General features: G+C 61.6%; 78 protein-coding genes (1 of these 78 running past the window's edge). 34 read left to right on the top strand and 44 right to left on the bottom strand.

The genetic code is table 11. From position 1 onward, the window contains the following. From paaC to paaZ, 7 genes are all read left to right on the top strand, one after another. Positions 1-722 carry the 3' portion of a 1,2-phenylacetyl-CoA epoxidase subunit PaaC gene (paaC, locus tag ACM6IO_RS06925; protein WP_414911213.1) on the top strand. Its footprint begins 40 nt before the window's first position, so 722 of the gene's 762 nt are visible here — the last part of the coding sequence; its start codon lies beyond the left edge, outside the window; it ends in the stop codon at positions 720-722. Further along, entirely contained in the window at positions 709-1,242 is a 534-nt protein-coding gene (gene paaD, locus ACM6IO_RS06920) for a 1,2-phenylacetyl-CoA epoxidase subunit PaaD (protein ID WP_414911212.1), read from the top strand. Before paaC ends, paaD begins: the two co-directional genes overlap by 14 nt. 33 nt (positions 1,243-1,275) lie before the next feature. Continuing rightward, positions 1,276-2,352, top strand: coding sequence for a 1,2-phenylacetyl-CoA epoxidase subunit PaaE (paaE, locus tag ACM6IO_RS06915; protein ID WP_008032379.1), 1,077 nt, complete (start codon positions 1,276-1,278; stop codon positions 2,350-2,352). 177 nt (positions 2,353-2,529) lie between these two features. Continuing rightward, positions 2,530-2,838: a DUF485 domain-containing protein gene (locus ACM6IO_RS06910; protein WP_008032377.1), complete on the top strand. Its 309-nt coding sequence runs from the start codon at positions 2,530-2,532 to the stop codon at positions 2,836-2,838. Beyond that, on the top strand, positions 2,835-4,481 hold the full coding sequence (locus ACM6IO_RS06905) for a cation acetate symporter (RefSeq protein WP_008032374.1): 1,647 nt from the start codon (positions 2,835-2,837) through the stop codon (positions 4,479-4,481). Before ACM6IO_RS06910 ends, ACM6IO_RS06905 begins: the two co-directional genes overlap by 4 nt. 32 nt (positions 4,482-4,513) lie before the next feature. Next, entirely contained in the window at positions 4,514-5,767 is a 1,254-nt protein-coding gene (locus tag ACM6IO_RS06900; RefSeq protein ID WP_223449782.1) for an OprD family porin, read from the top strand. A 58-nt stretch (positions 5,768-5,825) separates the two neighbouring features. Then, complete coding sequence (paaZ, locus tag ACM6IO_RS06895; protein WP_414911211.1) at positions 5,826-7,880, top strand: phenylacetic acid degradation bifunctional protein PaaZ; 2,055 nt, start codon at positions 5,826-5,828, stop codon at positions 7,878-7,880. Positions 7,881-8,359: 479 nt separating this feature from the next. On the opposite strand, the gene ACM6IO_RS06890 is transcribed toward paaZ, so the two are convergent. Next, a complete protein-coding gene (locus ACM6IO_RS06890; RefSeq protein WP_414911210.1) occupies positions 8,360-9,508 on the bottom strand; it encodes an MFS transporter in 1,149 nt (382 codons plus the stop codon). Positions 9,509-9,607: 99 nt separating this feature from the next. On the opposite strand from ACM6IO_RS06890, the gene ACM6IO_RS06885 reads away from it, so the two are divergent. The 3 genes from ACM6IO_RS06885 to ACM6IO_RS06875 all read left to right on the top strand — a co-directional run bounded on the left by ACM6IO_RS06885 (position 9,608) and on the right by ACM6IO_RS06875 (position 13,180). Further along, on the top strand, positions 9,608-10,372 hold the full coding sequence (locus ACM6IO_RS06885) for an AraC family transcriptional regulator (protein WP_192228894.1): 765 nt from the start codon (positions 9,608-9,610) through the stop codon (positions 10,370-10,372). A 97-nt stretch (positions 10,373-10,469) separates the two neighbouring features. Beyond that, positions 10,470-11,591, top strand: coding sequence for an HlyD family secretion protein (locus ACM6IO_RS06880; protein ID WP_414911209.1), 1,122 nt, complete (start codon positions 10,470-10,472; stop codon positions 11,589-11,591). Next, positions 11,588-13,180, top strand: coding sequence for a DHA2 family efflux MFS transporter permease subunit (locus ACM6IO_RS06875; protein WP_414911208.1), 1,593 nt, complete (start codon positions 11,588-11,590; stop codon positions 13,178-13,180). The genes ACM6IO_RS06880 and ACM6IO_RS06875 overlap by 4 nt, the downstream gene beginning before the upstream one ends. Here ACM6IO_RS06875 and ACM6IO_RS06870 read toward each other — a convergent pair whose 3' ends face one another. After that, positions 13,181-13,621, bottom strand: a complete 441-nt coding sequence (locus ACM6IO_RS06870; protein ID WP_008040019.1) for a carboxymuconolactone decarboxylase family protein — start codon at positions 13,619-13,621, stop codon at positions 13,181-13,183. Between the two features lie 304 nt (positions 13,622-13,925). On the opposite strand from ACM6IO_RS06870, the gene ACM6IO_RS06865 reads away from it, so the two are divergent. The 3 genes from ACM6IO_RS06865 (at position 13,926) to ACM6IO_RS06855 (ending at position 17,922) form a co-directional block, all read left to right on the top strand. Beyond that, a complete protein-coding gene (locus tag ACM6IO_RS06865; protein WP_008040017.1) occupies positions 13,926-14,432 on the top strand; it encodes a sigma-70 family RNA polymerase sigma factor in 507 nt (168 codons plus the stop codon). Continuing rightward, complete coding sequence (locus tag ACM6IO_RS06860) at positions 14,432-15,391, top strand: FecR domain-containing protein (RefSeq protein WP_414911207.1); 960 nt, start codon at positions 14,432-14,434, stop codon at positions 15,389-15,391. The genes ACM6IO_RS06865 and ACM6IO_RS06860 overlap by 1 nt, the downstream gene beginning before the upstream one ends. Positions 15,392-15,492: 101 nt before the next feature. Then, complete coding sequence (locus ACM6IO_RS06855) at positions 15,493-17,922, top strand: TonB-dependent siderophore receptor (RefSeq protein WP_414911206.1); 2,430 nt, start codon at positions 15,493-15,495, stop codon at positions 17,920-17,922. A 121-nt stretch (positions 17,923-18,043) separates the two neighbouring features. Here ACM6IO_RS06855 and ACM6IO_RS06850 read toward each other — a convergent pair whose 3' ends face one another. The 3 genes from ACM6IO_RS06850 to ACM6IO_RS06840 form a co-directional block, all read right to left on the bottom strand. Continuing rightward, complete coding sequence (locus ACM6IO_RS06850; RefSeq protein WP_192228888.1) at positions 18,044-19,486, bottom strand: mechanosensitive ion channel domain-containing protein; 1,443 nt, start codon at positions 19,484-19,486, stop codon at positions 18,044-18,046. A 181-nt stretch (positions 19,487-19,667) separates the two neighbouring features. Continuing rightward, the gene (ycaC, locus tag ACM6IO_RS06845; RefSeq protein WP_008032356.1) at positions 19,668-20,294 is read right to left on the bottom strand and encodes an isochorismate family cysteine hydrolase YcaC; all 627 of its coding nucleotides are present in this window, start codon (positions 20,292-20,294) and stop codon (positions 19,668-19,670) included. Positions 20,295-20,420: 126 nt separating this feature from the next. Continuing rightward, positions 20,421-21,287 carry a pirin family protein gene (locus tag ACM6IO_RS06840; RefSeq protein ID WP_192228887.1) on the bottom strand — a complete coding sequence of 289 codons (867 nt, stop codon included), beginning with the start codon at positions 21,285-21,287 and terminating at the stop codon, positions 20,421-20,423. Positions 21,288-21,392: 105 nt separating this feature from the next. On the opposite strand from ACM6IO_RS06840, the gene ACM6IO_RS06835 reads away from it, so the two are divergent. From ACM6IO_RS06835 to dkgB, 3 genes are all read left to right on the top strand, one after another. Further along, positions 21,393-22,301 (top strand): LysR substrate-binding domain-containing protein, encoded by a 909-nt coding sequence (locus ACM6IO_RS06835; RefSeq protein ID WP_008032353.1) that lies wholly within the window; start codon positions 21,393-21,395, stop codon positions 22,299-22,301. 222 nt (positions 22,302-22,523) lie between these two features. After that, complete coding sequence (locus tag ACM6IO_RS06830; protein WP_414911205.1) at positions 22,524-23,063, top strand: PaaI family thioesterase; 540 nt, start codon at positions 22,524-22,526, stop codon at positions 23,061-23,063. Positions 23,064-23,310: 247 nt separating this feature from the next. Further along, complete coding sequence (gene dkgB, locus ACM6IO_RS06825; RefSeq protein ID WP_192228884.1) at positions 23,311-24,114, top strand: 2,5-didehydrogluconate reductase DkgB; 804 nt, start codon at positions 23,311-23,313, stop codon at positions 24,112-24,114. 3 nt (positions 24,115-24,117) lie between these two features. Here the strand turns inward: dkgB and ACM6IO_RS06820 are convergent, their stop codons facing one another. The 7 genes from ACM6IO_RS06820 to ACM6IO_RS06790 form a co-directional block, all read right to left on the bottom strand. Further along, the gene (locus ACM6IO_RS06820) at positions 24,118-27,357 is read right to left on the bottom strand and encodes a transporter substrate-binding domain-containing protein (RefSeq protein ID WP_414911204.1); all 3,240 of its coding nucleotides are present in this window, start codon (positions 27,355-27,357) and stop codon (positions 24,118-24,120) included. Beyond that, positions 27,358-27,984: a response regulator transcription factor gene (locus tag ACM6IO_RS06815; RefSeq protein WP_008039990.1), complete on the bottom strand. Its 627-nt coding sequence runs from the start codon at positions 27,982-27,984 to the stop codon at positions 27,358-27,360. It abuts the gene before it with no gap. Positions 27,985-28,094: 110 nt separating this feature from the next. After that, complete coding sequence (locus ACM6IO_RS06810) at positions 28,095-28,493, bottom strand: chemotaxis protein CheY (protein ID WP_414911203.1); 399 nt, start codon at positions 28,491-28,493, stop codon at positions 28,095-28,097. Positions 28,494-28,616: 123 nt separating this feature from the next. Continuing rightward, positions 28,617-29,333, bottom strand: a complete 717-nt coding sequence (locus ACM6IO_RS06805) for an MgtC/SapB family protein (RefSeq protein ID WP_008032341.1) — start codon at positions 29,331-29,333, stop codon at positions 28,617-28,619. Between the two features lie 153 nt (positions 29,334-29,486). Next, positions 29,487-32,189 (bottom strand): magnesium-translocating P-type ATPase, encoded by a 2,703-nt coding sequence (gene mgtA, locus ACM6IO_RS06800; RefSeq protein WP_207286034.1) that lies wholly within the window; start codon positions 32,187-32,189, stop codon positions 29,487-29,489. Between the two features lie 500 nt (positions 32,190-32,689). Further along, positions 32,690-34,027 (bottom strand): lysine N(6)-hydroxylase/L-ornithine N(5)-oxygenase family protein, encoded by a 1,338-nt coding sequence (locus tag ACM6IO_RS06795; protein ID WP_008039987.1) that lies wholly within the window; start codon positions 34,025-34,027, stop codon positions 32,690-32,692. A 149-nt stretch (positions 34,028-34,176) separates the two neighbouring features. Then, positions 34,177-34,656, bottom strand: a complete 480-nt coding sequence (locus ACM6IO_RS06790) for a sigma-70 family RNA polymerase sigma factor (RefSeq protein WP_008032335.1) — start codon at positions 34,654-34,656, stop codon at positions 34,177-34,179. A gap of 514 nt (positions 34,657-35,170) precedes the next feature. Between ACM6IO_RS06790 and ACM6IO_RS06785 the strand changes: the two genes are divergently transcribed. From ACM6IO_RS06785 to ACM6IO_RS06775, 3 genes are read left to right on the top strand one after another with little or no spacing between them, the layout of a single operon-like run. Further along, positions 35,171-36,343, top strand: coding sequence for an efflux RND transporter periplasmic adaptor subunit (locus tag ACM6IO_RS06785; protein ID WP_223554101.1), 1,173 nt, complete (start codon positions 35,171-35,173; stop codon positions 36,341-36,343). Next, entirely contained in the window at positions 36,344-38,317 is a 1,974-nt protein-coding gene (locus ACM6IO_RS06780) for a MacB family efflux pump subunit (protein WP_008032330.1), read from the top strand. A gap of 7 nt (positions 38,318-38,324) precedes the next feature. Continuing rightward, positions 38,325-39,719 (top strand): efflux transporter outer membrane subunit, encoded by a 1,395-nt coding sequence (locus ACM6IO_RS06775; RefSeq protein WP_414911202.1) that lies wholly within the window; start codon positions 38,325-38,327, stop codon positions 39,717-39,719. Positions 39,720-39,879: 160 nt separating this feature from the next. Here ACM6IO_RS06775 and ACM6IO_RS06770 read toward each other — a convergent pair whose 3' ends face one another. Next, positions 39,880-41,508 carry a PvdJ/PvdD/PvdP-like protein gene (locus ACM6IO_RS06770; RefSeq protein WP_414911201.1) on the bottom strand — a complete coding sequence of 543 codons (1,629 nt, stop codon included), beginning with the start codon at positions 41,506-41,508 and terminating at the stop codon, positions 39,880-39,882. A 244-nt stretch (positions 41,509-41,752) separates the two neighbouring features. On the opposite strand from ACM6IO_RS06770, the gene pvdM reads away from it, so the two are divergent. The 5 genes from pvdM to ACM6IO_RS06745 all read left to right on the top strand — a co-directional run bounded on the left by pvdM (position 41,753) and on the right by ACM6IO_RS06745 (position 49,642). After that, entirely contained in the window at positions 41,753-43,102 is a 1,350-nt protein-coding gene (pvdM, locus tag ACM6IO_RS06765) for a pyoverdine-tailoring dipeptidase-like protein PvdM (protein WP_008039979.1), read from the top strand. Positions 43,103-43,130: 28 nt separating this feature from the next. Then, positions 43,131-44,411: an aminotransferase class V-fold PLP-dependent enzyme gene (locus ACM6IO_RS06760; RefSeq protein WP_223554094.1), complete on the top strand. Its 1,281-nt coding sequence runs from the start codon at positions 43,131-43,133 to the stop codon at positions 44,409-44,411. 29 nt (positions 44,412-44,440) lie between these two features. After that, positions 44,441-45,346 (top strand): formylglycine-generating enzyme family protein, encoded by a 906-nt coding sequence (locus ACM6IO_RS06755; RefSeq protein WP_008032321.1) that lies wholly within the window; start codon positions 44,441-44,443, stop codon positions 45,344-45,346. Positions 45,347-45,450: 104 nt separating this feature from the next. Continuing rightward, entirely contained in the window at positions 45,451-47,100 is a 1,650-nt protein-coding gene (locus tag ACM6IO_RS06750) for a cyclic peptide export ABC transporter (RefSeq protein ID WP_192228874.1), read from the top strand. A gap of 124 nt (positions 47,101-47,224) precedes the next feature. Continuing rightward, on the top strand, positions 47,225-49,642 hold the full coding sequence (locus tag ACM6IO_RS06745) for a TonB-dependent siderophore receptor (RefSeq protein ID WP_414911200.1): 2,418 nt from the start codon (positions 47,225-47,227) through the stop codon (positions 49,640-49,642). Positions 49,643-49,764: 122 nt separating this feature from the next. On the opposite strand, the gene ACM6IO_RS06740 is transcribed toward ACM6IO_RS06745, so the two are convergent. The 10 genes from ACM6IO_RS06740 to ACM6IO_RS06695 all read right to left on the bottom strand — a co-directional run bounded on the left by ACM6IO_RS06740 (position 49,765) and on the right by ACM6IO_RS06695 (position 81,390). Next, positions 49,765-50,655, bottom strand: a complete 891-nt coding sequence (locus ACM6IO_RS06740; protein WP_414911199.1) for a DUF5677 domain-containing protein — start codon at positions 50,653-50,655, stop codon at positions 49,765-49,767. Positions 50,656-50,712: 57 nt separating this feature from the next. Next, on the bottom strand, positions 50,713-51,168 hold the full coding sequence (locus tag ACM6IO_RS06735) for a GNAT family N-acetyltransferase (protein WP_414911198.1): 456 nt from the start codon (positions 51,166-51,168) through the stop codon (positions 50,713-50,715). A gap of 52 nt (positions 51,169-51,220) precedes the next feature. Beyond that, positions 51,221-51,916 (bottom strand): DUF1963 domain-containing protein, encoded by a 696-nt coding sequence (locus tag ACM6IO_RS06730; protein ID WP_414911197.1) that lies wholly within the window; start codon positions 51,914-51,916, stop codon positions 51,221-51,223. 812 nt (positions 51,917-52,728) lie between these two features. Next, on the bottom strand, positions 52,729-53,694 hold the full coding sequence (locus tag ACM6IO_RS06725; RefSeq protein WP_414911196.1) for an alpha/beta hydrolase: 966 nt from the start codon (positions 53,692-53,694) through the stop codon (positions 52,729-52,731). Between the two features lie 93 nt (positions 53,695-53,787). Next, positions 53,788-65,586 carry an amino acid adenylation domain-containing protein gene (locus ACM6IO_RS06720; RefSeq protein ID WP_414911195.1) on the bottom strand — a complete coding sequence of 3,933 codons (11,799 nt, stop codon included), beginning with the start codon at positions 65,584-65,586 and terminating at the stop codon, positions 53,788-53,790. Further along, entirely contained in the window at positions 65,583-68,681 is a 3,099-nt protein-coding gene (locus ACM6IO_RS06715; RefSeq protein ID WP_414911194.1) for a non-ribosomal peptide synthetase, read from the bottom strand. The genes ACM6IO_RS06720 and ACM6IO_RS06715 overlap by 4 nt, the downstream gene beginning before the upstream one ends. A gap of 11 nt (positions 68,682-68,692) precedes the next feature. Beyond that, positions 68,693-69,751 carry a TauD/TfdA family dioxygenase gene (locus ACM6IO_RS06710; protein WP_008032309.1) on the bottom strand — a complete coding sequence of 353 codons (1,059 nt, stop codon included), beginning with the start codon at positions 69,749-69,751 and terminating at the stop codon, positions 68,693-68,695. Positions 69,752-69,805: 54 nt separating this feature from the next. Beyond that, positions 69,806-79,048 (bottom strand): amino acid adenylation domain-containing protein, encoded by a 9,243-nt coding sequence (locus ACM6IO_RS06705; RefSeq protein ID WP_414911193.1) that lies wholly within the window; start codon positions 79,046-79,048, stop codon positions 69,806-69,808. A 238-nt stretch (positions 79,049-79,286) separates the two neighbouring features. Continuing rightward, entirely contained in the window at positions 79,287-80,021 is a 735-nt protein-coding gene (locus ACM6IO_RS06700) for a thioesterase II family protein (protein WP_008032305.1), read from the bottom strand. Positions 80,022-80,217: 196 nt separating this feature from the next. Then, entirely contained in the window at positions 80,218-81,390 is a 1,173-nt protein-coding gene (locus ACM6IO_RS06695; protein WP_414911192.1) for an MFS transporter, read from the bottom strand. Between the two features lie 353 nt (positions 81,391-81,743). On the opposite strand from ACM6IO_RS06695, the gene ACM6IO_RS06690 reads away from it, so the two are divergent. Then, positions 81,744-82,133: a hypothetical protein gene (locus ACM6IO_RS06690; protein ID WP_008027948.1), complete on the top strand. Its 390-nt coding sequence runs from the start codon at positions 81,744-81,746 to the stop codon at positions 82,131-82,133. Here ACM6IO_RS06690 and ACM6IO_RS06685 read toward each other — a convergent pair. After that, positions 82,109-83,101 (bottom strand): GlxA family transcriptional regulator, encoded by a 993-nt coding sequence (locus ACM6IO_RS06685; RefSeq protein ID WP_223554073.1) that lies wholly within the window; start codon positions 83,099-83,101, stop codon positions 82,109-82,111. The two genes, ACM6IO_RS06690 and ACM6IO_RS06685, sit on opposite strands and share 25 nt — an antisense overlap. Positions 83,102-83,191: 90 nt before the next feature. Here ACM6IO_RS06685 and inhA point away from each other — a divergent pair, with 90 nt between their 5' ends. Continuing rightward, positions 83,192-83,875: an isonitrile hydratase gene (inhA, locus tag ACM6IO_RS06680; RefSeq protein ID WP_008027950.1), complete on the top strand. Its 684-nt coding sequence runs from the start codon at positions 83,192-83,194 to the stop codon at positions 83,873-83,875. Positions 83,876-84,356: 481 nt separating this feature from the next. Here the strand turns inward: inhA and ACM6IO_RS06675 are convergent, their stop codons facing one another. After that, a complete protein-coding gene (locus ACM6IO_RS06675; RefSeq protein ID WP_008039944.1) occupies positions 84,357-84,845 on the bottom strand; it encodes an SRPBCC family protein in 489 nt (162 codons plus the stop codon). Positions 84,846-85,043: 198 nt separating this feature from the next. Here ACM6IO_RS06675 and ACM6IO_RS06670 point away from each other — a divergent pair, with 198 nt between their 5' ends. After that, positions 85,044-85,967: an ADP-ribosylglycohydrolase family protein gene (locus ACM6IO_RS06670; RefSeq protein WP_414911191.1), complete on the top strand. Its 924-nt coding sequence runs from the start codon at positions 85,044-85,046 to the stop codon at positions 85,965-85,967. 48 nt (positions 85,968-86,015) lie between these two features. Next, a complete protein-coding gene (locus ACM6IO_RS06665) occupies positions 86,016-86,417 on the top strand; it encodes a lysozyme inhibitor LprI family protein (RefSeq protein ID WP_414911190.1) in 402 nt (133 codons plus the stop codon). Between the two features lie 113 nt (positions 86,418-86,530). Here the strand turns inward: ACM6IO_RS06665 and peaD are convergent, their stop codons facing one another. The 4 genes from peaD to peaA form a co-directional block, all read right to left on the bottom strand. Continuing rightward, positions 86,531-87,649 carry a quinohemoprotein amine dehydrogenase subunit beta gene (peaD, locus tag ACM6IO_RS06660; protein WP_414911189.1) on the bottom strand — a complete coding sequence of 373 codons (1,119 nt, stop codon included), beginning with the start codon at positions 87,647-87,649 and terminating at the stop codon, positions 86,531-86,533. A gap of 25 nt (positions 87,650-87,674) precedes the next feature. After that, positions 87,675-87,998 (bottom strand): quinohemoprotein amine dehydrogenase subunit gamma, encoded by a 324-nt coding sequence (gene qhpC / locus ACM6IO_RS06655; RefSeq protein WP_008027961.1) that lies wholly within the window; start codon positions 87,996-87,998, stop codon positions 87,675-87,677. 1 nt (position 87,999) lies between these two features. Beyond that, positions 88,000-89,430 carry a quinohemoprotein amine dehydrogenase maturation protein gene (peaB, locus tag ACM6IO_RS06650; protein ID WP_008027964.1) on the bottom strand — a complete coding sequence of 477 codons (1,431 nt, stop codon included), beginning with the start codon at positions 89,428-89,430 and terminating at the stop codon, positions 88,000-88,002. A gap of 80 nt (positions 89,431-89,510) precedes the next feature. Continuing rightward, positions 89,511-91,091 carry a quinohemoprotein amine dehydrogenase subunit alpha gene (gene peaA, locus ACM6IO_RS06645; protein WP_414911188.1) on the bottom strand — a complete coding sequence of 527 codons (1,581 nt, stop codon included), beginning with the start codon at positions 91,089-91,091 and terminating at the stop codon, positions 89,511-89,513. A 345-nt stretch (positions 91,092-91,436) separates the two neighbouring features. Between peaA and ACM6IO_RS06640 the strand changes: the two genes are divergently transcribed. Beyond that, positions 91,437-91,793, top strand: coding sequence for a hypothetical protein (locus ACM6IO_RS06640; protein WP_008039921.1), 357 nt, complete (start codon positions 91,437-91,439; stop codon positions 91,791-91,793). A 50-nt stretch (positions 91,794-91,843) separates the two neighbouring features. On the opposite strand, the gene ACM6IO_RS06635 is transcribed toward ACM6IO_RS06640, so the two are convergent. Continuing rightward, on the bottom strand, positions 91,844-92,098 hold the full coding sequence (locus ACM6IO_RS06635) for a DUF1652 domain-containing protein (protein ID WP_008027970.1): 255 nt from the start codon (positions 92,096-92,098) through the stop codon (positions 91,844-91,846). Positions 92,099-92,299: 201 nt separating this feature from the next. Here ACM6IO_RS06635 and ACM6IO_RS06630 point away from each other — a divergent pair, with 201 nt between their 5' ends. Together ACM6IO_RS06630 and ACM6IO_RS06625 are read left to right on the top strand one after the other, a co-directional pair. Further along, entirely contained in the window at positions 92,300-93,022 is a 723-nt protein-coding gene (locus ACM6IO_RS06630) for a hypothetical protein (protein WP_223480726.1), read from the top strand. 231 nt (positions 93,023-93,253) lie between these two features. Beyond that, on the top strand, positions 93,254-94,744 hold the full coding sequence (locus tag ACM6IO_RS06625; protein ID WP_226300029.1) for an aldehyde dehydrogenase family protein: 1,491 nt from the start codon (positions 93,254-93,256) through the stop codon (positions 94,742-94,744). A 112-nt stretch (positions 94,745-94,856) separates the two neighbouring features. On the opposite strand, the gene ACM6IO_RS06620 is transcribed toward ACM6IO_RS06625, so the two are convergent. The 7 genes from ACM6IO_RS06620 to ACM6IO_RS06590 form a co-directional block, all read right to left on the bottom strand. Then, complete coding sequence (locus ACM6IO_RS06620) at positions 94,857-96,146, bottom strand: tryptophan 7-halogenase (RefSeq protein WP_192228858.1); 1,290 nt, start codon at positions 96,144-96,146, stop codon at positions 94,857-94,859. After that, positions 96,143-96,820, bottom strand: a complete 678-nt coding sequence (locus ACM6IO_RS06615; protein WP_008027979.1) for a S8 family serine peptidase — start codon at positions 96,818-96,820, stop codon at positions 96,143-96,145. Before ACM6IO_RS06615 ends, ACM6IO_RS06620 begins: the two co-directional genes overlap by 4 nt. Next, on the bottom strand, positions 96,810-98,528 hold the full coding sequence (locus tag ACM6IO_RS06610; protein ID WP_207286006.1) for an ABC transporter ATP-binding protein: 1,719 nt from the start codon (positions 98,526-98,528) through the stop codon (positions 96,810-96,812). Before ACM6IO_RS06610 ends, ACM6IO_RS06615 begins: the two co-directional genes overlap by 11 nt. Then, a complete protein-coding gene (locus ACM6IO_RS06605) occupies positions 98,528-100,432 on the bottom strand; it encodes a sigma-54-dependent Fis family transcriptional regulator (protein WP_226300032.1) in 1,905 nt (634 codons plus the stop codon). The genes ACM6IO_RS06610 and ACM6IO_RS06605 overlap by 1 nt, the downstream gene beginning before the upstream one ends. A gap of 234 nt (positions 100,433-100,666) precedes the next feature. Continuing rightward, on the bottom strand, positions 100,667-101,692 hold the full coding sequence (locus ACM6IO_RS06600) for a histone deacetylase family protein (protein ID WP_414911187.1): 1,026 nt from the start codon (positions 101,690-101,692) through the stop codon (positions 100,667-100,669). Positions 101,693-101,842: 150 nt separating this feature from the next. Continuing rightward, positions 101,843-103,072, bottom strand: coding sequence for a Zn-dependent hydrolase (locus tag ACM6IO_RS06595; RefSeq protein ID WP_223449870.1), 1,230 nt, complete (start codon positions 103,070-103,072; stop codon positions 101,843-101,845). A 120-nt stretch (positions 103,073-103,192) separates the two neighbouring features. Beyond that, a complete protein-coding gene (locus ACM6IO_RS06590; protein ID WP_192228853.1) occupies positions 103,193-104,503 on the bottom strand; it encodes an MFS transporter in 1,311 nt (436 codons plus the stop codon). Positions 104,504-104,664: 161 nt separating this feature from the next. Between ACM6IO_RS06590 and ACM6IO_RS06585 the strand changes: the two genes are divergently transcribed. Next, on the top strand, positions 104,665-105,597 hold the full coding sequence (locus ACM6IO_RS06585; protein WP_414911186.1) for a LysR family transcriptional regulator: 933 nt from the start codon (positions 104,665-104,667) through the stop codon (positions 105,595-105,597). On the opposite strand, the gene ACM6IO_RS06580 is transcribed toward ACM6IO_RS06585, so the two are convergent. The 6 genes from ACM6IO_RS06580 to ACM6IO_RS06555 all read right to left on the bottom strand — a co-directional run bounded on the left by ACM6IO_RS06580 (position 105,594) and on the right by ACM6IO_RS06555 (position 111,087). Next, entirely contained in the window at positions 105,594-106,205 is a 612-nt protein-coding gene (locus ACM6IO_RS06580) for an RraA family protein (protein ID WP_414911185.1), read from the bottom strand. The genes ACM6IO_RS06585 and ACM6IO_RS06580 overlap by 4 nt on opposite strands. Beyond that, on the bottom strand, positions 106,198-106,590 hold the full coding sequence (locus ACM6IO_RS06575) for a RidA family protein (RefSeq protein ID WP_223437932.1): 393 nt from the start codon (positions 106,588-106,590) through the stop codon (positions 106,198-106,200). The genes ACM6IO_RS06580 and ACM6IO_RS06575 overlap by 8 nt, the downstream gene beginning before the upstream one ends. Positions 106,591-106,608: 18 nt before the next feature. Beyond that, entirely contained in the window at positions 106,609-107,988 is a 1,380-nt protein-coding gene (locus tag ACM6IO_RS06570) for an MFS transporter (protein ID WP_008028000.1), read from the bottom strand. A 119-nt stretch (positions 107,989-108,107) separates the two neighbouring features. Continuing rightward, on the bottom strand, positions 108,108-109,037 hold the full coding sequence (locus tag ACM6IO_RS06565; protein WP_414911184.1) for a 2-hydroxyacid dehydrogenase: 930 nt from the start codon (positions 109,035-109,037) through the stop codon (positions 108,108-108,110). Continuing rightward, entirely contained in the window at positions 109,034-109,789 is a 756-nt protein-coding gene (locus tag ACM6IO_RS06560; RefSeq protein ID WP_008045063.1) for a class II aldolase/adducin family protein, read from the bottom strand. Before ACM6IO_RS06560 ends, ACM6IO_RS06565 begins: the two co-directional genes overlap by 4 nt. Beyond that, on the bottom strand, positions 109,786-111,087 hold the full coding sequence (locus ACM6IO_RS06555) for an MFS transporter (protein WP_008028008.1): 1,302 nt from the start codon (positions 111,085-111,087) through the stop codon (positions 109,786-109,788). The genes ACM6IO_RS06560 and ACM6IO_RS06555 overlap by 4 nt, the downstream gene beginning before the upstream one ends. Before the next feature lie 156 nt (positions 111,088-111,243). On the opposite strand from ACM6IO_RS06555, the gene ACM6IO_RS06550 reads away from it, so the two are divergent. Continuing rightward, positions 111,244-112,200 (top strand): LysR family transcriptional regulator, encoded by a 957-nt coding sequence (locus ACM6IO_RS06550; protein ID WP_008028009.1) that lies wholly within the window; start codon positions 111,244-111,246, stop codon positions 112,198-112,200. 12 nt (positions 112,201-112,212) lie between these two features. On the opposite strand, the gene mrdA is transcribed toward ACM6IO_RS06550, so the two are convergent. After that, positions 112,213-114,105, bottom strand: a complete 1,893-nt coding sequence (gene mrdA / locus ACM6IO_RS06545; RefSeq protein ID WP_414911183.1) for a penicillin-binding protein 2 — start codon at positions 114,103-114,105, stop codon at positions 112,213-112,215. Positions 114,106-114,370: 265 nt separating this feature from the next. Here mrdA and ACM6IO_RS06540 point away from each other — a divergent pair, with 265 nt between their 5' ends. Continuing rightward, entirely contained in the window at positions 114,371-115,294 is a 924-nt protein-coding gene (locus ACM6IO_RS06540; RefSeq protein WP_192228848.1) for a TIGR03571 family LLM class oxidoreductase, read from the top strand. Positions 115,295-115,343 lie beyond the last annotated feature (49 nt).

Genomic DNA, 115,343 nt, shown 5'->3' with positions numbered 1-115,343 from the left:
TCGGCGACAGCGCCCTGATCCAGGGCCAGCGCCTATGCCAATGGTGCGGCAAAGCGCCGGCGCTGGAAGAAGAACTGGCGCTGATGAACGTCGGCCTCGACCTCGTCGGCCAGGCGCGCAACTGGCTGGAGTACGCCGCTGAACTGCTGGGCGACGATCGCGATGCCGATCACCTGGCGTTCCGTCGCGATGAGCGCGCCTATCGCAACCTGCTGCTGGTGGAACAACCCAACGGCGATTACGCGGTGACCATCCTCAAGCAGTTCCTGTATGACGCCTGGCACCTGGAAGTGCTTAAAGGTTTGAGCCAGTCCAGCGATGAGCGCATCGCCGGGATCGCTGCCAAAGCTGTAAAGGAAGTCACCTATCACCTGCGCCGCTCCGGCGAGTGGGTCGAGCGTCTGGGCGACGGCACCGAGGAAAGCCACAAGCGCATGCTCGCAGCGATCCCTGAGGTCTGGCGCTTTACCGTGGAACTGATCGCCGCCGATGACAGCGAACAGCGCCTGTGCGAAGCCGGCATCACCCCGGACATCGCCACCGTCGCCGCCGCGTGGCAAGCCACAGTCAACGAGATTTTCGCCAGCGCCACCCTGCCGGTGCCTGCCGCGCCGAGCTATTTCTACCTGAATGCGCGCAAGGGCCTGCACACCGAACACCTCGGCATCCTGTTGGCGGAGATGCAATTCCTGCCACGAGCGTACCCCGATGCAACCTGGTGAGCTGATCGCCAGCGACCTCGGCGCCCGGCCGGCCCAACCGACCGACCTGGCCGTCGCGTGGGCGACCCTGGCGCAGGTCATGGACCCGGAAGTGCCGGTGGTCAGCGTGGTCGACCTCGGCATCGTGCGCGATCTCGACTGGCAAGCCGGCCACTTGCACGTGGTGGTCACGCCGACCTACTCCGGCTGCCCCGCCACCGAGGTGATTGAAAGCGACATCCGCGATGCGCTGGAACTTGCCGGCTTCAGGGCACCGCAACTGGAACGCAAATTGACCCCGGCGTGGACCACCGACTGGATCACCGACATCGGCCGCGAACGCCTGCGCGCTTATGGCATCGCACCGCCGGACGGCAGCACCAGCAAACGCAGCCTGCTCGGCGAAAGCCCGGTGATCGTCTGCCCGCAATGCGGCAGCGCGCACACCGAAGTGCTCAGCGAGTTCGGTTCCACCGCGTGCAAGGCGTTGTACCGCTGCGTCGATTGCCGCGAGCCGTTCGACTATTTCAAGTGCATCTGAGCGGCGATCGGCCGTCCCAGCTGGAGAACAATAATGAGCAAATTTCACAGCCTGACCATCAAGGACGTGCGCGCCGAAACCCGTGACGCGGTGTCCATCGCCTTCGATATTCCGCAGCACCTGCAAGACAGTTTTCACTTCACCCAGGGCCAGCACCTGGTGATGCGCACGCAAATGGATGGCGAAGAAGTGCGTCGTTCGTATTCGATCTGCACCGGCGTCAATGACGGCGAACTGCGCGTCGCGATCAAGCGTGTGGCCGGCGGGCGTTTCTCCGCATTCGCCAATGAGCAGCTCAAGGCCGGGCATAGCCTGGAAGTGATGCCGCCGGCCGGGCACTTCTGCGTCGAGCTCGACCCACAACGCCACGGTCATTACCTGGCCGTGGCGGCGGGCAGCGGCATCACGCCGATCCTGTCGATCATCAAGACCACCCTGCAAACCGAACCGCACAGCCGCGTCACGCTGCTGTACGGCAACCGTTCAAGTTCCGGCGCGCTGTTCCGTGAACAGCTCGAAGATTTGAAAAACCGCTACTTGCAGCGTCTGAACCTGATCTTCGTGTTCAGCCGCGAGCAGCAGGATGTCGACCTGTACAACGGCCGGATCAACGCTGAGAAATGCGAGCAACTGTTCTCCCGCTGGCTCGATGTCAAAGCCCTCGACGCCGCATTCATCTGTGGCCCACAGGAGATGACCGAAACCGTGCGCGACAGCCTCAAGGCCAAGGGCATGGCGCCCGAACGCATCCATTTTGAACTGTTCGCCGCCGCTGGCAGCCAGCAAAAACGCGAGGCTCGCGAGGCTGCACGGCAAGTTGATGCGGCGGTCAGCCAGATCACCGTTATCAGCGACGGCCGCGCGCTGGCCTTCGACCTGCCGCGCAACAGCCAGAGCATCCTCGATGCCGGCAACGCCCAGGGCGCCGAACTGCCTTACTCGTGCAAGGCCGGCGTGTGCTCGACGTGCAAATGCAAGGTCATCGAAGGCGAAGTGGAAATGGACAGCAACCACGCCCTGGAAGACTACGAAGTGGCTGCCGGTTACGTGCTGTCGTGCCAGGCGTATCCGGTCAGCGACAAAGTCATCCTGGATTTCGACCAACTCTGATTATCCGGCAAACACGGAACCTGTAGGAGCGAGGCTTGCCCGCGAAGACTGACCATCAGACGACATCAATGTTGAATCTGCCGGCCTCTTCGCGGGCAAGCCTCGCTCCTACAGGGACCGGGGCGCCCCCGAGAACCTGCTTCACCCCACAACAAAAACAACAACAGAGAGCGTGCCATGACACCCACTGACGTAGAACTCATCCGCCAGCACCCCGATTTCATCCAGCTGGTTCGTCGCAAACAAAACCTGTACTGGTCGCTGTCGCTGATCATGCTGGTGATCTATTTCGGCTTCGTGTTGCTGGTGGCGTTCTCCCCCGCCACCCTCGGTCAGTCCTTGAGCGGCGGCGTGACCTCGGTGGGCATGCTGGTCGGTGTGGTGATTGTGGTATTGGCCTTCGCGCTGACCGGTTTCTACGTCTATCGCGCCAACAACGTGATTGATCCGCTCAACGAAAAGCTGAAACAGGAGTGTGCCCGATGAGCCGTCTCCTGGCGTTGTTCCTGTTGCCGCTGGCAGCGGTCACCGACTTCGCGGTCGCCGCCGACGGCGCCTCCCGCCCACTGAACTGGAACGCCATCGGCATGTTCCTGGTGTTCGTGCTGTTCACCCTCGGCGTCACGCGTTGGGCCGCATTGCGTACCCGCTCCGCCAGCGACTTCTACACCGCAGGCGGTGGCATGACTGGCTTCCAGAACGGCCTGGCGATTGCCGGCGACATGATCTCGGCGGCGTCTTTCCTCGGCATCTCGGCGATGATGTTTCTCAATGGCTACGACGGCTTGCTCTACGCCCTGGGCGTGTTGGCGGGCTGGCCGATCATCCTGTTCCTGATCGCTGAGCGCCTGCGCAACCTCGGCAAATATACGTTCGCCGACGTGGTCTCTTATCGCCTGGAACAAACCCCGGTGCGCCTGACCTCGGCGTTCGGCACCCTGACTGTCGCGTTGATGTACCTGGTGGCGCAGATGGTCGGTGCCGGCAAGTTGATCGAGTTGCTGTTCGGCATCGACTACCTCTACGCGGTGATGCTGGTCGGTGTGTTGATGGTGTTCTACGTGACCTTCGGCGGCATGCTCGCCACCACGTGGGTGCAGATCATCAAAGCGGTGATGCTGCTGTTCGGCACCACGTTCATGGCGTTCATGGTGCTCAAGCATTTCGGTTTCAGCACCGAAGCGATGTTCGCCGGCGCCACTGCCGTGCACGCCAAGGGCAGCGCGATCATGGCGCCCGGTGGTTTGCTGTCGAACCCGATCGATGCGATCTCGCTGGGCTTGGGCATGATGTTCGGCACCGCCGGCCTGCCGCATATCCTGATGCGTTTCTTCACCGTCAGCGATGCCAAGGAAGCGCGTAAAAGCGTGTTCTACGCCACCGGTTTCATCGGTTACTTCTACTTGCTGCTGATCATCGTCGGCTTCGGCGCCATCGTCATGGTCGGCACCGATCCTGCGTTCCGCGATGCCAGCGGCGCGATCATCGGCGGCGGCAACATGATCGCCGTGCACCTGGCACAAGCCGTGGGCGGCAACCTGTTCCTCGGCTTCATCTCGGCAGTCGCGTTCGCCACCATTCTGGCGGTGGTCGCAGGCCTGGCGTTGTCCGGCGCCTCGGCGGTGTCCCACGACTTGTATGCCTGCGTGATGCGCAAGGGACAGGCCACCGAGCAGCAGGAAATCCGCGTGTCGCGCATTGCCACGCTGTGCATCGGCGTGCTGGCGATCATCCTCGGCCTGCTGTTCGAATCGCAGAACATCGCGTTCCTTTCCGGCCTGGTGCTGGCCATCGCCGCGTCGGTGAATTTCCCGGTGCTGTTCCTTTCGATGTACTGGAAAGGCCTGACCACTCGCGGCGCGGTCACCGGCAGCCTGACGGGGCTGGTCTCGGCGATTGTCCTGCTGGTGCTGAGCCCGGCGGTGTGGGTCAACGTGTTGCATCACGACAAGGCGCTGTTCCCGTACTCCAACCCGGCGCTGTTTTCCATGAGCCTCGCGTTTTTCAGTGCCTGGCTGTTTTCGGTCACCGACACCTCGCCGCGAGCGGCCCTTGAGCGCGGCCGCTACCTGGCGCAGTTCATCCGTTCGATGACCGGTATCGGTGCCTCCGGCGCCAGCAAGCACTAATCACGACCGACTGATGGCAGGGAATAAAAACAATGAAGCCCGCACGTTCTGCACCCTACGAATCACTGTTTTCGCTGGCCGCCGCATTGAGCCTGCCCATGGTCGCCCCCAGCGCCATGGCCGACTTTATCGATGACAGCAAGGCCCGCATTGAAATGCGCAACCACTACATCAATCGCGATTTCCGCCAGGACAACGCAGCGCAATCCAAAGCTGAAGAATGGGCGCAGGGTTTCACCGCGCGCATCGAGTCCGGGTTCACCGACGGCACTTTAGGCTTCGGTCTCGATGCGTTGGGGGAGCTGGGATTGAAACTCGACTCCAGCCCGGATCGCCGTGGCACCGGGCTGCTGCCCTTCGGTCCGAAAAGCCATGAGCCGGCGGACGAGTTCAGCGAGCTGGGGCTGACCGGCAAGCTGCGGGTATCGAAAAGCGTGTTGAAGCTCGGCACCCTGCAACCCCTGCTGCCGGTGGCGACCTACAACGACACCCGCCTGCTCGGTTCGACCTTCGAAGGCGGCTTGCTGACCAGCCAGGAAATCAGTGGCCTGACGCTGAATACCGGGCGCCTGACCAAGGCCAACCTGCGGGATTCCTCCAGCAACGATGACATCGGTTACGCCGCCGCCAGCAGTGATCACTTCGACTTTGCCGGCGGCAGCTACGCGTTCAGTCCGCAACTGAACCTGAGCTACTACTACGGCAAGCTCGATCAGATTTATCGCCAGCAATTTGTCGGGTTGGTGCATACCCAGCCGCTGGGCAACGGTTTCAATTTGCGCAGCGACTTGCGCTATTTCGACAGCCGGGGCGACGGCGCCGAGCGCGCCGGACGGATCGACAACCGCAACTTCAACAGCATGTTCACCGTGTCCCACGGTGCCCACAAGGTCAGCGCCACGTACCAGCAATTGTCCGGCGACAGTGCCTTTCCGTTCCTCAACGGCGGCGATCCGTACGTGGTCAACCTGGTGACCTTCAACACCTACACCCGCGCCGACGAGGACTCCTGGCAGTTGCGTTACGACTACGACTTCGCGGCGCAAGGCATTCCCGGCCTGACCTTCATGACCCGCTACACCGACGGTCGCCACGTCAAGGCCGGCAGCGTCGACAACGGCCGTGAGCGCGAGCGCGACACCGACATCAGTTACGTCATCCAGAGCGGCGTGTTCAAGGACGTCAGCCTGCGCTGGCGCAACGTGACCTTCCGCTCCGGCAATGGCCTGAACACCGCCCTCGATGAAAACCGGCTGATCGTCGGTTACACCGTGGCGCTTTGGTAATCCCTGAAGGGCGCGGTTACCGCCGCGCCAACACCATTCACAACCTGGAGGAATCGTGATGTCTCACGCCCCTACCCTGCAAAGTTTCATCGCCGGTCGCTGGATCGGCCAACACGGTGCCCAGGTGCTGCGCAGCGCCATCGACGGCCACGAGATTGCACGCACCCACGAGGAACGCCCGGACTTCGCCGAAGCCGTCGAGCACGGTCGTCGCCAAGGCATCAGCGGCTTGATGGCGCTGGACTTCCAGCAACGGGCGCAACGCCTCAAGGCACTGGCCTTGTACCTGAGCGAGCGCAAGGAACAGCTTTACGCGATCTCCCACCACAGCGGCGCCACCCGCGCCGACAGCTGGATCGATATCGAGGGCGGCAACAGCACGCTGTTCACCTACGCCAGCCTCGGCTCGCGGGAACTGCCGTCGGGCAACATCGTCCACGAAGGCCCGGCGATGCAGCTGAGCAAGCTCGGCACCTTCGCCGGCACGCACATTCTGGTGCCGCGCGGTGGTCTGGCGGTGCACATCAATGCGTTCAACTTCCCGATCTGGGGCATGCTGGAAAAATTCGCGCCGAGCTTTCTCGCCGGCATGCCGTGCATCGTCAAACCGGCCAGCGCCACCAGCTACCTGACCGAAGCCGTGGTGCGGCTGATAGACGAATCCGGCTTGCTGCCGGCGGGCAGCCTGCAACTGATCATCGGCAGCACCGGTGACTTGCTCGACCGCCTGCAAGGCCAGGACGTGGTGACGTTCACCGGTTCGGCCGACACTGCCGCGAAGTTGCGGGTCAATCCGAACCTGATCCGCAACTCGGTGCCGTTCAACGCCGAAGCCGACTCGCTGAACTGCGCGATCCTCGCCCCGGACGTGACCCCGGACGACGAGGAGTTCGAGCTGTTCATCAAGGAAGTCGCACGGGAAATGACCACCAAGGCCGGGCAGAAATGCACCGCCATCCGCCGCGCCATCGTGCCGGCCAAACACATCGATGCCGTTGCGACCCGTTTGCGCGACCGTCTGAAGAAAGTCGTGGTCGGCGACCCGTCGGTGGAAGGCGTGCGCATGGGTGCACTGGCCTCTCACGATCAGCAAAAAGACGTAGCCGAGCGCCTGGAAAGCCTGCTGCAAAGCAGCGACCTGCTGTTTGGCGCTCGCGACGGTTTTGAACCGCGTGGCGAAAACGTCAGCCAGGGTGCGTTCTTCGCGCCAACCCTGTTGCAGGCCCGCGACCCGCACGCTGAAGGCGGCGCGCACGACATCGAAGCGTTCGGCCCGGTCAGCACGCTGATGGCCTACGACGACCTCGACGAAGCACTGGCCCTGGCCGCACGCGGCAAAGGCAGCCTGGTGGCGAGTCTGATCACCAAGGATCCGCAGATCGCGGCCAAAGCCATTCCTGTCGCGGCAGCCTGGCACGGTCGCTTGCTGGTGCTGGACCGCGAATCCGCCGCCGAATCCACCGGCCACGGTTCGCCCCTGCCACAACTCAAACATGGCGGGCCGGGTCGTGCCGGTGGCGGTGAAGAGCTCGGTGGTCTGCGCGCAGTGAAACACTACCTGCAACGCGCCGCCGTGCAAGGCTCGCCGACCATGCTCGCCGCCGTCACCGGTGAATACGTGCGCGGCGCCAAGGTCATCGAGACTGAAGTACATCCGTTCCGCCGGTTCTTCCAGGACCTGCAGATCGGCGAGTCGCTGCTGACCCACCGTCGCACCGTGACCGAGGCCGATCTGGTGAACTTCGGTTGCCTGTCCGGCGATCACTTCTACATGCACTTCGACGAGATCGCCGCCAAGGAATCGCAATTCGGCAAACGCATCGCCCACGGTTACTTCGTGCTGTCGGCAGCGGCCGGTCTGTTCGTCTCCCCGGCGCCAGGCCCGGTGCTGGCCAACTACGGCCTGGATACGTTGCGCTTCATTAACCCGGTAGGCATCGGCGACACCATCCAGGCGCGCCTGACCTGCAAACGTAAAATCGATCAGGGCAAAAAGAGCCCGCAGGGCATTCCGCAGGGCGTGGTGGCATGGGACGTGGAAGTCACCAACCAGCTGGGTGAACTGGTCGCCAGTTACGACATCCTCACGCTGGTCGTCAAACGCGAGGATTAACGCAGTCCTGTAGGCGCTGGCTTGCCGGCGATGACGGCCTCAAGATCGATGCAAATCCAAGGGCCTCATCGCCAGCAAGCCGGCTCCTACAAGGGTTTTGCGTGAACGCCAGTTTCAACGTTCACACCGATCCACTGTAGGAGCTGGCTTGCCGGCGATGGCGGCCGCATGATCGATGCAAATCCAAGGGCCTCATCGCCAGCAAGCCGGCTCCTACAAGGGTTTTGCGTGAACGCCAGTTTCAACGTTTACACCGATCCACTGTAGGAGCTGGCTTGCCGGCGATGGCGGCCGCATGATCGATGCAAATCCAAGGGCCTCATCGCCGGCAAGCCGGCTCCTACAAGGGTTTTGTGTGAACTTCAATTTCAACGTTCACACCGACCCACTGTAGGAGCCGGCTTGCTGGCGATGGCGTCCGCATGATCGATGCACATCCCAAGGCCCCATCGCCAGCAAGGCGTTTGAGTGAGTTCCTGTCAGTTTGCACACCGGTCAATAACCAAACGGCTTCTCGTGTGTGCCAGCAACATCGCCAACCCACCACACACCATCAGGGTTTCGCCCAACGCTTGTGCCCAGGCCACCAGCATCAGCCCGCCGCCGATCAACAGGTAATACAACAATCCGAACAGCGCGCCGGCCGTGCCCAGCCGGTCCCCATAACTGGCGAGTGCCGAGCCTAGAATGTTCGGGATGGCCATCCCGAACCCCAGCACCACCAGCAGCATCGGCAATACAAACCCGGGACTTTCTTCCAACAGCCATACGCCACTGCCCCCCACCCACACCAGCGCCGCCGCCAGTTGAATCAGCTGCGGGCCACTCACGCCTCGACGCAACAACCGCTGGTTGAGCCAGGCACCGAGACCTGAACCCAGTGCGAGGATCACCCCGCTGTAACCGAACCACTGCGCGCTCAAGCCCAATCGCTGGAACACGAAAGGACCGAGGCTGTAGTAGCTGAACAAGGCAATGTTGAACAGCGCGACCAGCAACGTCGAACGCCAGATATCGCGGTCGCCCAGCATTCGCCACAGCGTCTCGAACAAGGCCGGTGTCGTCACTTGCTGCGGCCGTGTTTCGGGCAAGACGCGCAGGCACCACAGCCAGAGCGCCGTGGACAAAAACAACAGACACGCCACGACACCTCGATACCCGAAACCTTCCACCAGGCTCGCCCCGGTGAACAGGCCAATCGCCGGACTGGCCGCCAGCGCGATGCCCATCAGCGAAAACACGTGCGCCAGTTCCGCGCCCTTGAAGCGGTCGCGCAGCACGGTTTGCGTCACCACCGAACCCACCGCCGCACCGAACGCCGCCAGCGCCTGCGCCATCAACAACGCATCGAACGTGCGAACGTTCAGCGCCAGCAACGATGCGCCGGCGTACAACCCCAGGCCGGCGAGCATCGACGGTCGACGCCCGATGCGGTCGCACATCCGGCCCCACGCCACCACACCAAACGCAAAGGCCAGGAAATACACGGAAAGCATGTGCGCCGCCGCCTGCGGCCCGACCGCGAAGGCCTGGCCGATGTCCGCCAATGCCGGGCTGTAAAGGGTTTGGGCGATCTGCGGGAACATCAGCAAAGCGATGGTCAACACCAACAATTTTTTGTAACTCATCACGACTTCACTCCCCAGGAAAACTGGCGAGCAGCTTATGAAACCGTGACTGACGTATTATCAAAACCCGGACAACTAATCGATGAAATCGGACAAACCATGGCCTGGCTCGATGCACACGCGCAATTCGACCCCGACAGCTATCCCGCCGCCGTGATCGGTATCGCCGCCACCCTTGGCGATCACGACTCCGGTTTACATCAACATCAACGGGGGCAGTTGCTGTTCACCCGCCAGGGCTGCACACACATTACCCTCGCGCAGCAGCTGTGCCTGCTGCCGCCCTCCCGCGCAGCGTGGATTCCCTGCGGGGTGGCGCATCGCGCGGTGATGCAACAGAGCGTCGACTACCGTTCGATTTACCTGACACCTTCGCTGTGCGCCGAGCTGCCGCAACACGTCTGCGTGATTGAAGTCAGCCCATTGCTGCGGGCCGTGCTGGAATCGATTGCCCAAGCGGAATTCGACACCGATTGGCAGCACGGCAAATTCGTTCATTTACTGGGCCTGTGCCTCAGCGAAATCCGTGACGCCGCACAGCAGCCGATGCTGCTGCCATTGCCCTGGGACAAACGCCTGGCGCCGCTGCTTGCAACGCTCGATCAGCTACCGCCCGAACTTCAGGTCCTGCAAGCGCAGATCGGCGCCAGTGGCCGAACCATCGGGCGAATCTTCCAGCGCGAAACCGGCATGAGCTATCAGCAATGGCGCCAACAGTGGCGGTTGATGCGGGCCATCGAACTGCTCACTACCGGCAGAAACATCGGTTACAGCGCCTTCGCACTGGGTTTTGCCAGTGACAGTGCGTTTATTGCCTTCTTCAGGGACATGACCGGCATCACCCCTGGCCACTGGCGAAAATAAGCACCTGACGATCGGCAGCAGAAATTAATCGCGACCAAATATTACATACGTCATATTACGCACGTAATTAAACGCCGATTCCCACAGGTAATCCTCCATGACCAGCATGCCCAGCCTTGAACCCGACGTTGCCGTTGCGGTGAGCACACCCAAGCCTCCCCTGCTCAAGCGCCTGATCCTGCTGACGCTGGCCATTGCTGCCCTGGTATTTGCAGGCCTTTACGCCGCCCATTGGTGGACCGCCGGGCGTTTCATCGAAGAAACCGATGACGCCTACATTGGCGGCGACGTGACGGTGATCGGGCCGAAGGTCGCGGGTTACATCGAAGAAGTGCTGGTCAGCGACAACCAGAAAGTGAAGGCCGGCGATGTGTTGATCCGCCTCGATTCCCGTGACTACCGCGCCAACCTGGCCAAGGCCGAAGGCGCGGTGGCCGCGCAAGAAGCCTTGCTGGCCAACCTCGACGCCACCGAACAACTGCAACACGCAGTGATCAGTCAGGCCCGTGCGGGGATCGATGCCACCGGCGCAGAAACGGCCCGGTCACGGGACGACAATGCACGCTACAAACGCCTGGTCGGCAGCAACGCTGTCTCCGTTGAAAGTGCGCAACGGGCCGACGCCACCTTCAAGACCGCCCAGGCGTTGAGCGCTCGAGCCCAGGCTGAACTGCTGGCGGCGCAACGCCAATTGAACGTGATCGACACTCAGAAACAGCAAGCACGTGCCGCGCTGATGCAAGCCCGGGCCGAACGAGACCTGGCGCAATTGAACGTCGGCTACACCGAATTGCGCGCACCGATGGATGGCGTGATCGGCAATCGCCGGGCTCGGGTCGGTGCGTATGCGCAGGCCGGTTCGCAGCAGTTGTCAGTGGTGCCGGCCAGCGGGCTGTGGGTCGATGCCAATTTCAAGGAAGACCAACTGGCGCACATGACACCGGGCCAACCGGTGATCATTCACGCCGACGTGCTCTCCGGGCAGGTATTCCACGGGCACCTCGACAGCCTCGCGCCGGCCAGCGGTTCGCAGTTCAGCGTGTTGCCACCGGAAAACGCCACCGGCAACTTCACCAAAATCGTGCAGCGAGTGCCGGTGCGGATCGTGCTCGATCCTGCCGACGGCGTGCTCGGGCATCTGCGTCCCGGCCTGTCGGTGACCGCTGAAGTCGACACACGCAAGGAGCCTGAAACGCCTGCCGTGGCCAGCGCGCCATGAACCGCGCCCTCGCCGCCCCCGCGCAGCCGTTCAACGCCGCGAACATGGCGACGGCGACCAAGGTGTTCGCCTTCGCCACCATGTGCATCGGCATGTTCATTGCCCTGCTGGATATCCAGATCGTCTCGGCCTCGTTGCGCGATATCGGCGGCGGACTTTCGGCAGGCACTGACGAAACGGCGTGGGTGCAGACCAGCTACCTGATCGCCGAAATCATCGTGATTCCGCTGTCCGGCTGGCTCTCCCGCGTGTTCTCGACCCGCTGGCTGTTCTGCGCATCCGCGGTGGGTTTCACCCTGGCCAGCCTGCTCTGCGGCGCGGCCTGGAACATTCAGAGCATGATCGCCTTCCGCGCCCTGCAAGGGTTTCTTGGCGGCTCGATGATCCCGCTGGTGTTCACCACGGCGTTCTTTTTCTTCACCGGCAAACAACGGGTGATCGCCGCCGCGACCATCGGCGCAGTGGCGTCTTTGGCACCGACACTGGGGCCGGTGATTGGTGGCTGGATCACCGATGTTTCCTCCTGGCACTGGCTGTTCTACATCAACCTGGTGCCGGGGATTTTCGTCGCGGTGGCGGTGCCGATGCTGGTGAAGATCGATCAGCCGGAACTGTCGCTGCTCAAGGGCGCCGACTATTTGAGCATGGTGTTTTTGGCGCTGTTTCTCGGCTGCCTGGAATACACCCTCGAAGAAGGCCCGCGCTGGAACTGGTTCAGCGACCGCACGATTCTGATCACCGCCTGGATCAGCGGCCTGGCGGGCCTGGCGTTCATCGGCCGGACCTTGCACGTAGCCAATCCGATCGTCGATTTGCGCGCCCTCAAAGACCGCAACTTCGCCCTCGGCTGCTTCTTCTCGTTTGTCACCGGGATCGGCCTGTTTGCCACGATTTACCTGACGCCGCTGTTTCTCGGCCGGGTGCGGGGTTATGGCGCGCTGGACATTGGTCTGGCGGTTTTCTCCACCGGGGTGTTCCAGATCATGGCGATTCCGCTGTACGCCTTTCTGGCCAACCGCATCGATCTGCGCTGGGTCATGATGACCGGCCTTGGATTGTTCGCTTTGTCGATGTGGGATTTCAGCCCGATCACCCATGACTGGGGAGACAAGGAATTGATGCTGCCGCAAGCGCTGCGCGGAATTGCCCAGCAATTGGCGGTGCCACCGGCGGTCACCTTGACCCTCGGCGGTCTGGCGCCGGCGCGACTCAAACACGCTTCCGGGCTGTTCAACCTGATGCGAAACCTGGGCGGAGCCATTGGCATCGCCGCCTGCGCGACGATCCTTAATGACCGCACCAACCTGCACTTCACACGATTGGCGGAAAACCTCAACAGCACCAACGAAGCCCTGAATCAATGGCTGTCCCAGGTCGGCAACAACTTCGCCACACTCGGCCAAAGCGGTGACGTGGGCGTCACCGCCAGCCTGCACCAGTTATGGCTGCTGACCTACCGCGAAGCGCAGACGCAAACCTACGGCGATGCGTTTCTGATGATCATGGTCTGCTTCATCATCGCCACGGCGATGGTGCCCTTGATGCGCAAGGTGCAACCACCGGCCGCGCCGTCAGCGGACGCTCACTGATCAGGCCTGAGGCGTTTTACGGAAGCCTACGGCCAGACGATTCCAGCTGTTGATGGTGGAAATCGCCACGGTCAGGTCGACCATTTCCTTGGGGCTGAACTGCGCAGCGACCACTTCGTAATCTTCGTCCGGAGCGTGGGTCAGGCTCAGTTGGGTCAGGGACTCGGTCCAGAGCAACGCAGCACGTTCGCGCTCGGTGAAGAACGGCGCCTCGCGCCAGGCGGTCACGGCAAACAGGCGACGCGGGGTTTCGCCGCCCTTGATTGCATCGGCGGTGTGCATGTCGATGCAGAAGGCGCAGCCGTTGATTTGCGATGCACGCAGCTTGACCAGTTCGATCAGGGTCTTTTCCAGCGGCAGCTTCGAAACGGCGGTTTCCAGGGCGATCATGGCTTTGAGGGCATCAGGGGACGCGGTGTAGAAATCGATACGAGGTTTCATGGCAGGCTCCAGGAGCAAGTGGGGGTGGAGCTAAGTTAGTCCCGCAGGCCGGCTGCTGGAATATCCAATTTCTCAAAAGTCGAGTAGACCGCCGCCGCCCTTGTAGGAGCCGGCTTGCTGGCGATGCGGGCAACTCGGAGCAAATTGATGAGCGAGGTGATGCTATCGCCAGCAAGCCGGCTCCTACAGGGGGGGCGAAAAATAGTCTGTCGGGCTGATTGCCAGCACTCGGTCCTCGCCACTAGAATGCGATCAATTCTTAATTGCATCAGGCCAGGACGCCGGAAAAGAGTATCAGTCCCCCATGTCGTCAGCCGACCAGCCTTTGAACCAGCAAATCCATACCCTCTACAGCGAACACCACGGTTGGCTGCAGGGATGGCTGCAGCGAAAACTCGGCAATCGCTGCGACGCGGCGGACCTGGCCCACGATACGTTCCTGCGTTTGCTGACCCGGCAAGTCGTCAAGCCCTGGGGCAGCGAGCCCCGGGCACTGCTGACGCACATCGCCAAGGGCCTGGTGATTGATCGCTGGCGTCGACAGGACATCGAGCGCGCTTATCTGGAGACCATTGCCCACCTGCCGGCCGCCGAGGTGCCGTCACCGGAAACCCGCCTGCTGATTCTCGAAACCCTGATGCGCATCGAAGCGCTGTTGCGCGAATTGCCGGCCATCACTCGCGAAACCTTCCTGCTGTCACAGATCGAAGGGTTGACCTACAACCAGATCGCCGCACGCCTGAATGTGTCGCTGATCACCGTCAAACGGCACATGCGCACCGCGTTCATTGCCTGCCTGAGTGTCGCCTGATGAATTCGTCGATGATCAACCCGCACATTCTCGGTGAAGCCGCCGACTGGCTGGTGCAGTTGCATTCAGGCAGCGCGACGCCGTCCGACCATCACGCCATTGCCCAATGGCGCAATCGCAGTGCCGAGCATGCGCTGGCCTGGCAACGGGCCGAAGCGCTGCTCGGAGAATTTCGCAGCGTGCCGGCCAACCTGGCCATCCAGACCCTGCAGCGAGCGGCACGCAAGGATGGTCTGAGCCGCCGCCAGACCCTCACGCGTATTGGCTTGCTGCTGATGGCCGGCCCCTTGGGCATCGCCTCGCAACACGTGTCCTGGCAACAATGGACCGCCGATCAGCGCACGGCAGTGGGCGAACAGAAAAACCTGCAACTGCCCGATGGCAGTCAGGTGCTGCTCAACACCGAAAGTGCGGTGGACATTGCCTTTACCCCGCGCGAACGCCGAGTGGTGCTGCTGGATGGCGAAGTGTTGATCAGCACCGCCAAGGACCCCGGCGCCCGGCCCTTTATCGTCGAAACCCCGCAAGGCATCGCACGTGCGCTGGGTACGCGGTTTTGCGTGCGCATCACTGGCTCGCGAAGCCAGGTGTCGGTGCTCGAAGGGCTGGTGGAAGTCACGCCGCAGTTGCTCCAGCAGAGCACGACGCTCAAGGCCGGTGAGCGTCAGAGCTTCAAGCTCAATCGCCTCGACCCGCTCGAACCTTTCGACACCAGCGCCCTGGCCTGGGACAAGGGCATGTTGCTGGCGAGCAATATGCGCCTGGACGAATTGCTCGGCGAATTGAGCCGCTATCGCCCCGGCGTGTTGCGTTGTCATGCGGATGTCGCGGGGTTGCGGGTGTCGGGGGCGTTTTCCCTGCGTGACACCGATGCCAGCCTGCGTCTGCTCAGCGATACGCTGCCACTGAAAATCAGCAGCCTGACCCGCTACTGGCTGTCGGTCGAGCCGCGGGTCTGAGTGCGCTGAAAAACTATTTCACAGTCCCCTGACACCTTTCCGCGTTTCGTTCGGTGTGTGGATAGACCTCTTCAATTCCACGCGCTCGACAGGAACGCCGAATGACTTCGACACCGCTGCACCGCCCCGCCGATTTCCCGCTCAAGGCCCTGAGCTTGAGCATTGCCCTGGCCTTTACCGCGTTGCTGCCGATCAACAGCCATGCCGCTGACACCGTCAGCGAAAGTGCCAGCCGCAACGTCGACATCGGGCCGGGCTTGCTCAGCCATACCCTGGCGCAATTCGCCGTGGCGGTCGGCGTGCCGTTGTCGTTCGATCCGGCGCAACTGGGCAATCGCCAGAGTCCGGGATTGCAAGGCAACTACAGCGTGCAATCAGGCTTCGCGCAATTGCTTGAGGGCAGCGGTTTCGAGTTGATCAGCACGGGCGGAAACGGTTACACCGTGGCGCCGCGAGTCTCTGCCAACGGTGCACTGGAGTTGGGCGCCACCAGCGTCAGCGCCCTGCGCGACGACAACGCGGACACCTACGGTGGCGGTCAGGTCGCCAAGGTTGCGCAGATCGGCATGCTCGGCAACCAGGCCTTGAAAGACCTGCCCTTCAGCGTCACCAGCTACACCGCCAAAACCATCGCCGACCAGCAAGCGCAGACTGTGGGCGATGTGTTGCTCAACGACGCTTCGGTGCGGCAGTCCGCCGGCTTTGGCAACTTCTCCCAGGTGTTCGTGATCCGCGGCTTGCCGCTGCTGTCCGATGACATTTCCTATAACGGTCTTTACGGCATCCTGCCCCGGCAGATCATCGCCACCGAAGCGCTGGAACGGGTCGAGTTGTTCAAGGGACCGAATGCTTTTGTGAATGGTGTTACGCCCAGTGGCAGCGGGATTGGCGGTGGCGTCAACCTGCAACCCAAACGCGCCAGCGATGTGCCGACCCGCAGCGTCACCCTCGATTACAGCGACGATGGCCGGGTCGGCGGGCATCTGGACCTGGGCCAGCGCTTTGGCGAAGACAACCGATTCGGCGCGCGGGTCAATCTGCTGCAACGCGAAGGCGCCACCGCCGTCGATGACGAAGACCGTCGCTCGTCGCTGATCAGCGTAAGCCTGGACTTCCGGGGTGATCGCCTGCGGGTGTCGACGGACCTGGGCTATCAGAAACAGGTGATCAATCAGGGCCGCTCGGTGATCTATGTCGATTCGACCTTGAGCAAAGCGCCCAAGGTGCCGGATGCCAACGCCGGTTACGCACAGAGCTGGAGCTACTCGCAACTGGAAGACACCTTCGGCATGGCCCGCGCCGAGTACGACCTCAGTGACAACTGGACCGCCTATGTGTCCGGCGGCGCCAAACACACGCGGGAGAACGGCGTGTATTCGTCGCTGACCGTCACCGACCTCAACGGTAATGCCCGGGGCGGCATGCTTTACTCGCCTCACGACGAGGACAACAAAAGCCTGATGACCGGCCTCAACGGCCACTTGAACACCGGGCCGATCAGTCACCAATTGAACCTGGGCCTCGCGGGTATCTGGGGCCAGCAACGCTCGGCGTTCGAAACCATAGGAACCGCCACGCGCTACAGCACCAATCTCTACGACGTCACGGACAAACCGCGCCCAAGCCCCACATCGTTTGCCAGCGACATTCACGACCCGCGCATCGTCGGCAAGAACACCCTGCGCAGCGCGGCGGTGTCCGACACCCTGGGCTTCATCGATGATCGCGTCTTGCTCACCCTCGGCGTACGGCGCCAGACACTCAACGTCGACGGCTGGAACACCACCACCGGCGCGCGCACTTCAAGTTATGAAGAGTCGATCAGCACGCCGGTCTATGGCCTGGTGATCAAGCCATGGGAACACGTTTCGTTCTACGCCAACCGCATCGAAGGCCTGGCCAAGGGGCCCACGCCGCCGACCAGCGCGATCAACCGCGACGAGACCTTCGCCCCGGTGCGCAGCAAGCAAATCGAAGCCGGCGTGCGCCTGGACATGGACACCTATGGCGCGAGCCTGGGCGTGTACCGCATCGAACAACCGTCGAGCTACACCCAGGACGGGATCTTCCGGGTCGATGGCGAGCAGCAAAACAAAGGCGTGGAGTTGAACGTCTATGGCGAGCCGCTTGATGGTCTGCGCCTGCTGAGCGGCGCGACGCTGATGAAGACCGAAATCGAAGGCAGCACCAACGGGGTCAACGACGGCAACCGCGCTGTCGGCGTACCGCGTTTTCAACTCAACGTCGGGGCGGATTGGGACGTGCCGGGGATCGAAGGCGCGGCGCTCAGTGCGCGGATGCTGCGCACCGGCGGGCAATACCTGAACGCCGCCAACACCCAGAGCATTCCGGCGTGGAACCGCTTTGATGTGGGGTCGCGGTATGCCTTCAAGATGGATGAGAAGTACATCACCTTGCGCGCCAATCTGGAGAACGTGGCGAACAAGGCGTATTGGGCCTCGGCGAATGGCGGGTACCTGACGCAGGGGACGCCGCGGACGCTGAAGGTGTCGGCGACGCTGGATTTCTGATTGTTTGTGGTGAGGCCAATATTGCCTTCGCGGGCAAGCCTCGCTCCTACAGGTACAACTCATCCCCCTGTAGGAGCGAGGCTTGCCCGCGAACCGCGAAGCGGCCATCCAACACCAACCGCTAAGCCCGACTGCGCAACCACTGCAAAAACCCCTTCTTCTCCACCACCTTCGGCGTTTCCTGGGTCAACGTCTGTGCCTTGTGCAAACGGAAATCCAGCAACGCCTTCATCGCTTCGCCGATGTCATGCCGCGCATCCAGGCACGGTTTGAGGTAGTCCTTTTCGATCCGGTACAGGCTGCAAGCGGTCTTGGCGCTGAAGTCCGCCGGCAGCGCCGTGTCCGACAGGATCCCGCCCTCGCCGATCACCTCGCCCGGCCCCATGCGCCCGGACTCGAACTTGCCCCCGGCGCGGCTCAACGCCACCGAGACCACGCCGGATTCGATGATAAACAGATGATCGCTGACCTCCCCCGCCGGCAGGATCATTTCCCCGGCGCGGAAGTTTTGCAGGGTCATGTGCTGGCTGAAGGTTTCTTTCTCTTCCTGACGCAAAGTCGAGAAGATCGCCGAGCTTTCCAGCAACGCCCGTGGCCGCGACAGGTTGACCGGTGCATTCGATTCGACGCTGGACAACAGGCTCACGCCGGATGCCTGCAAGTGCCGGAACGCCAGATCGAACAGCAGATTGCGCACCATGCGTTTCTGGTCCATCGAGACCACGAAACCGCTGATTTCGTATTCCACGCCGGTGGCGCTCGAACCTTTGAGCGCGACACACGGCGCCGGCTTGGCCAGCAGGTATCGGCACCCCTCCATCGCCCGCTCCAGCGCATCGATCACCGTTTGCGGACGTGCGTGCGGGCTCAACTGCAAGCTGATCGACACGCCGAAAATGTCACTCGGCCGGCTGAAGTTAATGATCTTGGCCTTGGCCGCCAGCGAGTTGGGGATCACCGCCATGCTGCCCTGGGACGTTTGCAGGCGCGTGGCGCGCCAATCGATGTCGGTGACCCGACCTTCGGTGCCGTCGATGGAGATCCAGTCATCCAGTTGATAGGGTTTGGTGGTGTTGAGGACGATCCCCGAGAACACGTCACTGAGGGTGCTTTGCAACGCCAGGCCGACGATGATCGCCAACGCGCCGGACGTCGCCAGCACGCCTTTGACCGGCAGGTCGAGCACGTACGCCAGGGCCGCGATGATCGCGATCAGGAAAATCACCGCGCCCAGCAAATCCTGGAGCAGGCGACCGGTGTGCCCGACCCGTTGCATCATCCCTGCGCCGATCAACACCGTCAGGGTGCGCGCGCCGAACAGCCACCAGCCAATCTGCAAGCCGGTCGCCGCCAGGTGCAACGGCACGTTGTCCGCCCAGGGCGCGGGCTCCAGAGGGTTCAGGCCTTCGTTGAACAACAGGATGCTGAACAACGTGAAAATCAGCAGCCGCACCAACAGTTTCCAGTTGCTGCCACTGGCACTGATCAAGCGCCACAGCCCCAGATCGATGATGATCAGGATCAGGGCACAGACCAGCGGGTGATTGGTAAGCAGTGACAGCATCAAGCAACTCCAGCCATGTACGGATGGGCACAGTGTAGGAGCAAACGCAGGCTTGAGAACAACACAAAAACCTGTAGGAGCCGGCTTGCTGGCGATGGCGGTCTGACAGTCACTCAATTGTTGACTGCTCTACCGCTATCGCCAGCAAGCCGGCTCCTACAGGGGTGATGTGTGTCAGTGATTATTTGCTATTGGTCAGCGTGTTGTAGCTGGTCATCAGGTTGCGGTAGTCCGGGATGTGGTTGGAGAACAGGGTCGCCAGGCCTTCCACGTCGTTGCGCCAGTCGCGATGCAGCTCGCAGGCCAGGCCGAACCAGGTCATCAGTTGCGCGCCGGAAGACGACATGCGGTCCCAGGCCGATTGGCGGGTCAGCTCGTTGAACGTGCCGGAAGCGTCCGTCACCACAAACACGTCAAAACCTTCCGCCAGTGCCGACAGCGCCGGGAATGCCACGCACACCTCGGTCACCACGCCAGCGATGATCAGTTGCTTCTTGCCGGTGGCCTTGATCGCCTTGACGAAGTCTTCGTTGTCCCAGGCATTGATCTGGCCAGGACGGGCAATGTAAGGCGCATCCGGAAACAGCGCTTTGAGCTCGGGCACCAGCGGGCCGTTGGGGCCGGTTTCGAAACTGGTGGTGAGGATGGTCGGCAATTTGAAGTACTTGGCCAGGTCGGCCAGGGCCAGCACGTTGTTCTTGAAACGGTCCGGTTCGATGTCCCGCACCAGAGACAGCAGGCCAGCCTGATGATCCACCAACAGAACGGCGGCGTTATCCTTGTCGAGACGTTTGTAAGAAGTAGTCATGGGGTCATCCTCGGTTTTAATCGATGCCGAACAGTTCGGCGTGGGGGTGTTTTGATTGATCATTCAGACGCGGCCAGACAAGCGTAGTCAGTCAAGCCTGGCGCGGTGCAACCATCTATCCGTGTATCAACCGCTCATCCGTCCAAACCGGCCCGATTGAAAATCGGCAAAGGCCTGGTGAATCTCTTGCTCGCTGTTCATCACGAACGGGCCGTGGCCGACGATGGGTTCGTCGATCGGCTCGCCGCTGAGCAGCAACACGACGGCGTCGTTATTGGCTTCCAGGCTGAGCTGGTGGCCATTGCGTTCGAACAACGCCAACTGCCCTTCGCGCACCAGCTCCAGGCCGTTGACCTGAACCGTGCCACGCAGCACCACCAGTGCGGTGTTGCGACCTTCATGCAGATCGAGGGTCAGCAACTTGCCGCCGTTGAGGCGCAGGTCCCAGACATCGACCGGGGTGAATGTCCGTGCCGGGCCGGTGTGGCCGTCGAATTCTCCAGCGATCAGGCGCAGGCTGCCGGCCTCGTCCTTGAGCGGGATGCTCGGAATGTCGCCGTCGAGAATCGTCTGGTAACCGGCGTCGGCCATTTTGTCTTTGGCCGGCAGGTTGACCCACAGCTGGACCATTTCCAGGGTGCCGCCGGTTTTGGCGAAGCCTTCGGAGTGGAACTCTTCGTGGAGAATCCCCGAGGCGGCGGTCATCCATTGCACATCGCCCGGGCCGATCTTGCCGCCGCTGCCGGTGGAGTCGCGGTGCTCCAGTTCGCCCTTGTAAACGATAGTCACGGTTTCGAAACCGCGGTGCGGATGCTGACCAACGCCACGACGCTCGGTGGTCGGGGTGAATTCAGCAGGGCCGGCGTGATCCAGCAGCAAAAACGGGCTGATGTGTTTGCCCAGGTTGTCGTAGGAAAACAGCGTACGAACCGGAAAACCGTCGCCAACCCAATGGGTCCGTGGGCTGGTGTAGATGCCGATGATGTTTTTCATGCTGCCTCCGAAATCTGTGGTTTGACGCGATGGACAAAGCTTAAAACCGAACCCTTTGGTGCGCTAGACTGCAAAAATCAGCCTTAGCGTTCTATATGGAGAACGATGGTGGAAGACCTCAACACCCTCTACTACTTCACCCAAGTGGTGGAACATCAGGGTTTCGCTGCGGCCGGGCGGGCGCTGGACATGCCCAAATCGAAGCTCAGCCGGCGCATCGCCGAGCTCGAAGAGCGCCTCGGTGTACGTCTGTTGCACCGCACCAGCCGGCATTGTTCGCTGACCGAAATCGGCCAGGCCTATTACCAGCGCTGCCTGGCCATGCGCGTGGAAGCGGAAAGCGCCGCCGAACTGATCGAACGCAACCGCTCCGAACCCCAGGGCCTGGTGCGCATCAGTTGCCCGACCGCGTTGCTCAACTCCTGGGTCGGGCCGATGCTGACCCGCTACATGCTCAAATACCCGCTGGTGGAGTTGTTCATCGAAAGCACCAACCGCCGGGTCGACCTGATCCACGAGGGTTTCGACATTGCCTTGCGCGTGCGCTTTCCGCCGCTGGAAAACACCGACATGGTGATGAAGGTGCTGGGCAACAGCACCCAATGCCTGGTGGGCAGCCCGGCCTTTGCCGAACGCTTGTCGACGCCCGCCTCCCCGGCCGACCTCAGCGGTTTGCCCAGCGTGCACTGGGGCGCGGCACAGCGTGAATATCAGTGGGAATTGTTCGGTGCGAACGGCGCCAGCGCGCTGATCCGACACGCGCCGCGCATGGTCACCGATGACTTGCTGGCCCTGCGTCACGCGGTGCTCGCAGGGATTGGCGTCGCGCACCTGCCCAGCGTGGTGGTGCGCGATGACATTGCCGCCGGACGCCTCGTCGAACTGGTGCCGGGCTGGGCGCCCAAGTGCGGGATCGTCCATGCGATCTTCCCCTCTCGCCGTGGGTTGCTGCCGTCGGTGCGGACGTTGATTGACTTTCTCGGTGAGGAATTCACCCACAGCGACATCGCCTAGCCCTTTTTTGCCGACACGGACGAACCTGTAGGAGCGAGCTTGCTCGCGAAAAACGTGAGAGCTCCACGGGGTGTCAGACTGGCTGCGTTACCGTTGACCTCCATCGCGAGCAGGCTCGCTCCTACAGGGCCGATGAGTGGGGGCTGGCGGAGTTTTTATTTCGGACATAATATCAGCGCAAATTACAACCATAATATCTGCGCCCGTCCGAGGACACTGAACATGCAAAGCCTCAACCGAGAAGCCACCCTCGCCCAATGGATCGTTCAGGAAGACGCCATGCGCGCACGTCTGGCCGGGCCCGGCAGCCTGTCGCTGGCCGAGGTCAGCGCGCTGTCGCCGGCCGAGTTCTTCGAGGGCATCGGCAACGGTGAACTGCCCTCGCCGCCGATTGGCACGCTGATGGATTTCATCCCTATCGAATGGTCGGCCGGGCTGTTCATCTTCCAGGGCACGCCGGACGCCCGGCATTACAACCCGCTGGGCAGCGTGCATGGCGGCTATGCGGCGACCTTGCTGGATTCGTGCATGGGCTGCGCGATTCATACGCAGCTGAAAAAGGGCCAGGGGTATACGACGCTGGATCTGCGCATCAGTTATGTCCGCGCGTTGACCGGCGCCAGCGGACCGGTGCGGGCCGAGGGCAAGATTGTGCACCTGGGGCGCTCGACGGCGCTGGCCGAGGGGCGGATTTATGATGTGGATGGGCGGTTGTATGCGACGGGGTCGACGACTTGCATGATTCTTGAGGCTCGCGGATAAGATCCGAAACCGAGTCGCGGCCTTCGCGGGCAAGTCGGATCGCCGCACCGCTCGCTCCTACAGGGGCGTGTGATGTTCTTGTAGGAGCGAGGCTTGCCCGCGAAGGCGTCCGTTGCAACACCGCGAATCCTCTTGCCTTACGATTCATGACTTGCGGTAAACATTGCTTTGCCCATCCAGCGGTTTTTCTCAAGGATGCAGGCACGGATACTCGTGCCCATTCCCACTGCAACCCCTGGAGTCATTGATGTCTATTCCCGCATTCGGTCTTGGTACGTTTCGCTTGCAAGGCCAGGTGGTCATTGATTCGGTGAGCACTGGCCTGGAACTGGGCTACCGCGCCATCGATACCGCGCAAATCTACGAGAACGAAGCCGAGGTCGGCGAGGCCATCGCAGCCAGCGGCATTGCCCGTGAAGAACTGTTCATCACCAGCAAGATCTGGGTCGCCAACTTCGCCAAGGACCGCTTGATCGACAGCCTCAAAGAGAGCCTGCAAAAACTGCAGACCGACTACCTCGACCTGACACTGATCCACTGGCCATCGCCGGAAAACCAGGTGCCGGTCGAAGAATTCATGGGCGCGTTGCTCGAAGCCAAAAAACTCGGATTGACCCGGCAGATCGGCGTCTCCAACTTCACCGTCGACCTGATGAAGCAAGCCATCGCCGCCATCGGTGCCGATCACATCGCCACCAACCAGATCGAACTGCACCCGTACCTGCAAAACCGCAAGGTCGTCGAGTTCGCGCAGAGCCAGGACATCCAGATCACCTCCTACATGACCCTGGCATACGGCGAAGTGCTGAAAGACCCGGTCATCCAGCAGATCGCCGAGCGTCTGCAAGCAACGCCTGCGCAAGTCACCCTGGCCTGGGCCATGCAATCGGGTTACGCGGTGATCCCGTCATCCACCAAGCGCGCCAACCTGGAAAGCAACCTCAAGGCCTGCGCCCTGACCCTGAGCGACGCCGACATGGCACTGATCGCCGGCCTTGAACGCGCCCACCGCCTGACCAGCCCCAAAGGCATCGCGCCGAACTGGGATTAAGCGTCAGCCCCGCGCCAGCTGTTCGTCGAGGCGCCTCATGGTCTTAGCCAGCTGATCGACGGCTTTGTCGATCAGCTCTGGACGGCCATCACCGCAGGCATGCTCGAGGTCCTTGCAGCATTTGACAAGACCGTCCGCCCGCACCATCAGCGCCCCGCCCTTGATGCGGTGCGCCAACGTGCACAGGGCATGCTGTTCACCACGGGCATGAGCCTTGAGCAACTCCTGCCGATCCTTGCGATTGGTCGCGGCCAGGTCGCTCAGCAATTGTTTGATCAGCTCGTCGTCCTTGCCGACGTAGCGCTCCAGACCGCTCAAGTCGATTTCGGCGGTTGAGGGTGTTTCGAGGGGCGGCACCGGTGATCCATCGGCAAATCTGGACGCCAACCAGGCGCCCAGATCCGCCAGGCGGATCGGTTTGAACAGGCAGTCGTCCATCCCCGCTTCCAGGCAACGGGCCTTCTCCTCGGGCTGCGCATTGGCGGTCAATCCCAGAATCAGGATCGGTTGCAATCCCTGAACCTGCTCTTCATCGCGGATGGCCCCGGCCAACTCATAGCCGCTGAGCACCGGCATGTTGCAGTCGGTAATCAGCACATCAAACTCATACTCGCGCCACCGATCCAGACCTTGCTGACCGTCCTCGGCGTCCATCACCCGGTGGCCCAGGTAGCTCAACTGCCGTGAGAGCAGCAATCGATTGGCCGGGTAATCATCGACCACCAGAATGGTCAGCGGCCGGGTCTGCACCTGTTCCTCTCGGTCAGGTGACTCGCTGGACGGCAACGGTTGCAACGCGGGCAGATCCAGGCAGACATCAATCCGCGTGCCCTTCCCCAACACACTGGCAAGCTGCAATTGCCCGCCCATCATTTCGCACAACGTGCGGCTGATCACCAGCCCCAGACCCGAGCCGTTTCGACCTGTTTGCTGGCTGTTTTGCGCCTGCACAAACGGGCTGAACAGTCGCTGCCGATCGATCTCGCTGATACCGATGCCGGTGTCTTCAATGCGCACCGAGACCGCCAGTTGCCCGGCCGCACGGCGCTCGACTCGCAGCGTCAGGCACACTTCACCTTCTTGGGTGAACTTGATCGCGTTGCTCAGCAGATTGGACAGCACCTGCTTGAAGCGCGTGGGGTCGATCAACACGTCGGCGTCGCTGTGCTCGCCCAGGTCGACGCGCCACTCCAGGTTCTTCTGCCGGGCCAGGCCTTCAAATACCCGGCACACCGATTCGACCAGCGTGCGCAGGTTGGCCCGTTCCGGCGTCAGGGACAAATGCCCGGACTCGATGCGGGCGATGTCCAGAATGTCGCCAATCAACGCCAACAACTGTTGCCCGGCATTGGCCGCCACCTCGATTGCCGACCGGTCGGTGACGCCTTCATCCGCTCGCTTCAGCGCCAGTTCGAGCATGCCGAGCAGCGCATTCATCGGCGTGCGGATCTCATGGCTCATGGTCGCCAGAAACGTGGTCTTGGCACGGTTCGCCTCATCCGCCGCGTCCTTGGCGTCCTGCAGTTGTCTGAGCAATTGCTGACGCAGGCGGATCTGCCGGCGCTGCCAGGCGATCCAGGCCAGCGCCAGCAACAGCAAGGCGCCGGCACCGACAAAGGCCTGGAGAATGTCCTGCCGGTGACGCAGCCAGAAGCTCTGTTCAACCATCAGGTCATTGCGCCAATAACCGGTCATTTCATCGATTTCTTCTGGGGAGATACTCAGCAGCGCCTTGTCCAGGATCGAATGCAGCTCAACAGCCTCGCGACCGGTCGCCAGGGTGCTGCGGGCCGGATCGGTGCCGACGGTGCTGGTCACTTGCAGGCGGTCGCGGTATTGCCGGGAAATCATGATCCGGGCACCGATCAACGAGTTGATGGCGCCGTCCGTCCTGCCCTGGGCGACCATTTCCATCCCGTCCGCGGTCAACGGCGCAGTGACCAGTTCGACCTGCGGGAAATGCTGGCGAATGAATTCACCGGCACTGTTGCCCTGGGTGATGGCCAGTTTTTTGCCCGCCATCTCGTCCAGTGTCTGCGGGCTGTCGGATGCGATGCGGGTCACCAGCACATTCGGGCTGGTCAGAAACGGTCGGGTAAATCGCAGTTCTGTTTCACGCTCAATGCTGGGGCTGATCCCGGCGACCACGTCAACATGACCGCTCCTGATCCAATCGAACAATTCGGCCACTGACCGGGTTGGCTGAATGTCGAATTTCAAGCCTGTACGCAAGCTGATTTTCGCCAGCACATCGATGCTGATGCCCCGGTACTTGCCCTCGCTGTCGATAAAGGAAATCGGCATGAGGTTTTGGTTGATCGCCACTCGCACACGTGGATGATTATTGAGCCAGCGTTGCTCGGCGACACTGAAGTGCAAGGCTTGCGTGCCGGCAATGGAAGCCCCGCTGCCGCCCCATCGCCGCAGGATATTCATTCGTTCATTGGTCGGGATCGCCGCCAGCGCCCGGTTGACGATGCGTTGCAACTGGAGGTTGTCGAGGTTCATCGCAAACGCAAAACGCCCGGACTCCATACGGGAGAAATCCGCCAGTTGAACGTTGTTGAGGTAATTTTTGCTGATCAGGTGATTGACGCTGATGGCGTCCCCCAGATAGGCGTCCGACTGACCAAACGCAACGGCGCCCACCGCGCCCAGCGTCGAAGGGAACAGCTGCACATTCGCCTTGGGATAAAAAGCCTGCACTTGCTGTTCGGGCAAATAGTGGTACAGCATCGCCAGCCGTTTACCGGCAAGGTCCGGGTCCAGTGGCTGGGATGAATCGGTGCGCGTGACCAGCACCGGTTGATCATCGGCATAGGCACTGGACATCCGCAGGTGTGGATCCTCGACCTCATAACGGTTGGCCGTTCCCAGCAGGTCAGCCGCCCCTTCCTTGATCGCACGCACCGCCTCGTCCCGAGATGCGTAGCGCTGAACATCGATCTCCACGTTCAATAGCTGTTTGAGCAGCCCGGCATAGTCAGCCGTCAGCCCTTCATAGTCGGTGCCGGTGGTGGTGATGTCGAAGGGCGGATAATCCGGCGCCGAGACGGCCAGTACCAGCCGGCCTTTCTGGCGCAGTACACGCGAATCGGCATCCGACAGTTTGACGTCGTAGCCGTCGACGCTGGAGCGTCCGAGCAGGGTCAGTGATTGCGGTTGGGCATAGGCAGTCGATACCCACAAACAGACCGGGAGTACGAGGGATATCAGCCAACGCAATTGCCGAGAGGTACTCACTCAAATCAGACCGTTACGCTGGGCGGTCTCTCTCAAGTGAACCTTGGACTCCACATTGAGTTTTTCCGTCAAACGGGTTTTGTAGGTGCTGATGGTCTTGTGGCTCAGGTTCAAGAGTTTGGCGATTTCCTTGTTGCTTAATCCCTCGGCCAGGTACCGGAATATGGTCAGTTCACGGTCGGAGAGCTTGTCGATCCTCTCCATCTCGCTGAGTTGCATTGTGCTCAACGACACCGAACTCGACGGCAACTTGGCGAAATAGGTGTAACCGGCCATCACCGCCAGCACTGCCTCGTGCAAATGCTTCAAGTCGTTGGCCTTGGAAACATAAGCCCTGGCGCTGGCACGCATGCAGCGGTCCTGATAAAACCTTGGATCTTGCCCGGTGAAAACCAGTACTCGACAACGCTCGTCACTGGCCTGAATGCGGGCCAACACTTCCAGCCCGCCGAGACGGGGCATCATCAGATCCAGCACCACCAGATCGGGTTGATGCTTACGGATCGCTGAAAAGACCTCGTTGCCGTTGGATACCTTATGAATCAGTTTGAATCCCAGCTGTGTAAGCAGCATCGCGACTGCAGTGCACACCACCGGATGATCGTCTGCTATTACCGCTGACTTCATGGCAACTCCCTGTGCAGATACAAGACGATCGGGTAATGAATGCCCATGGGTCAGACCCCGGCTACACGCAGCAGTTGCGCGAAGACTCTTGCACGGAAACACGCGCCCGACTACCTGACAGAAATGACAGTACCGACGAACGGTAGCTGAGGATCAACGGTCGCCATCAGTCGTTGAATGCACGCCAGATCGGGCAATGCAGCATCACTCACCTGAACCTTTTGCTGCCCGCAAGCCGGGGTCGGCGGCCCGTTATAGATCAAGGCGTGGTGAACCTGTGGGTGATCGAGGAAGAAGTCGCGCAGGTCCAGGGCCCCGTCCGCCAACGCGGCATTGATGACCACCAGGTCGAAAGGCACGCCGCCGTACTCGGTCAGGGTCAGCAGTTCGGCAAGGCTTTGCACGGGGGCCACGCGGTAATAGTCGAGCCGGTTGAACAGGCGCTCGATTCTCATCCGCTGAAAATGCTGCTCGTCGGCAATCAGGATACGTAACGCTTTGTTCGGCAACCGGGGCCCCCAGGAGGGTTTCAGATTCGTGAGGCCGCAAGGCTACGGAAGAGCCAATGAGCTTTCTGTAGGACTATTCCTAAAACCCGAGACATTTATTCCGTTGTCAGAGGGGATTCAACGCTATTCCGTCGTACTCGGACTCCAGAACGCCTGCACCACCAGCGTCGATGTCGAAATCCGCGCCACCAGCGCATCCAGCTCGTCGCCGTCCACGGACGTCGTCGCGAGGGTCGCCTCCACCTCGATTTCATCTGCGCCGAACGCGTGTACATCAACATCGCTCGCCGGGTAATTGCTGCGCTCAAGTTCCGCTTCCAGCAGCGCCAGCACGGCTTTTTGTTGTGAACGGCGGGCGATCACGTAAACGATGTTGGTAACTTCAGCCGAAATCACATCCAGCGGCTGACGGTTGATGTTGTTGACGATCGGCCGCAGCAAGGTATTGGCCGCCAGTACGAACAGCGTGCCGAGCAAGGCCTCCAGGACCAGATCGGCCCCTGCGCAGGCACCGACCGCCGCCGAAGCCCACAGCGTTGCCGCGGTGTTGAGGCCACGCACGTTGCCCTCTTCGCGCATGATCACCCCGGCACCGAGGAAGCCGATGCCGGAAACCACGTAGGCGACCACCCGCACCGCGCCTTCGGCCCCGCCGAGGCGATTGGCCATGTCGACGAAAATCGCCGCCCCCACCGCGACCAGCACGTTGGTGCGCAGGCCGGCGGTGCGTTGGCGGTATTGGCGCTCGAAGCCGATCAGGCCACCGAGGATGAAGGCCGCGCTGAGGCTGACCAGGGTGTCGACCAGGGAGGTCAGGTTGATGTTGTTGAGTGCTTGCATGAATGTTTTCCTGAATCTTCAGCCTTGTATTCAATTCCTTGTAGGAGCAAGGCTTGCCCGCGAAGAACGATGACGCGGTTTGCTTTGGAAATGAGGCGCGCCCTTCGCGGGCAAGTCGGATCGCCGCACCGCTCGCTCCTACATCTGGCAGCATTACTGCCAGCCAAACCGGCGGATGTAGAAGCCCTTCACCGCCTGGGTGAGCGCCATGTACGCCAGCAGAATCACCGGCAAAAACACAAAGTACAGCGATGGCAGCGCCTGCAATTTGAAGTAGTGCGCCAAGGGCCCCATCGGCAGGAAGATCCCCACGGCCATGATGATTCCGGTCATCACCAGCAGCGGCATGGCGGCGCGGCTTTGCAGGAACGGAATCTTCGGCGTGCGAATCATGTGCACGATCAGCGTCTGGGTCAGCAGCCCGACCACGAACCAGCCCGACTGGAACAGGGTCTGGTGGTCCGGGGTATTGGCGTCGAACACGTACCACATCAAGGCAAACGTCGTGATGTCGAAGATCGAACTGATCGGGCCGAAGAACAGCATGAAACGCCCGACATCCGCCGGTTGCCAGCGTTGCGGTTGCTTGAGCATTTCTTCATCGACGTTATCGAACGGAATGGCGATCTGCGAAATGTCGTAGAGCAGGTTCTGCACCAGCAGGTGCATCGGCAGCATCGGCAGGAACGGGATGAACGCGCTGGCCACCAGCACCGAGAACACGTTGCCGAAGTTCGAACTCGCGGTCATCTTGATGTACTTGAGCATGTTGGCGAAGGTCCGACGCCCTTCCAGCACGCCCTCCTCCAGGACCATCAGGCTTTTCTCCAGCAGGATGATGTCCGCCGCTTCCTTGGCGATGTCCACGGCGCTGTCCACCGAAATGCCGATGTCAGCGGTGCGCAGCGCAGGGGCGTCGTTGATGCCATCACCCATGAAACCGACCACGTGGCCGTTGCCTTTGAGCAGACGGACGATGCGTTCCTTGTGCGACGGCGTCAGTTTGGCGAAGACGTTGGTGGTCTCCACGGCCACCGCCAGTTCGGCGTCGGTCATGCGCTCGATGTCGTTGCCCATCAACAGGCCTTGCTGCTCCAGGCCGACTTCGCGGCAGATTTTCGCGGTCACCAGTTCGTTGTCGCCGGTCAGCACTTTCACTGCCACGCCATGCGCGGCCAGCGCTTTCAAGGCCGGGGCGGTGCTTTCCTTCGGTGGATCGAGAAACGCCACGTAACCGATCAGCGTCAGAGCCTGTTCGTCCGCCAGGCTGTAAGTCTCGCGCCCCTCGATCATTGGCCGCGCGGCAACCGCCACCACCCGCAGCCCCTCGGCATTGAACGAGGCGGTGACCTGACGAATCCGCGCCAGCAGTTCATCGCTCAGTGCTTCATCGCGTTCGCCGTGACGCACCCGCGTGCACACCGCCAGCACCTCTTCCACCGCACCTTTGCAGATCAACAGATGCGGTTGACCGCGCTCGGCAACCACCACCGACATGCGCCGCCGGGTGAAGTCGAACGGGATCTCGTCGACTTTGTGAAACGCCGTGCCGACTTTCAGTTCACGGTGGATTTCAACGTGTTCGAGCACCGCCACGTCCAGCAGGTTTTTCAGGCCGGTCTGGTAGTAGCTGTTGAGGTAGGCCATTTCCAGCACGTCATCGGAGTCGTTGCCCCAGACGTCGACGTTGCGCGCCAGAAAGATTTTGTCCTGGGTCAGGGTGCCGGTCTTGTCCGTGCACAGCACGTCCATGGCGCCGAAGTTCTGGATCGCGTCGAGGCGTTTGACGATGACTTTTTTGCGCGACAGGAACACCGCACCTTTCGCCAGCGTCGAGGTGACGATCATCGGCAGCATTTCCGGGGTCAGGCCCACGGCAATCGACAGTGCGAACAACAGCGCTTCGGTCCAGTCACCTTTGGTGAAACCATTGATGAACAGCACCAGCGGCGCCATGACGAACATGAAACGGATCAGCAACCAGCTGACTTTGTTGACCCCGGTCTGGAACGACGTCGGCGCGCGATCGGTGGCACCGACCCGCTGGGCCAGCGCGCCAAAATAGGTGCTGTTGCCCGTGGTCAGAATCACCGCGATCGCCGTGCCGGACACGACGTTGGTGCCCATGAACAGAATGTTGTCGAGGTCCAGCGGATTGCTGGTGTCGCTGTCCTGCTGGTGGCGGAATTTTTCCACCGGCATCGATTCGCCGGTCATCGCCGCCTGGCTGACGAACAGGTCCTTGGCGCTGAGCACCCGGCAATCGGCGGGAATCATGTCGCCGGCCGAGAGCACGATCAGATCGCCCGGCACCAGCTGTTTGATGGGGACTTCGGTGCGCAGGGCATCGCGACGCATCACCGTGGCGGTGTTGCTGACCATCGCCTTGAGCGCGTCGGCCGCCTGGTTGGATTTGGTTTCCTGCCAGAAGCGCAGCAAGGTCGAGAGCACCACCATCGAGAAAATCACGATGGCGGCTTTCATGTCCTCGGTCAGCCACGAGATGACCGCGAGCAATGTCAGCAGCAGGTTGAACGGGTTTTTGTAGCAGTGCCACAGGTGAGTCCACCACGGCAGCGGTTGCTCGTGCTCGACTTCGTTGAGGCCGAATTGCACGCGCAGTGCATCGGCTTCGGCTTCGCTCAGGCCGTCGGTGTGGCTGCCGAGGTTGTGCAGCAGTTGGCCGGTGTCGCTGTTGGCGGCGCTCACCAGGGTTTGCGCCAAGGTGGGCGGCACCTCTCGGCTGACCGTGGTGTCGGTGAAGGTTTCCAGCAGCGCCAGGCGACGGAAGTGTCGGGCGATGTGACGGGTGCGCAGGAATCCGGCAAAGAATTCTTTGAGCAGGTTCAGGTTCATGGCAGTTCCCCCAGGGTCAGCCGGGAAACCTTCCAGCAGGCGTGTCGGTGCACCGCGATGACGACAAAAAGTCGAACATCACGCACGGTTCAGCGTCGATGAGAGGACGTCGGGACACGGACCAGGACAGGCCGCGATCGGGATGCCGCTGCTCGCTATCAGGCGAGACAACGGCACAAAAGGTTGCGCGTTATCTTGCCGGGTTGTTGCCGGTTATCGAAACCGGCCGACTACTGTCACTCGAACAAGTACCCACTGTGGGTCTCCGCTATTGATGAAAACGCGCGAAGCTTACGCCCCGATTTCTGGAGAGTAAACGAAGGAACGGCGTGTTGCGGGGGAATCTGGGGGTTCTTCAGGGAGGGTTCAGCTTTGAAGATTTTTGGTGTTGTTCAGGGCCTCTTCGCGAGCAAGCCCGCTCCCACATGTGGTCCTGCGTACACAGATCCAATGTGGGAGCGGGCTTGCTCGCGAAGGCGGCCTCAAGAGCGCCGCAAAATTTAGCTGGCAGTCGCGAGCAGCAGGTCCACCACCGAACGGCCATGCCCACGGTGCTTGCCATGGTCATACAAAGACCCGGCAATCTCGTCCGCGCGAATCGGCAGGATCGACAACAGGGTGTCGCTCAAACCATGGCTCGCCTGGCAGAAGCCCTGCATGTAGATGCCCGCCTTGCAGCGTTCGTCGGTGATCAGCTTGTAGTTGCGGTCCACCTCGAAATCACCGAGGTATTGCTCCAGCGGTGCCAGCAGTTTGCGGTGCATCTGACGCTCATAACCGGTGGCCAGTACCACCGCGTCGTAATGCCGAACCGTGACTTCGCCGGTGGCGTTGTTACGCACTGCCAGTTCGATGCCGCGCTCGGTGGCGGTGGCTTTTTCAATAGTGGTCAGGGTGCGGAAGGCATGACGGGCGATGCCCGAGACTTTCTGGCGATAGAAGATCCCGTAGATGCGTTCGATCAGGTCAATGTCCACCACCGAATAGTTGGTGTTGTGGTACTCGTTGACCAGACGCTCGCGCTCGCTGCTCGCCTGCTGGAACACCAGGTCGGTGAATTCCGGTGAGAACACTTCGTTGACGAACGGGCTGTCGTCCGCCGGTTTCAGCGCCGAGCCGCGCAGGATCATGTCGACCTGCACCGACGGGAAGCTGTCGTTCAAATCGATGAAGGCTTCCGCCGCGCTCTGTCCGCCGCCGATGATCGCGATGCTCATCGGTTGATTGTTCACGCACGGCTGCTTGGCCATCTGCGCCAGGTACTGCGAGTGGTGGAACACCCGACCGTCATCCTTCAGCGCCTTGAACGCTTCGGGAATGCGCGGTGTTCCGCCAGCGCTGACCACCACCGAGCGGGCGGTGCGCACGTGTTGCTGGCCCTGGGTATCGCGGGAGATCACGCGCAACGCTTCGACCTGCTGGTTGTGCAGCACCGGCTCGATGGTCAGCACTTCTTCGCCGTAACGGCTCTGCTCGGCGAATTGCCCGGCGACCCAGCACAGGTAGTCGTTGTATTCCATGCGGCATGGATAGAAGGTGCCGAGGTTGATGAAATCCACCAGACGACCGTGGTGCTTGAGGTAGTTGACGAAGGAATACGGGCTGGTCGGATTGCGCAGGGTCACCAGGTCCTTGAGGAAGGAAATCTGCAATTCGCTCTGGGTCACCAGAGTGTTGCCGTGCCAGCGATAGTCCGCCTGCTTGTCGAGAAACAGTACATCCAGCTCGCCCTGGCTCGGCCCGCGCTCTTGCAGTGCGATGGCCAGCGCCAGGTTCGAAGGGCCGAAACCGACGCCGATCAGGTCGTGAACGATGGGCGATGCAATTGCCTGTGTCATTTCCAGTGTCCTCTGGATGAACCCCTCAACAGTGGGGCGTAAGCCTAAGTGACCTGACCAGCCTTGAGCAGGACAGCAGGTCGTCTGTTGATAGGGAACGAGGACAATGAAACAAAATTTAATATTGTTTTTTTACCCACCGGAGAAGATCAGTGGGCATCCCACTGGCGCATCCGCACGCGGCAATGCTTCATCGCATTGACGATGTGCTTCTCGACCAGCGCCCGGGAAATCCCCAGGCGTTCGGCGATTTCCGGGTGCGACAGGCCATCGATCTTGCGCAGCAGGAAACTCTCGCGGCACAGCCGTGGCAATTCCGCCAGGGCGCGCTGGAGCATTTCCAGGCGCTGGCCGTGGTCGAGGCTGTTGTGCGGGGACGGGGTGAAATAGCGTTCTTCGTTGTCGAGCACTTCCAGCGATTCGACCTGACGCAACGCATTGCGCCGATGGTCGTCGATCACCAGATTGAGCGCGGTGCGATAAAGGAATGCCCGGGGCTGCTCGATCGGCGTGTCGCTGGAACGTTCCAGAACCCGCACATAAGCGTCATGCACCACATCTTCGGCCACCTGACGGTTGCCCAGCTTGGCGTTGAGGAAACACACCAGCTCGCGATAGTAGTTTTCCAACCATGACTCCCGGCCGCAGGGGTGCGGTTTCTTTCCTTGAGCCACCGCAACGACCGCCGAAATGGGCAGTGGCACGATAGTGGCAGTTCGAGGTGCGTAATTTATAGTAATTCTCATATAGATTTAAAGTATTGCTTCATCTTGCCCGACAAATAGTCTTCGATCTGTTCAATACTCCCTGCTTGCAACCGGCTATTTTATGCACCCGATCCCCTGTAGGAGCCGGCTTGCTGGCGATGGTCGTTAACGATAACGCGTTCTGCCTGAATCAACGCGGCGCACTTTCGTCCATCGCCAGCAAGCCGGCTCCTACAAAGTTTTGTGTTGTGAATACGATCCCCGCCGCTCCCGCAATGTGATTGTGTCGGGTTGTGTCGAGAGCTAAATTCCTCGGCTCTTTCCTCGTATAAAGGACAGCTCCCCGTCTCTGTCGGCTTCCCGACAGCGTTCAACTGTTGCCGGATTTTGTGCGCAGGCTGAGCGACGGGCCGATATCCATTGGCCGGAACCCTGCATGAAACGTCCCCGACACACCCGACGCGCCCTGCTTGTAGCACTTTGTCTGATCCCCGTTATCGCCGTGGCTGCCTGGCAGGTCATCCCGCCCGGCCGAGACAAATTCGCCACCGTACAAGTCAGTCGGGGTGACATCGAAAGCAGCGTCACGGCGCTGGGCACCCTGCAACCTCGACGCTACGTGGACGTCGGTGCGCAGGCGTCCGGGCAGATCCAGAAGATCCATGTGGAAGTCGGTGACGTGATCAAGGAAGGCCAGTTGCTGGTGGAAATCGATCCGTCCACGCAACAGGCCAAACTCGACGCCGGGCGTTTTTCCGTGGAAAACCTCAAGGCACAACTCGAGGAACAACGGGCACAGCACGAGCTGGCCCGGCAAAAGTTCCAGCGCCAGCAGAACCTCAAGGCCGGCGGCGCCACCCGCGAAGAAGACGTGCAAACGGCCCAGGCAGAGCTGCGCGCCACCCAGGCGCGCATCGACATGTTCCAGGCGCAGATCCGCCAGGCCCAGGCCAGCCTGCGCAGCGATCAGGCCGAACTCGGTTACACGCGCATTTACGCGCCGATGTCCGGCACCGTGGTCGCACTCGACGCCCGGGTCGGCCAGACCCTCAACGCACAACAACAAACTCCGTTGATTCTGCGCATCGCCAAGTTGTCGCCGATGACGGTCTGGGCCGAAGTCTCGGAAGCCGACATCGGCCACGTCAAACCCGGCATGACGGCCTGGTTCACCACCCTCAGCGGTGGTAAGCGGCGTTGGAGCAGCACCGTGCGGCAAATCCTGCCGGTGCCGCCCAAACCGTTGGACCAGACCAGCCAGGGCGGTGGCAGCCCGACCAGTTCGAGCAAAAGCGGCAGCGCTCGCGTGGTGCTGTACACCGTGCTGCTCGACGTCGATAACGCCGACAACGCGCTGATGGCGGAAATGACCACGCAGGTGTTCTTCGTATCCGACCAGGCGAAAGACGTGCTCACCGCGCCCATCGCTGCGCTGCAAGGCGGCACGCAACCGAACATCCAGACCGCTCAGGTCGTCGCCAAAAACGGCCGCATCGAACAACGCGACGTTCGCACCGGCATCAGCGACCGCCTGCGGGTGCAAATCCTCGACGGCTTGCAGGAAGGCGATCACCTGTTGATCGGCCCGGTCGACGGGAGTGGCGGCTAGATGCTGACGCCCCTGATCGACCTGCAGGACATCCGCAAATCCTACGGCGGCGGCGATTCACCTGAAGTTCACGTGTTGCGCGGCATCGACCTGTCGATCCATGCCGGGGAATTCGTGGCGATTGTTGGCGCGTCCGGTTCCGGCAAGTCGACGCTGATGAACATCCTCGGCTGCCTCGACCGCCCGACGTCCGGCGAGTACCGCTTCGCCGGGGAGAACGTCGCCGGGCTCGACAGCGATGAGCTGGCCTGGCTGCGCCGCGAAGCCTTCGGTTTTGTGTTCCAGGGCTATCACCTGATTCCGTCCGGCTCAGCCCAGGAAAACGTCGAGATGCCGGCGATCTACGCAGGCACCCCGGCCGCCGAACGTCATGCCCGCGCTGCCGCCCTGCTCGACCGCCTCGGCCTCGCCTCACGCACCGGCAACCGCCCGCATCAACTCTCCGGCGGCCAGCAACAACGCGTATCCATCGCTCGCGCCTTGATGAACGGCGGCCACATCATCCTCGCCGACGAACCCACCGGCGCCCTCGACAGCCACAGCGGCGCCGAGGTGATGACGCTGCTGGATGAACTGGCGAGCCAGGGCCACGTGGTGATCCTCATCACCCACGACCGCGAAGTCGCGGCCCGGGCCAAACGCATCATCGAAATCCGCGACGGGCTGATCATCAGCGACAGTGCCCACGACAACCCCGACGTACAAACCTCGGCCAACCCCGGCGCCCTGCAAGCCGTGGATTTGCGCAAGCGCCTGAGCGAAGGCGCCGAGGCCACCGGTGCCTGGAAAGGCGAGTTGGTGGACGCGGTACACGCCGCGTGGCGGGTGATGTGGATCAACAAGTTTCGCACCGCGCTGACCCTGCTCGGGATCATCATCGGCGTCGCGTCGGTGGTGGTGATGCTCGCCGTCGGCGAAGGCAGCAAGCGCCAGGTGATGGCGCAGATGGGCGCGTTCGGCTCGAACATCATTTACCTCAGCGGCTCGGCACCGAACCCGCGAACACCGCTGGGCATCATCACCCTCGATGACGTCGCGGCGGTCGGCAGCCTGCCGCAGGTGACGCGCATCATGCCGGTCAACGGCCAGGAGGCCGGGGTGCGCTTCGGCAACCTCGACCACTTGAGCTACGTCGGCGGCAACGACACCAATTTCCCGGCGATCTTCAATTGGCCGGTGGTCGAAGGCAGCTATTTCACCCAGGACGATGAACGCAACGCGGCGGCCGTCGCGGTGATCGGGCACAAGGTACGGACCAAATTGCTCAAGGACGTAGCCAACCCGATCGGCCAGTACATCCTGATCGAAAACGTGCCCTTCCAGGTGGTCGGCGTGCTTGCGGAAAAAGGTGCCAGCTCCGGTGACAGCGACAGCGACGACCGCATCGCCATCCCCTATTCCGCCGCGAGTGTGCGGCTGTTCGGCACCCACAACCCCGAGTACGTGGCCATCGCCGCGGCCGATGCGCGCAAGGTCAAAGAGACGGAAACCGCCATCGAGCAGTTGATGTTGCGCCTGCACGACGGCAAAAAGGATTTCGAACTGACCAACAACGCAGCGATGATTCAGGCTGAAGCGCGCACGCAAAATACCCTGTCGCTGATGCTCGGCTCGATCGCTGCGATTTCGCTGTTGGTGGGCGGGATTGGCGTGATGAACATCATGCTCATGACCGTGCGCGAACGCACCCGCGAGATCGGCATCCGCATGGCCACCGGCGCCCGTCAGCGCGACATCCTGCGGCAGTTCCTCACCGAAGCGGTGATGCTCTCGGTGGTCGGCGGCCTCGCCGGCATTGCCCTGGCGCTGATCGTCGGCGGCGTGCTGATTCTCAGCGAAGTGGCCGTCGCGTTCTCTTTGATAGCGGTACTCGGTGCCTTCGGCTGCGCCCTGGTCACCGGTGTTGTCTTCGGCTTCATGCCGGCCCGCAAAGCTGCCCGGCTCGACCCGGTCACGGCCCTTACCAGTGAATGATCGATCTATGAAAGCGCCACTCAGCCTGTTGACCCTCTGCGTGTTGCTCAGCGCGTGCGCCAACCCGGACCCGCGCCCGGACAGTGGCCTGCAGCCGCCGCCCACCTGGCAGTCGGCACACCATGAAAACGCCTTGATGCAGAACGCCCAGTGGTGGACGCACTTTGGCAGCCCGCAGCTCGATCAACTGATTGAACAGGCCCGCGTCGGCAGTTATGACCTGGCGGCCGCACTGGCCCGAGTGCGTCAAGCGCAAGCCACCACCGTGATCGCCGGCGGTTCGCTGTTGCCAGAAGTGAAAGCTGCGGGGAACGCCAATCGCCAGAAGCTGATGCGCGGCAACGGCTACAGCCAACTGTACGCCGACGACAGCAACAAGGCGGTGGATTACTTCGACGCCAGCCTCAGCGCCAGTTATGAAATCGATTTCTGGGGCGGCCAGCGCGCCTCCCGTGACAGCGCGCAATTCGGCCTGCGAGCCAGTGAGTTCGATCGCGATACGGTTGAGTTGACGCTGCTCAGCGCGGTTGCCAGCACCTACGCGCAAGCGTTGTCATTGCAGGAACAGCACCGTATTGCGCAGCTCAATCTGGCGAATGCGCAGAAGGTTTTGAACCTGGTACAAACCCGCTTCGACTCAGGCTCTGCCACGGCACTGGAGCTGGCCCAGCAAAAAAGCCTGGTGGCCGCGCAACAACGGCAGTTGCCGCTGGTGCAGCAACAAGCCGAAGAAGCGCGGATCACCCTCGCCGCCCTCCTCGGCCGTCCGGTTCAGGAGCTGAAGCTCGACGATCAGCGCTTCGACCAACTCAGTTGGCCGGTCATCGGTGCGGGCGTGCCCAGCGAGTTGCTCAACCGTCGCCCCGACATTGCTCGCGCCGAAGCGCAGCTGGCAGCCGCACGCGCCGATGTGACCGTGGCCCGGGCGAAAATGCTGCCCACCGTGACATTGAGTGCCCAGATCGGTTCTGGCGCCGACACCTTCAGCGATGTGCTGCGCAGCCCGTTCTACAACCTCACCGCCGGATTGGTCGCGCCGATTTTCAACAATGGTCGCCTGAGCGCCGAACGTGATAAAGCCACGGCGCGCCAGGAAGAACTGCTGGAAACCTACCGTGGCGCGATCATCAACGGCTTTGCCGACGTGGAAAAAGCCCTGACCGGCATTCGCGGACTGGACGCCCAGCGCCAGTGGCAAAGTGAAGAATTGAATCAGGCGCAAACGGCTTTCGACATTGCGCAAAGCCGCTATCAGGCCGGGGCCGAGGATTTGCTGACGGTGCTGGAGACCCAGCGCACGCTGTATGCCGCGCAGGATTTGAATGTGCAGCTGCGGTTGGCGAGGTTGCAGGCGAGTGTTGCGTTGTACAAGGCGCTTGGGGGTGGGTGGCAGGTGTTGTGATTGTATTGATAGCGATGGCCCCTTCGCGGGCAAGTCGAATCGTCGCACCGCTCGCCCCTACAGGTTAAGTGTCATGCCCCAATCATGCAGCACACCTGAATCCTGTAGGAGCGAGCGGTGCGACGATTCGACTTGCCCGCGAAGAACGATAACGCAGTAATCAAACCGGACTCTGTTTAGCCTTCAGATTCCGCGCATACCAAGGCCGTTGCGGCACCTTGCGGAACAGGTCTTCCAACTTTTTCTCATCTTCACCAAAGGTAATCCGCAGCGCCAGTTTCATGGTTTCCGGGTCCATTTCCACCGACTTGCCCGCCTGCAACCCCGGTGTGGTGTTGCAGCCGTGGGTGCTCGGGCCAAGCCACGGATCGTCGATCTCGACCCAGCGACCGGGCGCGAACCACGGCACACCATTGACCTCCAGCCGCCTGACTTCCCCCGGATGAAAGCGCTCGTGCGCACGGAACCAGTCTTCGAGTCGGTCATCGATCCAGCCATGGAAATGCCAGAACACCGGGTTCACATGGGAGGAAAACGGGTCGCCAAGAAAGTCGTTTTCCGCCGCGAACCAACGGGCGGAAAAGTCTGCGGTGTCCCGCGCGAACGGCACAGGCTGGCCGTTGGACGGATCGCGGGGCACCGACGCCCAGCGCATGTGCAGCCAGTCATGCAGCCCGAGTTCGACCTCGGAACCGAACTGCCCCAAGGTCAATTTCGACAAGTAACGCGGGTCACGGTATCGCGACTCCCAGACCTGAAAATTGCTGTGATAGGTCTCGGCAGTCTTGAGATCGGCGACCCACTGCGAATACTCGTCATCGTCATCGGCGCGCCAGGCCGGCGGCAAAGCGGTGCCGTCGTGGTTGTCGAAGTAACGGGCAAAGGCCTGGCGATCACGCACCAGCTCCGGTTGCGGCAACGGAAACTGCTGCCACGACGGCAAGTCTTGCAGGGAGCGCGCGGTGCCGAGCATGTGCCGGTGCATGAAGAAAAAGTCGATGCCCGAGCCATTGCGGTCCTTGCGCGCCCCCCGCGCATCGCGCTCCTTGTCCCGAAGCCCCGGCTGCCAGCCGATGCCGCGCAAGGCGTTGCGCTTGTCTTCGGACAAGGTGTGCCATTTGTCGCGGGAGGCGTGCCAGAGCTGATGGAACAAACGGTGCTCGGGCGAAATCAGCCACGCCAGCAACGCCGGGCCCAGGCCCGTGCGCTCACGCGCTTCAGGGAACACCTGTTTGACCGCGACGAAACGGTTGTCCTGAGCGGTCAAGGCCAACGGACGATCCAGACGCAGCACACGCCCACTCAAGGTGCCGCTGCCGGCATTGCCGAACGCGGCCCAGACTTCGTCCAGCTTGAAGGTGAATTCGTAGTCCGGCGTCCCGGTCGGGGATCGGGAATCGATCAGGCGCCAGCTCAGCTCTTTGTTATCTACGCCCGCCAGATCGCCGAGGACGCGATAGCGCGGTGGCGGTGCGGCACGCAGCGCCTCGAAAGTATCGAGAAAACCGTTGAGCCCACGGCCCTTGTGACCGACGTCGAGCAGCAGTTGCAAGCCCTCGCGAGGCAAGCCGTCGAGCCCCGCGTCACGCCCCTCGAAGCGAATGTCCCAGACGCCCTGCAAGGTGTTGGCCAAACGCTGACCGGCCACATCCGCGACGTCGAATGACGCTTCGCCGGGGGTAATGGTCGGGTCCGGTTTTGTCAGTTCGCGATGCCCGTAATACGCCGCAGGCAGGGCGGCGCCGGTCAGTGCCAGACCCGCCAGGAACCATCGTCGAGAAATCGTCATTGCCCTACCTGTGTCAGCCATGGAGCAGGCTTTATCCAAGCTAGAACGTTTGTTGCCTCGACAAATTTAAGAGCTTCGCGGGCAAGCCTCGCTCCTACAGAGGCAGCGCAGGACCTGTAGGAGCGAGGCTTGCCCGCGAAGGGGCCCTCAGCCTCACTAAATTTCCCACTCGGCCACTCGTTCTTCCCAGATAGCAAAGGCCCCCGCGCCTGCACCCTCGACGGCGAACCTGACTGAGATGGCAATGACAAAACCTCGTTCGAAAAAGGCTCTTTTCATTGGCCTGCCCCTGGCGCTGGCCATCGCTGGCGCGGCAGGGTTTGCGGCCTGGGATTACTGGCTCAACGACAACCCCGGCTACCCGGTCGCGGTGATGAAACAGGCCGATGAACTGCAAGAACGCATCCTCTCGTTCGACAGCCACATCACCGTGCCCATGGATTTCGGCACCGCCGAAAACGAGGCCGACAAGGACGGCAGCGGCCAGTTCGACCTGGTCAAGACAGCGCGTGGTCGCCTGTCCGGCGCGGCGCTGACCATTTTCGGCTGGCCCGAAATCTGGAACGGCGACAACGCCCCGCACCGCCCGACCGCCGGGTTCATCGACGAAGCCCGTCACGAGCAGGAGACCCGCTACAAAATCATCACCACCCTGGTGCGCGACTTCCCCAATCAGGTGGCCATTGCCTACACCCCGGACGATTTCCGACGCCTGCACGGCGAGGGCAAGTTCGCCGTGTTCATCAGCATGCTCAACGCCTACCCGCTGGGCAACGACGTCAACGCCCTGGATAAGTGGGCCGCGCGCGGAATGCGCATGTTCGGCTTCAGTTACGTGGGCAACAACGCCTGGGCCGATTCGTCCCGGCCGCTGCCGTTTTTCAATGATTCCCGTGATGCGCTGGGCGGCCTGTCAGAGCTGGGCAAACAAGCGGTGCATCGCCTGAACGACCTCGGGGTCATCATCGATGTGTCGCAAATGTCGACCAAAGCGCTGGAACAAGTCAGCCAATTGAGCCGCGCACCGATGGTCGCCTCGCACTCGGCGCCACGGGCGCTGGTGGACATCCCGCGCAACCTCAGCGACAGCGAAATGCAACTGATCAAGAACAGCGGCGGCGTGGTGCAGATCGTCGGCTTCCCTACCTACATCAAGCCGCTGAGCCAGGGCACCCAGGACAAACTCAACGCCCTGCGTGCGCGTTTCGACCTGCAACCGCTGCAAGGCCTGGAGATGGCGCTGATGCCGGGCGACCCGGTGATCACCGTGTGGTCGGAACAGCGTTTCGGCGAATACGCCAGTCAGCTCTACGGCATTGTCGATGAAGAACCCAAGGCCACCCTCAAGGATTACGGCGACGCCATCGACTACGCCGTGAAAAAAATCGGCATCGATCACGTCGGCATCAGCTCCGACTTCAACGACGGTGGCGGCCTGAACGGCTGGAAAGACGTCAGCGAGGCACGCAACGTGACCGCCGAACTGATCAGCCGCGGTTACAGCGAAGCCGACATCGCCAAGCTCTGGGGCGGCAATTTCCTGCGCGTCTGGGATCAGGTGCAGAAGTCCTCCAGACCCGTCGCCAAACACTGACATTCACTTTGCCAAGCGAACCGAATTCATGACCAACCGTCGTACTTTCCTCAAGCAGGCCGGCATTGTCGCGGCCGCCATTCCCCTGGGTTCAGCGGTCAGCTTGCCGGCGCTGGCCGCCACGCCGGCACCGCTGCCCAAAGACAAATGGGCGCAGTTTCGCCAGCTGTTCAATCAGGATCCCGATTACCTGCACTTCGCCAACTTCCTGGTGACCTCACACCCGCGTCCCGTGCGCGAAGCCATCGAGATGCACCGCGCCAACCTCGACCGCAACCCCGGCCTCGCGATGGACTGGCATCGCGGCGAAACCGAACGCCGCGAAGAAGACGTGCGCGTGTGGGCCGGCCATTACTTGAAAGCCAAGCCTTCGCAGATCGCCCTGACCGGCAGCACCACCGAAGGCCTGGCGATGATTTACGCCGGCATTCACGTGCGTCCGGATCAGGAAATCCTGACCAGCGAACATGAGCACTACGCCGCCAACAGCGTGTTTGAATTCCGCACGCAAAAGGACGGAACCAAGGTTCGTAAAATCAAATTGTTCGAAGACCCGTACAAGGTTTCGACGAAAGAAATACTGGCCTCGATTGCCCGCAACATTCGCCCCGAGACTCGCGTGCTCGGCATGACCTGGGTGCATTCCGGCAGCGGTGTGAAGCTGCCCATCGGCGAGATCGGCAAACTGGTCGCCGAGAAAAACCGCGACCGCCAGGAAAAGGATCGCATCCTTTATGTGGTCGATGGCGTCCACGGTTTCGGCGTGGAAAACCTCGATTTTCCGGACATGCATTGCGACTACTTCATTGCCGGCACCCACAAATGGATGTTCGGCCCACGGGGCACCGGGATCATCTGCGCGCGCTCCGATGACATGAAGGACCTCACGCCGACCATCCCGACATTCTCCGAAGCGACTACGTTTTCGACCGTGATGACCTACGGCGGCTATCACTCGTTTGAACACCGCTGGGCGCTGACCGAAGCCTTCAAGTTGCATCTGGACCTGGGCAAGGCAGAGGTTCAGGCACGCATCCATGAAATCAACAGCTACCTGAAAAAGCGCTTGCAGGAGCATCCGTCGGTGGAGCTTGTCACGCCGTTGTCACCCGAGTATTCCGCCGGCTTCACGTTCTTCCGGATCAAGAACCGCGACTGCGAAGAAGTCGCCAATTTCCTGATGGACCAGCGCGTGGTCTGCGATGCCGTGGACCGCGATGTCGGCCCGATCATTCGCCTGTCGCCGGGCCTGCTCAACACCGAGGCGCACATCGACCGCGTCATGACGTTGTTGGCCAGCAAGCTCTGAAACACCGATTTCCTTTAGCGAGAATGCATATGAAAAACATCCTGCACAGACTCGGATTGTCGCTCCCACAACTCGGGGCGCTGACCATCCTGGCATTGCTCGGCACCGCGTTGCCCGGCGCCGCCCAGGCTACCACCGCACCGCTGCCGGGCAAGGTGTTCAAGGATTGCCGCAACTGCCCGGAAATGGTGGTGCTGCCCGCCGGCACCTTCACCATGGGCACGCCGGAGGGTGAAGTCGGTCGCGAACCCGATGAAGGCCCGATGCACGAAGTGACGTTCGACAAGCCGTTCGCCATGAGCCGTTACCAGATCACCGCCGGCGAATGGGACCAGTACCTGAAAGAAACCGGGATCACCATCCCCGACGGCGATACGCGCCCCGGCCGCGAGTGCATCAACAGCAAGCCGCGTTATCCACAAAGCCCGCGTCAGCCGGCGGTGTGCATGAACTTTGCCGAGGTCAGCGCGTATGTCGCGTGGCTGTCCCTCAAGACCGGCCAGCACTACCACATCGTCAGTGAGGCCCAGCGCGAATACGCCGCCCGTGCCGGTTCAACGGGGCCGTTCCCGTTCCCGTTCGATGAAGGTACCGAGTACAGCATCGCCACCCATGCCAATACTTACGGGCCAACCGACGGCTACAGCTACACCTCCCCGGCCGGCAGCTACCCGCCGAACGCCTTCGGCATGTATGACATGCACGGCAACGTCTACGAGTGGATCGCCGACTGCGAACACAGCGATTACGTGGGCGCCCCCACCGACGGCAGCGCGTGGGTCGAACCCAACTGCGAAGCCTTGCAGATTCGCGGCAATGACTGGGGCGAAGCGCCGGTGTTCTCGCGCTCCGGCAACCGCAACAACATCTACCCGCAAACCCGTGGCGACTGGATCGGTTTCCGCGTCGTGCGTGATCTGCCGTCCAAAGGCTGACACCCCTTCCCCCCGGCCGCCACCAGTCGGCGGCCGTCTAAATTAAACACCTGACCACACGTTCTACTGGGTATCTGCCTCAAGACCCAAGGAACCCTCTACTCATGACCCAGCCTACGCGCGGTGCAATTCATGAATTGTTCACCCTCCTGAAACCGTTCCGGCTGGTGGTCAGCCTGTCGATCATTCTGGGCATGGTGGGCGGTCTGAGCGTGACGGTGTTGCTGGCCACGATCAACAATGCCCTGCATTCGGAAAGCGGCCTGACCCAGGGCGTGGTCGCACTGTTCGGCGGCCTTTGCCTGTTGGCGCTGGCGAGTTCGATCTGCTCGGACATCGGCACCAACTATGTCGGCCAGCACATCATCGCCAAGCTGCGCAAAGAGCTGGGGGAAAAGGTGCTGTCGGCGCCCATCGAACAGATCGAACGCTATCGCAGCCACCGCTTGATCCCGGTGCTGACCCATGACGTCGACACCATCAGCGACTTCGCGTTTGCCTTCGCACCGCTGGCCATTTCCCTGACCGTGACCCTGGGCTGCATGGGCTACCTGGCCCTGTTGTCGTGGCCGATGTTCCTGATGATGGTGCTGGCGATTGCCATCGGCACCGGCATCCAGTTCTACGCACAGGGCAAGGGCATCAAGGGCTTCATGGCCGCCCGTGACGCCGAAGACGAATTGCAAAAGCACTACAACGCCATCGCCGGTGGCGCCAAGGAACTGCGCGTTCACCGTCCGCGCCGCCAGCGCATGTTCACCTCGGGCATTCAGGGCACGGCGGATTTCATATGCAACACCCAGGTGCGCTCGATCAATACCTTCGTGATCGCCAAGACGCTGGGGTCGATGCTGTTCTTCGTGGTCATCGGCCTGGCGCTGGCCCTGCAATCGTTCTGGCCCAGCGCCGACAAGTCGGTGATGAGCGGCTTCGTCCTGGTGCTGCTGTACATGAAAGGCCCTATCGAGCATCTGGTCGGCACCTTGCCGGTGGTCAGCCGGGCGCGGATTGCCTTCCGCCGCATCGCCGAACTGTCGAGCCGGTTTTCCTCGCCCGAGCCGCACTTGCTGCTCAACGACACCGGCAAAAAACCGGCCGTGGTCAACAGCCTGCAACTGGACAACGTCAGCTATGCCTTCCCGGCCGCACCGGGCAGCGAAGCGTTCCGCCTGGGGCCGGTGAACCTGACCATCGAACAGGGCGACATCATTTTCATCGTCGGCGAAAACGGCTGCGGCAAGACCACGCTGATCAAGTTGTTGCTGGGGCTTTATGCGCCGCAACAAGGCGCAATCCTGCTCAACGGCGAAGGTGTCGATGCGCAGAACCGTGACGACTACCGCCAACTGTTCACCACGATTTTTGCCGACTACTACCTGTTCGATGACGTGGTGCAGGGCGATCAGCACATTCCCGAAGACGCCAACAAATACCTGCAACGCCTGGAAATCGCGCACAAGGTCAGCGTCAAGGACGGCAGTTTCACCACCACCGACCTGTCCACCGGCCAGCGTAAACGCCTGGCACTGGTCAATGCCTGGCTGGAAGAACGCCCGGTACTGGTGTTTGACGAATGGGCGGCCGACCAGGACCCGACCTTCCGCCGGATCTTCTACACCGAGCTGCTTCCGGACCTGAAGCGCCTGGGCAAAACCATCATCGTCATCTCCCACGACGACCGCTATTTCGACATGGCCGATCAGTTGGTTCGCATGGAATCGGGCCGTGTGGTGACGGAGCGGGCGACCGCCTGAGCAGCGTTGAATCCATATACCTCGACGATTTTCGGAGTTTGTTTTCCGGTTTCGTCGGGGTGATGCGTCTAATAATAATTATCATTAACTAAAAAATCTGCACACCTTAGGAGCGATTTGAGCAATGCAAAGCCCTACCCTGTCCCGCGCGCCGTTGGCACTGGCCATCGCGCCGCAAAAGAAATTCCGAACAGTCGTACCGGGTGCGTTGCTGACCCTGTTGCTGCTGGGCACCTCTCAGGTCCAGGCCGCGCCGGTGAACGTCAACGTGCCTGCGCAATCGCTGGCCAGCGCGCTGCAGCAACTGGGTCAACAGACCGACCTGCAGATTCTGTACAGCCAGGACATGGTCAACGGCCTCAAGTCCACGGCGGTTTCCGGCAATCTGGAACCGGAACAGGCATTGAATACGTTGCTGCTGGGGAGCGGCATTACGTTTCAACTGACTGGCAACACCGTTTCGCTGATTCCGGTCGCGGGTAACTCCAGCGCGCTGCAACTGGGCGCGACCGCCATTTCCGGCGTAGCGCCGGGGCCTACCACCGAAGGCACGCATTCCTACACCACCGATCAAGTGAGCATCGGCAAGGGCAACATCAAGCTCAAGGACATCCCGCAGTCGGTGTCCGTCGTCACGCGCCAGCGCATGGACGACCAGAACATGAACAGCCTGCAAGACGCGATGCGCCAGGTCACCGGCGTCACCATCAAGACGTACAACTCCGGCTCCAGCCTGAACGACGTCTACATGCGCGGCTTCCTCGTCGACCAGGTGCAGGTTGACGGCGTATCGCAACCGACCGGCCAGGGCGACATGGGCACCAGCTTCGACCTCGCGATGTACGATCGTGTCGAAGTGTTGCGCGGCCCGTCGGGCCTGTATCAAGGCGCTGGCGAACCCGGCGGTACGATCAACGTGGTGCGCAAGCGCGCCCTGAACAAATTCGCCCTCGGCGGCGAGCTGGGCGCAGGTTCCTATGACCACTACCGTTCGATGGTGGACGTCACCGGTCCGTTGAACGATCAAGGCACCGTGCGCGGTCGCTTCATCACCGCTTACGAAAACAACAAATCCTACGTCGACTCTGCCCAGAACGAACGCCCGATGGTGTACGGTCGCTTGGAATTCGACCTCGCCCCATCTACCACCCTGTCGGTGGGCGGCGCCTACCAGCAAAACCACTCCACCCCGGCGTTCGGCTTGCCGGCCTTTGCCGACGGCAAGTTGCTGGACGTGCCGCGCTCGACGTTCGTCGATGCCAAGTGGAACACCCTGAACGAGAAAGTCTGGGAGTCCTTTGCCGAGGTCGATCACGCGCTGGACAACGGCGGTCAGTTCAAGACCACCGTCACCTACCGCGACGCAGAAACGCCACAGCGTAACTTCACCTGGGCCGACGGTACCGTCGATCCGGCTACCGGCGACAGCTCGGCCGTGGCGTACGACTACTACACCCACATCAAAACCATCGGCGTCGACAGCTTCGTCACCACGCCATTCGAATTCGCGGATCGCAGACACGAGTTCACCGTGGGCGCCGAGTACCAGCACCTCGACAAAGACTTCGAATACGGTGGCGGCGAGTACTTCCCGATCAACGTCTACAACCCGGGCAGTATCGATATTCCCAAGAACGACTACGAGCGCAACAACGGTAACTGGTCCAAATCCGACCAGTACGGCCTCTATACCCGCGCCAAGTTCAACGTCACCGACTGGCTCGACGTGGTTGGCGGCAGCCGCGTGACCTGGTACGAAAGCGACGCGAAGAACGCCAACGCCTTCTTCAACAGCTTCGGCGAAGCCCACACCAGCATCAACCGCAAGGTCGTGCCTTACGGCGCCATCATCGCCAAACTGACCCCGGAACTGTCGGCCTACGCCAGCTACACCGGCGTGTTCAAGCCACAAAGCGAGCTCGACAGCGACAACACGCCCATCGGACCGCGTAAAGGCAAGCAATATGAAGTCGGCCTCAAGCGCGAGTTCTACGACGGCCGCCTGAACGCCAGCATCGCGATGTTCCGCATCTACGATGAAAACCGTGCTCAATTCAACGCCGACACCGGTGGAAACGAAGCACAAGGCAAGGCGCGCAGCCAGGGCTGGGAAACCGAGTTGAGCGGTAACCTGACCGACAACTGGAGCATCGTCACCGGTTACGCCTTCACCACCACCAAATTGTTGAAATCTGACGACGCGACCGAAGGCAGCACTTTCAGCACCATCACGCCGAAGCACAACTTCAACCTGTGGACCAAATACGAATTCGCCGACGGCCCGCTCAAAGACTTCAGCGTCGGCGGCGGCGTGCGCGTAGTCAGCAAGACCTGGTACCAGCGTGAAGTACGCTTCGAACAAAGCGGCTACGGCATCGCCACCGCGCAGGTGGGCTACAAGTTCAACGAGAACCTGTCGGCGACACTGACCGGCAACAACCTGTTTGATAAAAAGTACTACGATCGAGTGGATGCTTCGTGGGGGACTAACTTCTATGGCGATCCGCGTAATCTGACGTTGACGTTGCGGGCTAATTATTGATTGCTGTGCAGGTTAAATGCTGAACAAAACCGGGCCGTTTGCGGCCCGGTGTTGTTTTTGAAGGTTGGATGTGTTGGAGCGGGATAAACCCTGACAGAGGGAAAGTGCTTTTTCCACGACAATCAATTAGTTACAGGAGCGCTTTTATCTATCTTTCCGTAGTAAGTAGCAGTCAAGTCTTCATGCTCGCTGATCAGTTTGAACAATTTATCTCGCGTATCAAAAAGTTTTTCAGCCACGTCTTCGTTCTCCATCTTCAATGACAACTTGAACACAGCCTCGCAATAAAGAAGAATCGCGTTTGTAGCCAAATAATAGGCAAACGATGTTTTTTCAGCGTTGTAGCTGTTAAACATCTTCTGCCTGAATGGAACAGGCACAAACTCAACGTACGTGAGATTGTAAACATCTTCAGAAAACCCGTGCACGGCATTAGACGAAGGTGCGAATAACACATGATAAAGATTTTCGATTCCGACAGCTCTGAAGCGAGCACGCGCGTCAGGCCACCCTTTCACATTCGGGTCGTTGAAAAACGACAGAAAGGTTTTGGCTGTCTTTAGCGTTTCGAGAAAGGTGCTCGCTCGGTCTTCGGCAACACTATCCTTCTCAAGAACTGAATACTTAAGCCATTTCTCTCCTCTTTCCCGAGAAGATGTCACATAACTTTTTAGCAGAGATTTAGCTCTTAACGTATCGTCCTCGCCACAGATATACATAACATTAATTGCGTTTTCGATAGCAACCCTGGACAAGGCTTCCACTGAAGAATACAACCCCTTCGACAACGACGATATCAGGCTATTATTAAGATCTTCTAAAATCTCCAGAAGGCTTTGCGCCTGAATTTTAATCAGGAATGGAAGCGGGTTATCACGCCCCACATGTAAACCCTCGACATTCCCGGCAACTTCCTTGAAGTACATCTCCAGGTTCTCAAGGTGATTTTTATGTTCAAGATGTTCCTCTGAAAATTTTTGCAGGTGATCGATAAAGTCTTGTTCTTCACTCATCATTGATTCCCCAAGCAACGGTTTTCAAATTGATTCTTTGCAGAGCAGATACGTGAACTACTGCTCCAACCCCATTTCCATGATGATCGTGCGCTCGGCACCGTGAAATTCGTCTCGGACTTTTTTGAAGCCGAGTGAGGCGTAAAAGCCTTCGGCGGTGATTGAAGAAGGAACGCGCAGAAGTTTGACTCCGCCGCTGACGGCGGCTGACTGGATCATCGCCATCACCTGCTGTCCGATACCCTGCCCTTGATGGGAGGGGTTGACGAACACACTTCGAACAACGTCCTGATCAAGGCTAGCGGTTGCAACGATGTGATCGTCGATTGTTGCCACGTAGACCTGACGCTGAGTCAGCAAGCGAAGGATGGCTTGCGGAGAGAAGCTTTGTTCCACCTGTTCGATGATCGCTGGCATGTAGTCCCGGGCATTGGTTTCACGTAGTGCGCCAATCACGACCCGGCTTATGGCGATTGCGTCTTCGCGTGTGGCGATTCGGATCAGGCAATCCATTTGAGTAAAATCCATCCGAGTGGTCGACTGATCGTAAAGGGGTGCACCCAGCCTAGTAGAAATCGTAGTAAAGCACCCATTCCCCCGTACTTTTGCTCTTCCAGAACATCAGGCTCCCGCAATCCACCACGTTCAGGTTGATTTTCGTGTCGGAGGAAATCTGGAACACGAATTCAAAATCATCACCGAGGTCCACGCCGGACTGGCAGAACGAGGGGTAGCCGCCAATCTTGTGTTCGTAGGTGTGAGTCACGAGGTCTGAGTAGCTTTCTATCTCGCCTGTCCGCTGAAGGTTGCAAATTTCCTCTTCAAGGTCCGCCGGTGCGCCACCGCCATCCCACAGTGGAAAGTCCTCTGCGACCCGTTCGGCCAGCAACGGAAAGGGCTTGAGGTATGACCCTGCTACCGGCAGCTCTTTGCGGACAAGTACATCGTCAAATCCGTACTCCCTGATCAGCCAGTTGTTCCCCATCGGGTCCAATGCTTCCGGCAAGGGACTGGAAACAAACAAGGTAAGGACGCGAACGCCGTCCAGCGCCGGACTGTTAAACGGCAGGCTGGTGAGGTGGAATTGTGCAAAGGGATGCAGTTCAGCTCCGGCGTCGTTTCTCGGGACGCCTTCATCCGGGCGAAACAGGAATACGTTTCCAAGCCAGCTTTCGTCATCCGTATGGGTGGGACGAAATCCGCCGGCGATGAATTTTGTAGCGGGTCTGGCCAAGCGTCTTTTGATTTCCTGGATGTTCATACCGGTACATCACTCCATTGCCAACTGCAGGGAGCCACAACGCTATACGGCGAACGTCCGAGCGCCAACCCTAAAAAGATGTCGGAAATTTCCCCGGAATTTTCGCGTTTTACCTTGGGTGTAGGAAGCCGGTGAATGGCGCGGTAGGCGGTCAGTCAGACCGCGTCATCGTTTATCGCCAGCAAGCCGGCTCCTACAGGAATTGCGTAGGTTGTAGGAGCCGGTTTGCTGGCGATGCGGGCGACACGGTTTGTCTGATTCACCGCGGTGGGGCCATCGCCGGCAAGCCGGCTCCTACAGGAATTGCGTAGGTTGTAGGAGCCGGCTTGCTGGCGATGCAGGCGACACGGTTTGTCTGGTTCACCGCGGTGATGCCATCGCCAGCAAGCCGGCTCCTACAGGAATTGCGTACGTTGTAGGAGCCAGCTTGCTGGCGATGCAGGCGACACGGTTTGTCTGATTCACCGCGGCGGGGCCATCGCCGGCAAGCCGGCTCCTACAGGAATTGCGTAGGTTGTAGGAGCCGGCTTGCTGGCGATGCAGGCGACACGGCTTGCCTGATTCACCGCGGTGGGGCCATCGCCGGCAAGCCGGCTCCTACAGGAATTGCGTAGGTTGTAGGAGCCAGCTTGCTGGCGATGCAGGCGACACGGTTTGTCTGATTCACCGCGGTGGGGCCATCGCCGGCAAGCCGGCTCCTACAGGGATTGCGTACGTTGTAGGAGCCGGCTTGCTGGCGATGCAGGCGACACGGTTTGTCTGATTCACCGCAGGGGGCCATCGCCGGCAAGCCGGCTCCTACAGATCACGCATCAACCCAGGCTTTCAGTGATCTGCGCCGCCAGCTGCTCCAGCATCGCGGGTACTTCCTGGACCATCTCCCCCATCCGTGCGAAGTCGTGGGTCATTCCGGCTTTCACGTCCAGCACTACGGGTTGTCCGGCGGCACGCAATTTTTCGGCCCAGGCCAGGCCTTCATCCAGCAGCGGATCGTATTCGGCCAGCCACAGCACCGTTGGTGTCAGCCCTTGCAGGGTCTCGGCGAACAACGGGGAAAAGCGCCAGTCGCGGCGATCATCGGCACTGCGTTGATACTGCTGATAGAACCATTCCAGCGTGGTCGCTTCCAGCAGGTAGCCTTCAGCGAAACGTGCAAGCGACGGGCGTTTTTCCACGGCGTCGATCACCGGGTACAACAGCACTTGCAGCCGTGGCGTGAGCAGCCAGGCCTGTGGGTCCTGGGCGATAGCAATCGACAAGGACGCCACCAGGCTGCCGCCGACGCTGTCTCCCGCCAATGCGATACGTGCCGGGTCCAGCCCGAGGGCACCGGCGCCGGTGGTGGCGAGCCAGCGCGTCACATCCTCGGCATCCTCGTAGGCAACGGGAAAACGGTGTTCCGGGGCCAGGCGATAATCCGCCGACAGCACCGCAAAACCACCCGCCAGCGCCAGTCGGCGGCACAGGGTGTCGTGGGAATCGAGGCTGCCGACCACGTAACCGCCGCCATGGAAATACAGCAGCACCGGGCGCTCCTGCGTGCCCAGCGACGGCCGAGCGTAGAGGCGCGCATTGAGCAGATGGCCGTCGCGGGCCGGAATGCTGACCGCAGTCACGGTCAGCGCTCCCATCGGTGCGGCGTCGAGCAGCTGCGAGGTTTGTTCGAATTGCTGGCGCGCTTCGGTCGGGTCCAGCTCGTGCATGGGCAGGCTTTTGCCGGTGAGGCGGCCGAACTCGGCCAGCTCTAGAAAACCTTCGATGTCCGGGTGCAGTGCCATGGGCGGTGGTCTCCAAAAAATAAAAAAGCTCGCCCTATAAACGAACCGTGAGGGCCGTTCATTAGGGCGAGCTTGTTTTGGCGCGGTAAAACCTTAGTCCTGCGCCACCACCTCGCGACCAAGTGCTGTCACCACGGCACTTAGGCATTCATCCCGTTGCAGGATATCGAAGTGGCTGGCGGCGACGGTTTGCACTTTGCGCAGCCGTGGTTGCTGACGCTCCAGCGTCGCGCGTTCGGCCGTCGGGTTGCCATCGGCCCACCAGCAGCACAGTTCGGCGCGCGGCAGCGGCAAGGTCTCGACCTGCCGCGACAGCGCCTTCAAGCGCGTGCTGACCATGAACGTCTGCGCCAACTCATCGGCACCCAGCAATGCGTAACCGCTGGCCTGCTCGCCTTCGGTGTCGATCACCGTGCGAATGATCCGCGCGACAGCGTCCTGATCACCCGTGGTTTCGACACTCAATGCCTGGGCAATGGCTTCGCTGTCCATGCTCAAGGTTGCACCGAGGAACTCGCGCAGGTCCGCCCGCCACTCATCAACACTGGCGACAGCGTTGGCCTGGGTTGGCACAAAGCTGTCCACCAGGCCGACGAATGCCACACGCTGGCCCTGCTGTTCAAGCAGGTCGCCGACCATCAACGCCAACGCCCCGCCCAACGACCAGCCCAGCAAGTGATACGGGCCTTGCGGTTGCTTGCGACGGATCGCCTCGATGTAGTCCGCAGCCATTTGCTGCAGCGAAGTGTCGTGCCACTGGCGGTCGAGCAGCATGCGGCATTGCACGCCGTACACCGTGCGCTGGCCTTCCAGTCGACGGGCCAGCGGTTCGTAGTCGAACACCGTGCCGAACCCGGCGTGCAGGCAGAACAGCGCTGGCTGATCGTCCACCGGCTGGTTCAACAGCAGCAACGGTTCCGGGCTCTGTTTGAGCGGTTGTTCATCGACACCGGACAACCCGGCGATGGTCGGTTTGGCCATCATGTCGCGCAGTTTCAACTGGAAGTCCGGCTGATTCAGCGCCCGAACCTTCGAGATCACCTTGAGGGTGCGCAGCGAGTCGCCGCCCAACTCGAAGAAGTTGTCGGTGATGCCGACTTTGTCGACGCCCAGCACTTGCTGCCAGATCTCGGCCAGCGCCCACTCCAGCGGCGTGCGCGGGGCCACGTAGTCGCGGCCCTCGAAGGTCGGGTCGGGCAAGGCCTTGCGGTCGAGCTTGCCGTTCGGTGTCAGCGGGAAACGCGGCAACACCACGACCTGCGTCGGCACCATGTAATCCGGCAGGCTTTCACGCAGGGCCGCCTGGCAACGCAGGCCCAGGCCGTCGTCTTCAGCCGCGACCACATAGCCAATCAGTTGCGGCCCCTGCCCGCCGTCACGCACCACCACCAGCGCGTCATTGACCCCGACTTGCTCGCGCAGACGAGCTTCGATTTCGCCCAGTTCGATGCGGAAGCCGCGCACTTTGACCTGATGGTCGATGCGCCCCACGTAATCGAACACGCCATCCTCGCGGCGGCGCACCAGGTCACCAGTGCGGTACAGACGACCACCGTCGCGGCTGAACGGGTCGGCAACAAAACGCTCGGCGGTTTGCCACGGGTGACGGTGGTAGCCGCGCGCAACGCCACGGCCACCGATGTACAGTTCGCCGACCATGCCCACCGGCAACGGATTGAGGTCCATGTCCAGCACATGCAGGCTGCGGGTGCCGACGCGGCGGCCAATCGGCGCATACATCGCCTCGCAGTGACCGTCGGCAGCGATTTTCCACAGCAGCGGCGTAACCACGGTTTCCGTCGGGCCGTAACCGTTCACCAGGTATTGCGGTTTGAGCGTGTGCTTGACCCGTTCGAACGTGGCGTCCGGCACCGCATCGCCACCGAAGCAATAGATGCGCACCGGCGGTGGGTTGCCGCCCTGCAACTCGGCGTGTTCGGCCAGTTGCAGCAAGTACGCCGGCGGGAAGCAGGCGACGGTGATCCGCTGGCGATGCAACACCGCCAGGGTCTGCTCGGCGGTCCACAAGGTGTTGTCACGCACCACCAGGGTCGAGCCGCTGATCAGCGCGGTGATCCAGCGTTCATGGGCACCGTCGAAGGCGAACGACATGAAATGCAGTTCGCGATTGGCCGGGTCCATTTCGTACAGCTCGGCGATCGCCTGCACGTGCATGCTCAACGGCCCGTGGGCCACGGCCACGCTTTTCGGTTTGCCGGTCGAGCCCGAGGTGTAAATCAGGTAGGCCAGTTGCTCGGCGTGTACGTTGTTTTGCGGCGCAGCCACCTCGACGTCGAGGCTCAAGCGATCCACGGCGACCATCGGCGTGCCCGGATTGAGTTGCGCCGTGTCACGCAAACGCTCCTGGGTCAGCAGCAAACGCATGTCGCTGTCGGCCATCATGTAGCGCAGGCGTTCCTGCGGATATTGCGGGTCCAGCGGCACATAAGCAGCGCCGCACTTCATCACCGCCAGCAGCGAAACCACCAGTTCCAGCGAGCGCTCCATGAACACGCCGATCACGTCTTCGGCCTGCACGCCCTGCTCCAGCAGGTGCACCGCGAGTGCGTCGGAACGACGATCCAGCTCGGCATAACTCAACTGTTCGGCGTCGCGGTCGGCGTAGCTGAGCACCAACGCGGTGTGCTCCGGTTGCAGCCGCGCTCGCTCGCGGATCAGCTCGTGCACCGGCCGTTCGTGGTCGTCGGCCAGCGTCGGCAGCTCGCCGTCCAGTTGCCGGCCTTGGTCCAGCGTCAGCAAACCGATCTCGCCCACGGCGCGCCCGGCGTTGTCGCACAGACGCTGCATCAGGCTTTCCATGTGGCTTCGCAGCACTTCGACGGTGGCGAGGTCGAACTGATCGCGCTGGTGCATGTATTCGATGCGTAGCCCTTCATCGAGGCTGACCATCAAGTCCATCGCAAAGCTGGTCAGGCCGAAGTCGGAGACGTCTTCGAAGCGCAGGGAATCGCCGTTCCACTCGCGCAACGTGCGGTCCACCGGCTGGTTTTCGAAAACGATGATGCTGTCGAACAGCGACTGCCCGCCCTGCCCGGCCCAGCGTTGAATGTCGCTGAGCGGGGTTTGCTGGAAGTCGCGGATGTCGAGGTTGTAGGCCTGGATCTCGCGTAGCCAGTCACCGACGCTCGCCTCGGTCGGCACGCTGTTGACCACCGGCAAGGTGTTGATGAACAGCCCGAGCATGTTCTCCGAACCGTTGAGGGTTTCCGGTCGGCCCGACACCGTGGCGCCGAACGTCACCGTGCGCTGGCCGGTATAACGCTGCAACAGCAGCAGCCACGCGGCTTGCACCAGGGTGTTGAGCGTGACTTGCTGTTGCTGGGCAAACGCCTGCAAACGTGCGGTCTGCTGCGCATTCAGGTGCGTGTAAATCGCGTGATAACCCGCTTGCGGCGCCTTCACCGGTAATGCGCGGGCCAGGTGCGTGGCGCCTTCGAGGGCATTGAGTTTGTCTTTCCAGAACGCTTCGCTGGCCTCGGCGACTTGCTGGCCGAGCCAGTCGATGTAGTCGCGATAGGCGGCCACCGGTTCCTGTGCGTCGCCACTGTAATGACGCAGCACTTCACCGATCAGGCGCGACACACTCCAGCCGTCCATGAGGATGTGGTGATAGGTCCAGATCAGCCGATAACGGTCGTCTTCCAGACGCACCAGCAGCAGGCGCAGCAACGGCGCACGGTTCAGCGAGAAGCCACGTTCACGTTCATCGCTGGCCAATTGGCGCACACGCTCGACCTGGTTATCCAGACCGCGCCAGTCCAGCTCGGTCAGCAGCGCCGGAGCGTTGCGCAACACCACTTGCAGCGGCTCCTTGTCGCCCTCCCACAGGAACGCGGTGCGCAGGATCGCGTGACGCTGCGCGGCGTCGGCCCAGGCCTCGCGGAAACGCGGACCGTCAACGCCACGCACACCCACTTCGATCTGATTGACGTACAGCCCCGAGTCGCCGTCCTGCACCGAGTGGAACAGCATGCCCTGCTGCATCGGCGACAGTGGATAAACGTCGTCCACCTCGTCTGCCGTCAATGCCAGCGCCTGATATTGCGCTTCGTTCAGTTCGATCTTCAGCGCCGGTGCAGCCACTACCGGCGCGGCTTCCTCGGCTTCCACAGCCTGGGCGACGGTCGCCAGTTCGGCGATGGTCGGGTGACTGAACACGTGCTTCGGCGAAATGCTCAGGCCGGCCTTGCGCGCGCGGCTGACCGCCTGGATCGACACGATGGAGTCGCCGCCCAGCTCGAAGAAGTTGTCCTGAATCCCGACCGGCACTTCGAACAGCGCCTGCCAGACCTCTTGCAACGTCGCCTCCACGGCATTGCGCGGCGCGATGTATTCACGAACCTGCTGATCGGGTTGTGGCAAGGCGCGGCGATCGAGCTTGCCGTTCGGCGTCACCGGCAGTTGCTCCAGCAACATCACATGGCTCGGTTGCATGTGCTCGGGCAGCGCGTTGCGCAGGTGCTGCTTCAGCCCGTCGAGCCCCAACGACTGGCCGACCACGTAAGCCACCAGTTGCTTGGATTTACCGACATCCAGCGCGATCACCACCGCCTCGCGCACCTGTGGATGTTCCAGCAGGCAGGCTTCGATTTCACCCAGCTCGATGCGCAAGCCACGGATCTTCACTTGATGGTCGATGCGGCCGACGTATTCGATCACGCCGTCCTCGCGATAACGCGCCAGGTCGCCGGTGCGATACAGCCGCTCGCCCTGTGCGCCGAACGGGCTGGCAACAAAACGCTCGGCCGTCAGGTCCGGACGGCGATGGTAACCCCGCGCCAGACCGATGCCGCCCAAGTACAGCTCACCGACGCAGCCCGCCACTTGCGGTTGCAGGCTGTCATCGAGAATGTAGGTCACCAGGTTGGCAATCGGGTAACCGATCGGCACGCTGATCGAGCCGTCATCGACGCACGTCCAGTGGGTCACGTCGATGGCCGCTTCGGTCGGCCCGTACAGGTTGTACAAACCGACGCCGGGCAGTACGCGGAACAGACTGTTCTGCAAATCCGCCGACAGCGCTTCGCCGCTGCACATGATCTGCCGCAGGCTGGCGCAGCGTTCAAAGCCTTCGCCCTGAACAAATGCCTGCAACATCGACGGCACGAAATGCAGGGTGCTGACCTGATATTGCTCGATCAAACGCACCAGTTGCGCCGGGTCGCGATGGGCACCCGGTTCGGCCACCGCAAGGCGCGCACCGACCATCAGCGGCCAGAAGAACTCCCACACCGACACGTCAAAACTGAACGGTGTCTTTTGCAGCACGGTGTCGCGACCGTCCAGCGGGTACGCACCCTGCATCCACTCAATGCGGTTGTACAACGCATCGTGACGGTTGGCCGCGCCCTTCGGTTTACCGGTGGAGCCGGAGGTGTAAATCATGTAGGCCAGCGATTGCAGCTCGACCACGCACGGCAGGTTTTCGTCGCTCAAGCCTTCGACCAGCTGAGCGCTGTCGTCCAGGCAGATCGCCGTGGTCCCGGCCGGAATCGGCAATTGCGCCAGCAGATGATGCTGGGTCAACAACACGTGCACGCCGCTGTCCTCGAACATGTGTTCCAGGCGCTCGCGCGGGTAATCCGGGTCCAGCGGCACGTAGGCGCCACCGGCCTTCATGATCGCGAGCAAACCGATCACCAGTTCCAGCGAACGCTCGGCGGCAATCCCCACCAGCACTTCGGCGCCGACCCCTTGGGCGCGCAGGTAGTGCGCCAGTCGGTTGGCCTGCTGGTTGAGTTGGCGATACGTCAGGCTCTGACCGGCAAACACCAACGCCTGGGCGTCCGGGGTTTTCAGTACCTGGGCTTCGAAGCACAGGTGGACCGGGCGCACGTCGGGCCAGGTCACGGCGGTGTCGTTGAAGCCTTGCACTTGCTGTGCGGTCTGCGCGGCGTCGAGCAGGCTCAGGCGACCCAAGGCTTGTTGCGGCTCACGGACCATGGCATCGAGCAACGCCACCAGACGCTTGCTCAGGCCGTCGATGGCCTCGGCGGTAAACAGCGCAGTGTCGTAATTGAAACGCAGGTCCAGGCACTCGCCCAGCTCGGCGGCGATGGCCAGCGGGAAACTGGTCTGATCGTGATTGCTGATGCCGGAGAACTTCAGCGCACTCGGATTACCGCCCTCCAGCGCCTCGGCGACCGGGTAGTTTTCGAACACCAGCAGCGTGTCGAACAATGCCTCGCCGGAATGCCCGGCCCAACGCTGCACATCCGCCAGTGGCGTGTATTCGACATCGCGCAGTTTGAGGTTCAGCGCCTGCACCTCGTCCACCCATTGGCTGACCGTGCGCTCGGGGTGCGGTGTGGCGATCACCGGCAAGGTGTTGATGAACAGGCCGACTTGCTGCTCTATGCCCTGCAACTCGCTTGGACGCCCCGACACCGTGGCGCCGAACGCGACGGTGCGTTGGCCGGTGTAGCGCTGCAACAGCAACAGCCACGCCGCTTGCAGCAAGGTGTTCGGTGTCACGCGGGCCTGACGGGCAAACCCGCTCAGGCGTTCGCTGGCCGCCCGGTCCAGGCTCAGGTGAACGGTGCAATGACCGTCACCCTGCCCTGCGACCGGTCCCGGCATCGCGCCGGCCAAACGGGTCGGCTCGTTGAACGCCTGCAACTGCTCCAGCCAGAACGCTTCGCACGCAGCGCGATCACGCCCGCCCAGCCACGTCATGTAATCACGATAACGACCGCCGCTCGCCACCGGCATCACACCGGAGTAACGCTGCAACACTTCGCCGAACAGCTGCGAGGTGCTCCAGCCGTCCAGCAGAATGTGGTGGTTGGTGAAGATCAGGTGATGGGTGTCGTTTGCAGTCTGTACCAGGGTCAGGCGCAGCAACGGCGCAGCTGTCAGGTCGAAACCGCGCAAGCGATCGTCTTCGGCCAGACGTTCCAGGGCGTGTGCCTGATCCGCTTCATTGCGCCAATCGAGCACGGTCACCGGCAACGTGGCGTTGGCCAGAATCACTTGCAGCGGACCCGAGCCATTGCTCTCGCTGAAGAACGCGGCGCGCAACACTTCATGGTTTTCCAGCGTCTGTTGCCAGGCGCTGCGGAACGCATCGACGTCAATGCCCTGCACGTCCACGCGCATTTGCGGGATGTAGGCACCGGCATCCGGGGCGAACAGGCTGTGGAACAACATGCCTTCCTGCATCGGCGACAGCGGGAAGATGTTTTCGATCTCACGCGCCGCCAGCGGCAGTGCATCGAGTTGCGCCTGATCGACGCGGACCAGCGGCACGTCACTCGGTGTCAGGCCACCGGCACCGCTCAGGCAGTGTTCGATCAGCTGTTGCAGTTCGCCAGCGTAGGCCTCGGCCAGGCGCTGCACGGTGTGCTCGGCAAACACGTCGCGGCTGAAGGTCCAGCTCAGGCGCAGTTGCCCGGCGTAGACCTGACCGTTAATGCTCAGGCCACGGTCCAGCGCGGCCGAAGCGCCCTGCTCGGCGCCACCGCTTTCACGGGCCGGGCGCCACGGTGCCTGCTCATCGAAGCTGGCATCGAACTGGCCCATGTAGTTGAAGGTGATTTGCGGTTGCGGCAGATCCTCAAGACCGGCCTGCGCCAGATACCGCAGGATGCCGAAACCGATGCCTTTGTCCGGCACGGCGCGCAGCTGTTCCTTGACCGCCTTGATGCTCTCGGCCAAATCGCTGGCCGGGGTCAACTTGACCGGGAAAATCGAGGTAAACCAACCCACGGTGCGAGTCAGGTCGATGTCGTCGAACAGGTCTTCACGACCATGACCCTCCAGTTTGACCAAGGTCGAAGGCTGGCCGGTCCAGTCCCCCAGCACCCGCGCCAACGCCGTCAGCAACAGGTCGTTGACCTGCGTACGGTACGCCGCTGGCGCGTCTTGCAGCAGTTGGCGGGTGAATGTGCTGTCGAGCACGGTTTCCACGCTCACGGCGTGTTGGTTGGCGAGGCTGCCTTGGGGATTATCGGCGGGCAGGTCCACCACCACGTCGTGGTATTGGCGCTGCCAGTAAGCGGCCTGACTCGCCAGCTCGGGACTTTGCGCATGCAGCTGCAAACGCGCCGCCCACGCTTGATAGGCGCTGGATTTGGCCGGCAGACGCAGGGGTTGAGCCTGACGCGCCTGGTCGTAGGCCGTTTGCAAATCTTCGAGCAACAGACGCCAGGACACACCGTCCACCGCCAAATGATGCACCACCAGCAGCAAGCGCTGACCGGCCGCGCCCATGTCCACCAGCAAGGCACGCAACAATGGGCCGTCATGCAAATTCAGGCTGGCCTGTGCGGCGTTGCAGTGCTCAAGCAATTCGTCGGCGTTCGCAGCCTGACGCTGCCACAGCAATTCGGCGCTGTTCCAGTGCTCGGCCTGAGCCTGTTGCCACACGCCATTCACCTGATGCAAACGCAGACGCAACGCGTCGTGATGTTCCAGCAACACGGCCAATGCCTGTTGCAGGCACGCGCTGTCCAGCGGCTCGCGAAGTTCCAGCAGTACCGATTGGTTCCAGTGGTCCCGGGCCTCGATGGCCTGCTCGAAAAACCAGTGCTGGATCGGTGTCAGCAGCACGTCGCCGCGCACCGGCCCCTGATCGATGACCAGACCGGCACTGCGCTGTGCGACCTTCGCCAGACTCTGCACGGTCTGGTGTTGAAACAGGTCACGCGGGGTGATGCGAATGCCGGCCTGACGCGCACGGCTGACCACCTGAATCGAGATGATCGAATCGCCGCCCAGTTCGAAGAAGTTGTCGTCGATCCCCACGCGCTCAAGCTTGAGCACGTCTTGCCAGATCGCCGCCAACTCGGCTTGCAGGTCGTCCACCGGTGCCGTGTAAACCTGTTGCGCCAGGGCAGCATCAGGCTTGGGCAACGCGTTGCGGTCGAGCTTCCCATTGCTGGTCAGCGGCCACTGATCAAGCTTGAGCAAATGCGCCGGCACCATGTAATCCGGCAGACCGGCCTGCAAATGTTCACGCAGCGCCTGACGCAAATCGGCGACGTCCTGGGTGACGGTGAACCAGGCGACCAATTGCTGACTGCCATTGATCTCGGGCGCCAGCACCAGCGCTTGTTCGATGGCCGGGTGACTTTGCAGGCGGTCCTGAATTTCCCCCAGCTCAATGCGGAAGCCACGAATCTTCACTTGATGGTCGATGCGTCCGGCGTACTCGATGCTGCCATCGGCGCAATAGCGCGCCAGATCGCCGGTGCGATACAGGCGTGCACCCGCCTCGGCGGCGAACAGGTCCGGGACAAACCGCGTGGCGGTCAGATCGGCGCGCTGGTGATAACCCCGCGCCAGGCCGGCGCCGCCGACGTACAGCTCGCCGACGCAGCCCTTGGCCACCGGGTTCAGGCGTGGGTCGAGCACGTACCAGCGCAGGTCGGCAATCGGCTCGCCCAGTGGCGAGCTGTTGGCGCCGTCGAGGTCGGCGCGGGACAACGGCCGGTACGTCACGTGCACCGTGGTTTCGGTGATGCCGTACATGTTGATCAGCAACGGCTGTTGGTCGTCGAACGCGTCGTACCACGGACGCAGGCTCACGACGTCCAGCGCCTCGCCGCCGAACACCACATAACGCAGGGCCATGCCCTGGGCATTGGCGCAGGCAAACGGCATCAACTGACGGAACGCCGACGGGGTCTGGTTGAGCACCGTGACCTGTTCATCGCACAGCAGGCGAGCGAACTCTTCCGGGGAACGGCTGATGGCGTGCGGCACCACCACCAGCTTGCCGCCGTAGAACAACGCGCCAAAGATTTCCCATACCGAGAAGTCGAAAGCGTAGGAATGGAACAGGCTCCAGACATCGTCCGCGTTGAAACCGAACCAGTGTTCGGTGGCGCTGAACAGACGGGTCAGGTTGCTGTGCGGCAACAAGGTGCCTTTGGGTTTGCCGGTGGAGCCGGAGGTGTAGATGACGTACGCCAGGTTTTCCGGGCAGGTCAGGTTCGGCAGGTTCTCGACGGACGCCTCATTCAGCCAGTCACTGGCGTGGTCGAGGCAAATCACTTCGATGCCTTCGGACAACGGCAAACGCGGCAGCAGCGCGGAATCGGTCAGCAGCAAGCGCGTGCCGCTGTCGGCCAGCATGTAGGCCAGACGATCCTGCGGGTATTCCGGGTCCAGCGGCACGTAGGCGCCACCGGCCTTGAGGATCGCCAGCACGCTGACGATCATTTCCAGCGATCGCTCCAGCGCGATCCCCACCAACACATCCGGCCCGACACCGCGCTCGCGCAGACGCTGGGCGATGCGGTTGGCCTGTTGGTTCAGTTGCGCGTAGCTGAGGGTCGCGCCGTCGCAGGTCACCGCGATGTTGTGCGGGTGCGCGGCGGCCTGAGCTTCGATCAGTTGATGCGCGCACAGCGTGTTCGTGGCCTGCGAAGCGGCGCTGCGGTTCCAGTCCAGCAACGTGGCGTGCTGCTCGACTGCGGCGAGCATGTTCAGGTCGGCCAAGGCGACCGAGCCGTCGGCACAGATCGCCTGCAACAGATTCAGCCAATGCTGGCCGAGACGCTCGATGGTCGAAGCGTCGAACAATTCGGTGGCATACACGAACGAGGCGTGGATGCCGTCGTCGCTCTCCACGGTGTCGAGCATCAGCTCAAACTTGGTGGTCTTTTCATCCCAGATCAGCGGCTCGACGCTCAGGCCCGGCAAGTCCCAGCGCTGTTCGCCGCCGGCATCGCGCTGGTGGTTGAACATCACCTGGAACAACGGCGTGTGGCTCAGGCTGCGTTCGACATCGAGCCCATCGACCAACTGTTCAAAAGGCAAATCCTGATGCGCCTGCGCGCCCAGTGCCGCCGTCTTGACCTCGGCCAGCAACTGCAAAAATGGCTGGTCGGCATGGGGCTGGGTACGCAGCACCTGGGTGTTGACGAAAAAGCCCAGCAGGTTTTCCACGTCCTGACGGGTACGGTTGGCAATCGGCACGCCGACGCGAATGTCCCGTTCGCCGCTGTAGCGATGCAACAGGGTTTGCAACGACGCCATCAACACCATGAACAGCGTGCAGCCTTCGCGACGGGCGAGATCTTTCAGAGCCGACGCCAGGGCCTCCGGCACGTTCAGCTCTACGCTGGCGCCCTGCTGGCTCGGGATCGCCGGGCGACGACGGTCGGCCGGCAGGTTCAACGGCGGGTGCTCGCGGCCCAATTGTTCACGCCAGTAAGCAAGCTGACGCTCGGCCTCGCCGGCCTCCAGCCACAGGCGCTGCCAACGGGCGAAATCGGCGTACTGAATGCTCAGCTCCGGTAGCTGCGGCGCTTGCCCGGCGCTGAGTTGCGCGTAGAGCTGGGTGAATTCCTGCAACAGAATCGGCAGCGAACCGCCGTCGGTGACGATGTGGTGGAACGTCAGCACCAGCACATGCTGCTGCGCGTCGAGGCGGATCAACCGGCAGCGCATCAGCGGGCCGTGCTGCAAGTCGAATGGCTGCTCGGCGTTGAGGCCGACCTGGCGATGCAGTTCTGCCTCGTCGGCGGCGTTTGCCTCGACCAGCGGCGCGCCCATCTGCGGGTGGATTTTTTGCAGCACCTGCTGCTCATCGAACACGAAGGTGGTGCGCAGTACTTCATGACGCTGCACCAGCGCAGCGAGGGTTTGTGCCAGCGCGGCGCGGTTCAGCTCACCGCTCAGGCGAAAGGCACCGGTCAGGTTGTACGCGGTCGCCTGCGGCTGCATCTGCCACAAAAACCACAAGCGCTGCTGCGCGTACGACGCCGGCAACGTGTCGACCGCCGGGGCCCTTGACGGGATCGGCAGCAGCTCAAGGGTCAGGCCTTGCGCGTGCATCTTTTCTTGCAAGGCACGCCGCGCGTCCAGGCTCAAGCCGCAGAAACGCTGGGCCAGGGTCATCATTCTGTCCGGTGCAGCACTCATCGCGTGTGTTCCTCATCCACTTCGTCGAACAACGCTTCCAGCGCGTCTACATCGTTTTCTTTGTGTTCACTGTGCTGACGGAACTGCTCGATTTCCGCCGCCAGACGTTCCAGGGTGTCGCCCTCGAAGAACAGCTTCAGCGGGATCGCCAGGTTCAGTTCTTCCTGAATCCGCGCACGAATCCGCGTTGCCAACAGCGAGTGACCGCCGAGTTCGAAGAAACTGTCGTGCACGCCGACCCGCTCCACGTGCAGCGCTTCGGCCCAGATCGCCGCCAGGACTTTTTCCAGGTCGGTGCGCGGGGCGACGAAGGCACTGCGGCGCACGTCGAGGTCGAGCAAGGCCTGGCGATTGAGCTTGCCGTTGGGCATCAGCGGGAAGCGTTCCAGCACCTGCAAGCGTGCAGGCTGCATATGCTCCGGCAGCGCTTCGCTGAGGTGGCTGCGTAATTCGTTGAGGCGGATGTCGGCGGTGTCGGCCGGGGAAATCACGAAGCCCAGCAGTTGCGGACCCGTCGGCGTTTCACGGGCGATGACGGCGGCGTCTTCGATGCCGGGGGCGCTGCGCATGGCGGATTCGATCTCGCCCAGTTCGATGCGGAAACCACGGATTTTCACCTGATGATCGACCCGGCCGAGGTACTCCAGCACACCATCGGCGCGGTAGCGTGCGAGGTCGCCGGTGCGGTACAGGCGTTGACCGGCCTGCTTCGCAAACAGGTCGGGCACAAAACGTTCGGCGGTCAGCGGGGCACGCTTGAGATAGCCACGGGCAATGCCGGCGCCGCCGACATACAGCTCACCTTCGACGCCCACGGCCACCGGCATCAGGTCCGGGCCCAGCACGTGAATGCGCATCCCCGGAATCGGCTGGCCAATCGGGATGGTGTCGTCATCCTGACCGAGCGGCAGTTCCCACGCCGAGCACCAGACTGTGCCTTCGGTCGGGCCGTATTCGTTGACCAGTGCCACTTGCGGCAAGGCCTCGCGATGTCGTGCGACCAGGGCGTTGCTGCACGCTTCGCCGGCCACGATCACGCACGCCAGGGCATGGCTGTCGAGGTGCTCCAGAATCTGTGCGTGGTAAGACGGCAAGGTCAGGTAGTGGGAAACCTCTTCACGCTGGATCAGCGCCGCCAGCAGCGCCGGGTCCTTGTAGCTGTCTTCGTCCGGCAGGCACAGGGTCGCGCCCTGCCCCAACGCCCAGAAAACCCCGGCCACCGAGCTGTCGAAGGAGAACGACGAGAGCATCAGGAACGCGCGCAACGGCTGACGATAGAACGCGCTGCGTGCAAGGGTCGAGGCCACCGCGTTGGCATGACTGATCATCACGCCCTTGGGCTTGCCCGTGGAGCCGGAGGTGTAAATCACGTACGCGAGATTGGCGCTGTCGCCCAGCGGGGCTGGCTGTTCCTGCGATGCGGACCAGACTTCGGCTTGCGCCATCAGCGAAATCACCCGCTCGCCGTGCAACGCTTCCGGCAGCGGCTGACAGGCCAGCACCTGACGCGCAGTGGCGTCCTGCAACATGAACGCCAGACGCTCGATCGGGTAGTTCGGATCGAGCGGCAGGTAAGCGGCGCCGGCCTTGAGTGTGCCAAGCAGTGCGATGACGATTTCCAGCGAACGCTGACCGTAGACCGCAACGATTTCATCCGGCGCCACGCCTTGGGCGCGCAGGGTATTGGCGACTTGGTTGGAGCGTACATCCAGTTCGGCGTAGCTCAGGCGTTGGCCATTGACGCTGACGGCGATGCGCTGCGGATGCAGGCGTGCCTGTTCGGTGAACAGGTCTTGCAGGTAGCGATGCGGCAGTGCCTGCTCGGCGGCCAGCGGGTTGAAGTCTTCGATCAAGCGGGTCAGTTGCACCGCGTTGACCTGAGTGGCCTGGCCCAGGGTCAGCTCGGGCGAGGTCAGCAACTGGCGGCTGAATTCGACAAACTGTTCCAGCCACGCCGCCAGCATCGACTCGGGCACCGCGCCGGCCAGGCACGACAACTGCAACTGTTCGCCTTGAACCCGCAGGCGCAGGACTTCCGGATTGGCATCGTCCACTTCGATGTTCACGTCGGCATCGGCCTGATACACCAGGCCATAACGCAGCGGCGTTGCGACTTCAGCGCTCAGTTCGAACTCGTTGAGGCAGTCGAGCCAGGACAGCGATTGCTCGACGTTGCCAGCAAACGAGGCCAGCGCTTGCGCCAGGGTTTCGTGGCTGCGGTGATCAAACGCTACTGGCAAACGGCGGGCGAAACGCCCCAGGGTCGCTTCGGTCTGCTCGTTGCGCCCCGCCACTTCCCAGCCCATCAGCAACTTTTCCTGATTGCCGATGCGCGCCACAAACGCGCTCCACAGCAACAACGCCACGCGCTGCGCTTCGACACCCTGAGCGGCGGCCACCCGTTGCACATCGGCCAGCCATGCCCCGTCGTCGAGCGTCGCCTGATGGCGTGCCAGCGTCACTCCAACGGCCTTTTCGAAAGGCAAACGATGGGCCTGCGCGAACTGCTGTTGCAGGTTGCGCCAGAACGCGGCGCCTTGATGGCCGATGTCTTCTTCGCGCAGTTCTTCCTGCCACGCGGTGTAATCCAGGTACTGCAAGTCTTCCTGATTGTCGGCCAGTGTTTCGCCGCGCAACAGGCTCGCCAGTTCCACTGACAGCACCCGCAGCGACGCTTCGTCGAGGCTGCTGGCCAGCGCCAGCAAGGTGACGAAATGCTGCCCGCCCGTGGTTTCCACTGACGCCACCACCAGCACCCGATCCGACGCCTCAGCCAGGGTTTCGCGGCTGCGACTCAGCGCCTCATCCAGCGAAGACACGCGCCCCAACAACACAACCGGCAACTCATCGCACAAGCTCTGTACCGGCCATTTCATCCCCGGCAGTCGGCGATAGACCGTGCGCAGGGTTTCATGGCGCTGGCCCAGCTCATCCAGTGCCGCACGCAATGCCTGCGCCTCCACAGCCTGGGCGACCGGCACGGTCAGGGCGGCGAACAGCGGCTGTCCGCCCAGTTCCTGAGCGCGCAAATAAAAGGCCTGCTGAGCCGAAGTCTGGAAAACGTCTACCGAAGGTTCGAGGGCGGTGGTGTTCATGTCGAGGGTCCTTATTCCTGATCCAGGTCGGCGCTTTTCTGCGCGATGGCCATGGCCGTGAGGATTTTTCTGTAGCCAGTGAATTCGTTGCGCGCATGCACGCTGAGGATGTTGTCCAGCAGGACCACGTCGCCCTTCTCCCAGGCGAACTCGACCATCACGTCGCGGTAGATGCCTTGCAGGTGGCGGATCACGTCATCGGGGATGGCCGAGCCGTCGCCGAAGAAGGTGTTTTGCGGCAGGTCCAGCGGGCCGAATTCACGCAGCAGGTTGTCGCGGATGCTGTCCGGCAGGGTCAGCGCGTTGAAGAAGGTGCCGTGGTTGAACCAGATGCGCTCGCCCGTCAGCGGATGGCGCACGATGGCCGGGCCGTTTTGCCGGGTGCGCAGACGATTGCCGGACTTCCACTCGGCCTGAATGCCGATCTTGGCGCAGTAGGCTTCGACTTCGCCGCGATCTTCGCTCTGGAACACGGTCTGCCATGGCAGCCCCATGCCGTCGCCGTAGTTGCGCACGTACATGATGCGTTTACGCTGAAACTCTTCGCGCACGGCCGGGTCGATCCGCGCGAGGATTTCGCGGGTGTCGCCGAACGGTGTTTCGCCGCCGGTGGTCGAGGGCGTGTCGCAGTAGAAGTACAGGTGACGCGGGAACACCGGCGAATAGGAATGCTCGTTGTGCGGGAAGATTTTCTCCGCCGCCGGGTAATCGGTGGAGCTGTAGATTTTGAACTGACCGGTGATCTGGGTCCGTGGCGAGGCGCGGAACAGGTACTCCAGGGCACCGTCGGAAATCGCCGCCACGCAGCGGTTGAATTCGGCGATGTCGGCCACCTGGAAGCCACGGAACAGAATCACCGCGTGATCAAGCAGCTTGCTTTCGATCAGGGCGCGATTCTCCGTCGCCCATTCCACCAGGCTCACACCAGGCACTGCCGGGCGACACACCAGCGGCATGCTGGCACCGTCGAACATCGGCGCAAAACTCACCAGCCGGGTCGGGTCGGTGGACAGGCTCTTGCGCGCACCGCGGCCGATTTTGGGAATGGACTTGGTGGTTGAAACAGTCATAAACCCCTCCAGAAAATGATGACGGCGGCGCCCGGTTGGCGCCGCCGCAATGAATCAGTCCGCCGCGCCTTGCGTTGCCGGCGTGCCGCGACGACGCTTGATCGCCATGGGCCCGCCCAGCAATGCCTTGCGCTGCTCGTTCAATCGCGCATCGGCACGGCGCTGCACCTCGGTGGCCAGTTCCAGCAGATCGCTGACCGTCAGCTCGTCGGCGCGCAACAACGCTTGCAGTACCGCCTCGATTTGTTCGAACAGGCTTTGCAGCGTGCTCGGCAAGTACTGCCCGGCGGGTGTTTCGAAACTCAGGTGAATGTGTTCGGCCTCGTTGTAGAACGCAGCGACCATGCCGATCTCGGCGGCTTGCCGGCCCGACGGGAAGTCCTCGACCAACAAGCCGTCCATGGAGGGCAAGCGACCGACGCCTTCCTGATAGATCAACTTGATGTCGAACAACGGCGAACGCCCGGCCCGACGCGGCAAGCGCAACGCTTCCACCAATCGCTCGAACGGCAGGTCCTGATGGTCCGAAGCCTCCAGAACCGCACGGCGACAGGCTTGCAAAAGTTGCCCGGCAGCCTGGTCGGCATCGACCTCCACTTGCAGCACTAATTGGTTAACGAAGAAGCCGACCATTTGTTCAAGCTCAACTTGATTTCGGTTGGCGATATCGGTGCCGATGCGCACGCGACCGACCTCGGTGCGCTGACGCAACACCAGGGTGAAGCCGGCCAATAGCACCATGAACAGCGACAATCCACGCTGTTGAGCGAAGTCGCGCAACTGCTGACTCAAGGTCGAATTCAAGGTGAAATGTTGGCTGGTGCCCTCCTGCGCCTGACGCTGATCGCCGTCGCCCGGCAGCTCCAGCACGGCTTGCGGCTGGCCGAGGCGCGCCTGCCAGTAATCGAGCTGACGTTGCAGCTCGCCGCCCTGCTCCAGCCACTGACGCTGCCATTTGGCGAAGTCGGCGTATTGCACGCTGTGCTCCGGCAACTGCGCGACACCACCCCGGTTGAGGGTCGGATACAACGTCACGAATTCATTGATCAGAATCCGGAACGACCAGTCATCCGCCGCGATGTGGTGCACCGTCAGCAGCAGCACATGTTCCTGATCCGCGACCTGCAACACCCGCACACGCAGCAATGGCCCGTTGCGCAGATCGAACGGCCGGGCGACTTCTTCACGGGCCCGTTGCGCGGCTTCGACGTCCGGGGCCGGCAAATGCCGCAGGTCGCTGATGGCGAAATCCAGCGGCAGTTCGGCGTGTACCCGCTGCCAGGCCTGGCCGTCTTCCTCATAGAACGTGGTGCGCAACACGGCGTGGCGTTGCACCAGGGTTTCGAAGGTTTGCTGCAACGCCGACAGGTTCAACGCGCCGCGCAACCGCAAGGCGCCGGGCATGTTGTACATCGAGCTGTCGGGTTCGAGGTTCCACAGGAACCACAACCGCTGCTGGGCGAAGGACAACGGCTGGCGTTCGCCGGAGTGGTCCGCCACCAGCGCCGGGCGCTCGCAGACATTGGCGGCGTGCCGCAGGCCTTGCACCTGAGCCGCGAAATCCTGCAGGCGCGGGTGTTCGAACAGACTGCGCAGACTCACCGACAAGCCCAGACGCTGACGAATCTGCGAAACGATCTGCGTGGCCAGCAACGAATGACCGCCCAACTCGAAGAAGCTGTTTTCGCGATCGACACGGGCAACCTGCAACACCTGCTGCCAGATCAGCGCCAGTTCAATCTCAAGCTCACCTTGCGGTGCGGTGCCGGCCACGGCTTCCCAGACTTCGGGTGCCGGCAGCGCCGCGCGGTCGAGTTTGCCGTTGCGGTTGAGCGGCAATGCGCTCATCACCACCAATTGCGCCGGGAGCATGTAGTCCGGCAGACGCTCGCCCAACGCCTGGCGCACGGTTTCGGTGAGTTGACGGGAATCGGCGTTCGGCAACACCGGCACCACATAACCGATCAGTTGCTTGCCACCGACACTTTCGTGCACCAGCACTGCGGCTTCGCTGATCATCGGCAAGCCTTGCAGGTGCGCTTCCAGTTCACCGAGTTCAACGCGGAAACCGCGAATTTTCACCTGATGGTCGATGCGTCCCAGGTACTCCAGCGCGCCGTCCTCGCGATACCGCGCCAGGTCGCCGCTGCGGTACAAGCGTGCACCCGGCGTGGTGGAAAACGGATCGGCGATAAAGCGTTCGGCACTCAAACCCGGACGCTGGTGATAGTGCTGGGCAATGCCGGCATCACCGCCGATGCACAACTCGCCCACGCAACCGGTTGGCAGCAGATGGCCCTCGGTGTCCAGCACATACAACGCCCGACCGGGCAAGGCGCGGCCAATCGGCACGCCGATCAGGTTTTGCGTATCGGCCAAGGTGCACAGGTGGGTGCTGGAAACCACCGTGGCTTCGGTCGGCCCGTAGGTGTTGAGCAGACGTACGTCGCCGAGACCGGCGGCATGCCAGAGCTTCAAGCCTTCCAGCGACATGGCTTCGCCACCGACATGAACCTGCCGCAACCGACCTTTGTCGCGCTGAGGCTGCGCGGCCCATTCCTGGGCAAGCAAATACCAATAGGCCGCTGGCAAGTCCGCCAGGGTCACGCCCTGTTCGATGATCTGTCGGTACAAGGTGTCGGTGTCCCACAGCTCATCGCCGCGCAACACCAGCGCCGCGCCCACGCACAGTGGCGGGTAGCACTGCTCGACAAAGCCGTCGAAGCTGAACGTGGCGAATTGCAGCACGCGGTCGTCGGCGCTGAGTTGCGAATAGTCCGCCGCAATCACGCAAAACTCGCGCAGCGCGGCGTGGGCCAGGCACACGCCTTTCGGCCGCCCGGTGGAACCGGAGGTGTAAATCAGGTACGCGAGGTCTTCGGCACACGCGAGGTTGACCGGGTTGGCCGTGGAATAGCCGGCCAGCGACGCCGTCGTCAGCGCCAGGCGCGGCAAGCCTTCGGGCAGCGCGACATCGGTCAGCAGCTCCGGTTGCGCCAGCAGCAGGTCCATGCCGCTGTCTTCGATCATGTAGGCCAGGCGTTCGGCCGGGTAGTCCGGGTCCAGCGGCACGTAACCGGCACCGGACTTGAGGATGGCCATGAGGCTGACGATCATCTGCGCATTGCGCCGCACCGACAGGCCGACCCGTTGTCCCGGCGCCACACCGTGTTCGCGCAGGCGATGGGCGAGCTGGTTGGCCTGGGCGTTGAGCTGTGCATAAGTCAGTCGCTCGTCGCCGACGATCACGGCCCACGCATCGGGCGTGCGGGCCGCTTGCTGCTCGAAACGCTGATGCGCCAACAGCGGACTGTCCAGCAGCGGCGCGGCGGGACGCGAACCCAGCAATACCTGCGCTGTTTGCTTCGCATCCAACAGACTGACGGCGCCCAGCACTTGCTGCGGCTGCGCAACGAACTGCTCCAGCACATGCAGCAGGTTCGCACTCAAACGCTCGATCTGCGCAGCGCTGAACAAGGCCCGGTCGAAACTGAATTCCAGACGCAGGCTGGCGCCGACTTCGATGCCGAGGGTCAGCGGGTAGCTGGTGATTTCGTGATTGCGCAATGCGCCGAAGGTCAGGCCCGCCGGTGCACCTTGCTTCAGCGCTTCGGCCACCGGGAAGTTTTCGAACACCAGCAAGCTGTCGAACAGCGCGTTGCCCTGCTGCCCGGCCCAGCCCTGAATGTCGTAGAGCGGCACATGCTCGAACTCGCGCAGGCTCAGGTTCAGCGCTTGCAGTTCATTGAGCCATTGGCTGACCGGTTGCGCGGACGACGGCGTGGCAATGATCGGCAAGGTGTTGATGAACAGACCCAACTGTTGCTCGATACCCGGCAACGGTGCGGATCGCCCGGCAATCGTCGCGCCGAAGGCCACGCACGATTGACCGGTATAGCGCTGCAACAGCAGACCCCACGCGCCCTGCAACAAGGTGTTGAGGGTGATTTTCTGCTGCCGGGCAAACTCTGCCAGACGCTGCATCGCGGCGCTTTCGAGCGTCAGGTGATGCTCGCCCATGCCGCGCCCTTCGACCGGCGTCGGCAAGGCGTGCGCCAGCAAGGTTGGGGTTTCGAGCGCGGCCAGCGCCTGTTTCCAGAACTGTTCGCCCGCCGCCGGTGGCTGCTGCTGAATCCAGCCGAGGTAGTCGCGGTATTGCCCCAAAGGTTTGGCCAGTGCCTGCCCGGCGTAATGCTGAATTACCTCGCCGAGCAACTGCGCGTTGCTCCAGCCGTCCATGAGGATGTGATGACTGGTGTAGATCAGGTGCCAGGCGTCGCTGCTCTGGCGCACCAGCATCAGGCGGAACAGCGGCGCGGCACTGAGTTCGAAACCACGGCTGCGCTCCTCGGCGGCCAGTGCATCGAGGTCGATATCGGCCGCTTCGATCACCTGCAATTGCAGGTCGATCTGGCGATGAATCACCTGATGCGCAGCTTCCAGGCCCAACCAGTGGAAGCTGCTGCGCAGAATGTCGTGACGGTTGATCGCCGCCTGCCACGCCCGACCGAAGGCCGCCAGTTCCAGCCCCTGGATATCCAGGCGCAGTTGGTTGATGTAAGCCTCGGCCTGCGGCTCATACAAGGTGTGGAACAGCATGCCCTGCTGCATCGGCGTCAACGGATAAATGTCTTCGATGGCCGGGGCGGCAACGGGCAAGGCGTCCAGCTGCGCCTGATTGATCCGTGCCAACGGGAAGTCTGACGGCGTGACCTGCCCCGCTGGCGTGGCGCAGCAGTGTTCGATCAGTGCGGTGAGTTCTTCGGTGTAGGCGTCGGCCAGTTTTTGAACGGTGCTGTCGGCGAACATGTCGCGACTGAAGCCCCATTGCAGCGAGAGTTGACCGCCATAGACCTGGCTTTCCAGCGTCAGCCAGTTGGCCAACGGCGCATCGTCACCCTGGGCCTGACCGCCGCTTTCCGCTGCGGGTACAAACAGTGCGTCTTCATCGAACTGGCGGTCGAACTGGCCGAGGTAGTTGAAGGTGATCCGTGGCGCCGGTAACCCTTGCAACGCTTCACGCTGGGCCGGTTCGCCGAGGTAACGCAGCAGGCCATATCCCAGGCCTTTGTCGGGGATGGCGCGCAGTTGTTCCTTGATCGCCTTGATCGTGTTTGCCGTTTGCGCGTGAGGTTGCAGGCGCACCGGGAACAGGCTGGTGAACCAGCCCACGGTGCGCGTCAGGTCGAGGTCGTCGAACAGGTCTTCACGGCCATGGCCTTCGAGCTGGATCAGCGTCGAGTTGTGCCCGGTCCAACGGCAGATCACCCGCGCCAGCGCGGTCAGCAGCAGGTCGTTGACCTGAGTGCGATAGGCCGCCGGCGCCGTTTGCAACAACTGCCGCGTCAACCCGGCGTCGAGCTTCGATTCGATTTTTTGGCCATAGCGATGCTGCAAGCTGCCCAGCGGATTTTCACACGGCAGGTCGCAGGCATCGGTGTGTTGTGCCTGCCAGTAAGGCAGTTGTTGATACAGCGTGTGGGCATGCGCTTGCAGGTGTCTGGCCCAGTGTTGATAAGCGCTGGTTTTGTCCGGCAACGTCGCGGCGCTGCCACCCGCCAATTGCGCATAGGCCTGCTGGAGGTCTTCGAGCAGCACCCGCCAGGACACGCCGTCCACCGCCAGATGGTGGACCGCCAGCAGCAGGCGTTGCGTGCCATCGTCGAGGCTGACCAGCAGCGCGCGCATTAACGGCCCATCGGCCAGATCGAGGCTGCGTTGTGCTTCGTCGCACAGGGCCGTCAACGCCTCGGTCGACGCCGCGTGCCGCTGCCACAATCCGGTCGTTTCGACCTGTGGTCCATGAGACTGCTGCCAGCCATCGACGCTCGCGGCAAACCGCAGGCGCAAGGCATCGTGATGGTTAATCAGCGCAACCAGCGCGGCTTCCAGTGCTTGCGGGTTCAGCGCCTCGCGCGGCGTCAACAGCAAGGACTGGTTCCAGTGTTGCGGTTGCGCGATGGCCTGTTCGAAGAAGTAGTGTTGCGCCGGGGTCAGCAGCACTTCGCCGCTGACCGGTCCTTGGTCGATGGCACTGCGGCTGTCGAATGCCGCCACCAGCGCCAGGCTGCGCACGGTCTGGTACTGAAACAGGTCGCGCGGGCTGAGACGGATGCCGGCCTGACGGGCGCGGCTGACCACTTGAATGGAGATGATCGAGTCACCGCCCAGTTCGAAGAAGTTGTCTTCGAGGCCCACACGTTCCAGGCCCAGGACGTCCTGCCAGATCTGCGCCAATGCCATCTGCATCGCATCTTGCGGCGCGACGAACGCCTGTTGCGGCGCCGCGTCCGGTTGCGGCAGGGCCTTGCGGTCCAGTTTGCCGTTGGCGGTCACCGGCAAGGCATCGAGCGGCATCAGGTAAGTGGGCACCATGTATTCCGGCAGGCTATTGAGCAGCCAGCCCTTGAGGGTTTCCGGCCACTGCGCCTCGGCGTTTTCCAGCACCAGGTACGCCACCAGATGTTTGCCGCCCTGCACCAGGACCACCGCCTCGCGCACCAGCGGATGCTGCATCAGGCGGGTTTCGATTTCCCCCAGTTCGATACGCAGGCCGCGCAGTTTCACTTGATGGTCGAGGCGGCCGAGGTACTCGATCACCCCGTCGGCACGCTGGCGCACGCGGTCGCCGGTGCGGTACAGGCGTGCGCCGTCATGGAACGGGCACGGCACAAACCGCTCGGCCGTCAGCCCCGGACGCCGGTGATAACTGCGCGCCAGGCCGGCGCCGCCCAGGTACAACTCCCCCGCCACGCCTGCCGGCACCGGCAGCAACTGCGCGTCCAGAACGTGGGTGCGCAGGTTGGCAATCGGCCGGCCGATGGGCACGCTGTCGGCCCCCTCGTCAACGCACGTCCAGTGGGTCACGTCGATGGCCGCTTCGGTCGGCCCGTACAGATTGAACAATCCGGCGCCCGGCAGTTTGGCGAACACCTGAAGCTGGGCATCCAGCGGCAGGGCTTCACCGCTGCACGCGATGCGTTTGAGGCTGGTGCAGGCTTCTACGCCCGGTTCGTGGATAAACGCCTGAAGCATCGACGGCACGAAGTGCAAGGTGCTGATGCCGAACTCGCCGATGAGGCCGATCAACCGCGCCGGCTCGCGATGCGCTCCCGGCGGTGCCACCACCAGACGGGCACCGGTCATCAACGGCCAGAAGAACTCCCAGACCGACACATCAAAACTGAACGGGGTTTTCTGCAACACCGAGTCGCTGCCGTCCAGCCCGTACGCCTGTTGCATCCAGCACAAACGGTTGACCAGCGCCGCATGGCTGTTGCCGGCGCCCTTGGGTCTGCCGGTGGAACCGGAGGTGTAAATCACATAGGCCAGGTTCAGCGGATTCACCGACACCTGCGGGCAATTTTCGCTGTAACCGGCCAGCCAGTCCTCGTCCTGATCCAGTGCGATGAGCTTGATGCCCTCGGTCGGCAACGAGTCAACCAAGGAGCTTTGGGTCAGCAACACGCCAATTGCACTGTCTTCGATCATGTAGGCCAGGCGTTCCGCCGGGTATTCCGGATCGAGCGGCACGTAAGCACCGCCGGCCTTGAGAATCGCCAATAGGCCAATGACCATTTCCAGCGAACGCTCAACGGCAATCCCCACCAGCACATCGGGACCGACACCCTGCTCGCGCAGGTAATGCGCCAATTGACTGGTGCGCGCATCGAGCTGTGCATAAGTCAGCTGACGGTCGCCAAACACCAGCGCCGGAGCCTCGGGTGTGCGCAGGGCCTGGGCGTGGATCAGTTCATGAATGCATTGCTCGACGGGATAGGTTTCGGCGGTGCGGTTCCAGTCATGCACCAGCACCTGTTGTTCATCCGCCGCCAGCATCGGCAGCTCGCCGACCCGCTGATGTGTGTCGATCACCATTGCCTGCAACAACCGCGTCCAGTGCTGCGCCATGCGCGTGATGGTCGGTGCGTCGAACAGGTCGCTGGCGTAGGTCAGCGCGGCGTGCAGCTTGCCGCTCTTTTCATAGGTGTCGAGGATCAGGTCGAACTGCGTGGTGCGCCCTTCCCACTCGATCGCGCCCAGCACCAGGCCGGACGCGGTGCTGATGCTGGACATGTCCGCGACCTGCGGCTGGTGGTTGTACATCACCTGAAACAGCGGCGTGTGGCTGAGGCTGCGTTCCAGTTTCAGCGCTTCGACCAGACGCTCGAACGGCAAATCCTGATGGGCCTGGGCACCGAGCGCGGTCTCCTTGATGGCGCGCAGCAGATCGTCAACGCGGGTGTGGCCATCGAGCCGGGTGCGCAGCACTTGGGTGTTGACGAAGAAGCCGATCAGGCCTTCGATTTCCGCTCGGTTGCGGTTGGCAATCGGCACGCCGACACGGATATCGGTCTGTCCGGTGTAGCGATGCAACAATGCGTTGAACGCCCCGAGCAACAGCATGAACAGGGTGATGTTGTGTTTCTGCGCGGTGGCGCGCAGTTGCTCGGCCAGTTGCGTGTCGACGGCGAATTCGTAGCGCGTGCCGCGATAGCTCGGCATCGCCGGGCGCGAGTGGTCGGTGGGCAACTCCAGCACCGGGTGCTCATCGCCGAGTTGCGCTTGCCAGTAATCGAGTTGGCGCGCTTGCTCGCCCGCCTCCAGCCAGCGGCGTTGCCACAAGGCGTAGTCGCTGTACTGGATCGGCAGCGGCGCGAGTTGCGGTTGTGCACCGGCCTCGAAGGCGTCGTAGCAGCGGATGAACTCGTCGATCAGCACGTTCATCGACCAGCCGTCGGAGACGATGTGGTGCAGGGTCAGCAGCAGGACGTGTTCCTGCTCGGCGAGTTTGAGCAAGGTCACCCGCAGCAGCGGGCCGATGGACAAATCGAAGGGCAGTACCGATTGCTGTTCGGCCGATTGGGCGACGGCACGTTCGCGCTCCGTTTCCGGCAAGGCGCTGAAGTCCACGTGCTTGATGATCAGCGGCGCGCTGGCCGGCACTTGCAGCAAGGTGTCGTCGGCCTGGCGCTGGAACACCGTGCGCAGGGTTTCGTGACGTTCCACGAGGCTGACGAAGGCTTGTTCCAGCGCCGACAGGTTCAACGCTCCGGTCAAACGCACCGCGCCCGGCAGGTTGTAGGCGCCACTTTGCGCGTCCAGTTGCCACAGAAACCACATGCGCTGCTGGGCATACGACAGCGCCTGGCGATCCTCGGCCTCGACGCCGGCAGGAATGGGGAACCGGGCGAAATCAATGCCTTCCTTTTGCAAGGCCGCAAGGAACATCTGGCGCTTTTCCAGGGGCAACCCGATAAACCGGCGAGCAAGTTTCAAGGAGTCATCAGCATTCATTTCTAAGCATCCGGATCAGTGGCGGGAAGCACAAAGGCACGTCGTCCCTATAAAACGAATGCAGACCGGAAAAATTAGCGAATGAGAATAAGTGTCAGGAGGGAGGTATATCGCCGGATGTGAAGCGCCACAAAACAATGTGGGAGCGGGCTTGCTCGCGAAAGCGTTGGGTCAGCCAACATCAATGTTGAATGATGAACCGCTTTCGCGAGCAAGCCCGCTCCCACATTTGACCGTGTCAGGCAGTCGCGGCCATGGCGTGCCGGCGATGGTGGACGTCGAGCTGGTCCTTGATCACGCGCAGCACCTTGGCTTCGTGCTCATGGATGAAGAAGTGACCGCCGGCCAGCATGTCCACGGAAAAACTGCCGTGGGTTTCCTTGCTCCAGCCGATCAGCTGTTCGGTGGTTGCGCGATCCTCTTTGCCGCCGAGCACGTGCACCGGGCATTTCAGCAACGGACGCTGGATCGGCTCGAAACGGCCGCACAGCAGGAAGTCCGCGCGCAGGATCGGCAGTGTCAGGCTCATCAGCTCTTCATTGGCCAGCACTTCTTCGCTGGTGCCATTGAGGGTACGCAGTTGCTCGATCAGCTCGGCATCGGTTTTCGGATCGGCGAAACCCTGATCGTAATCAGCCCGCATCGTCGGTGCAGCGGTGCCCGAGGCGAACAGCGCCACCGGCTCCGGGCAACCCAGCGAGCGCAAGGCATGGGCCATTTCACAGGCCAGCAACGCGCCGAGACTGTGGCCGAACAGGGCGTACGGCGCCTTGAGCGTGGCTTTCTGTTCCTGGGCGAGTTGCAGCGCCAGGCGCCGCATGTCGGTGTGCAACGGTTCGCCGAACCGCGCGCCACGGCCCGGCAGCTCCACCGGCTGCAGCTTGAGCCACTCCGGCAGTTTGCGCCGCCAGCGGCTGTAAACCATGGCGCTCGCGCCTGAATAGGGCAGGCACAGCAATGTCAGCTGGGTCACCGGGCTTACCTCGAAAAGTTGTCTGTAAGGAGAACGGATGAGGTCCGCCGGGAATTAGTCGACGGTGATGACGCCTTCGCGGGCAAGCCTCGCTCCTACAGGATTTGCGCAGTTCACGCTTTCTGCGCACGACGCAAATCCTGTAGGAGCGAGGCTTGCCCGCGAAGAAGACAGCGAGAAGTCACTGAATGAATACTTACCTAAGGTGGCGATAGGTTGGGACCGCGGAACCAAGCACCACCGCCCCCGCCGCAATCGCCACCCAAAACCCGCTGCGCGCGCCAAACGCATCCACCAGCCAACCCGAACTGGCCGCGCCAATCGCCACGCCGATGCTCATCCCCGTCACCAGCCAGGTCAGGCCTTCGGTGAGTTTGGCCGGCGGCACGATGCGTTCCACCAATGCCATGGCGACAATTAGCGTCGGCGCAAAAGACAGACCCGCGACGAACACCGCCAGCGCCAACCCGACAATATTGGTCGCCAGCAGCAACGGCAACGTGGTCACCGCCGTCGCCACCCCGCCGTACAGAAACAGTCGCGGCAGCGGCACTTTCGAGCGCAACGCGCCGAACGCCAAACCGGCCAGGCATGAACCGATGGCATACACCGACAACACAATGCTCGCCGCCGCCGGTTGCCCTTGATGCTGGGCGAAGGCCACGCTGACCACATCCACCACGCCGACAATGGTGCCCATGGCGACCATCAACAGCATCAGCAACTGAATTTCGCTGGAACGAATGATCGAGCTCTGATGGTGTTCTTCATGGGGATGTATCGCCGGTTCGGTGTCCCGTTGCAGGACGAACGCCGTGACGCCAATCGCCAGCATCAGCAGTGCCGCCAACGGCCCTGCTTCGGGGAACACCACCACGCACAAGCCTACCGACAGCGGCGGCCCGACAATAAAACAGACTTCGTCGAGCACCGACTCCAGGGCGTACGCGGTTTGCAGTTGCGGCTGGCCGCGATAGACCTCGGTCCAGCGCGCCCGCACCATCGCCGACATGCTCGGCATGCAACCGGCCAGCGCGGCAAACACAAACAGCGTCCATTGCGGCGCCTGCAAACGCGTGCACAACAACACCAGCAACAGCGCGCCGCCACCGATCAGTGCCGACACCGGCAAGATGCGACGCTGTCCGAACCGGTCCACCAGCCGCGAAACCTGCGGCGCGCAAAACGCCGTGGCCAAGGCAAACGTCGCCGCCACCGCACCGGCCAGTCCGTAGCCGCCTTGCAGCTGCGAGAGCATGGTGATCAGGCCGATGCCGGTCATGGAAATCGGCATGCGCGCGATCATCCCGGCCAGCACAAAGGCTCGGCTGCCCGGGGCTTTGAACAGTTCGCGGTAGGGGTTGGCCATGGCTCGGCTCTCGACAAGGGCCTGCAAGTTGCCATATGGCCGCTTAAGGTGGAAGCGGCGAAATGTTGGTTGAATGTGAAGGCCCTATCGCCAGCAAGCCGGCTCCTACAGTTGATCGCGTTTCTTCTGGAAGGACTCGGTCCACTGTAGGAGCCGGCTTGCTGGCGATGAACGTTAACTCGGTCCGCCTGCTAAAACACTAAGGCTCTGTGGCCCACACACCTACAAGCACTAAACAAAACCGCACCGCCCCCGAAAAATCGTTTGTTGCCGATCATTACATCCCCACCTAACATCCCTCCTCAACGGGTACAGCGGAGCTGTCCAACAAAACCCGAATTCAAGGAACCTGAATGAGCCAGCGCATCTACCGCAGCATCGACACCCCACTCCGATCCGGCCTGAACCGCGATGAACTGTGGGAAGGCCCCGACAAAGGCCTGATCAAATGCTGGGAAATCGGCCGCCAACGCGCCGCCCGTTTTCCCGAAATGGCCCAACAATGCCTGGCCGGCGAGCTACCGGTGCTGGGCTGGAAAGGGGGCGTCAGCCGCAGCCTGAAGAAACTCGAAAAGTACGGATCCCTCAAATACCTCGCCCAGTGGCAAGGTTTGCGCGGGGAAGACCTGGACGTGGACCTGGCTGAAGAGCGGGCATTGACCTGCTCGCGAACCGGGATGGTGGTGACGTTTACGCCGGATCGGGCGAAGTACTTCAATCAGGTCATGGAAACGGAAGTCTGATCTGCCTCGGAACTCACTGAAAACCGCTCCCGATACGCTTGCGGCGTCACGCCCATCGCCCGCAGGAAGCTGCGCCGCAACGTCTCTTCGCTGCCAAACCCGCACTGCACCGCGACCCGTTTGATCGGCACGCCGGTATCGCTGAGTAACCGCCGCGCCGTCTCGACCCGAATCAGTTCGATGGCCCGCGCGGGTGTCTGGCCGGTGTCGGCGCGGTAGTGACGGACGAAGCTGCGTTCACTCATGCCAGCCTGCAAGGCGAGGGTCGGAACGCCCAGGTCCATGGTGAGGTTTTCGCTGATCCAGGCGTGAAGATCGTCGAAGCGGTTGCCTTCCTTTTGCAACGACAGGGTCACGCTGAATTGTGATTGACCGCCCGGACGCTTCAAAAACACCACCAACTGCTGCGCCACTTCCAGCGCCATGGTGCGACCGAGGTCCTCTTCGACCATGGCCAGCGCGAGGTCGATGCCGGCAGTGACGCCGGCCGAGGTCCAGACCGGGCCGTCATTGATAAAGATTGGATTGGGTTCGACACGCAAGCGCGGGTGTTTTTGCGCCAGCTGTTCGCAACGGGTCCAGTGAGTGACCACCCGCCGGCCATCGAGCCAACCGCTGGCCGCCAGCAAAAACGCCCCGGTACACACCGATGACACCCGCCGACACCCCGCCGCATGTTCACGCACCCAGGCCACCAGCGCCTCATCCTCCGCCGCCGCATAAACGCCCCAGCCGCCGGCAATGATCAGGGTGTCGCTGCCCTGCCCGGGCAACGGTTCGGCCACCAGCGCCAAGCCCGCCGACGACGTCACCGCCCCGCCGCCGCTGGCAATCACCGTCGGCGCGTAAGGCGGCGGCAAGCCTTTCTGGCGGGCAATGTCATTGGCCGAGGCGAACACCTGCAGCGGCCCGGTGACGTCGAGCAGTTGCACGTTGGTGAAGGCGAGCACATGAATAGACTTGGGCATACTTGGCGTAATTCGTGGGGTAATTGGCGTATACGCCAAATCCTACGAGCCTACAGTGAAGCCGTCCACCCACTTCACGAGAAAAACACCATGACGTTGCAGATCGGTTTTCTGTTGTTCCCGCAGGTTCAGCAACTGGACCTGACCGGCCCTTACGACGTGCTCGCCTCGCTGCCGGACGTGAAGGTGCATTTGATCTGGAAAGACCTGATGCCGGTCACCGCGAGCACCGGCCTGGTGCTCAAGCCCACCACCACTTTCGATGATTGCCCGGCGCTGGATGTGATCTGCGTACCCGGCGGCAGCGGTGTCGGGCCATTGATGGAGGATGAGCAGACGTTGGCGTTCATCAAGGCGCAGGCGGCCAATGCGCGGTATGTCACTTCGGTGTGCACCGGCGCGCTGGTACTCGGCGCGGCAGGTTTGCTCAAGGGTAAGCGCGCCACGACTCACTGGGCGTATCACGAGTTGCTTGGACCGTTGGGTGCAATCCCGGTGAAGGATCGGGTGGTGCGCGATGGCAATCTGCTGACTGGTGGCGGGATCACCGCCGGGATCGACTTTGCCCTGACCCTGGCGGCTGAATTGTTCGATAAGGACACGGCGCAATTGGTGCAATTGCAGCTGGAGTACGCGCCGGCACCGCCGTTCGAATCTGGCAGCCCGGAATCAGCGCCTCAGAGTGTTTTGGCAGAGGCTCATCGGCGTACGGCGCCATCGTTGCAGCAGCGGACGCTGATCACTGAACGGGCCGCAGCAAATCTCGGCTTGTAGGTAATCAATGTGGGTTCAGGTTCGCTCATACTCTGTGTACGACGGGGATGAATTGTAGGAGCCGGCTTGCTGGCGATGGCGGTGGGTCAGTCAACAGATTTATCGCCTGAACGCACGCCATCGCCAGCAAGCCGGCTCCTACAGTAGATGTCCGTAATGGCTGAATCACTTTTCTACGGGCGAAAAAAAACCCGCCAGAGGCGGGTTTTTCCCAAGACCATTGTCGACTCCCTGTCGGTAGCGAATCCTTGCTGATGGTCGATCATCCGTGATCCTGAAGCGCTTCCTGTGCTTCAGTTGATGTGGCTAGATTACGCATCGGATCCAATATGCAATAGACGACATAGCTACCATCGCGTGTAAGACATTCGCTATACCAGCCCTTCCGAAAACCCTTAGACGCCTCAGGTATCGAGCGCTCAAGCCGCGAGTTTCGCGGCCTGCAGCGGAGCTACGACGGGTAGGGTCTGCGCCATGGTGATCATTCTTCCTGTCTCACCCGGGCTTTGGCGGTTTCAGCCAAAAACTGTTCAATGTTGTTCATCTGTTCCTCCCAGCCCCTGCTGTCCATGCGGAAAGCCTTTTCGCGGCGTGTCTGGGGGATGTGATCGAAACCGGACTCGGACACCTTGAGCAACGTACCTTCAGGGTGGTCCTCCAGTTCGAACTTCACCAGCGTGGTGGGTTCCTGGGAATAGTCGACATCCGCGCGCACCGCGTAGGGGTGCCAGCGAAACGAAAACACTCGCTCCGGCTCGACCCGCTCCACCAGCACATTCCACAAAACGTGCTCATAACCGGGGTACGTGACCTGCCCCTGAGTCCACTCACCGGCGACAAAACGCTTGCCTTCCAATGCCACGCCAAACCATTGCCCGAACGCTTCGGCATGGGCCAGCACACGCCAGACCTGCGAGCGCGGGGCTTTAAGCAGGATCTTCCTTTCGATGCGATCTGATGCTGGGTTCATAAGTCACCTCCTGTACTGAACAGTAGGCCTGTGTGACCACAAGTCCAACCCTAAAGTTGTACCAATCGGGCCTCTCAATCAACCTGCCTGAAATATTCGGCCGCACATCCGGGCCAAAGTTCGGCGCGGAGAACAAGAGTCATCGGGCGGGAGCTGCTACCGTTTGCAGGGACGACATTGACCGGACAAGGAAGACTCATGCAGCCCTCACTCACGGAACGTTATCGCGGCGCCCTGCTGGGCCTGGCCTGCGGTGATGCCGTCGGCACCACGGTCGAGTTTCAGCCACGCGGCTCGTTCAGCCCCCTGACCGACATGGTGGGCGGCGGCCCTTTCAACCTGAAACCCGGGCAATGGACCGATGACACCTCAATGGCGTTGTGCCTGGCCGAAAGCCTGCTGAGCAAAAACGGCTTCGATGCCGCCGACCAGATGGGGCGCTACCTCAATTGGTGGCAACAGGGTTACATGAGTTCGACCGGGGAATGCTTCGACATCGGCATGACGGTGAGCGAGGCTTTGGCCCGGTATCAGCAAACCGGCGAACCCTTCGCGGGCTCAACCGATCCCTATACGGCAGGGAACGGTTCGTTGATGCGGCTGGTGCCGGTGGTTTTGTACTATTTTCCCGACCGTAACCGGATCAGCGAGTTCTCCGCTCACAGTTCCCGTACGACACACGCCGTGCCTGAAGCCGTTGAGTGCTGCCAGTTGTTCGCCGAGCTGACAAGTAACGCGTTACAGGGCGCGGCCAAAGCGGATTTACTCCGCTTGCCGGCCACGACCTTCCTGGAGCCAAAGGTCGCCGCCATCGCCCGCGGCGATTACTTCGACAAACCCGAAAGCGCTATCCGTGGCAGCGGTTATTGCGTGGCCTCCCTCGAAGCCGCGCTGTGGTGTTTTCATCGCACCGACAGCTTCGAAGCCGCCATCCTGACGGCCGCCAACCTGGGCGATGACGCCGATACCACCGCCGCTATCGTCGGTCAGTTGGCCGGCGCTTTCTACGGTGTCCAGGCCATTCCCGAACGTTGGCTGGCGAAGTTGTACCTACGCGAAGACATCGAGGCTTGCGCGGATCAATTGCTCAAGGCTTCAGCCGCTGACACAGCAAGTGAATGAGGCTTCGCTACACTGCACCTCTTCTTTTCCTGTCACAGCGAGTTTCCCATGAACCCACGCGTGCTCCTGGCGCTGACGCCGTTGCTGTTCACCACCGTTGCCCATGCCGTCGATTGCGACAACGCCACCGACCAGGCCACGATGAATCAATGCGCGGCGCAGCAGAACAAGGCGGCGGACAAGGAGTTGAATGCGCTTTACCAGCAGATCACCGCGCGCTTGAAGGCCAGCCCCGAGAGCAAGAAGCAGTTGATTGGCGCGCAACGGGCGTGGATCGGGTTCCGGGATGCCGAGTGCAAATTTTCGGCGTCCGGGGTTGAGGGCGGGAGTGTTTATCCGTTGATTTACAGCAATTGCATCACCGACCTGACCAAGGCTCGGGTGGAGGCTTTCAAAACTTACTTGAAGTGCCAGGAGGGGGATTTGAGTTGCCCGGTGCCGGGGCAGTAAGTTCTCTAGCGTTTTCCATGGCCTCTTCGCGGGCAAGCCTCGCTCCTACAAGGAATCACCGAAACCCGTAGGAGCGAGGCTTGCCCGCGAAGGCGTCCTTTCAGACGCCGCAACTACCGGACAAATATCTGCGCCGTGGTAATCGCCATATCCCCACCCGGCAACTTGATGCTGCCCACCTGTTTCAGGCTGTCGGCATCAAAAATCGCCACATCGTTAAACGTCCCCGCCAGGTAGATCTTGCTGCCGTCCTTGTTGAAGGAAATGCAGTAGTAGGAATGATCCAGCGTCGCCGCCTGGAGCATTTTCTTTTCCTTGATGTCGTACTTCGCCAGGCGATTGAGCACGCCGAACATCAGGTTCGGGTCCTTCGGCGAGCGCATGCCGCTGAAGTAGATTTCCGTCAGCGGGCCGAAGTCGGTGGTTTCGGTCTTGCCGGTTTTCAGGTCGATGCTGAACAGCCCGTACAGGTACTCGGCGGTCAACGGATCCTGCTTCTTGTCCTTGAACTTTGCCGCGGTGTAGAGCAGCGAGAAGTCATGGCGATAGGTCTGCTGGTTCCACACATAAAGCACGTCCGGCGCGCTGTAGTTCGTCCGTTTCCAGTGACGACTGGGGATCAACACGTCGAACTTGCCGGTTTTCACATCGACCTTGTAGACGTCCGCCCCGGCGACATAAAGCGTACCGTCGTCGCCACTCTGCATGATGGTCAGCTGCCGTGGCGCCGGAAAACTGCGCACGGGTTTGGCATCCATGCCGGCGTCGGTGGCGTAGACATCCAGTCGCGGCTGCTGAACTTCGTAGCGGTCATTGAGCATCAACGTCGGGTTGGCAACGGTGAACAGCTCCTTGCCGTCATGACTGAGGGTGAAGGCGAACATCGACTTCGCTTTCTCCCCCGGCTTTTGGGTGATGCTGGCGTGGAACACCTGTTTGCAGCTGTCCAGCTCGACGCCGTAGACATCCGCGTAGTGATTGTTCAGCACGTAGGCGGTCTTGCGGTCCGGCGACAGCTGAACAGTGCCCGGACCAAAGGCGTCGGGCATCTTGCAGGTCTTGAACAGCGTATCCGTGGCCAGGTCGATCACGTGCAGGTTGTTCGGGTAATTGGTGGTCAACATGTACTCGTGACCGTCTTGCAGAGCAGTGTTTTCATCGGCCAGAACAGTGAGCGAACAGGTGCTCAGGACGGCAAACGCGGCCAGGCCGCAGGCTTTGATGCTAGGCATGCTGGAATCCTTCTTGTCTGTCCGATCACTTGTCTTTAGGGAAGACAGTGCCAAGGTTGCGCCAGTTGTCGTTGGACGCCTGGGCATCCTTGTTCCAGTCCGGGTAGGTGCTCATCATGTCCGGCACCTGGGCCGGCCACCAGCAAGGGTCGGAGCAGCCATAAAGGTCGGCTTCCATCGGCTGGCACAGCGACGACACACCGCCAAACGCATCGATTTCCCAGCCTGGGTCGGTGGTCGAGGCGCAGCCCGCCACAGAGCTCATCGCCACCACTTCTTCGATGCGGTTCTCGGCCGCGGCTTCATCGAGTTTCAACGCTTTGTTATTGATTGCCTTGAGATGTTTCATATCAGTGAGCCTTGCGCGGAGTGATGTAGCTGCTGATAAACGCAGGGTTGTTGGCCATGATCCGGGTGTAGACCTCGATGCCGAAGTCGACCCAGTCACGCATCAGTTCGCAGTAGTGATAGGTCGGGTGGGTCGGGTCGCCGTAACGGGCGTAACTCTCGTGGTAGCAGCCGCCGGAGCAGAGGTTGCGGATCTGGCAGTCTTCGCAGCCGGTGTTGGTACGGTCGAGACGCTGGGACAGGAAGTCGTTCAACTCCACCTGTTTCACCCCGCTGTGCACGTTGCCGAAGGTCGGCAACGACGAGCCGGTGAAACGGTGGCACAGGTTCAGTTCGCCCTTGTGATCCACCGCCAGCATCTTCAGGCCCGCGCCGCACGGCAGGGCTTTTTTGTGGCCTTCGTGGATGTCGGTGATCAACTGGTGAAGGTTGGAGAAGCCGATGTTGCGGTGCTCCAGCGCCGCTTCCAGATAACGCCGACCGAGCGCCTTCATGTTGGCGAACACCTGCACCAGTTCATCACTGGTGAGGTTGAAGCTGCTGATGTCGCCGGAAGTCACCGGAGCAAAGCCGACTTCGGCAAACCCCAGCTCGTTGAACAAGTGATCCCAGATGGTTTCGACGTCGGTAACGCCGGTGGTCAACGTCACTCGCGCGCCAACCGGACGGCTGTTGTACCGCGACAGCAGCATCTCGGCCTTGCGCCGCACCACGTCGTACGTGCCCTGCCCGCCCACGGTGATGCGGTTGCGGTCGTGCACGGTTTTCGGCCCGTCGATACTGACGGAGAGCCCGAAACGGTGGGCGTTGAGGTAGTCCACGGTTTCTTCGGTGAGCAGCGTGGCGTTGGTGGTCATCACGAACTCGACGAACTTGCCGGCTTCGCGAAAACGCTTCTCACAGTAATCGACCATGTACTCGATCAGCTTGCGATTGCTCAACGGTTCGCCGCCGAAGAACACCACGGTGAAACGCTCTTCATCCGGGGATTCGCGCAGCAGCATTTCCACTGACGCAATCGCCGTTTCAACGTCCATTTTCTTGCCCGCCGACGGCTTGTCGAGGTCTTCCTTGTAGCAGTAGGTGCAGCTCAGGTTGCAGCCGGTGTTGACGTTGAGCACCACGGTATTGATCGCGGTGCGCTCGACCCGTTTGGTGCCGATGTCCGGGGTCAGCGGCGAACCGTCGCTGACCAGTTCCAGCGAGATCAGCTCGCGCAGGGTCTCGGTGATTTCTTCGCCGTTGAAACGTGCGGCCAGGCGCTGGATCAGGTCGTCCGACGAACAGCCTGGACCGCGCAAGGTGTCGATGATGGTGCCCGTCAGCTCATCGCTGGCGAACAGCGAACTGCTGGGAATGTGGAACAGCATGCGGTCGGCATCGACGTGCACTTCGTGCAGATTCCGCTCGACCAGATTCAAAATAGCGCCCATTGCAACCTCCTGTGCAGACCTCTTTTACGAGGCCTGCGGTCATTCCAAAAAGTGTCTGAAACGGTTAACGGTCAGCCAACTCATGGAATGGGTGGATTGTTCCAGCGTTGCACGGTGACGATCATGTGGCCCTCGCCGGTCAGGGATTTCCCTGCGTCGTCGACGGCGGCGATCACCTTGAGGTTGCCGGCATTGTTGGTGGACATTTTGCGTTGCGGGTTCGGCCCGGCATCGCCCGGTGTGAACACGCCGCTGTCAGCCTGCATGGTGCCGGCGAACTTGACGTCTTCATCTTCCTTGGCGCGGTCGTCGAAGGCTTCGACTTTCCATTGCGCCGGGAACACGCCGATGCGATACGGTTTGCCGTCAGCGCCCTTGCCCCAGGCTTCGGCGTCAAAACGGCCCTGGACTTTCGGCGTCGAACCACCGCCCTCGCCGATCCGCGCCACCGAGAACTCGGGCACGACTTTGACTTCGGCGATTTTGCTGTAGACCGACAGGGTCGGGCCTTTCAGCGTGCCGACGGTGACGTTGCGCAGCCCCGGTTGGGCATTGGCGGCTGCCTTGAGCTTGACGCGCATACGCTGCGGACTTTGCTCCAGCACTTCGACCACTTCCACGCCTTTGCCGAAGTTCGGCTTACCGCTGAGACCGCTGCCGACCAGGGTCACTTCAGACTCGCTGCCGGCCTTGAGGTAACCCGGCTGCACCGCGAGCAAACGACTGCTGCCCTGCTTGGCCGCGACGAAGTCCAGACCCCGTTCATCGTGCTCGGCCTCGAACATCCGGCCTTGCATCGCATTGCCTTGGGCGGCGAACACCTGGCGCATGGTCACGCCGTCGATGGTCACGTTGCCGCGCCATTCGTAGCCGGTGTAGAGAATCGCACTGCCGTCGCCATTGAACGGCGTGCCGTCGGCGTATTGGCCTTTGACGCTGACCTTGAAGGTGTCGTCGCCAGCGGCGGTCACGCTCATCACCCCGGCCAGTTCACCTTTGCCCGGCAAGTGGCCGCTGAAGCTCCAGTCACCGGCAAACGCTTCGGCTTTGGGTGCTGCGCTCAGCCATTTTTTCCAGGCCGGGTTGTCCAGCGGATAACGCTTGGCCAACAGCGGCACCATGTCTTTGCGGGCAATGTCGAACCAGTCGCGGTCGCGGGCCAACGCCTGGTATTCGAGGGACGGCCATTGACCGAGGTGGAAACTCACCAGGCGCTCCCATTCCTGGGCCGGACGCCGTTGCAAGGCGACCCGCGCACCGGAGTGGCAGCGACCGCACATCTGGCTGGTCTGGTCGTCGAACTTCTCGACGGTATTGAGTCGACGCTCCAGCGCGTAACGCACGCCGTCCGTCTCGCTCGGCGCCAGACCCTGGGTGTCGGCCAGGTATTTGACCAGCGTACGGCGGTCGTCATCGCTGATCTGCAAACCATGCATGGTCTGCATCCGGGCGATGCTCATCAGCCAGCCTTCCGGGGTCTTGCGCTGGTGGCTGATGCGGCTCAGGGTGTTTTCGGCTTCAGGGGTGTGACAGCCCTGACAGGTTTCCTTGAGGATGGTCTGGGCGTCGCGGGCTGCCAGGCTGTCAGGCGAATGCAGCGCCACACACGCGGCCACGGCCAGCAGACTGACGCTCAGGCCTGATCGGAGTTTTCTCTTCATCAACGTCGAACCTCGCACGGTGCTTTCTTATTTTTGTGGCTTATCGTTTTTATGGTTTCTGCCGCCGGCGGCGCACCGCAGACGGAGGCAAGAGAAACGTCTGCGATGAGCAATACACGGAGCGTGCCAGCTTGCCGATTACCTTTTTTATCAAGCGTTTGCGTGAAGTTGAATGCGATTGGCCATGCTTGATCGAGAGCGCGTGCGTCTAATATCGCGACAGTTGTTGCAGTCTGAGACAAGCATAGATGCCTTAACCGGGACAGCTCATCGCCCGGCGATTGACGACAGTCCCGTGCGGGGGCGAAATGGTTGTTCACCAATTGCCGTTCAGGGGATAACGAAATGGCAAACATCACTGTCCTGGCGGGGGACTTTCTGCAGGGTGACGGAGAGTACAGAGACGGCGTTTTCACCTTGAGAACGTCGCTTCACCCATGGCCCGGCATCACCCTGCCACTCTCCTCGTTCAAAAGCGTGGAAGTCGCCAACGAAGAGTCGATCAACAACATCAAGGACGCCATCGGCTTTGGCGTCGCCGGCGCCATGCTGCTGGGGCCCATCGGCGCGATTGCCGGTTTCATGCTGGCCGGAAAAGAAACCGAAGTGACCTTTCTGGCAACGCTGAAAGACGACAAAAAGCTGCTGGCCGCCGTTGATAGCAACACGTTCGACGAGATTTCCCGGAAAATAGCAGCCTGATTGCCTGACGCGAGCCGCACCGGCCTTCAACGGTGCGGCTTGTCGCCGGTTCAGATGGAATAGGTGGGATGAATGCTCTTGTGCGCCTCGATTTCCTGGCGCATGTCCGCCACCAGCGTGGCGATGGCATGGGGACTGTCCAGTGTCCACACCGGAACGTGGGTGGCGATCAGGTCCACTTTGCCCGTCATGCAGTCACAGACCCGGATCGTCATGGACTGGTCCGCTTCCATGTTGCAGGTGCAGACGGCGGGTAGAAAACTGTGTTCGATGATGCTTTGAATTTCCAGGGTTGAAAGGAACATCGCAACCTCCCTTACGCCAGATGTATAGCAGGGGAAATGCTCCGTCATTTCACCACCGAGCCTGAAAATTCTATTCCCCAAAAGTAGGGGGCTCAAGGGCGCAACCCGGTTGCTCGTCGTCTCGACGGGTGGTCATCGGCGCTCAAGTTATCGCGCTTTGCGCCGATAACCTGCTACACCAAACGTTAAGGGAATGACGACATGGCAATTTCTTTAAATGCAGCCTTGATCCAGCCATCGGCCGCTCAGCTCAGCCAGTCCAGCCAACCACTGACCGCGAAAACGCTGACTGAAGACCTGCAGAAAACAGCGGTCAACATCAATCCGGCAGCGATTTACCATCCAGGCGATGAAACCCCGGCACCCAGCCCGGCCATGGAATCGATCGAGACCTGGATCGGCCGATCCCAGTCACCTGACTTCCCGCAGGTTGCCGAGCGGCACAAAAATGCCCATCAATCGCTGAAATACTCCTTCGAAGAGTTCCAGTCAGCGTTGGCCCACGCCTATCCGGATCTCGCCGACAAAAAATTCGGCTTCACCATTCAAGCGGATGGAAGCCTCAAAGCCCTCAACAGTTCAGGCCAGCTCAGTTCTTCCGATATGAACCGGCTGAACAATCTGCTGAATGCTTCCAGTTCGCTGAAATCGGCAGCGAGCAGTTACCGCGACGCCTCCATCGACCTGGTGGCCGCCGACTCTGTATGGGGCGGCAGCTACGTGGGCGGGTACAACCTGAACAAGGAAAACTTCGCCAACACCATCGATCTGGGCGCCCTGTTCTTGAAGAAAGGCTCGGTGCCAAACGCTGAAACCCTGAACGGCTTCTTCTCTTCCCAGTTGTGGAGTAAAGGCGAGCGGATGACGCGAGAGACGGAGACGGTGATGCTGGCCGAGCGCAATAAGATCGACGTGACGGCCTGATTCCGACAACAGGCGCGGAGTGCCCGAATCAGCTCAGGCCACATCGTTGGCCTGAGCTGAAAAACCCGTCTCTTGAATCTCAGCCGCCGTCGCGATTTGCGACAAGATAGCGGAACCCGACGGCCCCAAATTTCATCCCACGCCCGCCGCCAAAGGGCTATCCGGCCCTTCCGGACAGTTGGCACAGCCATTGCGAAAGCCTCGTTCTCACGAACAACAAGAGGCCTCGCCATGACGCTCCCCTACCTGCTTCCCGCCACCTCGGCGTTCATCCAGCGCGCCCCGCGCATGCTTATCGGCGGCGACTGGGTCGAGGCTGCCGACGGCCAGACCATGCCACTGCACAACCCGGCCACCGGCGAAGTGCTGTGCGTGGTGCCGCGGGCCACGCCCGAAGACGTTGACCGTGCGGTGCTCGCGGCGCGTCAGGCGTTCGATGATTCCGCCTGGACCCGCACCCGCCCCCGCGAGCGGCAGAATTTGCTGTGGAAACTCGCCGACCTGATGGAACGCGACGCCGAACTGCTGGCGCAGCTGGAATGCCTGAACAACGGCAAGAGCGCGGCGGTGGCTCAGGTGATGGACGTGCAACTGTCCATCGATTTCCTGCGCTACATGGCCGGTTGGGCGACCAAGATCGAAGGCTCCAGCGTGGAAGTGTCGTTGCCGCTGATGCCAAACGATCAGTTCCACAGTTTCATTCGTCGCGAAGCGGTGGGCGTGGTCGGCGCCATCGTCGCCTGGAACTTCCCGCTGCTGCTGGCCTGCTGGAAACTCGGCCCGGCCCTGGCCACCGGTTGCACCGTGGTGCTCAAACCCGCCGACGAAACCCCGCTGACTGCCTTGAAACTCGCTGAGCTGGTGCTGGAAGCCGGTTACCCCGAAGGCGTGTTCAACGTGGTCACCGGCACCGGCATCACCGCCGGTTCGGCGCTGACCCACAACCCGCTGGTGGACAAGCTGACCTTCACCGGCTCCACCGCCGTCGGCAAGCAGATCGGCAAGATCGCCATGGATTCCATGACCCGCGTCACCCTGGAACTGGGTGGCAAATCGCCGACCATCGTCATGGCCGACGCCGACCTGAAGTCCGCTGCCGCAGGCGCTGCCAGTGCGATTTTCTTCAACCAGGGTCAGGTCTGCTGTGCCGGTTCGAGGCTGTATGTGCAGCGCAAGCATTTCGACAATGTGGTGGCGGACATCGCCGACATTGCCAACGCCATGAAGCTCGGCAACGGGCTGGACCCGAGTGTCGAGATGGGGCCGCTGATCTCGGCGCGCCAGCAGGAACGGGTTTACGGGTACATCGAAAAAGGTCGGGAAAGCGGTGCGACGATTGCCTGCGGCGGTGAGCAATTCGGGCCGGGATTCTTCGTCAAACCGACAGTGATCGTTGATGTCGACCAGAAGCACTCGCTGGTGCAGGAAGAGATCTTCGGGCCGGTGCTGGTGGCCATTCCATTTGATGATGAAGCCGACGCGTTGCGCATGGCCAACGACAGTCCCTACGGGCTTGGCGCGAGCATCTGGTCGAATGATCTGGCGGCGGTGCACCGGATGATCCCGCGGATCAAGTCGGGCTCGGTGTGGGTCAATTGCCACAGCGCCCTGGACCCGGCGCTGCCGTTTGGCGGGTACAAGATGTCGGGGGTCGGGCGGGAGATGGGGTATGCGGCGATCGAGCATTACACCGAGTTGAAGTCGGTGTTGATCAAGCTTTGATCTTTATCGTTCTTTAGGCCGCCTTCGCGGGCAAGCCTCGCTCCTACAAGGGCGCGAAAACCTGTAGGAGCGAGGCTTGCCCGCGAAGAGGCCAGACCAATCGCTACAAATATCAGGGCTTGAACCCCTGCCCCAACAACCAACTGCGAACCATCCTGCCTTGCTCCATCGTCAACCCGGCTAAAGCTTGTTCCGCCGGCTCAGTGCGCAACCGCCGCACCAACGGCGCCAACTCAACCCCCTGCACATGCCAGATCCCCAACGGCTGATCCGCTGTAATCACCACCTCGGCCTCATCCACAAACCCATCCTTCAACACCGGCGCCCGCTCGATCCGCAGCGCGGCGAAATCCGCCTCGGCATGCGCCACCTCGGCATCCGGCCACTGCCGCCGCGCCTGCCAGAATGGTTGATCCAGCCAACGCTGCTCATCGGCATAAAAATCCCGCCCGATCCGCGCAAAACGCAAAAACAACTGCTCTACCCGCTGCTGATGAAAGCGCTGGGCCAACGCCGCCCGCTCAGGTTTTCGCAACAACGTGTTGATCACCGTCGGCGCCTGCAACGCCGAGGACAAGGACTGAAAGATGCCATTGCCCGACAGCGGGTCCACCGCCATCGCCGCATCGCCGACCCGAATCCAGTTTTCGCCGCACACCTGCGGGCTCAGAATCGCGGTGCTGCTGCGGGCGTGCAGCTGTAGATCGACCTCATGTTCGGCACCAAAAAACTCACGCGCCAACGAGGAACCCTGGCGCTGCTGGCGACAGTAATCGAGCAACTGCGCCTTGCCCGGTAGCTCGGCGCTGGCGACGTCCACCGTCCATTGCCAATAACACTGACCGTCCGCCCGCCGCGCCATCCACGCCCAGCCGTCCGCAAGGCTTTCCACGGCACTGGCGGTGTTGCCCGGCGCGCCTTGCCAGCGATTGAGCAGGCTGACCGTCTCCGGCCCGCGCAGTCCCTTGCCGAGTGCCGGGGCCTGGCGTCCGCGCGCCTCCACCAGAAAATCGGCAACCCGCGCTTCGCGCCCTTCGATCTCGACCCGATGTCCCTCCGCCGAGGTCTGAACGCTCAGCACCCGACCTTCAATGAGCTCAACGCCCGCCAGGCGCAGGTCCTCGCGCAGTCCTCGATCAAAGCTCGGACGGTCCAGCAGGAATTCGATGTTTTGCGCATGCTGCTGACCGTTCCACGACACCTGCCGCTGCGACGGCAAGGCCGCATCCGCCAGCGCCTGATGCAGACCGGCACCGCGCAAGGCCTCCAGCACCCGCAGCGAAACGCCTTCCAGCGCAGCGAACCGGCGCCACTCGCTGACCAGCGTCACCGGGTAACCGAGCCGCCGCAAGCCCAAGGCAACCGCCGCCCCCGCCGGCCCCGCGCCCAGAATCAGGATCATGCTCCGAAGCGCCGTTCAGGACCGCGATAACGGGCATTCTTGCGCAGCCAGTCGATGATCTGTTCGTTGCTCGCCTCGGGCTGTGAAACCAGGAAACCGGCAATGTGCCCGCTCAACGCCGCACAGCCCAGACTGGCGCCGGACTGCCCCGGATACGTCCCGTGCACGCACGCCGCGAAATCCGCCTGAGCGCTGTTGAGCCAAGACCATTCCTGTTCGGCGCAACGTGCATCGCCGGTCACCCGCAGCACCTGTGGATAATTCGCCGGGAACACGCCCTCGCCCTGCGCCGGGCTCGACGCACACAGCAGAATGCCTTGCGCTACTGCTGCCGCGCAGGCTTCGCGCAATAGGCTGCGGTCCTGGCGCAAACCGAGGCTCAGATTGATCAGCCGTACGTCCTGCGCCACCAGCCAGTCAATTGCCGTGGCGATCTGCAGGGCGCTGGTGACGCCGCGCTGGTCGAACACCTGAGCCACGCAGAACACCGCGGAAGGAGCCCGATGACTGATGGCTTCGATCACCGCGCTGCCGTGGCCGAGCGGGTCGTCGCGCAAGTCACTTTCGGCCAGGCCGTCCGCCAGCAACGAGAACCGTCGTCCGGCGATCACCTGCACCCGCTGCGCCGCCGAATGGCCGCTGTCCACTACACCGATTCGCAGTTCAGACTTCATGCTGCACCGTTTTCGACGTGAGCACGCCGTCGAGCAATTCGAAGCGCAGGTCGGCATCGGCCAACGTTGAGGGGCGATGACTGATGAGGATGCGCGTGCGTCCGGCAAACAGTCGGTCGATGGCCTCGATCACTTCGCGCTCGGTGGCTTCATCCACCGCCGAAGTGGCTTCGTCGAGCACCAGAATCAGCGGATCCTGCAACAGTGCCCGGGCGATGGCGATGCGCTGTTTCTGCCCGCCGGACAACTGCTGACCGCGTTCGCCCAGCGGACTGTCGAGACCTTCGGGCAATGAGGCGATCAGGCTGTCGAGTTGCGCCAGCCGCGCCACGTCGGCGATTGCTTCACGGCTGGCGTCGGGCACCGCGTAGGCCAGGTTATCGGCAAGGCTGCCACGAAACAGCACGATGTCCTGACTGACCACGGCAATCCGTCGGCGCAACTGGAACAGGTCCAGTTCCCGCAGGTCGACCTCGCCGAGCAGCACCCGCCCGGACTGTGGATCGTGATGCCGTTGCAGCAAATCGATCAGCGTCGATTTACCGACGCCGGACCCGCCGCTCAGGGCGACTTTCAAACCGTAGGGAATCCGCGCTTCGATGCCGCGCAAGGTGCTCGGCCGACCGGGATGGCTGAAGTGCACATCGTCGAAACGCAATTCGCCGGAAGTTGGCATTGGCCGAGGTTCAACGGGGCTCAGCACGGTCGGTTCTTCACCGCGCAACTCCATGACGCGCCCCAGACTGACCGTCATCCGCTGAATCGCCACGTAGAGCCCAAGCAGACTTTGAACCGGCCCGACCGCCATCCCCAGGTACGTGGAAAACGCGATCAGCGCGCCCAGTTGCCACGTCCCTTGCACCACCCAATAACCGCCAATCAAAAACGCACAGGCACGGGACAGCGAGGTCAGCGTGCCCGGCACCGCCTGGGTGAAAAACTCGGTGACTTGCAGGCGCAGCAATTGACTCATGTAGCCCTGCCCCAACGCCTCCAGACGCCGCGACTCACGCTGCTGCTGACCGGCCGACTGAATGAATTTCATCACCGGCAGGGTCTCGACCATGAACGACGACATGTCCGCCGAACGCTCGCGCAACTGGCGCACATCGCGCTCGACCTTGCGCCGCATCCAGCGCAGCCAGAGCACATCGAGGGGAATCAGCACCAACGCCAGCAGCGACAACTTCCACGACAACGTCAGCAACATCGCCACGGCGACCACCAGGCCGATCACGCTCGACACTGCCGAGAACAGCGAATCCACGGCGAAGCGCTGGATCTCGGCGACGTCGCCATCGAGGCGCGACATCAGGTCGCCGATGCGCCGCTGCCCGTAGAAGCTCGGCGACAGGGTTTGCAAATGCCGATAAAGGTCGTCGCGCAGCGAGAACAGAATCCGCCCGGACAGCCGCGTGTGCAGGTAACGATTGATCCCCGAGAGCGCCGTGCCGAGCAGCCCGGCGACAATCATCAACCCGGCGATCAGCACCAGCATGGGGAAGTTGCGGGCCAGCAAGCCATCGTCGATCAGCAGCTTGGTCAGCCAGGGTTGCACCAGCACCAGCGACGAAGCGCAGACCGACAGACCGAGCAGTCCGGCAATCGCCAGACGATGCGGGCGCACAAAGCTGTAGAGCCAGCGCAACGCCGCTTGCAGGGCTTCGGGATTCTGGCTGTCGATCAGCCGAACGATCAGGCGCTGCATCACGAACGCAACTGTTTGAGCTTGCGGTACAAGGTTGCGCGGCTGATGCCCAAGGCGTCGGCGGCGGCCGAGACGTTGCCCTGATGGCTGTCCAGGGACTGGCGAATCAGCTCCAGTTCGTTTTCGCGAATGCTCCCGGACGCAGGCCGCTCGCTGGCGTTCAGTTCGTCGAGCATGCTGTCGGGCAAATGATCGAGGGTGAGGACGGTGTCCCCCGGTTCGCGCATGGCCAGCGCGGTGCGCAAGACCATTTCCAGTTGGCGGATGTTGCCCGGCCAGTGGTAACCCGCGAGCAAGCGGTTCAAGTCGTCATGCAGGAGCATGGCCGGTGCATCTAGCCTGGCCAGCAGACGACCGACCAGCGCGTTGAAATCGTCGCGTTCGCGCAGGGCCGGCAACATCACGCTGATACCGTTGACCCGATAGAACAGGTCTTCACGGAAGTGTTTTTCTTCGACCAGGCGTTTGAGGTCGCGGTGGGTCGCGCAGATCAGGGCGACGTCGATGTCCTGTTCTTCACCGGCGCCCAAAGGCGCGACTTTACGGTCCTGCAATACGCGCAGCAGACGCGCCTGCAAGGCCAGCGGCATGTCGCCGATTTCGTCGAGAAACAACGTACCGCCATGGGCCTGTTGCAGACGCCCGACCATGCCGCCGCGACGGGAGCCGGTGAACGCGCCTTCGCGGTAACCGAACAGTTCCGACTCGATCAAGCCTTCGGGAATCGCCGCGCAGTTCACCGCGACAAAGGGCTTGTCGCAGCGGCTGCCAGCCATGTGCAAGGCGCGCGCGATCATTTCCTTGCCGGTGCCGGTTTCGCCGAGCAGCAACACCGGCAACTCGTTGGCCAGCCCCTGACGGGCCATGCGCAAGGCGCGGGCATAACGGACGTTGCTGCCGGCCAGGGCGTCGAGATCCGGTTGAGGTTTGGCGGTTTTCGCCGGGCTGCGCGGCGGCGTGCTGACGTTGATCGAGCGCTGCGGTGCGCGCAGGGTTTTGTAGAAGAACTCACCTTTGGCGGTCTGCAAACTGCCGACGCCGCCCTGATGCAAACGCGACAACAGTTGCAAGCCATCGACGCCGAGAAACTCTTCGCAACGGCGACCGACCAGCGCCGAGCGTTCGGCATGGAGCAACTGACACGCCTGGGCACTGACCGCAAGAATCTGCCCACCAAGGCTCACCGCCAGCAAGCCCTGCCAAGGGGATTCGAGGTACTGCCGGCGGCTGTGGAACGCCAGCACGATCTGGTCGGGGAAACTGGCGTTGAACACCCGGCTTTCAATCTGGCTGACCGCCATGGCCAACAGCGCGGTGCTGTCGTGAACGCGGCCGAGCGGGCCTTCGCGGGTCAGGTCGAGGACGCCGAGGATGTCGCCTTGCGGGCAATAAATCGGCACTGAGGTGCAGGAGAAATCGGTCAGGCGATCGAGGTAATGCTCGCCGCAATCGATCATCGTCGGCCGGGCTTCCACCAGCGCGGTGCCCAGTGCGTTGGTGCCGCGAGCGGCTTCGCTCCAGCAGGCACCGAGGGTGATGTCTTGCAGGCCGCTGCCCTTGAGGCGATCGGCACGGCCTTCGACCGCGAGGATGGTGGCGTCGGAGTTGGCGAGGATGATCAGGCCTTCCTTGCCTTGGCGGTCGGCCAGGTAATCGATCGCCGGCAATGCCGCGTCGATCAGCAGGCGATTGTTCGCCAGCAGCACGTCGAGGCTCGCGCTCGATTCCAGCGCCAGTTCATGCTTGCTGTTGAAATGCACACCATGGCTGAGGCTGCGTCGCCACGATGCATCGATTTCCGCCCGCAACACGCCATCGGGAACTTCACCCTCAAGATGGAGTTTTTCCCGGGCCAGCCGGGCTTCGCGGTGCAGCTTGGGGGAAGTTGTTTTTATTAGCGTCATCAAGCGCTCCGGATCGGTCCGCCCTGCGCTCTTTTAAGTTCAGCGCCCTGCCGCAATCTTTACGTTAACGTCAGGGCGATGGCAAGTGTGTTTCATCCGTTGCACCGCGTTATCGTTCTTCGCGGGCAAGCCTCGCTCCTACAGGTTAAGGGTCGTCCACAAATCTGCGATTCAACTCAGGCACTGTAGGAGCGAGGCTTGCCCGCGAAGGCGATCATCCAGGCACCCCACAACTCAGATCCGCCACACCTGCGGCCCGACAAAAAACGCCCGCGCATTGTCCTCAAGACTCTCCAGGTGATACCCACCCTCCTGCACAATCAGGCACGGCAACCCAAGGCTGCGAATCCGCTCACCCAGCCGCGCAAACCCTTCCCGCGTCACCGCCACTTTGCTCTGCGGGTCCAGCTCGAAAATGTCGAAACCCAGGGACAGCACCAACACCTCGGCAGCGAAATCCTTCACCGCCGCCAGCGCCACCTCCAGTTGCCCAAGGAAGTCCGCCTCACTCGAACCATGGGCCATCGGCAAATTCAGGTTGTACCCCTCGCCCGCCCCAACACCGCGCTCATCCGCAAACCCGGCAACCCCCGGATAGAAGTTGGTCGGATCGCCATGCACCGAGACATACAGCACGTCATCGCGGTCGTAGAAAATCTCCTGAATCCCCTGACCGTGGTGCATGTCGGTGTCGAGCACTGCGACGCGTTCAAACCCGCCACGCAACACCTGCGCCGCCACCGCCGCGTTGTTCACATAGCAGAAACCACCGGCCGCTTCGGCCCGGGCGTGATGCCCCGGTGGACGGCACAACGCGTAAGCCGCCGGCTCGCCATCAAGCAACGCCTGCGCGCCGGCCACTGCGCTTTGCGCCGACCAATAGGCCGAACGCCAGGTCTGTTCGCCCACCGGGCAACTGCCATCCGCGAGATAACGTGCGGCCTGAGCCAGGATTCCGCGCAGAGCGTTTGGCTCACGGACGAAGATGTTCGACATCACTTCGTCGCCCCAATCTTCCGGGACTTCCTTCCAGCGCTGATGCGCTTCCTGGAGAAACGCCAGGTACGGCGCACCGTGCACCGCCAGCAGCGGATCAAGTCCGGCATCCACCGGCTGCTCGACTTTGAAGCCCAGCGAGCGAGACGCCTGCACCAGTCGCTGCGCACGCTCCGGCACTTCCTGCGGTGTGCGCATCTGTCCGCGGGAGTAATAGCTGCGTGGATGGTGAAGCAATTGTTCGGGATGGAAAAAACTGCGCATGGGATTGATACCTGTCAGATAACGTAAATCTCGAATCCGAGTGCACCTTCCTGTAGGAGCGAGGCTTGCCCGCGAAGGCGGTGTGTCAGTCAAACGTCGATATTGTGCTGACGCCTTCGCGGGCAAGCCTCGCTCCTACAGGGATCGGGTTTATTCAGTTCTGCCGGCGCGGGACAGCACGGCGTTGAGCAGCACGTCGGTGCCTTGCCGCACGTCTTCCGGCAGCACGTCTTCGGCTTCGTTATGACTCAAGCCGCCGACACACGGGATGAACACCATCGCCGTCGGGCAGAACCGCGCCAGGTGAATCGCGTCATGCCCGGCACCGCTGACAATCGATTGCTGAGCGTAGCCCAGGGCATCCACAGCGTGTTGCACCGCCGCCACGCAGTCCGCGTCGAATGGTGTCGCCGGGCTGATCCAGTGCGGGGTGATCGTCAGGTTCAGGCCGCGACCGTCAGCAATCGCCTGCAGCCGCGCGCGCACTTGCTGCTCCATCGCGTCGATGGCGTCGTCGCGGTGATGACGCAGGTCGACGGTAAAATTCACCAACCCCGGAATGGTGTTGCGCGACGACTTGTTGATGCTCAACTCACCAACGGTGGTCAGGCCCTCCGGGGCGAAATCGGTGGCCAGACTTTCAATCGCCTGAATCATCCGCGCCACGCCGTACAGCGCATCCTTGCGCAGGGGCATCGGTGTGGTGCCGGCGTGAGCCGCCATGCCTTCGACCCGCACGTCGAGCCAGCGAATCGCCTGGCCGCCGCTGACCACGCCGATGCTCTTGGCATTGTCTTCAAGGATCGGGCCTTGTTCGATGTGGGCTTCAAAATACGCATCCACCGCGCCGCCCAACGGACGCTCGCCGGCATAACCGGTACGCTTCAGCTCATCACCGACGCTGATGCCATCGGCATCCCGCACCGCCAGCGCCGCGTCCAATTGCATGATGCCGGTGAACACCGCCGAGCCGAACATCGCCGGCGTGAAGCGCGCGCCTTCTTCGTTGGTCCACACCGCCACTTCCAGCGGCTTGCGGGTCTGGATACCGAGGTCGTTGAGGCAGCGCACCACTTCGAGGCCGGCGAGCACGCCGTACACGCCGTCGAAGCGTCCGCCTTCAGGCTGAGTGTCGAGATGGCTGCCCATCATCACCGGCGCAGCGTCCGGGTCAGTGCCGGCGCGGCGGGCGAACAGGTTGCCGATGGCGTCCACGCTCAGGGTCATGCCGGCTTCGCGGCACCAGTGGGCAAACAGTTCGCGACCGGCCTTGTCTTCATCGCTCAAGGCCAGTCGGCAACTGCCGCCACGGGCGGTGGCGCCGATTTCGGCCATCGCCATCAGACTCGCCCACAGGCGTTCGCCATTAATCTTCAACATGAGGTTCTCCAAGACAATTCAAATCCCTGTAGGAGCCGGCTTGCTGGCGATGGCGTGCGTTCAGGCGATAAACATGTCGACTGACACACCGCAATCGCCAGCAAGCCGGCTCCTACAAGTTCAAATGGTGGCTAACTCAACGCGTTCAGCGCTGGCATGGCGACGGGCGAGGGAAAGCACGCAGACCAGCGAAGTCGCAGCAATCAGGCTGTAGAACAGCGCCATCGGCCACCATTGACCGGCGAATTTATGCGCCAGCAGCGTGCCGATCAGTGGCGTCAAACCACCGGCCACGGCGCCGCAGATCTGATACGCCAGCGAAATCGCCGTGTAGCGCACGCGGGTCTCGAACATGCCGCTGACGTACCCGGCGATCACCGCGTAGAACGACGCCATGCACACCACCGCCAGCGCGATGCCAAGGATGATCAGCGGTGCCTGGCCCGAGCTGACCAGCACGAACATCGGGTACGGCGAAGCCATTGCCAACAACGACACCAGGCACAGGAAACGCGTGGCGCCGATTTTTTCCGCGAGCCACGCCGCCAGCGGCTGGATGCAGAACTGAATGATCGCCACCACAAACAGGCACTCGAGGATCAGCGAGCGCGGCAACTGCAGTTGCTGGGTGGTGTAGGCGATCATGAAGGTGTTGGTGAAATACACCCCGGCAATCCCCAGGGTGTTGGCGCCGATGCACAGCAACAGCGGACGCCACGCGGTGCGCAGGACCTCCATGACCGGCGCCTGCTCTTTACGCGTGCTCTTGGCGGCGAGTTCACGACTGGCGAGGAATTCCGGTGACTCGTTCACGCCCAGTCGAATCGCCAGCCCCACCAGCAGCAGCAACGAACTGGCGAGGAACGGCAAGCGCCAGCCCCAGCTCATCAGGTCTTCTTCCGGCAAACGGGTGACTGCGCTGAATGCCAGCAGCGACAGGATCAAACCGGCCGGGCTGCCAAGTTGCGCAAAGGACGCGAAGAAATTGCGCCGACCTTTCGGCGCATGCTCGCCGGCCATCAAGACCGCCCCGCCCCACTCGCCACCCACGGCAATGCCCTGGACGATGCGCAGCAGAATCAGCAGTACCGGCGCTGCGGCGCCGATCTGTGCATAAGTCGGCAGCAAACCGATGCAGACCGTGACCACGCCCATCATCAGCAAGGTGATGATCAGCGATTTCTTGCGCCCGATGCGGTCACCGATGTGGCCGAAGATGATCCCGCCCAACGGCCGCGCGAAGAAGCCCACGGCGAATGTGCCGAACGCGGCCATGGTGCTGAACAGTTTGTCGTCGGAGGGGAAGAACAGCGCACCGAACACCAGCGCGGCGGCGGTGGCGTAAATGTAAAAGTCGTACCACTCGATCATGGTGCCGATGAAGGCTGCGGCTGCCGCACGGCGTGGCTGGGAAGAAGCTGGGGGCTTCATGGTTCGGACTCCATTGATTGTTTTTTTGGCAGGAGAAAAGCAGTAAATCCAAGGCACTCTGACGGTGCCTGTCTGGGAGTGATTTATCGTCCCGGGGCTATGATTAGTCAATTTTCTATTTATTATGCGAAGTATTACGACAACTTATAATCGAGAGCCACATGGCCGAACGCGATGTGCAACGCCTGCTCAATGACCGACTGGACTGGAACCTGCTGCGCACCTTTCGGGTGATCGGCCAGGAGCTGAGCATCAGCCGCGCCGCCGCCCGCCTGCACCTGACGCAACCTGCCGTGAGCCAGGCATTGAAGCGTCTGGAAGAACAACTCGGTCGCCAACTGATCGCCCGTCGCGGGCCACGTTTTGCCCTGACCGAAGTCGGCGAGCAGATCTTCGCACTGGCCGGGGAAATCTATGGGCAGATGTCCCAGGTCAGCAGCGTGCTGGAGCAACCGGCCGACGAAGTGATCGGCAAGGTGCGCCTGTTGATCATCAGCCGGATCTACTCGGAACGTTTCGATGACTTCCTCGCGGACTTCCATCGGCAGCACCCGCGGGTCGATCTGGAGGTGGACGTGATGCGCAGTTCCGACATCGTCAGCGCCCTTCAGGAAAAAACCGCGACGCTGGGGCTGAGCCTCAATCGCCGTCCGCAACCACGTCTGGAACAACGTTTGTTCCTGCGTCAGCGCTATGCGTTTTTCTGCGGCAAGCATCATGCGATGTTCGGCCAGCAGAACGTCGACCAAGGGGATTTGCAGCGGGAGAATTTCGTCAGTTTTACCAGCGACCAGATCGGCGGCATGCTCTCGCCGCTGACGATTTTTCGCGATCAGCAGGGCTTCAGCGGACGCATCGTGGCGTCGTCACCGAGCCTGGAAGAAGTCCGGCGACTGGTGATCGCCGGGTTCGGTATCGGCTGTTTGCCCGAGCACGTGGTGGCGGCGGACGTCGACGCCGGATTGCTCTGGCGCCTGCCGCCCCACGAAGGGATTGCCGACGTGGACATTCATTTGCTGTGGAACCGCGAGCAGCGCATGAGCCGGGCCGAAACGATATTCATCGAGAGCCTGCAACGCTGCCTGACAGCTTAGACGCGCAACACCTGCGCGACCGGTTCACCGGCGCGCAAACGTTCGAGCAAGCGCGGTTCGGCATGATCGGACGCCAGCGCCTGCTCGATGACACCGGCCGCGGTGTGCCAATCGAGAAACAGCACGCCGTTGTCGTCCGCCAACACCAGATCACCTGGCTGCACGGTGACGCCTGCGCAGTGAATCGGCTGGTTGATCTGGCTGTCGCCGCGACCGTGCAGCTTGGTGGTCAGCAGGCTGGTGCCGCGAGCGAAGACCGGCAATCCGCCCTCTCGCAACTCCAGCAAATCAGTCACGGCGCCGTCCACCACGATGCCCGCCGCCCCGGCGCAACTCGCGGCACAACTGGTCACCGCGCCGACCGGTGCGTGTTGCCAATCGCCGTCGGTATCGATCACCAACACGTCGCCCGGCTTTATCAGCGCCAACGCCCGGTTGACGGCAATGGCATCGGCGCCCACCAATTTCAGGGTTAGCGCACGGCCCACCAGTTTCACATTGGGCACCATCGCCCGCAGTTGTGAGTCGGCAAAACCCGCCTCCAGAAAATGGCCGAGGGTTGGAAAGCTCACCGCGTTGAACTGCTCGATCAACTGTGATTCATCCATGCTGCGGCTCCCTGGCAATCACCTCGGCCACACAGTCGATTTCCAGCGACACGCCCCACAGCGCCACGCACACCGTGGTTCGCGCCGGCGGCGCATGGCCGAGAAACTCGCGATACACCGCGTTGAACGGCTCCAGTTGCGCGGGATCGGTGAGGTACGCGTTGACCTTGATCACGTGGCTGAAACCCGAGCCGGCTTCAATCAGGATCGCCTCGAGATTGCGCAAGGTTTGCCGCACTTGCTCGGTGAAATCGGCGGGCTGCTCATCGAGTGTGCTTTGGGCCGGAATCTGCCCGGCGGTGAACACCAGATGGCCGCTGACCACCGCTTGAGAGTAAGGCCCGACCGGGCCGATGAAGCCCGGAGCGGATTGAATTCTGCGCATGCTGTTGAGCTCCATGAATCAGGCCGCAGCCGATTTGAAAGGTTTGCGAACGGGTTGATCGGCGGCCGGCCCCGCCGCCGGGATTTCGCTGATGTCGCGCTTGAACGTCTCGGTCAGCAGCAACAGCGCCAGCAAGGAAATCAGCGCCGCGCCGATCATGTACCAGGCCACCGACGAGCCTTTGCCGGTCGCTGCGAGCAACGCAGTGGTGACGATGGGCGTTGCGGCGCTGCCGAGCAGGCCGGACAGCATGTAGCTGATCGACAGTCCCGAATAACGCACGCGGGTGCCGAACAACTCCGCCAGGAAGGTCGCGATAGGCCCGTAGTTGGCGGCGAATGCGGTCATCAACAGCAAGTAGCCGAAGATCACCAGCGACAGCTCCTTGGTGTCCATCAGCCAGAACATCGGGAACGCGACCAACGCCTCGGCAACGATGCCGGCAACAATGATCGGCTTGCGGCCGAATCGGTCCGACAACGCGCCGAACACCGGCAGCATGACGATGCACCAGGCACAGGACAGCAGCACCACGCCCAGCATCACGCTGCGACTGAAACCGAGATTCTGCGTGCCGTACGTCAGGCCGAACGCGACGATGATGTTGAACGACGCGCCGGTCGACATCGTCGCAATACCGCCGAGCACCACTTGCTTCCAATACTTGCGGAAGACTTCGGCCAGCGGCATTTTCACCTGCACTTCCGCTTCCTTGACCTTGTTGAAGGCCGGCGTTTCGGCGATGTTCAGGCGGATGTACAAACCCACGGCGATCAGCAGCACGCTGGCCAGAAACGGAATACGCCAGCCCCAGGCCAACAGGTCTTCAGGCGACAGCCACGCGGCGATCACCAGGAACGCCAGGTTGGCAATCATGGTCCCGGCCGGGACGCCGATCTGCACCCAGGAACCGTACAGGCCGCGCTTGTTGGCCGGTGCATGTTCCACCGCCATCAACACCGCCCCGCCCCACTCACCGCCCAGCGCCAGGCCTTGAATCACCCTCAGCAATAACAACAGGATCGGCGCCCATATCCCGATGGCCGCGTAATTGGGTAACAAGCCGATCGCGAACGTGGCGGCGCCCATGGTCAACAGCGAAATCAACAACATTGACTTGCGACCCAAGCGATCACCGAAGTGCCCGAACAACGCCGCACCGACAATCCGCGCCAGATACGCCGAAGCGAAGGTGCCGAATGCCAGCAATGTGCCGATCAGCGGCACGAAGTCCGGGAAGAACACCTTGTTGAATACCAGCGCCGACGCGGTGGCAAACACAAACAGGTCGTACCATTCCACCGTGGTGCCGATGACACTGGCCACGGCAACTTTTTTCATGCTGATTGCAACTTCCGGCGGGGCACCGGACTTTTCTGCGGACGATAGATCGCTCATCACTGACTCCAGGAATTCTTCAGAACTCGTTTATTTAATTGTTTTGACTGGCAGTAAATCGTTTGAGAGTGAGGGATTGTTGTTATGTATCGCCCAACTGAGTGGGCGAGTTTTTATATTCAGTAACCCAGTAATCGGTCCGCGTTATTCAATAAAGGTTCGCCGGCATTTAAACGGCGGAAATTCTCCGCAACTTGTTCGGCAATGCAGTCGTGGGATGCCGCCGATGCCATGTGCGGTGTGATCGTCACACCGGGCATAGTCCAGAGACGGTGATCAACCGGCAGTGGTTCCTGTTCGAAAACATCCAGCAGCGCGCCGCGCAGTTTTCCTCGTTTCAGGGCGTGTTCGAGGTCGTCGATATTGAGATGACCGCCCCGGCCGCAATTCACCAGCGCAGCGCCATTGGCCAATTGTTCGAAAGTTGAATGACCAAGAATGCCGCGAGTTTCGCTGGTCAGCGGCAACAAGTTGATCAGCAACTCCACACCCTCAAGAAACGGTTTCAGGCTTGCCGCACCGGCGAAGGTCTGCACGCCGTTTATCGTCTTGTCACTGCGCGCCCAACCACGAACGTCATAACCGGAAGCGGCCAGATCCTGAGCGATGGCGCTGCCCAGCGATCCCAGCCCCATCACACCCACCTTGAATTGCCCCGCCGCCCGTTGCAGCGGCCGCTCCCAGCGCTGCTCCTGTTGCTGCAACAGCACTTGATCGAAACCACGGTGATAGTGGATCACCGCCCAGCGTACGTATTCGGTCATGCCCTGACGGTGGCCAGGATCGACCACCCGGCACACCGGCAGATCCGGGCACGACGGGTCATGATCGAGGTGATCGATACCGGCCGCCACCGAGTGAATCACCTGAAGGTTCGGTAACGCGGCGAGGCTGCCCGGCAAAGGGAACCAGCACGCGGCGATCTGCGCATTTTTGGCCAGCGGATCATCCGCCAGCACGGTGGTGAGCTGCGGCGCGCTGCGGGCGAACGCGGCTTGCAGTTGCTTGAGCAGCAAGGTGTCGCGGGAAAGTAAAACCACGGTGCTCATGACAGATAGGACTCACGCTGGGATTCGATCAGGGTCAGTGCGGCCTCCCAGGCCAGGTCGATGATGTTGTCCTGCTCATCGCGGTCAAACTGCTCGGCGGTGTGTGCACACACTTCCGGCGACGGGTAATGCAACGCTGAACCGCCGGCCAGCGCCGCCACCTGCGCCTGACAGGCCCGCTCCAGAAAGTGGATCTCCTGGAACGCCTGAGCCACGCCGGAGCCGCCGACCAGCAAACCGTGATTGCGCAGGATCATTGCCCGGTGCGGCCCCAGATCAGCAATCAACCGCTCGCGCTCATCCAGCGACAACGCGATGCCTTCATAGGTGTGATACGCCAATTTGCCGTAGAACTTCAGCGCGTGCTGACTGATCGGCAGCAAGCCCTGTTTCTGCGCCGCAACGGCCATGCCGGCGGCGGTGTGGGTATGGATCACGCAATTCAGGTCCGGACGAGCCATGTGGATCGCCGAATGAATGACGAACCCTGCGGCGTTGACCCGATGCCCTTCGTAATGCGGGTCGACGACTCGCCCTTCCTGATCGATGCGCACCAGATCCGAGGCGCGCATGCGGTCGAAAATCACCCCGTAGCGGTTGATCAGAAAGTGATGCTCAGGCCCTGGAATCCGCAGGGTGATGTGGGTGTCGATCAAATCGGTCATGCGAAAGTGCGCGACCAGCCGATACAGCGCAGCCAGTTCGCAACGGGCCTTCCATTCAACCGGGCCGATGTGTTCAGGTTTACTCACGAATACACCTCTTTAGCAGCGTGGGTGACGACCGGGTTGGCGCGCAGGCGGGCCAGCCCGCAAACACCGATCAGGGACAGGGCCGAGAGCAAGGTGAAGAACACCGCCAACGGCAGCCATTGTCCGGAAAACTTGCTCGCCAGCAGCGTGCCGATCAGCGGCGTGGTGCCGCCGGCCAGTGCACAACTCAATTGGTAAGCGATGGAAATGCCCGAGTAGCGCAGGTGCACCGGGAACGCCTGGGTCATGTAACCGGCGATCACCGCGTACAGCGCCGAAAGGATCACCACCGCGAGGGCGATGCCGAGGGTCATCAACAGAATGTTTTGCGTGCCCACCAGCAAGAACATCGGGTACGGCGTGACCATGCACAGCAGCGCAACGAGCTTGAGAAAACGACCTTCGCCGATGCGCTCGGCGAGCAGTGCGCTGAGCGGTTGCGAGAGCAACTGAATGACGGTCACCAGGAACAGGCAATCGAGAATCGTCGAGCGTGCGATGCCCTGATACTGGGTGACGTAGGTGATCATGAAAGTGTTGGTGAAGAAGAATCCGGCCGAGCCGATGGTCACTGCGGCGGCAGCGAACAGGATCTGCCGCCAGCACGTGCGAATCACGTCTTTCACCGGGTATTTGGCGGTCTCGTTGTTGTCCCGCGCCTTGGCGAATTCCGGCGACTCATGAACGCCGGAGCGGATCATCAGGCCGACCATCATCAGCACACCACTGGCGAGGAACGGCAGACGCCAGCCCCAAGCGAGGAAGTCTTCGGGTTCGAGTGATGTCACCAGGCGAAAAGCAATCAACGCCAACAACAAACCGGCCGGGCTGCCGAGTTGGGCGAATGATGCGTAGAAGGTTTTGCGCTTGGCCGGCGCGTGTTCGCTGGCCATCAAGACAGCCCCGCCCCACTCGCCTCCGACGGAAATGCCCTGGATCAAACGCAGCACGATCAGGCCGATCGGTGCCCAGATGCCGGCGCTGGCGTAGCTCGGTAACAGGCCGATGCCGGCAGTTGCCACGCCCATCAGCGCCATCGTCACCAGCAACATTTTCTTGCGGCCCAGACGGTCGCCCAGATGTCCGAAAACCATGCCGGCCATGGGACGGGCGATGAAGCCGACGGCGAAACTGCCAAAAGCTGCCAGGGTACTCATCACCGGGTCGCTGCTGGGAAAGAACACTTGCCCGAGCACCAACGCCGCCGCGGTGGCGTAAATGTAAAAGTCGTAGAACTCGATGGTCGTGCCAATGAAGGCAGCGGCCGCCGCTCGACGCGGCTGTGCGGTGGTGTGCATGCAAGGACCCTGTGTATTTATAGTTTTGGGCAGGTACTGAAGGCTGTTTACGGTTGCGCTCTGTGGCGCTTGTGGGCTTTATCGCTTCCATGCCAGGATTAGTCAATTTTCATATTCTTATCTTTACTATTAGCGCTGCTACTACATGGGATTGTCATGACTTCCACTAACCCCTGGGTGGGCCGACGTTTTCTGAATGATCGTCTCGACTGGAACCTGCTGCGCACCTACCTTGTGATCGGCCAGGAAGGCAGCATGAGCCGTGCCGCAGCGCGGTTGCACATCACGCAGTCAGCCGTCAGCCAGGCGTTGAAACGGCTGGAAGAACAACTGGAATGCGTGTTGATTGCCCGTAGCGGGAGACGGTTTGACCTGACGGAAACCGGGGAAGAAGTCCTGCGCATTGCGACGGATATCTACGGCGATATTTCGCGATTGGGCACTGTGGTGGAGAGTCGTCACGATGACGTGGTGGGCAAGATCCGCATCCTCACCGTCAGCGGCGTACAAGCGCGGCATTACGACGAGTTCCTCGCCGATTTCCATGAAACCCACCCGAAAATCGAGCTGGAAGTCGAGGTGATGGGCAGCTCGAACATCATCAGTTCGTTGCTGCAGAAGACCGCGACCATTGGCGTCGGCCTGTGTCGTTTACCGCAGCCGCGGCTGGAACAGCGGGTGCTGTTCCGAGAGCGTTATGCGTATTTTTGCGGGCAGCGTCATCGGCTGTTCGGACAAGAGAATCTGACGCTGGAACAGCTCGCCGCAGAAAACTTCGTCAGTTTCACCAGCGACCAGCTCGGCGGAAATCTTTCGCCGCTGACGCTGTTTCGCGACCAGCAGGGTTTTACCGGCAAGATCGTTGCTTCATCGACGAGCTTCGAAGAGATTTACCGATTGATTTGCGCAGGTTACGGGATTGGCTGCCTGCCGACGCATTTGGTGAAAAGGGATGTCGAGCAAGGGTTGCTGTGGCGGTTGCCGCCGGAGGATGGGGTGGTGGATTTTGATATTCAGCTGCTGTGGAATCGTGAGCAGAAGATGAGTCAGGCGGAAACCGTGTTCCTCGAAAGCTTCCAGCACATGCTCAGCATTCGTGAGCCTGTGCTGTGAAGCCTTGATCGGTTAAACGTGAGGATCGCCAGGCGCTTTACTCGGCGTGGCGTATTGCGGTTTCAGGTGGCCGTCCTGATCGAGTAACCAGGCGTCCATGATCTGTCGCACCACAGGCCCGGCGACGCGACCGCCGGCCTCGCCGTTTTCGATCATCACCGAGATGACAATCTTCGGGTGCTCGGCTGGTGCGAAGCCGACAAACAAGGCGTTGTCGCGGTTCCGCTCCAGGGTTTTCGCCCGGTTGTAGCGCTCACCCTGTTTGATCGCGACCACTTGCGCGGTACCACTTTTCCCGGCGATGCGATATTGCGCACCTTGGGCCGCCGCTCGGGCGATCCCGCGAGCGTCGTGCATGACCATTTGCATGCCGTGGTTGACCTGCTCCCAGTCACGCGGGTCTTTCAACAGGATGTTTGGCATCGGATGCTCATCCACTGGAGTCACACCGTCCACGGTCTTGGCCAGGTGCGGGCGGTTCCAGACACCTTTGTTGGCGATCAGCGCGGTGGCTTGAGCGAGCTGCAGCGGCGTGACCTGCATGTAACCCTGGCCGATGCCGAGGATCACCGTTTCGCCGGGGAACCACGCCTGACGGCGCGTGGCACGCTTCCAGGCCTGAGACGGCATCAAGCCGGCAGACTCTTCGAACATATCCAGCGAGACCTTCTCGCCGAGCCCGAACATCGCCATGTAGTCGTGCAGGCGATCGATGCCCAGCTTGTGCGCCAGGTCGTAGAAGTAGGTGTCGTTGGAGCGCATGATCGCCGCGTCCATGTCCACCCAACCGTCGCCGCTGTGGTTCCAGTTACGGTACTTGTGATCGAAGTCCGGGAGCTGGTAATAACCCGGGTCGAAGACGCGGGTCTGTGGGGTCACGACACCCGCATCCAGGCCGGCAATCGCCACTTCAGGCTTGATGGTCGAACCGGGCGCATAAAGACCGCGCAGCACGCGGTTAAACAGCGGCCGGTCGATGGAGTCATGCAGTGCCGCGTACTCCTTGAAGCTGATCCCGGTCACGAACAGGTTCGGGTCAAAGCTTGGCTTGCTGACCATGGCCAGCACTTCACCGGTCGATGGATCGAGCGCGACCACTGAACCGCGACGATCCCCCAAGGCTTCTTCGGCGGCTTCCTGAAGTTTGACGTCGAGGCTCAGGACGATGTTTTTACCAGGCACCGGATCGGTGTGTTTGAGTACTCGCAGCACGCGACCCTGGGCGTTGGTTTCGACTTCTTCGTAACCGACGTGGCCGTGCAATTCTGATTCATAAAACTTTTCAATCCCGGTCTTGCCAACGGATTGGGTGCCTCGGTACTCGACAGTGTCCAGGGCCTTGGATTCTTTCTCGTTGATTCGACCGACGTAGCCGATGGAATGGGCGAAGTGCGCGCCCATCGGGTAATGGCGAACGAACTGCGGCTCAACGTCGATTCCAGGCAGGCGGAATTCGTTGACGGCGAGTACGGCGATTTGCTCTTCACTGAGTTCGTAAAACAGCGTGACGGGCACAAAGGGGTGGCGCGCCTGCTTCATCGCCTTGTCGAACAACGTCCGGTCTTCAGCGGGCAGGTGCAGGAGATTGACCACCTCGTCCAGCTCTTCTTTGACGTCAGCGGCGCGTTCGCGGGTGATGGTCAGGTTGAAACTGGGGCGGTTGTCGGCGAGGACCACTCCGTTGCGGTCATAGATCAATCCGCGCGTGGGAGTGATCGGCAATACGTGGACGCGATTGTTTTCGGAGATGGTCGAGTGATAGTCAAACTCGACGACTTGCAGCACGTACAGGCGCACCACCAGTGCGCAGGTGATAGCGACCACGAACAAGGCGCAAGCCATCAGTCTTTTGTTGACCAGGCGCGTCTCTTTTTCGTGGTCCTTGATCGGTATCGGTTGGGGCATTTCTGCAGCTGCTCTTTAACTAAAAAGGGGCGCCGATCCGTAGGCTTGAAATCAGTCCGTTAAAAAAACGAGCTGCACCATACCAAAAACCGTGCGGTCACTTTAGTGCGATTTCCTCTAACGGTTGTCCTTGAGGGCCAAAACGACGGTTGGTTTTTTCTGACTCGTGCGATTTGTTCAAAATTGATATTCCGATTCATGCATTTTTCTTGCAGATAGGCCTGTGGATACTGGGTGCATGTCATTCCCTTTTTGGAGTCTTTTCATGCACCCACGATTTACACGATTGCTCGGTTCGAACGGTTTTTCCATTGGGCTGGAGCTGCCACTGGATAACGATTGGTCCAGCGACGGCCAGCGACGAAGGATTGCCGAGGATCGCCCTTTCGGTGTTCCGGATCTGAAGCAACATGCAGCGATGGCGAGGCTGGCGGACAAGGCTGGGTTCCGTGCTCTGTGGGTCCGCGATGTACCGGTTTACGACCCGAATTTCGGCGATGCCGCACAGGTTTTCGAAACCTTTTCCTACCTTGGATACCTGGCCGGAATCACCGACAACATCATGTTGGGTACGGCGGCGGTTGTACTTCCATTGCGTCAGCCTTGGCTCACCTTGAAGTCAGCAAACAGTGTTGATGAGTTGAGCGATGGGCGTTTACTGCTTGGCGTGGCCAGTGGTGACCGGCCTATGGAATATCCGCTGTTTGGGGTCGACTACGATCAGAGGGGAGAGATTTTTCGCAACACGGTGGAGTTGTTGCGCGACCAGGGTGAAGGCCGTCTGCCTGAAGGTGCGCACTTGCTTCCGCAGCGAGATGAAGCGGCTCCATTGTTGGTGGCAGGTCTTGGCCAGCAATCACCCGCATGGATTGGTGAGCACATGGATGGCTGGCTCGCCTACCCGGGTACGCCAGATGAGCATCGGCGTCGGGTCGGGTTGTGGCGCGAGGTGGGTGGGGATAAGCCTTACATCAGCTTCGTCCACCTTGATCTGGCAGCCAATCCTCACGCTCCGATGCGACGTGTGCGTTTCGGCGGCATTTGCGGGCGGTTGGCGCTGATTGATGAGCTTCAGGCATTACGTGAAGCCGGGGTACAACATGTTGGCCTGCATGTGCGTCGTAGCGAACGCCCGGTTGCCGAGGTTATTGAAGAGATTGCTGAATACGTTCTGCCAAAGTTCCACTGACAATGCAGTGCCTTCAAGGGCCGCCAATGTGGCTGCCCTTTTTTTCGCC

This window comes from Pseudomonas sp. IT-P44 (genome assembly GCF_949768225.1).
Taxonomy (GTDB): domain Bacteria; phylum Pseudomonadota; class Gammaproteobacteria; order Pseudomonadales; family Pseudomonadaceae; genus Aquipseudomonas; species Aquipseudomonas migulae.
Note: the sequence above shows the minus strand (reverse complement) of the source record. Positions and strands in the feature narration are given on the sequence as shown.

Excerpts from the sequence above, each read along its gene's own strand:
- paaD (WP_414911212.1), top strand. The coding sequence starts at position 709 with ATGCAACCTGGTGAGCTGATCGCCAGCGACCTCGGCGCCCGGCCGGCC.
- paaE (WP_008032379.1), top strand. The coding sequence starts at position 1,276 with ATGAGCAAATTTCACAGCCTGACCATCAAGGACGTGCGCGCCGAAACC.
- ACM6IO_RS06910 (WP_008032377.1), top strand. The coding sequence starts at position 2,530 with ATGACACCCACTGACGTAGAACTCATCCGCCAGCACCCCGATTTCATC.
- ACM6IO_RS06905 (WP_008032374.1), top strand. The coding sequence starts at position 2,835 with ATGAGCCGTCTCCTGGCGTTGTTCCTGTTGCCGCTGGCAGCGGTCACC.
- ACM6IO_RS06900 (WP_223449782.1), top strand. The coding sequence starts at position 4,514 with ATGAAGCCCGCACGTTCTGCACCCTACGAATCACTGTTTTCGCTGGCC.
- paaZ (WP_414911211.1), top strand. The coding sequence starts at position 5,826 with ATGTCTCACGCCCCTACCCTGCAAAGTTTCATCGCCGGTCGCTGGATC.
- ACM6IO_RS06890 (WP_414911210.1), bottom strand. The coding sequence starts at position 9,508 with ATGAGTTACAAAAAATTGTTGGTGTTGACCATCGCTTTGCTGATGTTC.
- ACM6IO_RS06885 (WP_192228894.1), top strand. The coding sequence starts at position 9,608 with ATGGCCTGGCTCGATGCACACGCGCAATTCGACCCCGACAGCTATCCC.
- ACM6IO_RS06880 (WP_414911209.1), top strand. The coding sequence starts at position 10,470 with ATGACCAGCATGCCCAGCCTTGAACCCGACGTTGCCGTTGCGGTGAGC.
- ACM6IO_RS06875 (WP_414911208.1), top strand. The coding sequence starts at position 11,588 with ATGAACCGCGCCCTCGCCGCCCCCGCGCAGCCGTTCAACGCCGCGAAC.
- ACM6IO_RS06870 (WP_008040019.1), bottom strand. The coding sequence starts at position 13,621 with ATGAAACCTCGTATCGATTTCTACACCGCGTCCCCTGATGCCCTCAAA.
- ACM6IO_RS06865 (WP_008040017.1), top strand. The coding sequence starts at position 13,926 with ATGTCGTCAGCCGACCAGCCTTTGAACCAGCAAATCCATACCCTCTAC.
- ACM6IO_RS06860 (WP_414911207.1), top strand. The coding sequence starts at position 14,432 with ATGAATTCGTCGATGATCAACCCGCACATTCTCGGTGAAGCCGCCGAC.
- ACM6IO_RS06855 (WP_414911206.1), top strand. The coding sequence starts at position 15,493 with ATGACTTCGACACCGCTGCACCGCCCCGCCGATTTCCCGCTCAAGGCC.
- ACM6IO_RS06850 (WP_192228888.1), bottom strand. The coding sequence starts at position 19,486 with ATGCTGTCACTGCTTACCAATCACCCGCTGGTCTGTGCCCTGATCCTG.
- ycaC (WP_008032356.1), bottom strand. The coding sequence starts at position 20,294 with ATGACTACTTCTTACAAACGTCTCGACAAGGATAACGCCGCCGTTCTG.
- ACM6IO_RS06840 (WP_192228887.1), bottom strand. The coding sequence starts at position 21,287 with ATGAAAAACATCATCGGCATCTACACCAGCCCACGGACCCATTGGGTT.
- ACM6IO_RS06835 (WP_008032353.1), top strand. The coding sequence starts at position 21,393 with ATGGTGGAAGACCTCAACACCCTCTACTACTTCACCCAAGTGGTGGAA.
- ACM6IO_RS06830 (WP_414911205.1), top strand. The coding sequence starts at position 22,524 with ATGCAAAGCCTCAACCGAGAAGCCACCCTCGCCCAATGGATCGTTCAG.
- dkgB (WP_192228884.1), top strand. The coding sequence starts at position 23,311 with ATGTCTATTCCCGCATTCGGTCTTGGTACGTTTCGCTTGCAAGGCCAG.
- ACM6IO_RS06815 (WP_008039990.1), bottom strand. The coding sequence starts at position 27,984 with ATGAAGTCAGCGGTAATAGCAGACGATCATCCGGTGGTGTGCACTGCA.
- ACM6IO_RS06805 (WP_008032341.1), bottom strand. The coding sequence starts at position 29,333 with ATGCAAGCACTCAACAACATCAACCTGACCTCCCTGGTCGACACCCTG.
- mgtA (WP_207286034.1), bottom strand. The coding sequence starts at position 32,189 with ATGAACCTGAACCTGCTCAAAGAATTCTTTGCCGGATTCCTGCGCACC.
- ACM6IO_RS06795 (WP_008039987.1), bottom strand. The coding sequence starts at position 34,027 with ATGACACAGGCAATTGCATCGCCCATCGTTCACGACCTGATCGGCGTC.
- ACM6IO_RS06785 (WP_223554101.1), top strand. The coding sequence starts at position 35,171 with ATGAAACGTCCCCGACACACCCGACGCGCCCTGCTTGTAGCACTTTGT.
- ACM6IO_RS06780 (WP_008032330.1), top strand. The coding sequence starts at position 36,344 with ATGCTGACGCCCCTGATCGACCTGCAGGACATCCGCAAATCCTACGGC.
- ACM6IO_RS06775 (WP_414911202.1), top strand. The coding sequence starts at position 38,325 with ATGAAAGCGCCACTCAGCCTGTTGACCCTCTGCGTGTTGCTCAGCGCG.
- ACM6IO_RS06770 (WP_414911201.1), bottom strand. The coding sequence starts at position 41,508 with ATGACGATTTCTCGACGATGGTTCCTGGCGGGTCTGGCACTGACCGGC.
- pvdM (WP_008039979.1), top strand. The coding sequence starts at position 41,753 with ATGACAAAACCTCGTTCGAAAAAGGCTCTTTTCATTGGCCTGCCCCTG.
- ACM6IO_RS06760 (WP_223554094.1), top strand. The coding sequence starts at position 43,131 with ATGACCAACCGTCGTACTTTCCTCAAGCAGGCCGGCATTGTCGCGGCC.
- ACM6IO_RS06755 (WP_008032321.1), top strand. The coding sequence starts at position 44,441 with ATGAAAAACATCCTGCACAGACTCGGATTGTCGCTCCCACAACTCGGG.
- ACM6IO_RS06750 (WP_192228874.1), top strand. The coding sequence starts at position 45,451 with ATGACCCAGCCTACGCGCGGTGCAATTCATGAATTGTTCACCCTCCTG.
- ACM6IO_RS06745 (WP_414911200.1), top strand. The coding sequence starts at position 47,225 with ATGCAAAGCCCTACCCTGTCCCGCGCGCCGTTGGCACTGGCCATCGCG.
- ACM6IO_RS06740 (WP_414911199.1), bottom strand. The coding sequence starts at position 50,655 with ATGAGTGAAGAACAAGACTTTATCGATCACCTGCAAAAATTTTCAGAG.
- ACM6IO_RS06735 (WP_414911198.1), bottom strand. The coding sequence starts at position 51,168 with ATGGATTGCCTGATCCGAATCGCCACACGCGAAGACGCAATCGCCATA.
- ACM6IO_RS06730 (WP_414911197.1), bottom strand. The coding sequence starts at position 51,916 with ATGAACATCCAGGAAATCAAAAGACGCTTGGCCAGACCCGCTACAAAA.
- ACM6IO_RS06725 (WP_414911196.1), bottom strand. The coding sequence starts at position 53,694 with ATGGCACTGCACCCGGACATCGAAGGTTTTCTAGAGCTGGCCGAGTTC.
- ACM6IO_RS06720 (WP_414911195.1), bottom strand. The coding sequence starts at position 65,586 with ATGAGTGCTGCACCGGACAGAATGATGACCCTGGCCCAGCGTTTCTGC.
- ACM6IO_RS06715 (WP_414911194.1), bottom strand. The coding sequence starts at position 68,681 with ATGAACACCACCGCCCTCGAACCTTCGGTAGACGTTTTCCAGACTTCG.
- ACM6IO_RS06710 (WP_008032309.1), bottom strand. The coding sequence starts at position 69,751 with ATGACTGTTTCAACCACCAAGTCCATTCCCAAAATCGGCCGCGGTGCG.
- ACM6IO_RS06705 (WP_414911193.1), bottom strand. The coding sequence starts at position 79,048 with ATGAATGCTGATGACTCCTTGAAACTTGCTCGCCGGTTTATCGGGTTG.
- ACM6IO_RS06695 (WP_414911192.1), bottom strand. The coding sequence starts at position 81,390 with ATGGCCAACCCCTACCGCGAACTGTTCAAAGCCCCGGGCAGCCGAGCC.
- ACM6IO_RS06690 (WP_008027948.1), top strand. The coding sequence starts at position 81,744 with ATGAGCCAGCGCATCTACCGCAGCATCGACACCCCACTCCGATCCGGC.
- ACM6IO_RS06685 (WP_223554073.1), bottom strand. The coding sequence starts at position 83,101 with ATGCCCAAGTCTATTCATGTGCTCGCCTTCACCAACGTGCAACTGCTC.
- inhA (WP_008027950.1), top strand. The coding sequence starts at position 83,192 with ATGACGTTGCAGATCGGTTTTCTGTTGTTCCCGCAGGTTCAGCAACTG.
- ACM6IO_RS06675 (WP_008039944.1), bottom strand. The coding sequence starts at position 84,845 with ATGAACCCAGCATCAGATCGCATCGAAAGGAAGATCCTGCTTAAAGCC.
- ACM6IO_RS06670 (WP_414911191.1), top strand. The coding sequence starts at position 85,044 with ATGCAGCCCTCACTCACGGAACGTTATCGCGGCGCCCTGCTGGGCCTG.
- ACM6IO_RS06665 (WP_414911190.1), top strand. The coding sequence starts at position 86,016 with ATGAACCCACGCGTGCTCCTGGCGCTGACGCCGTTGCTGTTCACCACC.
- peaD (WP_414911189.1), bottom strand. The coding sequence starts at position 87,649 with ATGCCTAGCATCAAAGCCTGCGGCCTGGCCGCGTTTGCCGTCCTGAGC.
- qhpC (WP_008027961.1), bottom strand. The coding sequence starts at position 87,998 with ATGAAACATCTCAAGGCAATCAATAACAAAGCGTTGAAACTCGATGAA.
- peaB (WP_008027964.1), bottom strand. The coding sequence starts at position 89,430 with ATGGGCGCTATTTTGAATCTGGTCGAGCGGAATCTGCACGAAGTGCAC.
- peaA (WP_414911188.1), bottom strand. The coding sequence starts at position 91,091 with ATGAAGAGAAAACTCCGATCAGGCCTGAGCGTCAGTCTGCTGGCCGTG.
- ACM6IO_RS06640 (WP_008039921.1), top strand. The coding sequence starts at position 91,437 with ATGGCAAACATCACTGTCCTGGCGGGGGACTTTCTGCAGGGTGACGGA.
- ACM6IO_RS06635 (WP_008027970.1), bottom strand. The coding sequence starts at position 92,098 with ATGTTCCTTTCAACCCTGGAAATTCAAAGCATCATCGAACACAGTTTT.
- ACM6IO_RS06630 (WP_223480726.1), top strand. The coding sequence starts at position 92,300 with ATGGCAATTTCTTTAAATGCAGCCTTGATCCAGCCATCGGCCGCTCAG.
- ACM6IO_RS06625 (WP_226300029.1), top strand. The coding sequence starts at position 93,254 with ATGACGCTCCCCTACCTGCTTCCCGCCACCTCGGCGTTCATCCAGCGC.
- ACM6IO_RS06620 (WP_192228858.1), bottom strand. The coding sequence starts at position 96,146 with ATGATCCTGATTCTGGGCGCGGGGCCGGCGGGGGCGGCGGTTGCCTTG.
- ACM6IO_RS06615 (WP_008027979.1), bottom strand. The coding sequence starts at position 96,820 with ATGAAGTCTGAACTGCGAATCGGTGTAGTGGACAGCGGCCATTCGGCG.
- ACM6IO_RS06610 (WP_207286006.1), bottom strand. The coding sequence starts at position 98,528 with ATGCAGCGCCTGATCGTTCGGCTGATCGACAGCCAGAATCCCGAAGCC.
- ACM6IO_RS06605 (WP_226300032.1), bottom strand. The coding sequence starts at position 100,432 with ATGACGCTAATAAAAACAACTTCCCCCAAGCTGCACCGCGAAGCCCGG.
- ACM6IO_RS06600 (WP_414911187.1), bottom strand. The coding sequence starts at position 101,692 with ATGCGCAGTTTTTTCCATCCCGAACAATTGCTTCACCATCCACGCAGC.
- ACM6IO_RS06595 (WP_223449870.1), bottom strand. The coding sequence starts at position 103,072 with ATGTTGAAGATTAATGGCGAACGCCTGTGGGCGAGTCTGATGGCGATG.
- ACM6IO_RS06590 (WP_192228853.1), bottom strand. The coding sequence starts at position 104,503 with ATGAAGCCCCCAGCTTCTTCCCAGCCACGCCGTGCGGCAGCCGCAGCC.
- ACM6IO_RS06585 (WP_414911186.1), top strand. The coding sequence starts at position 104,665 with ATGGCCGAACGCGATGTGCAACGCCTGCTCAATGACCGACTGGACTGG.
- ACM6IO_RS06580 (WP_414911185.1), bottom strand. The coding sequence starts at position 106,205 with ATGGATGAATCACAGTTGATCGAGCAGTTCAACGCGGTGAGCTTTCCA.
- ACM6IO_RS06575 (WP_223437932.1), bottom strand. The coding sequence starts at position 106,590 with ATGCGCAGAATTCAATCCGCTCCGGGCTTCATCGGCCCGGTCGGGCCT.
- ACM6IO_RS06570 (WP_008028000.1), bottom strand. The coding sequence starts at position 107,988 with ATGAGCGATCTATCGTCCGCAGAAAAGTCCGGTGCCCCGCCGGAAGTT.
- ACM6IO_RS06565 (WP_414911184.1), bottom strand. The coding sequence starts at position 109,037 with ATGAGCACCGTGGTTTTACTTTCCCGCGACACCTTGCTGCTCAAGCAA.
- ACM6IO_RS06555 (WP_008028008.1), bottom strand. The coding sequence starts at position 111,087 with ATGCACACCACCGCACAGCCGCGTCGAGCGGCGGCCGCTGCCTTCATT.
- ACM6IO_RS06550 (WP_008028009.1), top strand. The coding sequence starts at position 111,244 with ATGACTTCCACTAACCCCTGGGTGGGCCGACGTTTTCTGAATGATCGT.
- mrdA (WP_414911183.1), bottom strand. The coding sequence starts at position 114,105 with ATGCCCCAACCGATACCGATCAAGGACCACGAAAAAGAGACGCGCCTG.
- ACM6IO_RS06540 (WP_192228848.1), top strand. The coding sequence starts at position 114,371 with ATGCACCCACGATTTACACGATTGCTCGGTTCGAACGGTTTTTCCATT.